Below are 106,393 nucleotides of genomic sequence, written 5' to 3' on the forward strand. Positions count from 1 at the left end.
GACGTGGATTTCTATGCCTTCTCCGGGCACAAGATGGCCGGCCCGACCGGCATCGGCGTGCTCTACGGCCGGGAGTCGTTGCTGGAGTCGATGGAGCCCTTCCAGTTCGGCGGCGGCATGATCGAGCGGGTCACCCTGGACGGGGCGACCTGGGCCGAACTGCCCTGGAAGTTCGAAGCCGGGACACCACCCATCGCCGAGGGGGTCGGGCTGGCCGAGGCGGCCGATTACCTGGATCACCTCGGGATGGACCGCGTGCAGGCCCACGAGGAGCAGCTCACCCAGTACGCCCACGAGCGGCTGGCGGAACGGGACGACGTGACGGTGTATGGGCCGCCGCCTGGTGAGGACCGTGGCGGGCTCGTCTCGTTCACCCTCGATGGGGTCCACCCACACGACCTCTCCTCGATCCTGAACGAGGCCGGCGTGGCCGTTCGGGCCGGCGACCACTGTACGCAACCACTGCATGACTGTCTCGGCATTCCCGCCTCGGCCCGGGCTTCCTTTTATGTCTACAACACCACCGAGGAGGTCGACGTGCTCCTTGAGGGTCTGGACACGGCCCGGGAACTGTTCGCGTAGATTCGGCCCTCCGTAGCACCCTTGTACCCCGCTCGCCTACTCCCGTGTAATCATGAGTATGGGATCGGACATGTACCGCCAGCAGATCCTGGATCACTACAAGAACCCCCGCAACTACGGCGAACTCGACTCCCCGACCTTCAGTCACCGGGGGTACAACCCCTCCTGTGGGGACGAGATCGAGTTCGACGTCGAACTCGCCGCGGACGGCGAGACCATCGAGGCGGCGACCTTCCACGGTGAGGGCTGTGCCATCAGCCAGGCCGCGGCGAGCATGCTCGGGGAGCGACTGCCGGGGATGACGCTCGCGGACGTCGAGGCGATGGATCGGGACGACATGACCGAGATGCTCGGCGGGGACATCAGCCCCATGCGGATCAAGTGTGCGGTGCTCGCGGAGAAAGTCGTCCAGGACGGTATCGAGATCTATCGCGGCGAGCGCGACCCGGAAACGACCGAAATCTCGGAGTAAGAGCCTAGGACTGCTCGTAGGCGTCGGCGCGGCGGTCGATCTGTCGACCGAGCGCGCCGAGGAAGGCCATCAGGAATCCGAGTCCCCGCTGGACGTCCTCGTCACGCATTTTCCGCATCGCGCCCATCATGCCGACCTTCTCGGGATCCTCGAAGGTGTCGGCCTCGTCCATCGCGTCCATCATGGCCTGGAGCGTGCGAATCGTGTTCGTCTGACTCGCGCTCCCGGCGACCAGGCCTAGGTCGTTCGCCAGCCCGGCGACCTCGACGACCATCTCGTCGTCGAGGGCGTCGGCCAGAAGCGAGATGGCCGTGGCCGCCTCGGTGAGGTCATCGAGTGTTCCGTCCTGCTGGAGTTCGACCATCGCGTCGGCCGCCTCCTGAATCGCTTCGGACTCGGCTTCGAGTTCGTCCATGTCGTCTCCCATTTACATCACCCCTCTGGCGGTGAGCCAGTAGGCCTCGTTGTATCCCAGTTTCGACCAGTGGAGGAAGCGGTTCTCGTCCCGCACCACGGGCTCGCGGTCGTACGCGAACTCGATGAAGGTGCCCTCCTCCGTGCCGGCCTCGATGAAACAGATCGTCTTGCCGTCGAAGGTGGCGGTGGGGACCTGTCCGCGGACCTCACTCGCGATCCGGGAGACCAGCGTGCCGGACGCGTAGTGGGCCACGCTGCCGGCCTTGCTGGTCGGGAGGTTGGTTACGTCGCCGATGCCATAGACGTCCTCGGCGTGGTCGGATTCGAGGGTGTGACGGTCGACTTCCATCCACTCCTCGCCGAGACCGGCGTCCTGCACGAGCGAGGACGCGGTGAACTCGGGGACCCCGACCATGAGGTCGAAGTCCAGTTCCTTGCCCTCGAGGGTCTCGATCGTGCCGTCCTCGACGCTGTCGACGTTGAAGAACGTCTCCGAGTCGATGTCACGCTCCTCGAAGCGTGGCACCATCCACTCCGCCGTGGGGCGAACCCCGTGGAGGCGCTGGATGGGGTAGGTGTACGTGATGTCGATGTCCTCGCGGACGCCGCGTTCCCGGAACCACTGGTCGACGATCATGGGGAACTCCACCGGCGCCGCCGGACAGACGTGTGGCGTGCCGATGACCGAGAGGACGAGATGCCCCTCGTCGAAGTTCGCCAGGGCCGTCCGGAGGTCCTCGGCGGCCTCAGGGCCGTAGAAGTGATGGCCCGGCTCGCCGTCCCCGAGCCCGGGTGTCTCCTCGGGCTGGGGGATCGCGCCGGTCGCCATCACGAGGTAGTCATACTCGAGTTCGGACCCGGCGGCCGTCGCGATGGACTTGCCGTCCGTGTCGATCTCGGTGACGTGTTCGTAGACCAGGTTCACCCGGTGGTCGACCAGGTCGACCAGCGGTCGGCTAGCGTCCTCGAGGGTCGCCTCCCCGAACGGCACGTACAGATACAGCGGCTTGTAGATGTGGTTCGGGTTGTCACTGACGATCGTGATCTCGACCTCGTTGGCCTCGACTTCCGGTTCGAGCTTCTCGGCCAGGCGGTTCGCGGTGATCGTGCCACCGCTCCCGCCCCCGACGATGACGATTCGCGCCGTCATATCAGGTCTTTTTCACGTAGATCGTGTAGTACTCCCCGTTATCGTCGATGTCGAGGAGTTCGTGGTTCGCCTCTTCGACCCATTCGGGGACGTCGTTCTTCGAGCCCTCGTCGCCGGTCAGCAGGGCCACGACTGTGCCCTCCTCGACGTCTTTGATCTTGCCGATCAGGTCCATGAGGGGGCCCGGGCAGGCCGAGCCGCGTGCGTCTACCGTTTCGTCAGCTTCGATGGATTCGCTCATTGTTGTGTTGTGTTGTTAGACGAAGATGATCTGTTTGTCTTGTGCGCGATTCAGGAAGCCGGAGACGCCCAGCGTGTCGTCAAAGACGTCGACGTAATCGTCGAGGTCGTTGCCGAGCACGTCCATGGCCATCTCACAGGCGTACACCGAGAGCGGGCCGATGGCCTTTGCCTTCTCCAGCTGCTCGGTGAAAAGCGGGCTCTGCTGGTCCTCGGCCGCCAGCATCGCTTCGGCGACCCGACCGCCTTCGAAGTCCAGGTTCTCGACCGTGTCCTTCTCGAAGGCGTTGAGTCCGTTCATCGTCACGAACACCTCGACGGGGACATCGGAGGAGGCAGCGACGCTTCCGATCATACTCACTGCCTGTACTCGCTCGAACTCCTCGGAGGCGAGGACGATTGCATAGCCGGTCATTCTGTTTTCACCACAGAGACCCTACGGGTGCGAGTGTAGTAATGCATTTTCATTCCAACATTGTAGGAACCCCCCGGCCATAGAGAAACCCTTTAGTATATCAAAACGGGTTGCCCGCCCGGAGCGAACTCGAAAACGGAGAAAACGGCGTTATTCGGGCTTGAGGCCCCCGTCTTCCACACGCATCACGGCCTCGCCGTCCGCGAGGTTTGGTGCGTCGACGAGTCGGACGATGCGTTTGTCCCCTTTTGACTTCCGGAGGTAGATCCGGAACGTGGAGGTGTGTCCCAGGATGTTACCGCCGATCGGCTTGGTCGGGTCACCGAAGAAGGCGTCGGGATTCGACTGAACCTGGTTGGTCACAAGGACGGCAGTATTGTAGAGATCCCCGATCCGCATCAGGTCGTGCAGGTGTTTGTTGAGCTTCTGCTGGCGGTCCGCGAGTTCTCCGCGACCGACGTATTCGGCCCGGAAGTGGGCGGTGAGCGAGTCCACGTTGAGCAGCCGAACCGGCCACTCGCTGTCCTCGGCCTCGGAGGCGACCTCCTTTGCCTTCTCGGCCAGCAGGATCTGGTGGTTGGAGTTGAAGGCCTTCGCGACGTGGATCTTGTCGAGGATGTCCTCGACTAATTCCTCCATCGCCGCCTCGTCGTCCGGTCCGCCCTCGATCTCGCGCTGTTCCATCGTCGCCTCGAGGGTGTCATCGGGCAGCCCCCGAACCATGTCGTCGATCCGCTCGGGGCGGAAGGTGTCCTCGCTGTCGATGAAGATCGCGCTGCCCGCGAGCCCCCCGTGTTCCTCGGGGAGCTGGACGTTCACGGAGAGCTGGTGGGTGATCTGGGACTTCCCGGACCCGAACTCGCCGTAAACCTCGGTGATGGACTGGGTCTCGCTGCCCCCACCCAGGAGCTCGTCTACTTCATCGACCATCCAGGAGAGCTTCCCGATTTGCTCGCGGCGTTCGAGAACGTCACTCCCGGTCTCGAAACCACCCACGTCGGCCTCCTCGCGGGCCGCGTTGATGATGTCCGCCGCCGTCGACTCGCCCACGTCGGCCGTATTCGACAGTTCGCCCGGGGAGGCGACCGCGAGTCCCTGGTAGGACTCGAACCCGGCGTCCTTGAGTTTGTCAGCTGTCGCCGGCCCGACTCCTGGCAGCTCCTCGAGATCCGCGTCACTTGCCATGCTCTTGGATTGCTCGGCCCGGGGGATAAACCCTCGTAAACACCAAAGTGAAAGTGAAATCGCCCGAGGGAAGTGTGACAGATCGAACCAAACGGGAACGTTTATCGGGAAAGAACGGGTCGGCCGGTCACTCCCAGGGATGGGCCCCCCGCCGGTCGGGCCAGAGTGGATACCAGTACTGGGTGTCTTCCTCCACGTCGAGTTCCTCGTCCATCACCGACTGGAGTTTGACCTCGCGGGCGTCGTCCCGCGAGGACGGGCCGCTGGGCACGAAGGGGTAAAACGAGCCACGACGGAAGGAGTAGATCCAGTACACGTCCTGGTCACCTGATTGGGGCTCGAAGTGAAAGACGGCGGCGAGGAGTCGGTCGCCGTAGCCCCGGTCGGCGAGCGTGTCGGCGGCCACGTAGATGTCGGCGACGAGTTCCTCGAAGCCGTCGCGGGTCGCCACGGCCCAGGTGTACCCGTGGTCGTCCTCGTGAACACTCGACCAGCCCGATCCCTCCAGGACGGCTTCGACGTCCCGCAGCGCGCCCTGGAAGTCCGTCGAGTCCATCGCCGAGAAGACCAGGCCGGCGGTGTCGCCGGGGTCATAATCCAGGTCGACGGTCATCGTGACCGAGGCCGCACTCAACTGGAAGAGATCGTCCGGGTCGGCGTCCCGGGTGGCATCCGCCTCGGCCTGGCTCCCGAAGAGCCGCCGAAATCTATCGAACAGGCCCATCTCAGGCCGTCTCCAGTTCCCGTTCGAGTTCGCGCAGCCGTTCGACCCGGTTCTCGGTGCTGGGGTGGGTGCTGAAGAGTTTGCCGACGATCCCGGCCTTGATCGGGATGATGAAAAAGGCGTTCATCTCGGCCTCGTCCCGGAGATCCTCCTTGGGAACCCGATCGATCCGGGTGTCTATTTTCAGCAACGCCGAGGCGAGTTTCGACGGCTTGCCGCTGATCATCGCGGCCCCGCGATCCGCCGCGTACTCGCGATATCGCGAGAGAGCCCGGATCAAAAGGAAGGAGATGATCCAGACCACGATGGACACGGCGATCGCCACGAAGACCGGGGCTCCCCCGCCCTGTCGGTTCCGGCCGCCGGCGAACAGCCACCCCCAGCGAACGACGATAAAGGCCATCGTCGAGAGGAACGAGGCGATCGTCATCACGGCCATATCGCGGTTCTTGATGTGGGAGAGTTCGTGAGCGAGGACTCCCTCTAGCTCGTCCTCGTCGAGGGTCTGCATGATCCCCGTCGTCACCGCGACGGCGGCGTGGTTCTTCGAGCGGCCGGTCGCGAAGGCGTTTGGCACCTGGGAGTCGACGACGGCCACTTTGGGCTTTGGCAGGTCTGCCTGCTGTGAGAGCCGCGAGATCGTGGCGTGTAGCTGTGGGTACTCCTCCTGGGTGACCTCTTTTGCGCCCATGCTCCAGAGGGTGAGTTTGTCGCTGAAGAACCACTGGACCAGCGAGAACCCGCCGAAGAAGAGCAACATCATGGTCGCGCCGCCGCCCAGATAGGCGGTGATCACGCCGGCGAAGACGATGTAGAGGGCAAACAGGAGGAACATCGTCACTCCCATTCGCAATCGCAGTCCCCAGTCCGATTTCCACTCCATGTGATCGGTGTTTGCACATCGAGGTAGAAACCCCTTCCGGCCCATCGCGGGCCACTTAACAGCCTCCACGGCCTACCCCGGGCCAATGACGACCGAGTCCGGGGTCTTCTGTCCCCGCTGTGGTTCGCCCGTCGACCCCGAGCAGGCTGCGGCCTCGGAGCGCGGGCTCTGTACGGACTGCTATCTCGAAGACTTCGATCTCCTCTCGGCCCCCGAAACCGTCGAAGTGACCGTCTGTGCCCGATGTGGGGCGGTCAAGCGCGGCGAGAAGTGGGTCGACGTGGGCGCGCGTGACCTCACTGACGTGGCGATCGAGGAGGCCACGGCGGCCGTCTCGGTCCATCGGGACGCCGAGGACGTCTCCTGGACGGTCGAGCCCGAACAGATCGACCGCAACACCATCGTGCTGCACGCGACCTTCACGGGCGTGGTGCGCGGCCGCGAACTCACCGTCGAGCGACCGATCCGGGTCGCGATCGGCCGGGGCACCTGTCGCCGGTGTGGGCGCATCGCGGGCAACTCCTATGCGAGCATCGTCCAGGTCCGGGCGAGTGGCCGCACCCCTCGATCTGAGGAAGCCGACCGGGCCGTGGAACTGGCCCACGAGATCACGACCGAGATGGCCGAGGGCGGCGACCGCGAGGCCTTCGTCACGGAAGTCAACGACTCGGGACACGGTCCGAACATCAAACTCTCGACCACCAAACTCGGGCGGCGGGTGGCCACGAAACTCCGCGAGGAGTTCGGCGGCTCGATTTCCGACTCCGAGACCCTGGTGACCGAGGACGGCGACGGCAACGAGGTCTACCGCGTCACCTACGCCGTGCGACTGCCGGCCTTCCGGCCCGGGGACGTCATCACGGTGCCCGAGGCCACCGGCCCGGTGCTGGTCCAGGGCGTGCGGGGCAACCTCAAGGGAGTGGAACTGGGGAGTGGGGAGCCATACGAAATTGCCTTCGACGACGGTCGAGTGCCCGACGCCCAACTGGTGGGCAACCGCGAGGACGCCGCCGAGACGACGGTCGTGGCCGTGCTCGACGAACATGCGGTCCAGGTGCTCGATCCCGCGACCGCCGAGACTCGAACTGTCTCTCGTCCGTCGTACTTCGACGCCGACGCCGCAACCGTCTCCGTGATTCGCATTGACGGTGACCTCTATGTCCTCCCCGACAATGAGTAATCTCGCCGCAGTCGTCGCGAAACCGGACGTCGAGGTCGCCATCGCCTCGCTGCAGGAGGAAGGCATTCACGACGAGAGCCGTCGCCTGGTGGAACAGGACGACGAGACGGTTGCGATCCCGATCACCGATCCCCCGGCTGCCACCCGGGTCCGGGACGTGATCGAACAGGTCGATCCGGAGCCCCGAGCGCCGGATCTCCCGACCCTGCTCGAAGCGCGTGGGTTCTCGCCCGCGGAGATCGAGGCGGCGCCGAGTTCCTGGGCGGTTATCGGCGACGTGATCCTCGTCCAGTTCGGGGAGTGTGAGCGTCGCGAGGCCGTGGCCGAGGCGCTTCTGGAGCTCCATCGCGGCGCGGACACCGTCCTCCACCGGGCGGGGATCGCGGGCGAGAAACGCGAGCCCACAGTCGAAGTCGTGGCCGGGTCGGGCGACACCGAGACCGTCCACACCGAACACGGGACGAAGTACGCCCTGGATCTCGCTCGGGTGATGTTCGCGCCCGGGAACAAGACCGAACGGGCTCGCATGGGGGAGGTCGTCGAGGCGGGCGAACGCGTCCTCGACATGTTTGCGGGCATCGGCTACTTCTCGCTCCCGATGGCCCGGGCCGGTGCGCAGGTCACGGCCGTCGAGAAGAACCCCACGGCCTTCCAGTACCTCTCGGAGAACGCCCGGCTCAACGACGTGACAGACCGATTGGAACTCATACTGGGGGATTGTCGCGAGGTCGTGTCCGTTCGCGCCGAGGCGGGCGAACAGTACGACCGAATCGTGATGGGCTACTACGACGCCTCCGAGTACCTCGACCCGGCCATGGCAGTTCTGGCACCCGGCGGAACAGTTCACATGCACGAGGCCACCCCCGACGCCCTGCTCTGGGATCGCCCGGTCGAACGCCTGGAAGCCGCCGCCGAGACAGCCGGCCGAACCGTGCTCGACATCGACCGGAGGCGGGTCAAAACTCACAGCGAGGGCGTCACCCACGTCGTGCTCGACGCCACGATCGAGTGACGGGAGCCTGTGTTCGACGGCCCGGTGGGGACAGGGAAACGGCTAACTCGCTCCAGGAGTAGCACTTCGTATGGACCGCGAACAACTCATGGCACTGTTTCTGGTCATACTGATGCTCGGCTCCGTCCTGGCCTACGGCGTCTCGTTCTTCTGAGCTACGTCGAGTCGTCGAGTGCCTCGACGTCGGCCGCCGTCGCTTCCTCGGGCAGGGCCTCGATGCAGTCAAAACAGAGCAGGTGCTCGGACCCGTCGGGTAGTTCCAGGGTCATGCCGCTCGTGTGAGTCGGCTCCGTCGACCAGATGTTCGCGATGCCGCCGGCGACGGATATCTCGACGCCACACCCATCACACGTCTGGGTCATGCCCGGACCTGGGGCCCGAACGGGAAAACGCTGGGGACGATCACTCGTCGCTGATCTCGTGGAACTGATCGAGCAGCGCCTCGGCGGACTCCCCCGAGTCGAACTCGACCGAGCCGTGATAGTTCGACCGGGTGTCCGCCTCCGAGAGGTCGACGGTCGAGTTCTTCCGCTCACGCCGCTCGTGCTCCTGCTCGTCGTACGCACCTAGTGACATGGGAAGTGTACCCACAACTTGTGTGGGTGTGGTTATCAATGTATCGGCGATTTCCGCCGGCGAAAGGCGTATGCACTCGCCCGTTCCCGGTTCGGTATGGTCTATGCGGATCTCCACGTCCACACCGAGAACTCCGATGGCACCCTCTCCATCGAGGCGGTGCCGCGGGCCGCCAGGGCTGGGTCCGTGGCTGTGGTGGGCGTGACCGACCACGATCGGCCCCATCCCGCCCTCGAGGCTCCGGTCGTCGAGCGCGACGGCGTGACCATCGTGCACGGCATCGAGTTGCGGGTCGAGACCCCGACCCAGCGGATCGATCTGCTGGGCTATGGCCTCGACCCGACGCCGGAACTCCGGGCTGAGACCGAGCGGTTGGCCCGGAATCGCCGTGAGCGGGCCCACGAGATCGTGGATTGCCTGGAGGCCGAGTTGGGCTGCAGCCTCGAGCTCGAAATCGACGGCCGAACCGGTCGCCCACACATCGCCCGGGCGGTGGTCGAACACCCGGAGACGGACTACGAGGCGGTCGAGGGGGTGTTCCAGGAACTGATCGGGACCGACCGCCCCTGTTTCGTTCCGCGGGCGATCCCGGATTTCGACCGGGGCGTCGAACTCCTCTCGGGGGCCGCGGACCTGCTCAGCCTGGCCCACCCGTTTCGGTACGCCGACCCGGCCGCCGCGCTCGCCCGCTGTGGCCCGCTCGATGCGGTCGAACGGTACTATCCCTACGGGCGTGACGTGGTGGACCAGTCGCTGCTCGAATCGGCTATCGAGGAACACGACCTGCTGGTGACTGGCGGGAGCGACGCCCACGGCACCGAACTCGGGGCAGCCGGCCTCGATCGGCCGGACTACGAATCCATCGCGGCCCGGATTTCGCCCGAGCCGTGAGGTTCAGGGTGCTCGGGCCGTTTGAGTCTCGTATGGAGTGTCACTACTGTGGGCGCACCGCCGACGTCACCGTCGAATCCGACGGTGTCCGGGTCGGACTCTGTGAGGACCACTTCAAGGAACGGCTCGAGGAACTCTCCGAGTCGTCGGCGTTCGAGGACCTCCAGGACGAACTCGATATCGACCGCGCCTAGTTGGCTTCGGCCCGTGACTGCAGGAGTTCGGGCACTGCCTCCAGGGCCTCGTCCAGCGCGTCGACGTTCGGCCCGCCGCCCTGTGCGAAGTCAGCCGGGCCACCCCCGCCGCCGCCGACTCGACTGGCGAGTTCGGAGACGACCGCACCGGCATTGACCGGGGCGCCGTCCGGTGCGGCGACGACGAACTGCGCCCCGTCGACGCCGCTTGCGACCACCGCTATCGTGCCGTCCTCGGCGAGGGCGTTGGCCGTCGCCCGGAGTTCGTCCATGTCCACGTCCAGGCGTTTGATCACGGCCTCCCAGTCCCCGACCGAGACCCGTTCGCCGCTCTCGGCTCCGGCGGCCCGGGCCTCTGCGAGTTGTTCTTTCAGGTGTTCGATCTGCTTGCCGCGTTCCTTCCACTCCTCGAAGAAGCGTTCGGCAGTCGCCGGCACGTCGGCCGGCGAGACGTCGAAGGTTGCTGCAGCCGCCAGGAGATCCCGCTCCATCGACTCGACGTGCTCGATCGCAGCCTCGCCGGCGGCGAAGGTGAGTCGCTCGACCCCGTCCTGTACCCGTTCGGTCGAGAGGATCTTGATCGCGCCGATCTCGCCCGTGCGAGCGACGTGGGTCCCGCCACAGGCCTGTACGTCCTCGCCGACGTGGATCAGGCGGATGTTCTGCCCGGCCGGAATGCCACCCTGGTAGAGGTCGAAGCCGTAGGTCTCCTCGGCTTCGTGGCGGTCCGGCCACTCCTGATGGACGTGGAGGTCCTCCATCACGGTCCGGTTCGCCCGCCGCTCGATCTCCTCGATCGTCTCCCGGTCCAGTCGCTCGAAGTGCCGAATGTCGATTCGCGAGGAATCCGTGCCCTTCTGGGCTCCGGCCTGTCGGACGTGATCGCCCAGGACCGACCGGGCGGCGTCGATGACCACGTGGGTGGCGGTGTGATGGCGCATTAAGCGTCGCCGGCGCTCCACGTCGATCTGGCCGGTCACGAACTCGCCCTTGCCGGGGTTGTCGTCCGTGTGGTGGCGGATCACGCCGTCCTCGATCTGCACGTCACGGACATCGACACTGGTTTCGCCGGTCGAGAGGGTTCCATGGTCGGCCGGCTGGCCCCCGCCTTCGGGGTAGAACATGGTCTGATCCAGGACCACGTCGTAGCCGTCCTCGCGCTCGAAGACGTCGAGGACGATGGCCTCGAACTCGGTCCGGTACTGGTCGTCGTAGTAGAGCCGTTCGGTTTCGGGCAAATCGCCAAACCGCGAATCGCGGGTCTCCTGGGCCGTCTCCCCGCCCTCCTTGTCGTGTCGCTCGGCGACGAGACCGTAGAAGTTATCGGGGGTCTCGACCGCGACGCCGTACTCGGCGGCGATCTCCTCGACCATGTCCGGCTGGATGCCATGCGAGTCATAGAGCTCCACGAGGGCCGCCTCGGGGATCGGCGTGCCGGACTCGGCGTGGTCCTCGGCGAGTTGGCGCACCCGTCGGCCACCCCGTTCGAGGGTCTCCTGGTACTTCTCGACCTCCGACTCGACGATGTCCCGGATCGTCTCCCGGTTCTGATACTCCAGGCGCTCGGCCTGCATGTCGACCAGGTCGGCGATCGGAACCTCGATGTCGACCGATTCGAGGAGCCGGACGGTGCGACGGAGGACCATCCGGGCCAGATACCCCGTGCCGACGTTCGAGGGGACGATCCCGTCCCCGAACATGTATGCGAGCGTGCGGGCGTGATCGGCGATCGCGTAGATGTCCTCCAGGGGCGACATGAGCTCGTCGATGTAGGCGGCATCGACGTCTAGCTCCGCGGCGATCGTCTCCCGGGCGGCGTCCACGTCCTCGACCTCGTCGATGTCGAGTCGGCCGGCGAGTTTGGAGGCCCGATGGATCAGTGCCTCCTCCTCTGCGGTGAGTTCGATCGCCGCCTTCTCCTTGAGGAACTCGATCATCTCGGGGTAGATCGCCTCGTAGACGGTGGGTGTCCCCTGGCTCACCCAGGTCCACCGCTCCAGCCCGTAGCCCGTGTCCACGATGTAGGTGTCCATCGGGCTGTAGCGGTTGCCGTCTTTCATCTCGTACTCGCCCTCGGGGTCCTGCTCCATCGACATGAAGACGAGCGTGGCGAGTTCCGCCCCGCGGTACAGGACCTCGAAGGCCGGGCCGGCGTTGCCCCCGCCGACCCACGGGTCCTCGATGTAGGTGATCTCCTCGGGGTCCACACCCATCTCGACGAAGAACTCATCACAGAGTTCGACGGTCTCGTCCTTCCAGTAGACCTCGCCGTCGTAGGCGTACTCCTCTTCTGCGTCCTCGCGGACGTTGAAGGTGTGATGGGCCATCATTTCGAAGGCCATCGTGTGTCGACCCGTCTTGCCCACGTTGTCGATGTCCTGCATCCGGATGCAGGGCTGGCTGATCGTCAGCGGATTCGCCGGTGGCGGGGTCTTCCCGCTGGTCACGAGGGGCTGGAAGTCATAGATCGAGGCCTGGGTGAGCAACACGTCGTCCCGCCAGCGGTTCGCGGCCACTGGGTAGGGTTCGATACGCTCGTGGCCGTGGGCCTCGAAGAAGGAGAGGAACTTCTCGCGCATCTCCTCGAGGGTGTACTCCCGGTCGAGGCTGGGGTTGTCGATGAACTCGTACTCGTCACAGGGGGGCTCCCCGCAGGTCTCCCGGTCGGGATCGCGAGTCCAGAAGAAGCTCCCGCATTCCGAACACTGCTTCCGGACAAAGTCCTCCGTCTCGAAGTATTCGAGACGGTAGGCCTCCTCGAGGTCGCTCATTGCAGGGTAGTGGCCGATGCTGGGGTAAAACAGTTCCGGGACCGTGTTACTGCCCGTCGTTGGCGGCCAGCGCGACCGACGCCAACAGCGCTTCGAGCTGGACCTGCTCGTTGGCCCCGGCACTGATGCGGTAATCGGCCTCGCCCAGCCGGTCCATAAGCTGCACGGCGGCCGCCTCGTCCAGATCGAACTCCCAGACCGAGCGGTGGAGCTGATCGATGATGTCCCCGCCGGCCAGGCCCCGCTCGGTGATCAACTCGACCAGTCGCGCCCGCGCCCCCGTGAAGTCCCCGTCGAGGGCCCGCTCGATCATCGCCTCGATCTCTTCGGGGCGAGCGGTGCTCGTGATCGCGTAGACGGCCTCCTCGTCGACGACGCCGCCGGACGCTGCGGCGGCCTGCAGTGCGTTGATGGCCCGTCGCATGTCCCCGTCGGCGGCATACGCCAGGGCCTCCAACCCCGTCTCGGTGAACTCGATGTCCTCGATCTCGGCGATCTCACGGATCCGGTCGATCACAGCCGCGTCGTCGATCGGCGAGAACCGGAAGACGGCACAGCGGGACTGGATCGGGTCGATGATCTTCGAGGAGTAGTTACAGGAGAGGATGAAGCGGGTGTTCTTCGAGAACTGCTCCATCGTGCGCCGAAGCGCTGATTGAGCGTCTTGTGTAAGCGCGTCAGCCTCATCAAGGAAGATGATCCGATAGTTGTACCCGCCAAAGGAGGTGCGGGCAAAATCCTTGATCCGCTCGCGAACCACGTCGATCCCGCGCTCGTCGGAGGCGTTGAGTTCGAGGAAGTTCTCCTGCCAGTCCTCGCCGTAGAGTTCCTTGGCGATGGCCTGGGCTGTTGCCGTTTTCCCGGTCCCGGCTGGCCCCGCAAAGAGCAAGTGCGGGAGGTCGTCCCGTTCGACGTAACTTTGCACCCGCGAGATGATCGCGTCGTGGCCGACCACGCCGTCCAGGCGCTCGGGCCGGTACTTCTCGACCCAGATCTCCTCGCGCCCGGCCGCGGACTCTGTCATGGCCCGAATTGGGTCCCTCGTGTTCTTAAAGTCCCCGAGACGGTGTGGCGGGCTGACTTCGGTCTGCCATTTCGTGTCAGCATATATTTATTGTTTGTCCAATCTAATATGAAGGCATGAACCGTCACACTTCTCGCCGTCGAATCGCCGTCGTCCTCCTCGTCGTCTTGCTGACGCTGGGTCTTGGAGTCGGCCCGGCCGTCGCCCAGAGTGGGGGCACCGACTCGACGATGATGAGCGGCACCGTGATCGTCGACGCGGACGAGACCGTCGAGGGCTTCACGGTGATGGCGGGGACGATCGTCGTCCGGGGCACCGTCACTGGCGATCTAGAGGGCTTTGGCGGTGACGTGGTCGTCGCCGAGTCAGGGATCGTGCAAGGCGATTTGAGCGTGGCGAGTGGCTCGCTGCGGATCGCCGGCACCGTCGATGGCAGTGTCTCGGCCGGCACGGGTTCGCTCGTCCTCACGCCGACGGGCCGGGTCGGCGGTGACTTCTCGGCCGGTGCCGGGTCGGTCCGCATCGAGGGGCAGATCGACGGTAACGCGGACGTGGGGGCCGAGACGATCACGCTGGGGCCGACCGCGGTCATCGGCGGTGAACTCCGGTACGACGGCGCGCTCACCCAGCAGACCGGCGCGACCGTCGGCGGGTCGGTGGTCCAGGACTCCGAACTCGGCACCTTCGGGCCAGTGGGTGTCTCTGGCTACTCCTGGCCGACGATGGGCTGGCTCGACGCCGTCTATGGTCTCTTCGCCAACCTGCTACTGGGCGCGGTCTTGCTGTTCCTCCTCCCTTCGTTCTCCGAGGGGGTGGCGACCCGGGCCACCGAATCGACCGGTCGCTCCGCGCTCGTCGGGCTCCTCGCGCTGCTGGGAATTCCGGTCGTTCTCGTGCTCATCGCGGTGACCATCGTCGGCATCCCACTCGCGGTGCTGGGCGTTTTCGCCTACCTCTTCCTGCTCTGGGCGGGGGTGGTCTATGGCGAATACGCCGTCGGCCACTGGCTTTTGGCCCGGCGGACCGACCCGCCGAACCGGTGGTACGCACTCGGCCTCGGACTCCTGCTCTTCACGATCCTCGGGGCCGTCCCCCTCATCGGTGGCCTGTTCGTCCTGGCCGCGCTGCTGGTGGGGATGGGCGCGCTGGCGTCGGTACTCTGGGGTTCGGCCCGCCGGCGACGCGGTTCGGGTGCAACGCCAACGACGGCCACTGACGACACGGACACGGCCGCCCCGGCCTGAGCCGGCACCCCTATTATCGTCGGTCCAATATCCCGGCCCAATGCAGGTGACCGTAGACGTGATCGGCGAGGGAAGCGAGACGGTCACAGTCGATGACCCCGATTACGGGGACCTCCTTGCGGCTGTCGATCTCAGTCCGCACGAGGCCAGCGTGTTCGTCGACGGCCAGCCCAAACCGGCCGATGGCACCGTCACCGAGGCCGAGGTGGAGGTCGTCCGACTCGTCCGCGGCGGATGATCGTCGAACCGGCCCAGGCGGGTGAGCTGGCGGCCGTGATGAACGTGCTCGACGGGGCGGACCTGGCCATCGAGGTCGGCCTCGTGGAACAAGCGATCGGGGCGGAGCAGGTACTTCTCGCCCGATCGAGGGCGGGGACGGTGCTGGGCGCGCTCGTCGGCCGCGCATGCGAGGACTCGACCCGGATCGAGGCCATCGCGGTCCGACCGGGCCGGCGGGGACAGGGCATTGGCACGGCACTGATCCGCGCGGCGGGTGAGCGATGGGGCACGCTGACGGCCGAATTCGACCCGCCGCTTGCACCGTTTTATCGCCAGGCCGGATTCGAGATCGAGGGGGCGAAACGCCTTCGCGGTCGGCGAGATCGCTGAATCGACGCGTCGGCTTCTCCAGTCCTCCGGGCCCGGGGACCACAACGCCTTTCTTCCATATGGTCATATGTACAAATACGCAAATGAGCCAGCAGCCCACCGACGAACCCACGAGCGAGCCGTGTTGTACAGCCGTTGAGCACGACCTCACGCGCGAGGAGATCGAGACCGACGTCGGTCGACTCGCCGCCATGGGGGCCGAGACACGTTACGAAATCCTTCGGCTCCTCGACGGGGCCCCCGAGCCCGTCTGTGCCTGTGATCTCACTCCCCATCTCGACGTGGATCAGAGCACGACCAGCCGCGCGCTCAAGCGCCTGTCCGAGGCCGGGCTCGTCGACCGGCGCAAAGACGGTCGCTGGCGGTACTATTCCGTGACCGACCGCGCGAAGCGCCTCCTCGACGCGCTGGACAGCGAGAGGGAGTTCGCCCGGGCAGATACGTCCCCTGCGGCCGGCGACAAGCGGGGTGCCGTCCGTGACCGGTACGGTGCGATCGCCTCCGGGTCAGCTGGTTCTCCGGAAGCCGAGGACGGATGTTGTGGCTCTTCGTCCGGCAGTAGCTCGTGCTGTGGCGATTCCTCCGGGGAGACCTTCGAGACGCGGCTGGGGTACGATCCGGCCCGCGTCGAGGCGGCTCCCGAGGGGGCGAACCTCGGGCTTGGCTGTGGCAACCCCCTCTCGATCGCCGACCTGTCGCCGGGCGAGACGCTGCTCGATCTCGGTTCCGGGGGCGGATTCGACTGTTTCCTGGCCGCCCAGGAACTCGGACCGACGGGGCGGGTGATCGGCGTGGACATGACTCCCGAGATGGTCGAGCGGGCCCGCCGGAACGCCGAGCGCTCGCCACACGACACTGTGGAGTTTCGGCTCGGCGAGATCGAGTCCCTCCCGGTGTCAGACGCCTCGGTCGACGTCATCACCTCGAACTGCGTCGTCAACCTCTCCACGTCGAAATCACGGGTGTTCGAGGAGGCCTTCCGGGTACTGAAGCCGGGTGGCCGACTCGCGATTTCGGACATCGTGCTGACCGAGCGCGGGCAGGCCGAACTGGACGACGCTGACCTCGATCAGTACGCGAGCTGTCTCTCGGGTGCGGTCACGATCGAGCGCCTCCAGTCGCTCATCGAGGGAGCCGGCTTCGAGTCGGTCTCGGTCCGGCCGAAAGCCGAGAGTGACGCGATCGTCCGGGAGATGTACGGCGAAGAAGGGCTGACTGATCTCGTTCACTCGGCGCACATTTCCGGGTACAAACCCGACCGCTAAGGCTGGTCGGCTTGCTGGGTCCAGCGCTTTTCGACATCGCGGTTCGCGACGACGACCAGGTCCCCGCTCGCAGCTCGAATCCGGGTCTTTCGGAGGTCGACCCGGACGATCGTCCCCGTGATCGAGGCCGTCTCCACGGCATCCCCGACGTTGAAATCGGGATCCCGGAGGAGATACACGCCGGCGACGGTGTCAGCGATCATCTCCTTGAGCGCGAAGGCCACTCCAAGTGCGATGAACCCGGTGGCGGTCCCCAGGCTGGCCGCGACCTCGCCCATCCCGAGGATCTTCAACAGGACGAGCAGCACCCCGAACCAGAGCAACCCGCCGATGATCACGATCGCGAGGTCCACGATCATGTCCTGTTCGGCCGGATATGCCCGATCGAGCACCCGACGCAGGACGCCCAAAATCGATTTGATCACCACCCAGGCCAGACTCACGAAGAGCAGCCCGGAGAACAACCGCGGGAGCGACTCGCGCAGGGCCGCGAGGAACTCCCCGAGAACGTCACTCCAAAGCGACGTGGCTGTCGCCCAGCCGAGCAGAGTCATGCCACAGTCTCCGACCAGCCGGGGCAAAAGTCCGGGGGCGATGAACAGAAGCCGGACTAGACGAGCGGTTCGACGAGCTCCTGACCGGCCTCGAGGAGGGCCTCGACCCGGGCTTCGCTTTCGGCCTCGGCGTAGACTCTAATTTTGGGTTCGGTCCCGCTCGGCCGGACCAGCAGCCACGAGCCGTCGTCGAGGAGCGCCTTGACGCCGTCTGCGGGGTTGACCGACTCGACCTCGCGGTCGGCGATCGTCTCCGGGAGGGACTCGGCCAGTTCGTCGATCACCCGGGTCTTCGCCGCGTCTGGGCAGTCCACGCTCACCTTGTCCTGGTGGATTTCGCCGTGTTCCGCCCGCAACTCGTCGAGCCGGTCGTCGAAGGGCTGCTCAGACTCGACGGCGGCCGCGAGCAGGCCCATCAGCACCCCGTCTTTCTCCCGGATGTGGCCCCGGATGGAGAAGCCGCCGGACTCCTCCCCGCCCATCAGCGCGTCGTGCTCCGCCATCGCCTGGGCGACCCACTTGAATCCGACCGGCGTCTCGATCACGTCCTCGCCGTGGGCCTGGGCCACCCGATCGATCAGGAAGGTCGTCGAGACCGTTCGAACGGCGGGTCCGGACTGGCTTTCGAGCAGGTAATCGTAGGTGGCGGCGAAAAACAGGTTCTCGTCGAGGGTACCCCGCTCGGGGGTGACGATCGCGACCCGGTCTGCATCACCGTCATTGGCGATTCCCAGGTCGGCGCCGGTCTCCCTGACCGCCTCCGCGAGGCCCGCGAGGTTCTCGGGACTGGGTTCCGGTGGCGTCCCGCCGAACGCCGCGTCGAGTTCGCAGCGCCGGCGCCGAACGCTGGCGCCGGCCGCTTCGAGCAACTGGTCGGTGACGCCGCGACCGCTGCCGTGCATGGCGTCATAGACGATCGAGAGCCCCGAGAGGTCCGGATCGAGCAGGTCCATCGCGTGCTCGGCGTGGGGGCCCTGGAAGTCCACTTCCCGGACGGTGCCCCAATCCGCCTCCGGGGCCGGGTTCGGCGGCGCGAGCCGCGATTCGATGTCCGCCGTGACCTCGGGCATCGCGGGGGCGGCGTCCGCCGGGAAGAACTTGATGCCGTTGTACTCCGGTGGGTTGTGCGAGGCCGAGATCACCAGTCCGCCGGCCAGGTCTCGGTCCCTGATGGCGTATGCCACGAGCGGCGTCGGGACGTCCCGCTCGGGGAGCAACACGTCGTGGCCATTGACCGCGAGCACGCGGGCGACCTCCTCGGCGAAGCCCCGTGAACTCTCCCGGGCGTCATAGCCCACCGCGACTGGCTCGCCGGCCGCCCCCTCGGCCGCGAGGTGGCTGGCCGTCGCCTGGGCGACCATCCGAACCCGTCGGTTCGTGAACGTATCCAGGGTCGCCCGCCACCCCGAGGTGCCAAAGGAGATCTGCTCCATAGCCGGTGGCTAGGGGCCGGTGGAAAAAACCGCTCCGGTCGTCGATGGCGGTCGAAAATCGCCGTTCCGTCGGCCGATTTCGCCGCTCGACTCCGCTCGTTTCGAATCACAAAACGGCCGTGTTGGATCTGTATTGGGCCGAAATCGGGGGTTTCACCGTTTCTGGAACCGCTTGCAGCCGGGCCCGATTTACGTAGCATTTGCGGTGTACGGACAGTTCGGGCTCTATGCTGCTTGATTTGAGAACGTTTATTACGGGCCGTAGGGAAAAACGAGGCGTATGGCAGATCTGATCGTCAAAGCCGCCGTGAAGGAAGCACTCGACGACAAAAACGTATCCTCTGACTTCTACGACGCGCTCGACGAGCGTGTCGACGACCTCCTCGCCGACGCCGCCCGTCGCGCCGAGGAGAACGGTCGAAAGACGGTGCAGCCGCGCGACCTGTAACCCGGCTCACCCGTCTTTTCAGTTCGTTTCGAGGACCCGCACAGCGTCGGGTCCGCCCACGACGATTTCGTCCGCGAGATCGACGAACAGTCCGTGCTCTAGCACGCCCGGCACCGAAGCGAGCGAGGCTCCCAGCGCCGCTGGGTCCGAAATTCGGCCGAAATCAACGTCGAGAACGACGTTCCCGTGCTGTGTGATCACGGGTCCGTCCTTCCGGCCCGCGTCCCGGAGGGTTGGCTCGCCGCCCAGGTCACTGATCGCGGCCATCGCCGTGGGCCGGGCTTCGGGGACTACTTCTACGGGGACTGGATGGGTGAGTTCGGCGGCCAGTTTGCCGTCGTCGACGACCACCACGAACCGGTCGGCCGCCGCGTCGACGATCTTCTCCTGGGCGTGTGCGGCCCCGCCGCCCTTGATCAACTGCCCCTCGACCACCTGGTCTGCCCCGTCGATGGCAATGTCGATGCCGTCGACGGCGTCCAGGGCCGTTAGCGGGATGCCCGCCTCGAGTGCGAGTGCCCGGGACTGATAGGAGGTCGGGATTCCCTCTATTTCCAGGCCCTGCTCGACCGCCTCGCCAAGGGCTTCGATCGCGTAGGCTGCGGTGCTTCCGGTCCCCAGTCCAACCACGTCACCCGCCGTGACCATTTCTACCGCTCGCTCGCCGGCCCGTCGCTTCCGCGCGGCCCTGGTACCCCCGTCGCTCATATCTCGGTGACCGCCCCCGACCGACAAAAAGCCGCGGATCAGTGCCGGGGGTCGTCGGCCAGCACGGACTCCCCGGCCCGAACCGTCTCGCCCGTCTCGACGGTGACATCAGCCATCTCGAATCGCGGTGGCAGCAGCACGTCGGCCCGGCTTCCGAAGGAGACGTGACTGATCCGCTCGCCCCGGGAGACCACGGTCCCGGGCTCGACGTGGGGGTGAATCCGCCGGGCCACGGTGCCGGCGATGAGTGTTACACGCAGGTCCTCGTAGTCGACGTGGAGCCGCTCGTTTCGCTCTGCCTCCTTCGAGAACGCCGGCCAGTGCCCCCCGGGAACGTGTTCGACGCTGGTGATCTCTCCGGCGATCGGCGACCGGTTCACGTGCACGTCAGTGACGTTCATGAACACGCCCACGCGAACCCGATCGTCCTCCGTACGGAGCACCGTCACCGTGCCATCGGCCGGCGACAGGAGGCCCGAATCAGGGGGATCCCGGTCCGGGTCGCGGTGGAACCAGACGACGAACCCGCCGAGTATCAGTCCGAGAAGCCCCCAGATCGGGGCGAAAAGGAGCCCGAGCCCGCCGAGAGCCAAAAGCGGCGCGGCGAGTCGCCAGGTGCCGGGGGCCAGATCCATAGGTGTCCTTCGCCGCCCGCCGAGTAGGGCCTTTCGGGTGGTCGGGCGAGGCCTTTATCGGCATCGAGTGGGAACTCCCGTCGATGGACGCCTACCACGCCCGTTATCCGTTCCTCCGGGCGGCCAGAGCGGCCGTCGAGGAGGCCGGCGTGGACCTCTCGGAGCTTGTCCGGACCGACGACGCAGTTGTCGATCGGGCCCGCGAGCGCGTCGAACGGGCGCTCACGGATCGGGAGATCGGCCCGGCGTCCCGATCGACCCGGGTCGAGTTGCTCTCCTATCCCGTCGCCCGCGTGATCGCCTCGCTCGTCGACGCGAACATCGTGAGACAGCGCTACGCCGAGGCGGAGGCCACGGCCGCCCGCGAGCGGTTCCAGGCGGATTTCGCGGATAGCGAGGAGATCAATTCGGTCGGGGCCCCCTCGCTGGACCGGGAGACGCTCCTCCGGGAGTTCGACCTGAAGTCGGCGGTCCGCCGGGCCGACGGGGGATTCGAGATGGCCGTCAGCGACTATCTGACCTACGCGGCGTCGCTCCGCCCGAGCAAGTGGCGACTCTCGACCCGTGTTCTCGCGGACGGCTGGGTTTCGATCACGGCCGACGAACTGGACCGGTTGCTCCAGCAGGCCGTGGAAACGCGAGTCGAGAGCGGCCTCCCGCTGTCGGTCCCCGATTCGATCGCGACGGAGTTGGCCGCGGCCGTCACCGCGATCGAACACACGCTTTCGGAACTGGATCTCACGCGGGAGATCGACACGGTCGTGCCGGAACTGTTCCCGCCCTGTATGCAACACCTGCTCGACCGGGTACAGTCCGGCGAGCACCTCGCCCATCACTCCCGCTTTGCGATCACGTCCTTTCTCACGAACATCGGCCTGCAGACCGACGAGATCGTCGAACTCTATCGGACGAACCCGGGCTTTGGCGAGGAGATGACCCGCTATCAGACCGATCACATCCGGGGTGATTCCAGCCCGACCGAGTACACCGCCCCGGCCTGTGCAACGATGGTCGCCTACGGTGACTGTGTCAATCCCGACGATCTCTGTGATGCGATCTCACACCCGCTCTCCTACTACGAGGTCAAACTCGACGACGAGGCCGAGGACCACACCGACTGGCGCGAACGGGCCGAGGCCGAGGACTAGTCCTCGTCCAGAAAGAGCAGCCCCAGCGCGCCCATGACGACGACGAAGGCGACGATCCCGCCGACCATCACGAAGGTCCCCATCGGCTCACCTTCGCCGGCCCCCATGAGGCTCCCGGCGACGAGAAACCCGACGAAGACGGCGACCCCGATCACGGCGAGCCCCGCCTCGCGGAGGGCCTGGCCTTCGATTTCCATATCACCCGATTCCGGACCGCCGGCAAAAAAGCCGTCGAAGGTCGGCTGGGGGAGTGCGCTGGCCCTGATTACCCGGTACGTATTAAGTCGGCTACAGCCATTGGTACGTGGTAACGGGGATAAAGCGAGTTACCGATGGACACCCACAACTTCCTCTTCGTCTCGGCCGACGCGGCGCTGATCACCGACCTGGCCTGGCAGGTTCACCGTGAGGGCCACGACGTGAAGTACTACATCGAAGCCGAAAGCGACCGAGAGATCGGTAACGGGTTCGTCCCGAAGACCGAGGACTGGCGCACGGAGGTCGAGTGGGCCGACGTCATCGTTTTCGACGACATCTGGGTCGGTTCGAGTGTCGGGACGGGCGCACTCGCTGCGGAACTCCGTGCGGACGGGAACGCCGTCGTCGGCGGCACGCCGAACACCGACCGACTCGAAGACGATCGGGGTTACGCGATGGACGTGCTCGAAGCACACGGAGTGAGCACCGTCGAACACCACAGTTTCGAGGACTTCGAGGCGGGCATCCAGCACGTTCTGGAGCACCCTGCCCCGTACGTCATCAAACCGCTCGGGGAGGTCCAGAACGTCAAGCGACTTCTCTATGTGGGAAGCGAGGACGACGGGAGTGATGTCGTGGACGTGCTGAAAGCCTACGAGAAGGCCTGGGGCCACCGGATGAAGGGCTTTCAGCTCCAGCGGCGAGTCGAGGGCGTCGAGGTTGCCATCTGTGGCTTTTTCGACGGCGAGCGGTTCGTCGATCGGGTCAACTTCAACTTCGAGCACAAGAAACTCTTCCCGGGCAATATCGGTCCCTCGACCGGCGAGATGGGCACGTCGATGTTCTGGGCCGGGCAGAACAGGCTGTTTCAAGAAACCCTGGGCAAACTCGAGGACTGGCTCGCCAATGAGGGCTATGTTGGCAGCATCGACCTGAACTGCATCGTGAACGAGAACGGGATCTATCCACTGGAGTTCACGCCGCGGTTCGGGTACCCAACGATCGCACTGCAGGAGGAATCGATCGAGTCCTCGACGGGCGAGTTCTTCTACGAGTTGGCTCACGGCAACGACCCCGAGCCGACCGTCCATCGGGGCTACCAGGTCGGCGTTCGGATCGTGTTGCCGCCTTTTCCCTTCGACGACGAGCAGACCTACGACGAGAACTCACGGAACGCGGCCGTGGTCTTCGAGGCGGGTCGCGAGGGGATCCACCTGGAGGATACGAAACGAGTCGACGGTCAGTGGCGGGTCGCTGGCGAGAGTGGCATGCCACTCGTCGTGACCGGCACGGGCGAGACGATGCAGGCGGCCCGCGAGCAGGCCTACGAGCGCATCGATCACGTTTTGATGCCCAATATGTACTACCGGGATGACATCGGCGAGCGTTGGATCGACGGCGACGGCGACCGGCTACAGGCGTGGGGGTATCTGGGTCCGTAAACGAACGGGAGTGCAACCGGGAGGCTTATCCGGCGATCCAGCAAACCGGCGGACGATGGCAGCCGAACGACACTTCCAGTTACACCCCGAGTATACAGACGACGACGGTAATTTCTTCGCCGTCGATACCAGCGGCCAGTTCTACCTGCTCTCCGACACGGCGCCCACCGACGACCGCGTCGACGTCAGCGAACTCAGCGACGGCATGCGAATGCTCGCGATCGAGGATGACGAGGTCGTCGCCGATCTGGTGCTGTCCGACGATCTGGGGCCCGACGAGGTTCCCATCGTCGACGGGTTCTGACTCGGGGCAGCGCGGAACCAGCCGTTCGAAAACTCGCTCACTACAGACTGAAAGTCTTGATACTGGCCAGCCGCTAGCGGTCTTTTTCCCCAAGTTTTTGCGAGGGGCTGCTTCGCAGCCCCTCGGAAAAAGTGGGAGTTGGCTCGCGGTTTCACCGCTCGCCATCGAGGTCTCACTGCGTTCGACCTCGCTATGCGAGGGATGGGATTCGAACCGGAGGAAGACTCGCTCCCGATGGTCGCTCGTCTTCCAGGGCTCGAACCCATCCTTCTCGTTCGCTCGAAAACTCGCTCACTGCGAGGGATGGGATTCGAACCCACGGACTCCTTCGAGAGCGGGTCTTAAGCCCGCCGCCGTTGGCCACTTGGCTACCCTCGCGCTCCACTGTTCGTGAAGAAGTGGGTAAGCCCTTTCGCTTACTCCTCGATCGTGACCGATTCGAGCAGGATGTCCTTCTTGGGGTAGTCCTGACGGTCGGTCTTCGCGCCGGCGATCTCCCGAACGACGTCCATCCCGTCGGTTACCGTCCCGAAGACGGCGTGCTTGTCATCGAGGTGTGGCTGGGGGGCCAGCGTGATGAAAAACTGCGAGCCGTTCGTGTCCGGGCCGCGGTTGGCCATCGAGACGGTCCCGGCCTCGTCGTGGCGCAGGTCGTCGTGGAACTCATCGTCAAAGGTGTAGCCCGGGCCGCCGCGGCCGGTCCCGGTCGGATCGCCGGTCTGGATCATGAAGTCACCGATGATCCGGTGGAACGGAACGTCGTCGTAGAGCGGTTCGCCCTCGACCTCCGTCTCGGTCTCGGGGTCGACCCAGGTCCGCTCGCCCGTCGCCAGGCCGACGAAGTTCTCCACGGTCCGGGGGGCCCGCTCGTCGTAGAGTTCGATCTCGATGTCGCCTTCTGTCGTGTGCAGCACTGCAGACAGGTCTCCCATGGGTGACAATGCCGCTCTGCGGGGAAAACCCTGCTGCTTAGCTCAGTCGATTCAGCACCGCCTCCGGGTCGTAAGCCAGGCGCAGCGACCGGGAGCGGCCCCGGCCCTCCAGGGATTCGTACTCGGCCTCGATGAGTCCCAGATCGTCGAGTTTGTTGACGATCTCGGTGTACCGAGTGTACCCCAGGTCCGTCTCCTCGTGGAACGTCTCGTAGACGGCCCCGGCCTGCTCGGCGTCGGTCTCGGCGATGACCGTGAGGAGGGTGCGTTCCGGGTCCGAGAGCCCCTCCAGATGCCGTTCGAGGTGAACGTGACGGGCGGTGTCGAAGGTCTGCTCGATGTCTCGATGTTCGATCGTCTTGCTGGCCCGGCCCTCCGCGTTGAGCCCGGCCCGTCTGAGCAGATCGATGCCCACCCGGAGATCGCCGGTTTCGGCGGTCCGTGCGGCCACCTCGTCCAGTACGTCCGGCGGGACGACGTCGGGCCGGAACCCGACCTCGATACGGTTCGAGAGGATGTCGACGATCTCCGAGGTGTCATACACCGGGAAGTACGCCTCTTCCGGGCGAAACACGCTCTGCACCCGACTGTCGAGGCCCTCGATGATGTCCAGATCCAGGTCCGAGGAGATCAGGATGACCCCGATCTTCGTCCCCGGGTGGGCCTCGTGGGCACGCAACAGCGAGTAGAGGGTCTCGGAGGCCTCGTTCTCGTAGAAGAGGTAGTTCACGTCGTCGAGGGCCACCACCAGGACGGTCTCTTCCTCGGTGAGCTTCTCGGCGATCTGGCCGAAGAGTTTCTTGAAGGAGATGCCCGAGGCCGGCGGTTCGTAGTCGAAAAGCGCCCGGAAGATCCGGGAGAAGACCGCATACCGGGTCGAATCCACCTGACAGTTCACCCGGACCGCCCGTACCCCCGGCTGGGCGTCGAGTTCGCCGAAGACTTTCTGGATCGCCGTCGTCTTGCCTGTCCCCGGTGGACCGGTGGCGAGGACGTTGAGCGGTCTCGCTCCCCGCGTCGCTGGTCGCAGGGCGTGGGTCAACGTCTCCAGTTGCGTGTCCCGGTGGTCGAAAACTTCCGGGACGTAATCGATCTCGAAGACGTGCTCGTCCCGGAAGATCGACTCGTCCCAGGAGAGCATGTCCTCGTCAGCCATGCTGTCAACCGAGCCACCACGGCCACTTAACCCTTCCCGCCAAAAAATCAGTCCGCGAACCGATTCAGTCGGCTGCCGATTCCTCGCCGATGGTTTCGAGGGCCTTGATCTCGCTCTCGGACCAGTCGTAGAACGGCTCCTCGTTCTCTCGAAGCACCTCGACACACTCGTCGTGGCGGTCGACCGCCTCCTCGTAGTATGGGTCCCCCGGGTTGTTTTCGATCCAGTTCCGCAGGTCCTGCAACGCGGTGGGGGAGTAGGTGTCGATGGTTCCTTGACGTCTGATGAGGTCGAGTTTGCGGTCCTCGTCGGTCAACGTGCGATACATCGCCCAGCCGCCGACCCCCCAGAGGAGGACGATCGAGCCGAGCATCATGACCCACGTGATTGGTGCCAGTGCCATGATCAGTCACCTCCCGAAACGGCCGGCCGTTCGTCCTCTGTCTGCATGTTCAGTGCCTGGGCCAGTCCGAGACTCGTAGCGAGGATGATCGCCATGAGCGCGAGGCCGCCGAACATGAGCGTCTCGTTCTCGGTTCCCAGACTCGTCACCGCGCCGTAGGCCATGATGAACAGCATCACGGCCGGAATGACAAAGCGGACGATCGGGTTCCACCACTGGCCGATGTGGATGTCGGCGTTGCGGTTCAGATCGAGCACGCGACCCCGCTCGGGTTTGAACTTCCAGCCGACAAGCGAGATGACCGCCAGCGTGGCGATCGGCAGGCCGAAGTTCCCGAACATGTAGTCCATCGTTCCCAGGAAGTTCTGGGAGAGCGCGCTCGGCACGCCCAAAAGCCAGATCAGGCCGACGACTCCCACGACGGTCTGACTCCGGGAGAAGCCCAGTTCTTCGTCGAGCGTGGTCACGATTGGTTCGGTCAGCGCGAACGCGGACGTGAACGCGGCGAAGAAGAAGCCGAGGAAGAACACGATCGCCCAGAGGCCGCCACCCGGCATCTGCGGGAAGACCTCGACCAGCGAGATGAAGGCCAGACTCGTCCCCGCGGTGGGCTCAAGCCCGAAGGCAAAGACCACCGGGAAGACTGCGAAGATCGCGAGCAGGCCGATGCTGGTGTTCCCGACGGCCGTGAACAGTGCACCGCCGAGGGGCACGTCGTCGTGCTTGCGGAGGTAGCTCCCGAAGGTCAGGGCGACCCCCCAGCCGAGGCCGGTGGAGAAAAGCGCCTGCCCAAGGGCCGCGACCCAGGTCTCCCCGCGCAGGAAGTAGTTCCAGTCGGGGTTGAAGGCAAAGGAAAGGCCCTCCATGCCGCCGGGAAGGGTCACGCCGCGGATGGCGACCGCGACCAGCGCGATCGCCATCAGCGGGATCATGTACTTCGCCATCCGCTCGACCCCGTCCTTGATCCCCAGGGAGAGGACGGCGGCCACGCCGATGGCCACCGCGGTGTGGGTCCCGACGGTCAGCGCGGGCGAGTTGATGAAGCTATCCCAGAAGACCTCGGGCTGGAACGCGGAATCCATGAAGGTGAAAAGCACCGAGTGGACCGCGTAGTACAGGATCTCGCCCACGAGCGGCAGGTAGTAGGTCATCAGCGCGAAGTTCACGATGACCACCACGAACCCGAGCCCGCGCAGGGTCTTGTCGTCGAAGATCTGTTTGAACGTCCCGATGACGCCTTTCCCCGTGTACCGACCGATCATCGTCTCGGCCATCAGTCCCGGGATGGCGATGACATACAGCAGGATGATGTAGGCGAGCAGGAACGCGCCGCCGCCGTTCATCCCGGTCGTATAGGGCATTCGCCAGATGTTGCCGGCACCGACCATTGCCCCAATCATCGCCATCATGAACCCGAAACGGGTCCCCCACTCCTCACGCGACGTGGTCGCTTCTTCTGTCATGTGTCACCCATTGCCACAAGACTTCCCATTTCACTTAACTGTTGTGCCGCTCTGCAATAGGGGGATTTACGGGCAATGTCCTGTAATATTATACTAAGATTTACTTGTCCAAAATTTATGATAGGCTGTTTCGGCAACAGCTGATTTCTACGCTCAAAAATCGGCAATATAGTCCGTCTTATTTTGCCGACCTGTTTCGATCAGAACTTTTCGAGCAGCGCCCGGTAGAACGCTTCCGTCCTGCCCTCGGTGTCTCCCTCTGCCAGTTTCTCGACGATCAACTCGGGTGTCGAACGGGCCAGGTGGTCTTTCTCCGGGGAGCGTTTGACCTGCAATTCGCCGTTTTCGAGCCCGAGCGCCCGAATCCCGTCGACCGTGACCGGGGTCTCACAGGCTTCCCGCACCCCGGCCGCGAGATGGGAGACGATGACCGCCGTGGCCTCGCTCTCTTGGAGGGCCTCGATGATCCCGGCGATGATCTTCGCCGAGGCCCCGGGTTCGGTGATGCTCTCGAGTTCGTCCACGAGGACGAGTTTGGTCGCTCCGCCCGCGGACAGCGAGGCGAAATCCCGGAGCGTGGTCTCCAGCGCGCCGGCGTCGAGGGTGCCACTGGATTTTGCGTGGTAGTGAATCTCCTCGATTTCGGGCACCCTGGCCGCGGTCGCCGGCACGGGTAGCCCCATGTGGGCCAGGATCGTGATCGCGGCGATCATGTCCAGGGTCGTGGTCTTGCCCCCGCTGTTCACTCCGGAGAGCAGCGCCACGTCCTCGACCGCGTAATCGACCGGTTCGACGGCCTCGGGCGGTTCCGCAAGCAGGGGTGACCGACCGCCCTCGATCTCGAACCCGCGTCCAGAGCGGTCGGCCATCACACAATCGAAGTCCGCCGCGAATCGCGAGATGGCCTGCTCGACGTCGAGTTCCAGCGCCCGCCGGACCAGTCCCCGGACTGGCTCGCGAGCCCCCGCAAGCTCCTCGGCCAACTCGCGCTTGACCTGTCCGGCCCGGCGGTCCCGGGCGGTCGTCAATGTCTCTTCAAGTCGGGACAGCGCCGACTCGTTTCGCTCGACCGGAAACGTCGGCTCCTCCGGGAAGACCCGAGCTGCCGCGGTGGCTTCCTCGTCCTGCAGATCGAGTGCCTCCACGAGGTGGTTCCGGGCGGCTTCGATAGCGCCATCGAACTCCTGGGTCAGCTCCCGGGCGAGGATCGAGTCCACTCCCGCTCCCCGCTCGGCCAGCGAGAGCAGGTCGGCCCCGTCGACGGTCACGTCGGTTTCCGAAATCGCCTCGGTGAGCCGGTCGTTCGCGATCGATTCGGCCGTCGAGACGGCCTCCTCCAGGTCATCGACGGCCGCAGCGAGCCGGGTCAGTTCGGCGTCGGAACTCACCTGCCCGTCGTCCTCGATCCGGGAAAGCGACCCCGCAAGTGCGTCCAGGTCGAGTTCACACTCCAGGTTCGCGACGCGATGCACCTCGATCGCGGCCCGGATCGACTCGCGGTTCGCCCCGTAGAAGGCGAGCACTCGCTCCGGAACCAGCTCGGCAGGATTCTCCAGGGCGTCGGGTTCGACTCGAACGTCACCGTCGACCTCGACACCCGCAAACTCCCGGTCGAGGGCGATCACGGTCGCATAGCCTCGCGCGAGGTCGGCGAGCGCCCGGGCGTCGGAGACCAGCTCGACGCTCAACTCCGGGACCGCCTCGGTCGCCCGACTGTAGGTCTCGGCGTCGGTCGTCGCCAGACAGCGGTCTCGTACTCTGACCGCCCCGGGCTCGGAGAGCGGTTCCAGCCCCGTCAGGGCCTCCCGAACGGGCTCCCCGAACTCTCGCGCCATCGCCCGTTCGGCGACGGCACGGGTCTCCGCGATGCGGGCGGGCACCGCACTCGGATAGAAGGTCTCGATCCGTTTTCGGCCGTAGTCGGTCACGGCACGCTCGGCCAAAAGCGAGCGCAGGCCGTCGTAGACCGCTTCGGCGCGGTCGGTCGCGAGAAACCCGCCGGGATCGTCGTGGCGGTGACGAATCGCGTTTCGGACGATGCGGACGGCCCGCCCCTGTGAGATTCCGGGGACTGCAGCGATCGCGGCGACGTCACCGCGCTCCAGGGCCTCGACCGGGTCCTCCAGGGTGGCAAGCGCCTCGCGGGTCTTCGGGCCGATCCCGGGGATCGCCTCGAGCTCCATCGAGTCCACGGTTCACCCCGAGGGGCTAAACGATTGGGGAGTCACCCGTTCCCGCGGCCGGTCCAGCGGAGCAAGAGCAACGTGCCCTCGAAGAGCCCGATCATGGTTACAGCGACGAGGAACGGGGCCATGCCGGTCGGGTCCGGGCTGAAGAGGAAGGCGATCGCCAGGAACACCCCCCAGATGATGAGTCGGCGCTCCTCGAGCCAGGTCCGGGTGGTCAGGCCCATCATGATCGCGAGCATGACAAACAGCGGGATCTGAAAGACCACCGCGAGAAAGCCCAACAGGACCAGCATGAGCGAGAAGGTCTGTCCGAGCGCGAAGGCGATGTCCACCACGTCACGCGAGTACTGGAGGAAGTAGGTCATCACCGCCGGCAGGATGAGGAAGTACCCAAAGAGCAGTCCCACGAAGGCAAGGACCAGGCTCGTCGGGACGGCGGCGAGATAGTAGCGTCGCTCGTGGGGGTAGAGTCCAGGTCGCATGAACGCGTAGGTCTCGTAGACGAAGACGGGCAGCGCGAGAACCAGTCCCAGCAGGCTCGCCGCCTTGAGCTGGGTGACCACGAGCTCCAGTGGGTGATAGACGTGGGGTTTCGAGATGTCACTCGGGAGCACCGAGTACCAGAGGAAGTTGATGAACTCCTCGCCGTAGGGGAACGCGAGCAGGCTCACCACACCCGCGATGACGACGACCACGGCGACCCGCTTGACCATCTCCTCGATGTGCTCGGTCAGGGGCTGTTCCTGGTCCTCGGCCGGTCCGGTCTTGCGCTCGATCGGCGTCGTTTCCGTCTCGCTTTCGGGAGTTTCGGTGTCGGACTCCTCGTCCGTGTCTTCTGGCTCGTCGGTCGTCTCTTCGGCTTCGTCCGTGTCTTCGGCTTCCTCCCCCGTGTCCGCCGTCTCGTCTTTCGTCTCTTCAGCTTCGTCCGTGTCTTCTGGCTCGTCGGTCGTCTCTTCAGCCTCGTCGGCACCCTCCGCTGGCTCGGTGGTCGAGCCGTCCGCATGCGTCTCCGCTTCTCCAGAATCGTCGGATTCGTCCTCGGTTTCCGCCGCCTCGCTTTCATCGTCGGTCCCGCCTGTGGCGTCGAAAGCGTCCGTCTCGTTCGGTTCCGCATTGTCCTCGGCGTCGAGATCGACGATCTCGGTGCGGGAATCCTCGGAGTCCTGACGGTCCGCTCGCTGCTCGTCGGCGTCCGTCGGCTCCCCGTCCGAGCCCTCGCTCGGATCCCGCGACATGACCCCAGATAGGCAACGGCGTCGTTATGGGCCTTTTCGTTTTCCGACCGTCCCCAGAGAAGAAGATTGATAGTGGACACTGGGATAGGCCCAACACGATGAGTGCCCCGGGGCCGATAGACGCGGATACCGCTCGATCGATCGAGAGCGGTCGACAAACCCTCGGGGCGATCCTCAAGACCGCCCAGAACCGCCTGAAGGTGGTCTTCGTCGCCTTCGTCGTGGGGCTTTTCGCCGGCGTGATCGCGATGCGGCTCTACATCTGGCCGACGCTCAAGCGGGACCTGCTCGCCCGCGGGGCCGCGGTCATCGCCCAGACGCCCTTCGACGTGATCCTCCTCCAGGTGAAGATCGGGCTGGCGGTCGGGATCATCTTCGCGCTGCCGGTGCTCCTGTACTACTCGAAGCGACCGCTGGCCGACCGAGGTCTGATTCCCGATCTGCATGTCCCCCGGTGGAAACTCGCCATCGTGGCGCTGATGGCGGTTTTCCTCTCGACCATCGGCATCGTCTACGCCTACTTCCTCTTCTTCCCGATCATGTTCACGTTCCTGGCGGGCAACGCCCTGGGGGCCGGGCTCGCGCCGCTTTACTCCATCGTGCACTGGACGGAGTTCATTCTCGTGCTGGCGCTGTCCTTCGGGCTCGCGGCCCAGCTTCCCCTGTTGATGACTGCCCTCTCCTACACGGAGATCGTCCCCTACGAGACCTTCCGTGACAAGTGGAAGTACGCCGTCATCGCCATCTTCTCCTTCGGCGCGATGTTCTCCCCACCGGACCCGTTCACCCAGTTGATGTGGGCCTTCCCGCTTTTGCTCCTCTATGCCTTCAGTCTCTATCTCTCGAAACTGGTGACTGCCGGCAAGCGTGGCCGTCGCAATCTCGACTTTTTCGGGGCCCTCCGCCGCCGGCTCCACCGGGTCGCCGGCACGGCGGTCCTGGGCGGCGGGCTCGTCTACTGGTTCTACGGCGCGGGCGGTCTGGAGCTCTTCAACGGGTCGATCCGGCCGGCGCTCCCGACGCTCGTTCGACCAGGGCCCGTGCCCTCGGCTGCGGCCGCGCTTGGTCTCTCGCCAGGGCTGGCCCTCCTGGTCGTCGTGCTGATCGGGGCTGTCGTCTTCGCCATCCTGGGCGCGCTGGTGGTGCTCTACCGGGCGACGATGCAGGCCCAGCCCGAAGATGGGCTCCCGCCGAAAGCGGCGACAGGCGAACCGGCGGCCGAGCCCGAAGAACCGCTCCCCGACATCGACGAGGTCGAGGGGGCCGAAGCCGTCCGGGCGCTGCCCATCGAGGTCTTTGCCGGTATGAGCGAGGAATCGGCGCTGGCGGCAGCCCAGCGGGCCATGGACGACGGCGACCCGGAGAAGGCAGAGGCGATCTTCGAGCGGTTCGACGACGCGCCCGAGGAACTCAAAGCCGAGGAGGAGTCGGGGGGGACGTTCTCCCAGACCACCGCCGGGATGGTCAACGCCTTCACCGAGGAGGAGACGACCGAGGACGACATCGGCGGGTACTACCACGACATCGCCTTCATCCTCGACAGTCTGCGCTCCAGGACGTTTCACCTGGTCGGGATCTTCATGGTGGTCATGGCCGGGCTCTTCATGTTCCTCTATCGTGGTGGCATCGGCACCATCCGGGCGGACTTCATCTCCCGGATTCCCCCGGAGGTTCGACCGGACCCGGCTGCGACCCAGTGGCCGATCACGCTGCACCCGGTCGAGGCACTGGTCTTCGAGGTCAAGATCTCGATGGTCATCGGCGCCATCGTCACGCTGCCGGTGCTCTTCTACTACGCCTGGCCGGCCCTGAGCGAGCGGGGCATCATCAGGGGCGACCGGCGTGCGGTCTCCCTCTGGGGTATCTCGATCATCCTCGGCATTATCGGGGGAAGTATCATCGGGTATCTGTATGTCGCCCCGCCGATCATCTCGTATCTCGTCGAGGACGCGATCCGCGCCGGGATGGTGGTGAGCTACCGGGTGAACAACTTCTTCTGGATGGTGTTTTTCACCACGGCCGGGGTGGGCCTGCTCGCGGACATCCCCATCTCGATGTGGCTGTTCCACCGCGGCGGGATCATCAGTTACGAGCGCATGCGCCGGAGCTGGCGGGGAGTCGTCCTCGTGATCTTCGTATTCTCGACGTTCTTCTCCTCCAGTAGCATCTGGACGATGTTCCTCCTTGCAGTCCCGACCTCCGCGGCCTACGTCTTCGGCCTCGGCGTGCTGTGGGTGGTCACGCTGGGCGGCCGACGCGGCGGGAAACCACGATCTGCCGAGCCGGCGTGAGCTACCATCAGCCGAGCTATTCAGGCCGGGTAGAAACGATTATCGGCCGTTTCGAGGGGGAGAGTACGAGTTTGATTTCCCGACGCCTCCCTGCGCTGCCATCGCCAGAGACTTCAACGATGCTCTCCGAGTACTCTTCCAAGAGCATCATGACGCCACTTTCGACTCGGGGTGACGCCAATGCCCAAGATTAGCGTGGAGATTCCGGCCGAACTTCTCGCGGACCTCGACGAGCACGTCGGGGAGGACGGGAAGTTCGTCAATCGCAGCGACGCGATCCGGGCCTCGATCCGGAAGACCCTGGACCGACTCGACGAGATCGACGCCCGACACGACCGCCTGGAGGCCGAGGATCAATGACTCGCCAGGCGATGCCCGCGCCGCAGGTGGCGCTGATCGGCCTGTTCGTCACGGCGCTGATCACCGCTCAGCTCACGGCCTCGAAGGTCCTCGGGTTCGAGCTGCCGTTCGCGATCCCGGTAGCCGGCGAGACCCTCGCGCTGCCCGGGGCGGCCCTGGCCTACGCGCTGACCTTCTTCGCGTCCGACGTCTACGCTGAGCTGTACGGTCGGAACGCGGCCCAGATCCTCGTGAACGTGGGCTTCGGGTTGAATTTCGTCCTGCTCGTGCTGGTCTGGAGCACGATCGCCGCCCCGGCGGCCGCCAGCTCCCCGGTCGCTCCGGAAACCTTCGCCACGGTGCTCGGGTCGAGTACGAACATCGTCATCGCCAGCCTGGCGGCCTATCTGGTGAGCCAGAACTGGGACGTGCTGGTCTTTCACGCCCTGCGTGAGCGCACCGACGGGGCCCATCTCTGGCTGCGAAACATCGCGTCGACGGGCACGAGTCAGCTCCTCGATACCGTGATCTTCGTCGGCCTGGGCTTCTATCTAATCCCGCGCTTTCTCGGGACCGGGGATCCGGCCCCACTCGCCGTGGTCGCGTCGCTTCTGGTCGGGCAGTACCTCCTGAAACTCCTCATCGCCGTCCTCGATACGCCCTTTGTCTACCTCGTCGTCGGCGCGCTCCGCCGACGGGAACAGGGCAGCCGTGCCGCGTCGGCGGCCGATTAGACTGGTTCGGCGAACCCGAACCGTGGTTTCACGCCGGTCACTTCGACCTCGATTTTATCACCGACCGCTGTGCCGGGAACAAAGAGTGAGTACCCTTCGACGTAGGCGATCCCGTCGCCGTCCTCGCCCGTCGCCTCGATGGTGACCGTCCGCGTTTCGCCCACCGAGACCGGGGCGGTCAGGTAGCCGATCCCGACGACGTACACCTCCGAGGAGGACTCCCGGGAGGCGTCCGGGCGAACGATGCTGACCTTGTCGAATTCGTCCTCGACGTCCGCGACGAAGGCATCGAGGTCCCGGCCCTGGAAGACCTTCACGACGAAGTTGCCACCCGAATCCAGGAAGTCCTGAGCGACCTCGAAGGCCGTCCGGGCGAGGTGAACCGACCGGGCGTGGTCCAGGTCGTACTCGCCGGTCATGTTCGGGGCCATGTCGGAGACGACCACGTCGACCCCTTCTGGGGCCGCCTGTTCGATTTTCTCGGTCGTCGAGTCCTCGGTCATGTCCCCGCGGATCGTCTCGACGTCGTGGTCTTCGAGCGGATCGATCCGCTGGAAGTCGACCCCGATGACCCGCCCCGTCTCCCCGACTCGCTCGGCGGCGACCTGCAGCCACCCGCCGGGAGCCGCCCCGAGATCGAGTACCGTGTCGCCGGCCGCAAGCAGCCCGACCTGGTCGTCGATCTGGGCAAGTTTGTAGGCCGAGCGAGCCCGGTAGCCCTGTTGCTTGGCCTTGTTGTAGTAGTGATCCTTGTGACTCATTGCGAGTGCGTTCGAGGCCGGTGGGGAAGTGGCTGGCGATGGGGTGGCCTCGGCCGCCGCTGGACCGCCGCGTACAGCCCCACACGCGGGACAGAACCGGCACCGGGCGGGAGGCTTGAAGAGGTGACTTTTTAAGTCGGGTGTCCGTATACCGGAAATATGTTTACGGCCATCGTGAGCGCAGAGACGCTCCGGACCACGCTCGACTCCGTGAGCGTGTTGGTGGACGAGTGCAAGATCCACCTCACCGAAGACGGACTCGAAATCCGGGCGGTCGACCCGGCGAACGTGGGTATGGTTGATCTCGAACTCGAGGCCGCGGCCTTCGAGTCCTACGAGGCGGACGGCGGAATCATCGGCGTGGACCTCTCGCGACTGGAGGACATCGCCGGCATGGCCGACGCCGGCCAGCTCGTCCAGCTCGAACTCGACGAGGAGACCCGAAAACTCCACATCCACATCGACGGCCTGGAGTACACCCTCGCGCTCATCGATCCCGACTCCATCCGCCAGGAGCCGGACCTCCCCGACCTGGACCTTCCCGCCCGCATCGTGATCGAGGGCCGGGACATCGACCGGGCGGTGCGAGCGGCGGATATGGTCTCCGATCACATCGCGCTGGGCGTGGATACGGCCGCCGAGCACTTCTACGTCGACGCCGAGGGCGACACCGACGACGTGCATCTGGAACTCGGCCCGGAGGATCTGATCTCCCTGGAGCTGGGCGAGGCCCACTCGCTTTTCTCGCTTGACTACCTCAAGGACATGAACAAGGCCATCCCGGCCGACGGCGAGGTCGTCGTCGAACTCGGCGAGGAGTTCCCCGTGAAGTTCCACTTCGACATCGCCGAGGGCCTGGGCAACGTGACCTACATGCTCGCGCCGCGGATCCAGAGCGAGTAGTCGAGCCGGTTCAGTTTTCACTTCTCCCCCCGTGCCATCCGGTAGATGTCCGCCAACCGAAAGGGCGACCGCCGGGAGCGGGAACTGGTCAACGCCCTCGATTCGGCCGGATTCGCCGTCATGCGAGCCCCGGCCAGCGGAAGCGCCACGGAGCGGGAACTCCCGGACGTCCTCGCGGGGAACGGCACTGTCTTCTACGCCATCGAGGCCAAATCCAGTGCCGCCGACCCGATATATCTCACCAGCGAGGAAGTCGAGGCACTACGATATTTCGCGGCGTCCTTCGGAGCGAAACCCCGGATCGCCGCCCGTTTCGATCGGGAGGACTGGGCCTTCTTCCACCCCGCTGAAACGCTCACCGAGAACGGGGCCTACCGCGTGAAACACGACCGGGCGGTCGAGGACGGCGAGCGGATCAAGGACCTCTGGGTCGAGGAGCCCGATCCGGAAGCCAGACGCGAGGACGTTCGTGGCATTCTCAACGCCCTCGATACGGGCGTGATGTCCGTCGAGGAGGCCGTGGAGTCGCTGTTGTAGCTCTTCAGAACCGATCTCGGACAATTGGAGTTTCTGTAGCCGCCGGGTGTGAAATCTCTTGATGATCACCCGGTTGGTTGCATCAACCCGTCTGGCTATCACCGGAAGGTCTATTACATTATATTGCGTTCTATTACACATGCCAATCAGCATCGATCGTCTCGAAAACGAACCGCCCGAGGTGTTGGCCGTCCGGGAGGGGACACAGCCCTACACGGTGCTCCAGTTCCTCGCCAAAAACGACGACCAGGCGTACACACAGACGGAGATTGCGGAGACAACGGGGATCGACCGAGGGAGTGTCGGTGCTGTTCTCTCGCGTCTCGATGATCGGGATCTCGTCCGGCACAAAGGCCGGTACTGGGCGATCGGGACGGACGACCGTCTGGCGGCGTTTGCGGCCCAGCAGCAGGCCAGTTCGATGTCGACGACCGATGATTACTACGCCGGGGAGGAATGACCGGGTACCAGCGTGGAGACGTTTTGAAAGGCCCGGACTTCTTCGGTGCTTCGCGGTTTCGGCCGTGGGTCTGTGTACACGACTCCGCTCATCCGTTCGGTGATCAAGAGGGTATCTTTGTCGCGATCACGACGACCCGACGATCCGAAGCGATCCCGCTCACCGATACTGACTTCCAAACTGGCGGGCTGCCAAAAACCAGCTACGTCAATCCCTGGACCGTAACGACGATCAAACACGCCGATATTCAATCCCGGGAGGGCGTCCTTATTGAGGAGACGACAAACACCATCGCCGAGAAATTATGCGACTACCTCGGCGTGAACTGCTGAAGCAGGACGACTCATCATCCGCCGCCAACCCGAGGCGTGATTACGGTGGGGCCAGAACTGGCCCCTGATGACAATCGACCCCGTCCACTACGACGGGATCGCCGCCCTCGCCAGTCGCATTCGTCACGACGCCGACCCCGAGGCCCACCGGGACCTCGCCGAGACCGTCTGGGCCGAGCATCTCGACCCGCTCCGGACGGACGGGGACCCGGTGCTGGAACCGATCGAGTCGGTGACTCGCCGGGCCGCGCCGATCGACGACCTGGCTTTGCAGCAGGCTCCCTTCGAAACGGCCCACGGCCTCGATTCTGGCACGATCAACCCGACGACGTTCAAGAACGGGCTCCTGCTCGACCTCGCGCAGGCGGCGATGGCGGCCGTCCCCTCGGATCTGGACCTCCACCGGGCCCGGACCTACATCATGCCGGTCCACTCCAACGACGCCTCGGTCAATCACGGCACGGATGGGTGGGACCCCTTCGACGAGGACCACGGCCGGGGCCGTATCGTCCAGACCGAGGCCCTGGCCCGCGACGAGGAGCGGATCGTCCACGGCCTGGCGCTCTACCTCGCCGAGAGCCATCACGCACTCGAACACGCCCACCGGGTCGAGGACGTGCTCTTCCTCGATGGCCCGCTGTATCCCAAAGGGCTGCTCCACTGGCGGGGCCGCCACGGCTCGATCGCGGAACTCGCCGGGGAGAACGATCTGGTGGCGGAGGTCCTCGAGAACTACGTCGCCCTCGTCGAGACGTTCCTGGAGCGGGAGATTCCCCTGGTCGGCTTCGTCAAGAGTCCCCAGTCCCGTGGGCTCATCAGAGCCCTCGCCGAGACGGGCCGACCGAGTCCCTGGGCGAGCGACACGGCGTTTTTCTCCCAGGTCCTCGAACAGCGCGAGGGCGGTGGCCGCCGAAACGAGCGGGTCACGGACCAGCTCTCCTGGACCGGCTGGTTCCGCTCCAGACTCGGGGCCGATGCGGTTTTCGCCGGGCCCGAGGCGGATCTGGGGGTCACCCGCGACCGCCCGGCCCCGGACTACGAGGTCGCCTTCTTCGTGATCTATGACCCCCGGACGGAGCTCCTCTTCAAGGCTGAACTCCCCGGCGGGTTCGCGGAGGACCCGGCGGTTCGGTCGGCAGTCGAACAGTACGTGCTGCGGGGGGTGGCAGCCGAGCGTGGGCCACCGCTGCCGATCGCGAAGGCCGACGAACTGGCCCGGATCGGAAGCGAGGGCAAGGCGGAACTCGTCCGACGGCTGGAGGTTGCTTTCGACACCAGCGAGGACCGGAACTACGACGCCGAGCGGTGGGGGCCGGAGTTCTGATCGGGAGCGAGATCAATTGTTCTGGGGGGAGGGTGATCGTGCAGCGGGGGAAAGGGGTTAGTTACCTCCGAACGGAGCAGTGCCATGAGCGATCTCGGATCGTTTTCGGACTTCCGGGACAGTGAGTCGTCCGGGGACGAGGGCGGTGAGGAGCAGTCCGGCGGGAGCGGTCCCGAGGGGCGCGAGTTCGACCGCCCAGACGTGACCGCAAGCGGCAGCGATACCGGTGTCGGCGCGCTCGCCGTCTCGGAGGGCCTTCGGGTCGCCGAGGAGGCAGAGGAGAACCGGTTGCGGGCCTACGTGACGGCCCAGAACCGAACGGATATCCGCCTCGGCACGTACCTGCTCGCGCCGTATCCGGACTACGAGACACTCTTCTGTCGCATCACCGGCCTGGAGTACGCCCAGGCCTACCGGAGCGACGATGCCACCGAGATTCACGCCCGTCGGGCCATGCGCTCCTCGGGGATCGACGAACAGGATTACAAACTCATGGCCGATCTCGACCCCCTCGCGGTTCTCTATCCCGACGGCGAGACCCTGCGACGCCGGGCCCCGGACCGGGTCCCGAAACCCGAGACGGTCGTCAAACACGCCAGTGACCACGAGAAGATCCGGACGGGGCTGGACCTCCCCGAGTCCGGGGCTTTTCTCGGCCACCTCTCCGTGGGCGGCGAGCGGGTACGCACCCAGGCCACGCCGCCGACGGTGGCCTACCGCCTCGAAGACGGGGATTCGGGGGCCGACCCGTTGATCTTCCGCCACGTGCTCATCGCGGGTGGCACCGGCTCGGGCAAGACCCACACCGCGAAGAACGTCCTGCGCCAGTACCTCACCGAGGACCGGCGCTACGCCATCGAACCCGGGAGCAATCGCACCCCACGAGCGGCCGTCGTGCAGTTCGACCCCCAGGACGAGTACGCCCAGATGCACGACGACAATCCGGACCTGGACGCGGCGACCGAACGCGACTACGACCGACAGGGCGTGGCCTCGGGCGGCCACGAGGACACCGTCGCATTCGTCCCGCAAGTGGGCAACGCCCGATACGCCGCAGGCCACCACCGCGCCGAGCAGCAGGCGTTCACCATCCCGTTCTCGATGGTCCGGGCGAACAAGTGGCTCGTCGCCGGCGGCCGGCTCAACGACAACCAGTACAACGCGCTCACCTACCTCCTCGATCGCTTCTTCGACGAACGGAGCGGCGAGGCCACCTACCAGGCCTTCCTGGATTTCCTCGACGATCCGGCGCTCAGACAGGAACTCGACGAGAGCGGTCGCGTGCACGAGGCGACCTTCGACGCCGTGAAACGCCGGGTTTCTGCGGTTCCGCGAGGCGTCTTCGATCAGGACGCCAGGCCGATAACCGAACTGGTCCACGAGTTCGTCCGGCCGGGCCGGCTCTCGGTGGTCCCGACCTATCACCTCTCCTCCACCCGGGCCGCCGAGATGGTGGTCCTCGCGCTCTCCAGTCTCCTCGTCGATCAGAAACTGTCGAGCGATCCGACCTTCGAGCGGATCAAGGAGACGCCGCTCATTCTGGGGATGGACGAGGCGCATAACTTCCTCGCGGACGCCGACAGCGTCCAGGCCCGCCAGGTGATCGGGAAGTTCACCGAAGCCGCCAAACAGGGTCGCAAGGAACGGCTGGGACTGTTCCTGATCACCCAGGACCCACAGGACATCGCGGACCCGGTATTCAAACAGCTCAACACCCGGATCGCGCTCACCCTGAGCGACGAGGACGCCGTCTCCAGTCTGAATCTGCCGACCGCACTGGAGTCCCGAATCACGGACATGGAGCGGGGCAATATGGCCGTCTACTCGCCGGACAACTCCAAACCCGTCGAAGTGATGGGGCTCTCGACCTGTCTGACCCGCCACGGCCGGGATTGAACCGCCGATTGGCCCGTAGATATATGCCCGCCGCCGCCGAAATTTCTCCCATGCGAGTATTGGTACCGATCGACGGGTCCGCCCAGTCGAATGCGGCCCTCGAGTACGCCATCGACACGTTCGCCCCGGACGACCTCGTCCTGCTTCACGTCATCGACCCGGTCGAGGCCGGGTACAGCGCCGCTGCGACCATGCCCGGCTACTCCGAGGAGTGGTACGAGAATCGCAAGGAGGAGGCGGAGACACTCTTCGAGGAGGCCACGGCCAGTTTTGAAGGAATCGACACGACGACGGTCACGGAGGTCGGCCGGCCCTCCCGGGCGATCGTCTCCTACGTCGAGGAGCACGACGTCGATCACGTAGTCATGGGGAGCCACGGCCGCTCGGGGATGACCCGCATCCTGCTCGGGAGCGTCGCGGAGTCGGTCGTGCGCCGGTCGCCGATCCCGGTGACGATCGTTCGCTGATCAGGCACCCTCGCCGCCGGTCTCCCGCGCCCGGTTGCGGATCGCCTGCACTCGTTCGTCATAATCGTACCCGGGGACGATGCCCTCGACCCAGGTACCTTCGACGTAGTTTGCCGCACCGAGCGCCGCTGCCGGTGCGTCCTGGGGATCGGCCGGGAGTTCGATCGTGACCCGCAGCGTCTCCCCCGTTCGCTCGACCGCTGGCTCGCCGCCCGGGCTGGAGACGACCTTCCCGACATCCGCCACGCGCCGGCGGAACGTTTCCTCCCACCCGTCGGCGACGACCTCGGCGACGGTCTCCCCCTGGACCGTGGAATCCAGTGTGGGCAGTTTCTGGGTGAGGGTCACGGTATCGGACTCGACCGTGACACGGGCCTCGAAGTCGGTCCCGTCGATGGTGAATCTGCCACTGTCTGTCTCCTGAAACTCGGGCCGGGAGCGAAAGGCGTCGGCGAGGGCCGCAGTCATGGCCGTTGCCATGGGCCGGGTGGCAAAAACCTCCCGGGTTGGGGCGCTAGGCCCCGCGGCTGATGTAGGTTTCCGTGTTCACCACGCCGTCGATGCGCCCGATCTGCTGGGCGACGACCTCGGAGATGGCCATCGGATCTGCGGCCTCGATCCGGGCGATCAACTCGACGTCCCCCGCGACGATGTGAGCGGTCTGGACGGCCTCGATCCCAGCGACGGCTTCGAGCAGCCGATCCGTCTCCGGCGTGTCGGCCTCGAGTAATGCGTAGGCGACGACCATGGGTCCTCTTCACACGCCTCGCTATAAATCGGTTCGCCCGAACCGTCGCGAGGATTTTTGACGGTCCGCTTCGAGGTGACTCCATGGTACACGCCTACGTCATGGTCAGGACCGAAGCGGGCGCCCCACAGGAAGTCCGGGACGCGGTTGCGGACCTGGATGCGGTCAGTGCCGCCCACGTCGTCGCCGGCGACTATGACCTCATCGTCGAGGTCGACGCCCCTGAAGTCACGGACGTGCTGGATGTGGCGACCGACCAGATTCAGGGCCAGGCGGGAGTGCTGGAGACCAAGACCTACGTCGGGATGAGCGAGTAGTCAGTCGGCCTGCCCGGCCGTCTCACGCTCGATGATCGACGCGACGGCCTCGAAGACGGCGTCCAGGGGCTGTTCGGCGTTCACCCTGACAAAGCGATCCGGTTCGGCGTCGATGAGCCGTTCGTAGTTTGCTTCGACGGATTCGAGAAACGCCTGCTGTTCCAGTTTGTTCGTCGCGCCGCTGCGTTCGACGCCGGTCGCGGGGTCGACCTCGAAGTAGATCGTGAGATCCGGGGGCCGCGTGAACGGCTGGTGAATCTCCTGGACGTACGCGACGGGGTCGGGGACGAGCCCCTCGATCGCGGCCCCCTGGTAGGCATACCGGGAGTCCGAGTACCGGTCCGTGACCACCACCTCGCCCCGGTCGAGGGCCGGCTTCACGACCCGCGAGAGGTGATCGGCGTGATCGGCGGTGAACAGGAAGAGTTCGGCCAGCGGGTCCGCACCGTCAGTGTCGATCGATTTTCGAACGGCGTCGCCGTACCAGGAGTCCGTCGGCTCGTGGGTGAACGTATACGCCTCGCGCTCGGCGAGCCGTTCCCACACCGTCGTCTTGCCGCTACCGTCAAGCCCCTCCAGGGACACGAGCATGGCTTCGCGTTCGCCGACCGCTCACATAACCGTTCTGAGAGCAACCGGCAACCCGGGCCCGTCGCGACAAGCGTTATCCCGAATGCGACCGAATTTTCGGGTATGAAGGTACTCGTCACGGGCGGCAGCGGTTTCGTCGGGAGCCACTTGAGCCGCGAACTCGCCTCGCGGGGTCACGAGGTGACGGCACTCTCCCGCTCACCCGACGGTGAGGAACTGCCCGATGCGGTCGAGACCGTCACCGGGGACGTCACCGAGTATGATTCACTCGTGGATCCGATCGACGGGCAGGACGTGGTCGTCAACCTGGTCGCGCTCTCGCCGCTTTTCAAACCGAAGGGTGGGGACGAGATGCACCGGAAGATCCACCTGGAGGGCACCCGCAACGTGATCCGGGCCGCCGAGGCGGGTGGTGTCTCCGCGATCGTCCAGATGAGCGCCCTCGGGGCCGACCCCGAAGGCGCGACGGCCTACATCCGGGCCAAGGGCCGGGCCGAGACCGTCGTGCAGGAGTCGGACCTGGCGTGGACGATCGTCCGGCCCTCGGTCATCTTCGGGGACGGGAGCGAGTTCCTGAAGTTCACCCGGACGCTGACGACCCCCTACGTGACCGCGCTCCCGGCCGGGGGCTCGACCCGGTTCCAGCCGATCTGGATCGGGGATCTGGCCCCGATGCTCGCTGACTGCGTCGAGTCAGAGACACATCGCGGCCAGATATACGACATCGGGGGGCCAGAGGCGCTTTCGCTGGCCGACGTAGCCCGATTGCTCTACGAGGCCGAGGGCAAATCACTCTCGGTGATCCCGGTGCCGATGTCGTTGACCGAGATCGGGATGAACCTCGCGGACCCACTTTCCTTCGTTCCCTTCGGGCGAGACCAGTACCGCTCGCTGCAGTTCGACAACACGACTGCCGAGAACGACATCTCGGCCTTCGATCTGGAACCCGCTGACCTGCTGTCCCTCGCGGAGTACATCGAGTCGACCTGACTCGGTGCCGCCGGTTCTCGAAACCTATCACATACGGTGCAGATCTACCCTTCGTTCTCGGTCGATGCACGCCTCGTGTCTGACACATCTTGATAATCCCAACAAAAGCCTTATGGCCGCCATCACACGTGTTTTCACGTAGAGTACACTGTAGCATGAAACTCGCAATGATCGGGATCGGCCAGGCGGGGGGCAAGATACTCGACAAGTTCCTCGAGTACGACGAGCGAACTGACTCGGGGATCGTCCGGTCCGCAATCGCGGTCAACACCGCGAAGGCCGACCTCATGGGGCTGGAGAAGGTCCCGGAGGACAACCGGGTACTGATCGGGCAGTCCCGGGTGAAGGGACACGGGGTCGGAGCGGACAACGAACTCGGCGCGGAGATCGCCGAGGAGGACATCGACGAGATCCAGGGCGCGATCGACAACATACCGGTACACGAGGTCGACGCGTTTCTCATCATCGCCGCGCTGGGCGGCGGAACCGGGAGTGGGGGCGCACCGGTGCTCGCAAAGCACCTCAAGCGCATCTACACCGAACCGGTCTACGGGATCGGCGTCCTGCCGGGCAAGGACGAGGGCGGCATCTACACGCTGAACGCGGCCCGGTCCTTCCAGACGTTCGTCAGCGAGGTGGACAACCTCCTCGTGTTCGACAACGACGCCTGGCGCAAGTCCGGGGAGTCCATCCAGGGCGGCTACGACGAGATCAACGAGGAGATCGTCACCCGCTTTGGCATCCTCTTCGGGGCCGGCGAGGTCACCGGGAGCGGCGACGTGGGGGAGAGTGTCGTCGACTCCAGTGAGATCATCAACACGCTTGCTGGAGGCGGCGTCTCGACCATCGGCTATGCGTCCGAGACCGTCGAGAACTCCGGTTCGAGCGGCGGTTTCCTCTCGAAGATCACCGGGAGCGGGGGTTCGGAAACCGAGGACTCGGCGAACACGACCAACCGGATCACGAGTCTCGTCCGGAAGGCCGCACTGGGACGGCTTACCCTGCCCTGTGAGATCGAGGGGACCGAACGGGCACTGCTGGTCGTGGCCGGCCCGTCCAGTTACCTCAACCGGAAGGGCATCGAGCGCGGCCGGAAGTGGCTCGAAGAGCAGACCGGCAGCATGGAGGTCCGGGGTGGGGACTACCCCGTAGGCGACTCCTCGCAGGTCGCGGCGGTCACGCTGCTCTCCGGGGTCACGAACGTGCCACGCATCAAGGAACTCCAGGGCAAGGCCGTCGAGGCCCAGGAGAACATGGACGACATCCGGCAGGAAAGCGAAGCGGCCTTACAGGACTTGGTGGAAGACGAGGACGATGAACTCGAGCCACTATTCTAAACTCGCGATCGCTGCGGTGCTCCTCGCGGTCGTCGCGGCCGGCCCGGCCGCGGCGGTGTCAGTGAGCGACGCCACGGCTCCAGACTCCGTCGAGGTCGGCTCGACGGTCGACGTGACCTACACGGTCGAGGACCTCTATACCAACTACAACGAGTGGAGCCTGGAGGGGGCGACCGAACTCGAGTCGGTCACCTGGACGGTGACGACCTACGATCTCAGCGACAGTCAACTCGACAAACAGCAGTACAACGGCCAGGAGTTCAGCCACGCCCTCGACAAGGAGGGTGACGTGGCGATGGTCGAAGTGCGACTCCAGGGCACGGTTCCCGAGTGGTCGAACTGGTCGTATGACCCGGCCCAGTCGATCACGCTGGCTGACTTCACCGAGAGCCAGACCGGCGGCGCGGAGAACGACCTGCTAACCTCGACGGCGCGTCCGTATACTGAATCGAGTCAGTCCGCCCGGACCGCCCTCGACGATGCGACCGCGGCGATCCAGGACGCCGAGGACGCCGGTGTCGACGTGACCGAGGCCACCGACCGCCTCGATAACGCCCAGTCCGCGTTCAACTCCGGCAACTTCGAGAACGCGCAGGACCTCGCGGGCGACGCCCAGGAGAGTGCCGAGTCCGCCCAGCAGCAAAGCCAGCGGACGAGCACGCTGCTCATGATCGGCGGCGTCGTGCTGGTGCTCGCGATCCTCGCCGGTGTCGGCTACTGGTATCTCTCCAACCGGGAGACCTACGACAAACTCGGCTAGGCCCATGCGGGCCTGTATTCCGTTCGACGCGACCACCCCCAAGCGACGGCTCGGTTCGGCACTTTCCGCCTCCGAGCGTGTGGACTTCGCGATCGCGATGTTGCGTGACGTGCTGCAGGCGATGGCGCCCACCGAACTGGAACCGACCGTGATTGCGACTGAAAAACCCGACGCGACGTTGCCGGCCCCGATTCGAGTGGATGATCGCCCCCTTGATGCGGTGATCGAGGATGCTATCGAGGCGGAGACCCCCGTTGCGGTCGTCATGGCCGACCTGCCACTCGTCGAGCCGGAATCACTGGCTCGCCTGCAGGCGACCGCCGGTGACGTGGTCCTGGCCCCGGGGCGCGGGGGCGGGACGAACGCGATGCTCGTCCGGACGGACTCGTTCTCGGTCGATTATCACGGCGCGTCGATCCGTGATCACCGCCGAATCGCCGCGGCACGAGCCCTCGACGTAAGCGAGATCGATTCCTTCCGGCTGGGGACCGACGTGGACGAACCCGCGGATCTGATCGAGGTGTTGCTCCACGGCGGTCCTCACAGTGTGGCCTGGCTCCGGGAGGCGGGGTTCCGGATCGAGACGACCGCGGGCCGCCCGACGGTGACGAGAGGCCCTCCGGGTAGCACTTAACTGCCGGCCACCCGAGAGCCAACTCGTGTTTCCCGCGGCCGGCCTCGATCTGTCGATCGACCAGTCGGCAGTCGAGTCGCTGCTGGCGGTCGAGCCCACGGCGGTCGACCCGCCCGAAACCGTGACTGTCGCCCGGAACGTCTTTCTCCCACTGACGACGGCCTGTCGGTACGCCTGTGGCTACTGCACCTTCTACGATCCGCCGGGGGCGGCCGATCTGCTGGACCCGGAGGCGGTCCGCTCGGAACTTCGTCGCGGCCGCGAGGCGGGCTGTACGGAGGCGCTTTTCACCTTCGGCGACGACCCGGACGAGCGGTACACGGCGATCCACGAGGAACTCTCCGGCCGCGGCTTCGAGTCCGTCCAGGACTACCTTCGGGCCGGTGCTGAGTGGGCCCTCGACGCTGGCTTGCTCCCGCATGGCAACCCGGGCGAGCAGACTCGCGAGGAACTGGCTGCGGTGGCCGACGTCATGGCCAGCATGGGCGTGATGCTCGAAACGACGGCCGACGTGCCGGCCCACGCCGGGCCGCGGGGCAAATCGCCGGCCGATCGACTCCGGACGATTCGCGCCGCGGGCGAACTGTCGGTCCCGTTCACCACCGGCATCCTCGTGGGGATCGGCGAGGACTGGCGCGACCGCGCCGAGAGTCTGCTCGCGATTCGAGCCCTTCACGAACGGCACGGCCACATTCAGGAGGTGATCGTCCAGCCGGTGACCCGGAACGAGCGCTGGCAGGGCGAGGAACCCGGAACGGAAACGCTCAGACGGGTCGTCGCGATGGCTCGAACGGCACTCCCCCCGGCGGTTGCCGTCCAGATCCCGCCGAACCTCACGGCCGTCGAACCCCTCCTTCGGGCCGGCGCGGACGACCTGGGCGGGGTGTCCCCGGTGACGGTCGATCACGTGAACCCCGAGGCCGCCTGGCCCGCGTTCCGGGACCTGGCGGCGACCGTCGAGTCCATGGACATCGCGCTTCACGAACGGCTGCCGGTCCGCGAGCGATTCCTTCCCTCGTCCGGACTCGAAAACGAGTGGATCGGCGAGCCCGTGGGGCGGGTGCTCTACGGTGATACCCCTGCTGGCCGGCACTATCGCGCCATCATCGGCGACACGGACGGCCCGCGAACCTAGGGCTTGGGAACCGTCTCGCCCGGGGCCAGAAGCGGTGTTCCGTCCGCGAGCGGGCCCAACACTGGGCCGGGCCGCTCGCGCTCCGGGTCGATCCGGTGGCGGCGCTCGTAGTCCGTCGAGCGCTCGACCGGCACGCGATCGAGGTCGTCGATCAGATCGACCAGGGCCGCGACCGAGCGGAACTCGCCGTGGTCCCCGCCAGCGCGACTGGTGATCGACTCCGCGAGGAGCGTGCCCGAGAGGTCATCAGCCCCACCCGCAAGTAGTGTCTTCGCCAGGTCGTCGCCGTGTTTTACCCAGGAGGCCTGGACGTGCTCGACGTTGTCCAGGAAGAGTCGGGCGACGGCCACGACGAGGCGGTCTTCGGCCAGCGTGGCACCGCCCGAAACCAGGCCTCGCCTCGCGAGCGGGGTGTCGTGATGGACAAAGGAGAGCGGGACGAACTCGGTGATGGCTCCCGTCCGGTCCTGTAACTCACGGATCCGGGCGAGATGTCTGGCTCGATGTGCCTCGTTTTCGACGTGTCCGTACAGCATCGTCGCGGTCATCGGCAGACCAGCGGCCGCGGCGCCACGCATCGCGTCGAGCCAGCCCTGGGTGTCGATCTTCCCGGGGCAGATGACCTCCCGGACTTCCTCGATTAGGATCTCGGCGGCGGTGCCGGGGACCGAATCGAGGCCCGCCTCGCTGAGCCGGCGGTAGACCGTCTCGAAGTCCCAGTCGGTCCCGCGACGGGCGTGATCGGCCTCTTCGGGAGTCATCGAGTGGACGTGGAGCCCGTCGACGGACATGGCCCGGAGTTGCTCGGCGTAGGTCCCCGGATCGGTGCGATAGGCTGCGGGCGGCCGGTAGGAGGGTCCGGATTCGGCCGCCAGGATCTCCCGGTGCTCGTCGTCGAGCGCGAGGGCGGGATGCAGCCCGCTCACGGTGGTGACTTCCGAGACCCCGCGCCGAACGGCGTCCAGCACGAGCGACCGGGATTGGGCCGGCGTGCGGGTGTAGCCACGCTCGTCGCCTCCATAGCCGGTCTCGAAGGTGTGGGCGCTGTCACGATAGTTGCAGAACAGACAGCCCGTGTCACAGGCAGTGGTGACGTTGTTGTTGAGGTTCGCGACGAAGGTGACCGACTCGCCGACGACTTCCTCGCGGCGGCGGTCGGCGGCGGTGACAACCGCTTCGAGGCGTTCGGGGTCGATGCCCCGCCGATCGGAGCCGGTGGTTAGCAACTCGATCGCATCGGCGATGGTGAGCCGGTCCCCGGCACGGGCCCGGGCCAGGGCGTTCTCGAAGGACTGGTCGGTCTCCGGGCGGATTTCGAAGTCGAACTGCTCGCGGGGGACACCGGTCGGCAGCGTGGGCCCGTCTCCCATGGCGTCGCGTATTCGGTACAGCCCAAAAAGTTCGCGGGGTCGGTGAGAAACGCTTTGGGGCCCCCGCTCCCAGGTGCGCGTATGACCAGCGTCAAGGACATCCGGGTCGAGACACCGGCCTCGGAGGGGACTCTCGGGCAGGGGGCGTTCGTCTTCAGCGACGACTATTCGGTTTTCGACTGGGGGCGGATGCCGGACGAGATACCCCGGAAAGGGGCGAGTCTCTGTGCGATGGGCGCGTACAACTTCGAGCGCCTGGAGGAGGCCGGCGTTTCGACTCACTATCGCGGCGTGATCGAGGACGGCGAGGTACTGCCACTCGCGGCCGTCGAGGAACCGCCGACCGAGATGGCGATCGATCTGGCCCAGGTTCCGGACCTGCCACACTCCGAGGCGGGCTACGATTACGAGGCCTATCACGCGGCCGGTGGCCCCATGGTCGTGCCGCTGGAGATCGTCTTTCGAAACGTCGTCCCGCCCGGATCGAGCCTGCGGCGCCGGACGAAGCCGGCCGATCACGGCCTCGAGTACGACACCTGGCCCGCGGAGACCGTCTCACTCGAGGAGCCAATCGTCGAGTTCTCGACCAAATACGAGAAGCAGGACCGCTACCTGGACCGCGAAGCGGCCGCGCAAATCGCTGGCCCGGCGAGCATCGACACACTCGAGGACTGTGCCCGGACGGTCAACCGCGTGATTTCGGAGCGGGCCGATCGAGTCGGGCTCACCCACCAGGACGGCAAGATCGAGTGTGTCTATCACGACGGCGCGGTGCTGGTCGCGGACGTGGCCGGCACCTTCGACGAGAACCGGTTCAGTTCGGACGGCATCCAGCTCTCCAAGGAGGTCATCCGCCAGTACTACCGCCGGACCGATTCGGAGTGGGTCGAGGCCGTCAAGGAAGCCAAGGACGAGGCTCTGGCGAGTGCGGACCCGGACTGGCGCGAATCAGTCGAGATCTCGCCCAAACCGCTGCCCGAACACGTGCTCCGGCACGTCTCGAACATGTACGCGGCCGGCGCGAACACCTATCTCGGCCGGGACCTCTTCGACGCGCCACCCCTGGAGACGGTTCTGGATCACCTCCGCTCGCTGTAGGTATTCAGGAACGTGGGCTAACCCGGCGGTTCCAAAAGAGTTTTTGAGCACAATCGCGCACGTTCACTCGATGAGCGCCTACACCGCCACGGTGACGGTTCGTCTCAAGCGGGGCGTGCTCGACCCGGAGGCGACCACGACCCAGCGCGCCCTCGAACGCCTGGGCTTCGAACTGGAGGACCTCCGCTCGGCCGATCAGTACCACATCGACCTGGACGCCGCGAACGCCGACGCCGCCGAGGATCGCGCCGCGGAGATGGCCGAACGGCTCCTGGCGAACCCCACGATTCACGATTACACGGTGGAGATCGCCGAGCGATGACCGTGGCAATCGTCCGGTTCGGCGGGTCGAACTGCGACCGGGACGCCGCCCGCGCGCTTGACTCCCTGGACATCGACAACGAGATCGTCTGGCACGAGGACGGCCTCCCCGCGGACACGACCGGCGTGATGCTTCCGGGCGGCTTCTCCTACGGTGACTATCTCCGGGCGGGCGCGATGGCCGCCCGCGCCCCGATCATGCAGGCCGTCAAGGAGCAGGCCGAGGCTGGCGTGCCCGTCCTGGGCATCTGTAACGGGGCCCAGATCGGCTGCGAGGCGAGTCTCACGCCGGGAGCCTTCACGACGAACGAGAGCGCCCGCTTCCAGTGTGAACACGTCCACGTTCGCGTGGAGAACGCCGACACCCGGTGGACCCGGGCCTACGAGGAGGGTCAGGTCCTCGAACTCCCGATCGCCCACGCCGAGGGCCGCTTTGAGATCAGCGAGGACGCCCTGGCGGATCTTCAGGCCGCGGACCGGATCCTCTTCCGATACTCGACCCCCGACGGCGAAATCACTCCCGAAGCGAATCCGAACGGCTCGACTGACAACGTCGCTGGCATTCTCGGCGAGCGCGAAAACGTGGCTGTGCTGATGCCCCATCCCGAACGGGCCGCACTCTCGGATATCGGCGGGACCGATGGGCGGGGTATTCTTGCGGGCTTTGCCTCTGCTACCGTTCCACAGTGACCGGATCGCGGCAGGCGATCCAGCAGTGTGGACCGGCGTCGTCCCGGACTTCGAACCAGCCGTCCGGACAACTGTATCCCTCTCGTCTGACGTCGGTCATGGCCTGTCTCCCCTGCGGCGTGAAAGCCGCAGCCATGGTGTTCGACCCCATCCCTAATCAATCAATGGTACGTTCTCCTGCTATTTCCTGGAATCCGATAGATCCGGCCGGTCAGCTCTCGAGTGGCATGTTGTAACTTTGCTCCCGTTCGAGGACCGTCTCCCAGGTCCGCTCACAGGCACAGGACACCTCGCCGAAGACGGTTGGGTCCTGTCGCCGGTTGAAGTCCCCGATGGCCCGCTCGACGGTCTCATCACACTCCCCGCAGTTGTGCGGGCCGCGATCGCTGCCAGCCCCGACTGGGTCCGAGACGACGATGGCGTCCACGGCTGCTGTCCGTTCGAGCACATCCGCGACCGACCAGAGCCAGGGTGGGCGGTAGCCCCCGTCGTAGTACAGTTCCTCGATGAGCGTGTCCTCCATCACGGTCGTCGGGTTCAGCGAAACGGTGTGTGCGAACTCCGCGACCTGCTCGATCGATTCGACGGCGTCCTCGATGGCCTCGGACTCGGTGAGGAAGGGTGGCTTCAACAGGAGATAGCCCTTCACGCCCGCACCAGCCTCTTGGGCGACGGTCGCGGCCTCCCGGACCGCCTCGAAGTCGAAGTACTTGTTCACGGCGTCCCGCCGGACCCGGTCGCTCGCGGTCTCGATCCCGACGGCGACGTCCGTCGCCAGCCCGGCTTCGAGGAACGGTTCGAGTCGGTCCGCGGTCACGAAGTCGGGGAGGGTCTCGATGACGATCCGCTCCCGGTCGGCGAAGGTCTCGGCGATGGCCGCTCGCGTCTCCGGCCCGACCTCCCGGTCGTCCAGGATCGATCCCGAGGAGTAGAGTTTCACCACCTCAGCGGGCTGGTCGGCCTGCTCGGCTTCTCGCTCCAGGGCGGTCTCGATCTGTGCCAGCAGGGCCTCGTGACTGACGCCCTCGGCGTTTTCGGACTCCGAGACGTATCCACACATCGTACAGCCCCCGGCCCGTGCCCAGCGACACCCACCGGTGTCGAGGATGATCGTGAGCGAGGACCTGATCCCGTCGGGTGTCAGGTCCTCGTCGAGCCAGGTCCGGGTCGGCTGGGTCGGGTCCCCACCTTCGTGTCGGGACCGAAGCCGACCGGTAGCCCGGTTGAGCGCGTCGAGGTGGTTCCCGTAGTCGTATTCCGGTCTCGATTCGGCCATTGATGCAATCTACGCGTCGGCGCGTAAAGTGCCGTCGCTCGCGGCCCGTAACGGGTATTCGTTACATACTGACGGCAAGGACTACCCCATCTCCGCCCGTGGATGAATAGTGGAGGTTACTCATGACCGAACTTGGCGGATTTAACGACTGTGTCGCCCGCGTCGATCTGACAGACGGGGCGGTGGATTACGAGAGCATTCCGGAGGAGGACGCGAAGAAGTATATCGGGGCCCGGGGCCTCGGTGCCAAGTACGTCTTCGACAACGGCCCGGAGGTAGACCCCGAAAGCGAGGAGAACATCCTCACCTTCATGACCGGCCCGCTGACGGGTTCGCGGGCGGTCATGTCGGGCCGAATCGCCGTGGTTACGAAGTCCCCGCTGACGGGCACCGTAACTGACTCCCATCACGGCGGGTGGAGTGGGGCCCGACTCAAGTGGGCCGGCCTGGACGGCCTCGTCTTCGAGGGTGCGGCCGACGAACCCGTCTACGCCGTCGTCGAGGACGGCGAGGTCGAACTTCGTGATGCCTCCCACGTCTGGGGGATGACCACCCACGAGGCCCGGGAGACTCTCGAGGAGGAAGTCGAGGGCGAGTACGGCAAGAACCTGAGCTACATGGGCATCGGCCCGGCCGGTGAGGAGGGCGTAAAATACGCCTGCATCATCAACGAGGACGACCGCGCGAGCGGTCGCGGTGGCACGGGCTGTGTCATGGGGTCGAAGAACCTCAAGGCGGTCATGGTCAAGTCCAAGACGGACATGCTGGACCCGGCCAACCCCGAGGCCTTCGCGGACGGCACCGGCCAGGCCATGAGTGCGGTCCAGGGTTCCGACGTCACAGCGCCCAACGAGGGCGGCCTCTCGGTGTACGGGACGAACGTCCTGATGAACCTCACCGAGGAAATCGATGCCCTGCCGACCCGGAACGGGAAGTACACCTCGACCCGTGCCGAGCGCGAGGACGACCCCGAAGACCCCAACATCGAGGCCGAGAACGTCTCCGGGGAGTACGTCCGGGAGAACATTCTGGTCGACGAACCGACCTGTCACTCCTGTCCGGTCGCCTGCAAGAAGGAAGTCGAGGTCGAGACGACCGTCGACGGCGAGGACATCAACGTCCGGATGGAGTCCCTGGAGTACGAGCCGGCCTTCACCTTCGGCCCGAACTCCATGAACGACGACGTGGAGAAGCTGGCGGTCATGATCGACCGGTGTAACAAGATGGGCATCGACGCCATCGAGACCGGGAACATGATGGCCATGGCCATGGAGATGGACGAGAAGGGCTACGTCGAGGACACCATCGACTGGGGCGACGCCGACCAGATGATCGGCCTGATCGAGCGGATCGGTCGTCGCGAGGACGACTTCGCCGACGCACTCGCCGAGGGCGCGGCGGGGGCCGCCGAACGCCTGGACGCCCATGACACCCGGCTCGATGTCAAGAACCAGACCATCCCGGCCTACGACCCGCGTGGCATGAAGGGCATGGCCATCGGCTATGCGACCTCGAACCGCGGGGCGTGTCACCTTCGCGGGTACACGCCGGCCGCGGAAGTCCTCGGCATCCCCGAGGAGGTCGACCCCATCGAGGCCGAGGGCAAGGGCGAACTCCTGACGGTCTTCCAGGACCTGCACGCGGTCTCTGACTCCTTTGACATCTGCAAGTTCAGCGCCTTCGCGGAGGGCATCGAGGAGTACACCAAACAGTACAACGGCATGACCGGCCGTGACCTCACCGAGGAGGAACTCAACGAGGCCGGCGAGCGCATCTACACGCTCGAACGCTACTACAACAACCTCAACGGCTTCGACGGCGAGGACGACTCCCTCCCGAGTCGCTTCCTCGAAGGGGCCGAGGACGCGGTTCCCGGCTCCGGTGCCGCCGAGGGCGAACTCGTCGATCTCGACTTCCTCAAAGACGAGTACTACGACGTCCGTGGCTGGGAGGACGGCGTCGTGCCCGAGGCAAAACTCGACGAACTCGGAATCGAAGTCGGACCCGGGACCGGCGTCGGCGGTGCGGCCTCCGCCGACGACTAACCACGCCCCAGTCGACCGAAGACAGGGGCCTTAAGAGAGCGCATTGATTGGTGGGAAACATGCCCACCGTCGCTGACATTCGTTCCCACGACGCGGACGACGACCCGCTGACCTTTCTGACGGCGTATGACGCACCGACTGCCGCTGCACTCGAGGCGGCCGGTATCGACATCATCCTCGTCGGCGACAGCGTCGGCAACACGATGCTCGGGTACGACTCGACCCTTCCCGTGACCGTCGAGGAAATCCTGAGCCACACCGGCGCAGTCACCCGGGCGACCGACGAGTCCCTGGTAATCGCTGACATGCCCTTCATGAGCTACGGGGCCGACCCCGACGAGGCCATCGAGACGGCCGGGCGGATGATCAAGGAGGCCGGCGCGCAGGCGATCAAACACGAGAGCGGCCCCCACACCATCGAACTGACCGAGCGACTGGTTCAAAACGGCATCCCCGTGATGGCCCATCTCGGGCTGGCTCCACAGAGTGTCAACGAGACCGGCGATCTGACCCGCCGGGCGACCGACGCCGAGGAGGCCGAGGAGATCCTGGAACTCGCGAAAGCCCACGAGGACGCCGGCGCGTTCGCGCTCCTGCTCGAACATATCCCGGCGAACGTCGCCAGACGTATCGACGAGGCCCTCTCGATCCCGACGATCGGGATCGGGGCCGGCCCGCACGTGAGCGGCCAGGGCCTGATCATCACCGACGTCTTGGGCGTGGGTGACTGGGTCCCGCCCTTCGCCAAGCAGTACGCCGACGTGCAATCCGAGATGGAGAAGGGCGTCGAGGGCTTCCGCGAGGAGGTACAAAACGGCCAGTTCCCCGCGAGCGATCACTACGTCGAGGAGTCCATCGAGGGCTGGGAGTAACTCACCCGCCCGACCGAACGGCTTTCCGGGCGAAATCCGCGACGACGTCCTCGAGTACGGATTCCTCGCCCTCGAAGACGATCGTTATCTCGGTCAACTCGATCGAGGGGCCGATCGCGATCTTCTCGGCGGCGAATTCGGCGTGCCAGCCGGGGCCGGACGCCTGATCGTCCTCGACTGACTCGGCCCCGACCGATTCGAGGTAGATGCGGACCAGATCGGGGGTGATACCCCGGAACGTCCGCTCGACGCGCATCTATCCACCTGCCACCGGCGGGAAGATCGAGAGCCGATCGCCCGTTTCGAGGGACTCCGCGAGTCCGTCGAGATACGAGACCTCTCGGCCGTTCTTGAGGACGTTGAGCTGTGGCTGAAGGCCGTCCTCGGCGAGGATCTCGCCCTCCAGGTCCGGGAACTCGGCCTCGAGGGACTCCAGGACTGCACCCACCGTGACCGGCTTTTCGAACGTCCGGGTGATGGTCTTCTGCCCGACGGCCTCCCGGAACGTGGCAAAGAGCCGGATTTCGAGTTCCATGCTACTCCGTCTCCTCCAGGCGGATGCCGTCCTCGACCAGGCGGGCGTTTCGCTCCCGATCGATGAGGGCGGCGATCTCCTCGTGCTCGTGGATCTGGGCGATCAGGTCGGCATAGAGATTCCGCCAGCCGATGGCATAGATCGGAGACTGTCCCCAGGCGCGCAGTTCCGCGACGAACTCGTCGTACTCCTCCTGGCGGTCCTCGAAGCGTTCGAGGACGTCGACGACCCGGCTGGCGGCCTCCTGGTCGGTGGCGGCCTCCTCGATGAATCGGTTGAGGCGGCTCTCCCAGGCGGCGACGGCCGATTGCATGTCCGCGGCCGCGTCGTCCTCGGATTCGGGAAGCGACTCAAGGATCTGACGCGGGACACCGAGTGAGATGTCTTCCATGCTCACGGATGGGTCCCCCAGGCACAAAAGGGCCGCGTCGGGGGCGAATGAGGGCCGGTTCGGTCACCGCCCGACGAAAATCAGTTCAGTGAAGCTTCGACGGTCGGACGGGGTAGGTGTACAGCCCCATCTTCACGCGCTGCCAGAACGTCTCTGCCTCCTCGGCCTCCCGCTCTTCGGGGCCCCGTTCCTTGCCCGAGGGCCCGCGACTGAGCAGTTTTTCGGTCGCCTCCCGCACGCCGAAGTCGAACTCGACGTACCGGACCGGATAGTGCCAGGGGCGGACGTTCATGACGAAGTACAGACTCGCCAGGAGCACCACCCAGCCGAGCGCCGCGAGACCGAGGTAGCCGAGATTGATCGCCATGACTCAACCGAGGAATCCAACGACCGAAAAGGTATCCATATCGAGTCAGTCGATCGGCTCGGTGTGTCGCACGTCGACGGCTTCCCCTCGCGTACTTCGTTCCATCGCGGTTCCGTGCATCGTCGCCCGACCGATTCCGAACGCGTTGGGCCCTTCAAAGAGCACCTCTTCGCCCACCTGGATCGAGGATTCGGCCGCCCGGATCCCCGGCGCGAGGATGCTGCCATGGGGCTGGAACGCGTCGATCTCGACCCGTTTTGTCTCGATCGAACTCTCGGCCCAGGCGTGTGCGCCGGCCAGCGTGAGCGCGAGGGTGCCATACTGGGGCACCAGGGCCGCCACCTGATCGCCGTCGGGGTCGAGTGCCTGGAGCCGGGGGTAGCGGCCCTGGAGTGTCAGTTCATCGAATAGCTCCTCGCCCGCACCGGCCCCGAACTGGTAGTCCGCGATCGCCCGCAGGGTCGCCCGCTCCTTCTCCTCGACGCGGATCGTCCGCTCACCGTCCAGAGCCTCACCCAGTGCGGAAAGCGAGTCGCCGTCTGTGGGGTGGCCCGAAACGGTATAAGTGACCGGTAGGTCCAGGTCCGCCGTGGCTCGTTCGACGATCGCCCGGTAGCCGTCCTCGGGGACGTGAGCGACGATCCGCGGGTAGTCCGTCCGTTCCAGATACGTCCGGAGCCGGTCGGCGACGACCTGGATCTCGGTCTCGCTCCAGGACCCGGTGACGGCGGCGTCGTAGTGCTGGGCGGGGTAGGTCAGTTCGAGCTCCTGGGGGACGACCCCCAGCGGCGAAGTCAGCGAGACCTTGTGCGCGCGATAGCGAGCGGCCTCCTGGAACCGCCGGTGGCTCTTGGAGTCGCTGTAGGGCTTGCCGGCCGAACAGGGGACGAGCAACAGCGGCACGTCCGAAAAGCGGCTCGTGTATCGCTCTGCCACTCGATCGGCGAACTGGGCGACCGCGGGCCGGAACAGCGAGTCCTCGGTCGTCGCGAGGAGTTCGCTGCCCCGAAAGAGCGGGGTCCGCTCGCGGAGGTAGGTCCCCTCCTGATCGAGCCGTCGGAGCGCGGCAGTCAGCCAGGGCTCGTGTCTGACTTGCCCTTCGAGGTACTCGCGGAGCGTGCCCGCCCGGATCCGCTCGCGAACTCGCGTGAGTTCGGCCCGAAGCGCTGCGACGTTGTGTTCGACACAGTCCGATCGGGTAAACTCCACACGCGGGCCCTGACAGGCCGGACAGGCACAGCCGAGTTCCGCCCGATCTTCCAGGAACGTCTCGCCCGTCGAATCGAGGTATCGACCCTCGGTCCCCGCCACCACCGCCCGATGGTCGTCCACGAGGTCCACGCCAGCGTAGGCCAACAGGCCCACGTTCGCCGGCGTGGCGATCCCCGACACCACGAGGGCAGCGTCGTCGGGAATCGTCCGCCGAACGTCGAGGAGCGTCTCCACGAGCGCTCGCGCGTGGCCCACCAGCCGACCGGGGCCGGAGAGCACGTAGGCGTCAGTACCGAGATCCGCGACGGTCTCGGGCGAGACGACGGCGGCACTCGGGCCGTCGATCTCGGGGGCCGGAACGTCCATGGCCGACTGCAGGTCCGCCGGCGTGCCAGCGGGGAAGGCCCGGTGGGGGAGCACCGTGAGTTTCCCCGGGTTCCCCTCGGGGACAGTTCGGTCCGCTGCCCAGAGACTCCCGGCGTCGGCCAGCGCGTCGCCGACCAGGCCAGGGGTCGCCCGGGGCTCCGTGAGCCGAAGCTCACCCCGTCGGGCGGGCCCGTCCCGGTCGAGGACCTCGAAGTACTCGGTCATGTCCGCTTCTGGGGCCCCGGTCGGGAACTATCTTCCCATCCCCGACCCCAGATCTTCGACAGTCACGCGGGCCGGCAGGGTTTCGATCGCTTCGCGGGGCCAGTCGAACTGTGCGAGGACAAATTCGGTCCCGGGATTGGCCTCGACGAGCCGCTTGACTCCGCGAGCGGCGGCCACGTACCCCGAATCGTCCATGCGTTCGGGGACCTCCGCCGTCAACGGGTACGTGGTCGAGAGGGCCGGCGGGACCGGACCGAACGGGGGCTTGAGCCGCCAGGAATCCCCGTAGCGGTCGTCGGATTGGCCCTCGGTGAGCAAGAGTGGGCCCTCCACGTCCAGGCGGCCCAGCCGGTCGTGATGTCGCCTGACCTCCGGGCGACGGGCGCTGTCCTCCGAGAGGTAGAAGAAGGTCGACTTGCTCGCCCGGTCGGCTCGCTCCAGTTGCTCGACGTGATCGAGCAGGGTGCGATAGCCGTCGAGCAGGCTCGGGTGGGCGTGGGCCCGGGACTCGACCAGTTCCAGGAGCGATCCCTCACGGATCGCCTCCCGGATCCGCCGCATCTCGGCCATCGAGACGTGGAGGTTGTGTTCGGCCAGCAGGCGGGTCCGGGTCGTCTCGTCGGCGTCCCGTAGCGCCGCCGGGTCGTGCTCGGTGCAGACCGGACAGGTGCAGGAAAACTCCTCGATGTCTTCGAGGTGTCTGGTCCCGCGGACGGTGAGGTATCGCTCGTCGCGGGCGAACAGGGCGTAGGCGGCCGAGTCGAAGAGGTCCGCGCCCATCGCGACCATCAACGCGAAGGTCATCGGGTGCCCGGCACCGAAGAGATGGACCGGCCTGGACGGGCCGAGGCCGCGTTTCGCCGCGGCGAGCAGGTCGACTGCCTCGGCGTAGCGGTAGTTGTTCAGGAGGGGCACGACCGCCCCGACCGGGAACACGTCGAGATCCGTCGCCGCCGCGTTCGCCCCGGCCTGCTCGCGGAGGTCGGGGAAGGTCCCACCCTGGACCGGGGCCGTGACGAGCATGTCGCCGGTGTCGACTGATTCGGCGGTCGCGAGCCGGCGTTCGGTCTCCGCCAGGTCCGATTCGACGGTTTCCCGGTCGGCGTCCGGGTGGGTCGGGATGTCGACCGGCGTCGCGATGTCCGAGCCCATCTCGGCCTGGAACGCCAGAATCTCCTCGGTCGTCACCGAGATGTCCCCGTACTCCGCGAGCTGGAAGGACCCCGAGTCGGTCATGATCGGCCCGTCGAAGCCGATCAGTTCGTGGAGCCCCTCGGATCGAGCCCGCTCGCGGAGTTCCTCGTCCTGGTAGATGATGTAGGAGTTCGTGATGAGCATCTGCACGCCGAACGCCGGGAGCCGGTCGGGGTCGATCGTCCGATAGTGCGGATTGACCACTGGCAACAGTGCCGGCGTCTCGACGGTCCGGTCGACGCGAGGGACCTCTAGCTCGCCGATCCGGCCGGCGGCGTCCTGCTGCCGGATCTCGAAGGGCGCAGTCATTGCCCGCCATTGGCCCCGCGCGGTCAAACCCGTTCTGTTGTGGGTGGCGCGACCGTCACCTGATCTTCCTGCTCGGCCACGTATCGCAGGAGCCCGAGGGCGGTTCGGCCGTCCCGGAGGTCCCCGGCCAGCACTCGCTCCAGAAGCGCGCCAAGCGTGCTCGTCGTCACCTGGATGCTTTCGTTTTCGTCGAGGTCCCGTGTTCCCGTGGGTTCACAGCCCGTCGCCACGAAGAAGTGGAAGACGGCATCGGTGATTCCGGTCGCCGGCTCGAAGCTGTCGAGTGCGGTAAGCGCCTCGGCCTCGTAGCCCGTCTCCTCGGTGAGTTCCCGCCGGGCGGCCGCAGCAAGGTCTTCGCCCGGTTCAACCCCGCCAGCCGGGAATCCGAGGGTCACGCCTTTGACCGCCTGTCGCCACTCCTCGATGAGAACGAGTTCGCCCTCCGTCGTGAACGGCAAAATTACGACGCTCGGGGCGTCGTGCAGGTAATCGAAGTCCGTCTCGGTGCCATCGGGCAGGGTGATTTCCTCGTGCACGATCGAGAATCCCGGACAGGTGTAGGCGGTCGACCGCGATTCGGTTCGCCAGCGAAGCGAGTCGGCCCCCGTTCGGTCGTCGGCGTCGGCTTCGGGGCCTGTATCGTCCATGTCTGTGTGTGGGCCGCTCGCTCGCAAAAACGTCCCGGTGGGAAACTGGTGGCCGACCGCGAAAAGGGGGCTCAGGGGGGGGGGAGGACTGTTCAGGCGGGACTGACACGCCAGGTCGTCGCGCTCGTGTACGACCACTTCTCGATCTCCAGGTCCGGGGCGCTCTCCTTGAGTTTGACCATCAGCGCGCCGATCTCCTTCGGCGAGAGGTCGACGTCCTCGGCGATGAACTTGCTCTTGAAGTAGAGCTCGCCGTCGGTCGCCTTCTCCCGCAGGTAGGAACGGAGCCGTGCTTCCTTGGGTTCGGCAGTGGTGGTCGTGGAGGGGCTCATACACGATACCATACTGTCCCCGGTATCTTATAGCGGGGTGAACGTTCGATCAAATTCGGTCACTTTCACGCCGACTCGATCCTTTTGGGACGTTTTATAAACCGCTCAGAACGTTCGAGACGTTTTACAATGTGTTCTGCATCCGTAAGCGGAAAAATGGGGGCCAGCCTCAATGTTCGCGCTCGTGAACCCAGAATTCCTCCGCGACGGTCGTTTCCTTCTTGAAAATCGGGACCTCGTCCTTGATCCGGTTGATGCCCGCCTCCACGGCCTCGAAGGCCTGGCCGCGGTGGCCGGCCAGCACGACGACGAAGACGATGTCCTCGCCGCGCTCGATCCGCCCGACCCGATGGTGCATCGCGACCTCGTAGACCCCATCCCAGTCGGTCAACTCGGCTTCGATCTCGGCCATGCGGGTCTCGGCGACGCCCTCGTACTTCTCGAAGGTCAGCGATTCGGTCGGATCGTCTTCGGGGTCTTCTTTTGCTCTGACTCGCCCGGTGAAGGTCGCGATTGCCCCCGAGAGTTCGGCTCTGGGGGAAGCCTTCACTTGTGCGATCAGGCTGTCAAGCGTCTCGATCGGTTCGCCCGCCTCGGCAGTCGAGACGACGGCGTCCAGATCGAGGGCCTGTGGTGACTCCGCGAGCATGGCTGGCTCCTCGATGTCGGCTGTCCCGACGGCGATCTGTGGGACTGCTGCGTCCGGGAAATCGACGAGCAGACCGTAATCGTGGGCCGTCGCCACCTTCGACAGCGCGCTTTCGGCGTCGAGGCCCTCGCCCCGGGCGGCCCAGCCGTCCTCGCCGACCTCGTAGACGGTTCGCTCGGCCGTCGACTCGCCGGGCCGAACGACACCGACCGAGCCCTCGGCTTCCAGACGGTCCAGCACCGGTTCGAGGACGCTGTCGGGGGACGTTTCCGGCCCCGTGACGATCCCCAGTGGGTACATATCTCCACGCAGGGGCGGGCGCGGTTTGTAGGTGTCGTACGCGGCGGTGGGGATACCAATCCTTAAGACCGCTACCGGGTTAGCAGGGCTCAATGAGGGTGGTGGTTTCTATCGGCGGCAGCGTTCTCGCACCCGACCTCGACGAGTCGGTCGTGCAGGGGCACGCTGACGCCATCGAACAACTGGACGCGACCGGGATCGACCTCGGCGTGGTCGTGGGTGGCGGGTCGGTCGCCCGCGAGTACATCGAGGCCGCACGAAACCTCGGAGAAAACGAGATCGCGCTGGACGACATCGGGATCGGGGTCACCCGGCTCAACGCCAGGTTGCTCATCGCGGCGCTTGAGGATATCGCCGCGCCGGCCCCGATCGAGAGCTATCAGGGCGGCCTGGAAGCGATGCGACGGGGGGACGTGCCCGTGCTGGGTGGGGTCACCCCCGGCCAGACGACCGACGCCGTCTCGGCGGCGCTCGCGGAGTACGTCGAGGCCGATCTCCTGGTCTATGCCACGAGCGTGCCGGGCGTGTTCACCGCCGACCCGGACGAGGACGAGACGGCCCGGCACATCGAGGCCATGACGCCCCAGGAACTAATCGACGTGATCGTCGACACCGAACTCGTCGCCGGGAGTTCGGCCCCGGTCGACCTGCTGGCGGCCAAACTAATCGAGCGCTCCGGGATGCGAACTATCGTGCTCGACGGGACCGACCCCGATCGCATCGTCGATGCGGTACTCCGTGGGGACCACGACGGCACCGACGTGACGGCCGACGGCACGCGAACCATGCTCCCCGAGTGGCAGTGATGTCCGACGAGCAATCCTTTATGCCCGACGAGACAGACCCCTACGTCCTCGACTCGGTGGACTCCCGGCGGGTCTTCTGGGCCGATACGGTTGCGGACCTGATCGAGGCCAGAGAGCCGACCGATCCCATCGTCATCAAGGGCGGTATCTCGCCCTCGGGGGTCCCACACTTCGGGAACATGAACGAGATCGTTCGGGGCTACTTCGTCGCCGAGGTGCTCCGGGAGCGAGGGTATACGGTCAGACAGATATTCACCAGCGACGACCGGGATCCGCTTCGCAAACTCCCGCGGAAACTGGCCGCTCTCGACGGGGAGATCGTCGATCTGGGCGCCGTCGATGCCGGGGCGCTCGGCCGGAACCTGGGCAAGCCATACACCGACATCCCCGACCCCTTCGGCTGCTGTGACTCCTACGGTGCACACTTCGCGAGCCTCGTCGAGCAGTCGGCGGCGGCACTCGACATCCCGGTGGAGATGATCTCGAACACCGAACAATACGAGGACGGGGCCTTCGAGACTGCCACGCGAACGGTTCTCGAACGGGCCGACGAGGCTCGCGAGTTGCTCGCGGCCTACCAGGACAAAGTCGACGCGGAGTATGTCCCGTTCAATCCGATCTGTGAGAACTGTGGTCAGATTACCGAGACCGTGACGGACGTCGACCTGGATGCGGGTACGGTCTCGTACCGATGTACAGATATGGAGGCCGGCGACCAGGTCATCGAGGGCTGTGGACACGAGGGCACGACCTCGCTCCGAAATGGAAAACTCCCCTGGCGGTTCGAGTGGCCGGCCCAGTGGCAACTGCTGGGGGTGGACCACGAGCCCTTCGGCAAGGACCACGCCGAGGGCTCCTGGCCCAGCGGCGCGGAGATCTCCCGCGCGATCTTCGACCACCAGCCGCCGGTGCCGATGGTCTACGAGTGGTTCACCCTCGACGGCGCGCCCTTCTCCTCCTCGGCGGGCAACGTCATCCTCGTCTCGGAGGTCCTGGAGTTTCTGGAAGTCCCGGTGGTCAAGTACTTCTTCAGCAAGGACCCCCGGAAGGCCCGGGACTTCTCGATCGAACACGCCGACCAGCTGGTCGCGGAGTTCGACCGCCTGGAGGCGATCTACTTCGACGAGATCGAGGACGCAAGCGAGGACGAACGAAAGCGGGCCGAGCGGGTCTACCCCTTCCTCGTGGACTCGATCCGCCCCGAGCGGATCCGGATCCCCTTCTCCTTCGCTGCGGTCCTCGGCATGACCGAGGACGAGGAGCTTCGGGCGGAGATCGCCAGGCGGGAGGGCCACATCCCCGAGAACGCCCCCGAGTGGGCGATCGAGGCGGCCCTCGACCGCGTCGAGCGAGCCCGGGAGTGGGCCCGTCGGACTGACAACGCCTTCAACTACGACCTCAAGCGGGCCTCGATGCCCGAAGTCGAGATCGACGAGCCGACGGCGGCGGCCCTGGACGACCTCGCGGATTTCATCGAGGCGGGGGCCAGCCCCGAGGAGATCCAGGGCGAGATCTACGAGACGGCTCGCCGACACGACATCGAGGTTGGGGACTTTTTCGCCACGGGGTATCGACTCTTCTTCGACCAGCCCGAGGGTCCGAAACTCGGCACCTTCCTCGGGAAACTCGACGAGCCCTTTGTGCTGGCACGTCTGCGCCGGGAGCGCTAGGGGCGGTCTGCCTCCCTCCCCGTAGAGCCCAGTGGTCACGACGATCCGCAGCCCCTCGGTCACCGAGAGCTCCGTCGCGATGACCTTCGAGCGGGCCACGATGGTGAGATAGCCGCCCATCGGGTTCGGGCTCATCGGGATGTAGACGTCCACGTACGCCGACTCCGGAAGCCGGGTCGAGAGCCGATCTGGGGTCTCGTCGGTCACGAATCCGAGCGTGTAGACTCCCTTCCGTGGCCACTCGACGAGGACGACCCGCTCGAACTGGTCGCCGTGTTTCAACAGGGCCGTCGAGGCTTCACGCGTCGGCGAGTAGATGGTGCGGACGATCGGGATCCGCTCCATCACGTGATCGAACTGGACGACCAACTCGTCGCCGGTCCCCCGTCGAAACGCGATTCCGAGTCCGGTGATGACTCCCACGAGCAAGATCAGGGCCACGGCGTTCTCGACGAACCCGGTCTCGCCGGGCCAGAGCGCGAGCAGGGGCTCGATCGCGGAGACGAGCCAGCCAAAGAGGACGGACAGCACGAGCCAGGTGACCACGAGCGGGGCCACGACGACCACGCCGCTCACGAACCCGGTTCGAAGCGTCCGCAGTAGGTCCTGCCCGTTCACGGTAGCCTATTTTCACCCCGGGCCCAAATAGCTCGCCCGGGCACCCAACCCGAACGCCTAACCCGTTTCGGGACGGCTCTCCCGATGATGAATCCCTGGTCCTGGGTCCTCGGCGGCCTGCTGGCCTACTGGCTGGCGCTCTCTCTGCTCCGCTCCCGAGACTGGTTCCCGGAGTTTATCGGCGTGACGGGCCCGATACTGACTGTCCACACGAAACGAGGCCGTGACCTGCTCGACCGCCTGGCGAGTCCCCGTCGGCTCTGGCGGGTCTGGGCGAACATGGGACTTGGGTTCGCACTGGTGATCCTCGTCGGGTCATTCCTGCTGTTGCTCGCGAACGCGGTCCAGGTCCTCCGGAACCCGCCACAGCCAACCGCGGTCAACCAGCCACAGAACTTCCTGGTCATCCCGGGCGTGAACGACTTCCTCCCGCTCGCGGTGGCCCCGGAGATCCTCTTTGGCCTCTTCATCGGCATGCTGGTCCACGAGGGCGGGCACGGCATCCTCTCCCGGGTCGAGGGCATCGACGTCGAATCCATGGGCGTGGTGCTGCTCGCGATCCTCCCGATCGGGGCCTTCGTGGAACCCGAAGAGGAGAGTGTCGAGGCCGCCGATCGAGGGAGCCAGGCCCGGATGTTCGCCGCCGGCGTGACGAACAACTTCCTGCTGACCGCGATCGCTTTCGCCATCCTCTTCGGGCCGGTCGTGGGCTCGATCGGTGTCGCACCGGGCGCGGCGGTCGGTGGGGTCTTCCCCGGTTCGCCGGCCGCCCAGGCGGGCATCGACGCCGGCGACCGGATCGTCGCGGTCGGCGAGCAACCCGTCGAACAGAACGCCGACCTCGAGGAGACGCTGGTTGCCTCGGGCGCCGACCGGGTGACGCTGACCCTCGGAGACGGAACCGAGACCAGCGTCCGCCGGTCGGTACTGGTCACTGGTGTCGCGGACGAGTCGCCCTTCGCGTCGCTTGGAACCAATACGACCATCACGGCGGTGAACGGGACGCCAGTCCAGACCGAAGCTGACCTCCGGGCCGCGGTGGCGAACGAGACGGTTGTGACACTGGATACGGCCGGGGGTGACCGCGTGACGGGACCAGCAGGGGCGCTCGTCACCGTCGTCCCGGACGGGCCGGCGGCGTCGGATGGGCTACCGACGGAGACCCCTATCGTCGTCACTGAGATCGGCGGGCAACGGGTTGCCTCTCAGACACAGTTGAACGCCGTGCTGGACGGGTTTGACGAGGGTGAGACCGTCTCGGTGAGGACCTACCAGAACGGGGCGGCCGAGACGACCGACGTGAAACTGGGCGCCCAGGACGGCACGAGTTACCTCGGCGTGCAGGTCTATCGGGGGATCAGCGGCCTCGTCGTCTCGGACTTCGGGACGACACTCTACCCCGCCCAGACCTACCTCGATATGGCCGGTGGTGAGGCCACGGGGCCGGGTATCGTGGGCTTCCTCCGGGGGATCGGCGTGAGCCTGCTGCTCCCGCTGATCGGGAGCGTGGGCCTGACCGGTCTGGAGTACAACTTCGCCGGATTCGTCGGGTGGAACCTGGGCTTTTTCACCGTCGAGGGACCGCTTGCGCCGCTGGGGGGTGGCGTGTTCGTCCTCGCGAACGTCCTCTTCTGGACGGGCTGGATCAACCTCAACCTGGGCTTTTTCAACTGCATTCCGGCCTTCCCCCTGGACGGCGGGCACCTCTTGCGCATGATTGCCGAGGCGGTGGTCTCCAGGCTCCCGATCGAGGACCGCCAGGTCGCGGTCCGGGCGATCACCACGTCGGTCGGTCTGACGATGCTGCTTGCCCTGCTCTTGATGCTGTTCGGGCCACAGTTACTCGGTGGCTGATCAGATCGAGAATCGGACCCAGACGTCGTGGCCTTCCTGACAGGTCAGCAACCGCGTTTTCGAGTCCGCCGTCGTGGTCGGCTTACCGCCCTGGCTCACCTCGAGGACCTCGCTCTCCCGTGGCACGCCGACCCTGATCTCGCTTTCACAGGACGGACACTGAACGTACTCGACGCCCATGCCAGGGAGTTCCATGGCAGTCGGGAAAACGATGTCGCCTCCGGGTGTTTATTTCGGTGCCGCCTGTAGGGCCCCGTGCATGCTGGGACCAGGGACCGCAACGCGCCGTGCAGCTGGCACTCGGTGGCCGTCCCCTGTGGGCGGTCGGGAGGGCTAACATGGGGGAGACGCCTGCGGACGAACGCATCGCGGAGCTCTCCGTCGAGGAGGAACTGCACCTCAAGGAGGACGCCATGGACGCCGCGCCGGTCGGTATCTCGATCTCCGATCCGTCGCTCCCGGACAACCCGCTCATCTACGTCAACGACCAGTTTACCGAGACCACCGGCTACGAGCGCACGGAGATCCTGGGCACGAACTGCCGATTCCTGCAGGGCCCGGAGACGGACATGGACCGGGTGGCGAAGATGGCCGAGGCGGTGACCGAACAGAAACAGGTTGCCGTCGAACTCAAGAACTACCGGAAGGACGGCGAACTGTTCTGGAACCGCGTCGAGATCGCCCCGATTTACGACGAGAGCGGCGACGTGGCGTATTACGTGGGCTATCAGGCCGACGTCACCGACCGCAAGGAGGCCGAACTCGCACTCGCGGCCGAACGGCAGACCCTGGATCACGTCCTTTCCCGGGTTACCTCGCTGGTGCCGGACATCGCTGAGACGATCGTCGACTCGGACACCAGGGAGGACCTGGAGGCCTCGATCGCCGAGCGTTTCGCGACCGTGCCGGATCTCACCGCGGCCTGGGTCGGCCGCTACAACCCCTCGACCGGGCTGTTGCGTCCTGTCGCGGGTGACAATCGTCCCACGGAGCCACTCGGGGCCGCCGACGTCACCGGACTCGCCGCCGCGATCGACTCCGGAACCGTCGAAGTGCTCACGGACTCCACGGGCCTGTTCGCCGGGATGGAGCCCCCTGCCGCCACGGCGCTCGTTCCACTTCGCTACCGCGACAGCGTCTACGGCCTGCTCGCGGTCGCGACGGCCGAGGCGGACGTGTTCGACGAGCGGGAGACTGTCGTTCTGGAGGCCATCGGCCAGTCCGCCGGGGCCGCGATCAACGCCCTCGAACGGGTGAGTCTCTCCGCCGGGGAGTCGGTCATCGAGGTCCGACTGGAGGTCGCCGATCCGACCATGCCGCTGGTCGAACTCGCCGACTCGCTCTCGGGCGAGGTGACCGCCGACGGCCAGGCCACCATCTCGGACGGCCAGCCGACGCTCCTGCTCACTGTCTCGGACGTCCCCTCCTCATCGGTCGCCGAGCAGGTCAAGCGAACCGGCGATCTGAAACTGGTCGCCGGGAGCGAATCGGGGACTGTCCTGGAGTGGACCGTCCCTCCGGGGCCGTTCGCCCGCTCGATCGTCCAGGACGCCGTCCGGCTCGAACACCTCTCGGCGACCCCGTCGAGCGTACGCCTCACCTTCGCGGCCGCCTCCGAGCACATGGGCAACACCGTCGTCGGACGCTTCCGGGACGGCTATGACGGGGTCGAACTGCTGGCCTTCCACGAGGTCGCGGACCGCGACCAATCGGCGGAGAGCTTTCGTGACCATGTGACCGACGATCTCACCGATCGGCAGCTCGAAGCCCTGCAGAAGGCCTACGTCAGTGGCTTCTTCGAGTGGCCGCGGGCAGTCGAGGGCGAGTCCCTGGCCGCGGCGATGGACATTCACCCCTCGACCTTCCACCAGCATCTCCGGGCCGCCGAGCGCAAGCTCATCAGCGCGTACTTCGAGGGCTGAACTCGGATTTTCGCGGACCTGGGCATAGTTTATTACCGTGGCTCGGGAACACAGACAGTATGGCGGAGGTCTGCCCGACGTGCGGGCTCCCCGAAGAGCTCTGTGTCTGTGAGGACGTGGCAAAAGAGTCCCAGCAACTGTCCGTGCACATCGAGACCCGACAGTACGGCAAGGAGATGACTGTTATCGAGGGATTCGATGAAAACGACGTGGACGTGGGCTCGCTTTCGAGTACACTCAAGTCCAAGCTCGCCTGCGGAGGGACCGTCAAGGACGGGGCCATCGAACTCCAGGGCAATCATCTGAACCGCATCGAATCGATCCTCGAAGACGAGGGCTTCAGCATCGGGTCGATCGAGCGCTGATCAGCGTTTCTTTACTGTGGCCCCGTGGGCCTGTATCTCAGTGCCGATCGTCTCCCAGAGTTCCGCGTTCGCGTCGCTGGCGCTGAAAAACCGGATCGAGCCGCTCTCGTAGAACCCCACCGAGACTGCCGATCCCGCCCGCTCGAACGTCGTTCCGAGATAGGAGATGTCCCCCGCGTAGTCGGCGATGTACGAATCGGCCTGGGAATCCTCGGGGATCGCCATTCGATAGCTGCCCGTGGCCTGCTCGTCGATCGCCAGATTGCGAACCTGGAGTGAGCTGACCGAGACGTCCCAGTCGGTTTCGGTGGCGGCGTCGTAGACGCCCGCCAGGTCCAACCCTAACTGAACCGGGGGTTGCCCCAGGTCGATCCGTTGCTGGATTGCCGACGCGACCGCCCTGGTGTCTCGGCCGTTCGAGAACACTTCGAGGCGCTGTCGGTCGAAGTCCAGCCGGAAGGGAATCGACTCGACGGTCTGGACTTCTTCATCGACCAACTCTCCCGTGTCGGTGTCGTAGGACTGGATCTCGATGGGCCGGGATCGCAGGAGTCGGGCCGTGACCCGGTCGGATTCGACGCCTTCGATCTCGAAGCCCGTGGCCCCGTCCGCGCCGAACGCCGCTTTGCCCAGGGTGTCTGTGACCGCCTTGAACTGACTGTCGTCGATGCCGATCGTCGCGAGGTTGACGGTGAACGGCCCGGAATCGAGCATGTCTGGAGGTCCTGTGGTGACCGAATGAAGGTTTTCCTTCGGGTTGTTGGGTTGTCACGTTCTCCGCGCTCGGCTACATGATTCAATTTGCGGCCCAGCGTATCAGCCAATTCAACAGCCGTTAGCGGTCTTTTTCCCCAAGTTTTTGCGAGGGGCTGCGAAGCAGCCCCTCGGAAAAAGTGGGAATGCGCCGGCCGGGAATTGAACCCGATGGCGAATCCTCGCTCGCGCTCGGATTCGCGTGGTTCAATTCCTGCCCTGCTCGTTCGCTCGTAAAACTCGCTCACTGCGCCGGCCGGGAATTGAACCAGAGGAAGCCGTGCTCACTCACTCCGTTCGTTGCGCGCGCCTTCCAGGGCTCAATTCCCGGCGTTGCGATTTCACCCAATTCAACAGCCGTTAGCGGTCTTTTTCCCCAAGTTTTTGCGAGGGGCTGCGAAGCAGCCCCTCGGAAAAAGTGGGAATGCGCCGGCCGGGAATTGAACCCGGGCTATGAGCTTGGGAAGCTCATGTCCTACCACTAGACCACCGGCGCTCGAATCTGACTTTCCGAGGAACGCACTAAAACGTAGCGCTTGCGGTCGGGACCCCTATTATGCTGGGCGACCCACACCCGAACATGACAGGGCCGGACGAGCTGGAACCCCTCGATCTGCGATTCGAGCCGGACGAACTCGACCCGGTCGTCGACTCGATCGAGTCGTTCATCCAGGAGACGATGAGCCAGGCCGGGGTCGACCGGGCGATTCTCGGCCTCTCCGGCGGTATCGACAGCACCACGACCGCCCACCTGCTGGTCGACGCGCTCGGCCCGGAGGCAGTCCACGGGCTGGTGATGCCCGGGCGGGTGAGCCAGGCGGACAACATGGGGGACGCCGAGCGGGTCGCCCTCGATCTGGGTATCGAGTACGACGTCATCGAGATCGAACCCTTCGTCGACAAACTCGTCGGCGCGTTCCCCGAGACCGAGATCGATCAGTTCGCGATCGGCAACGCCCGGGCGCGGGTTCGGGCGGTTCTCAACTACCTCCTCGCGAACCACGAGGACGGGCTGGTCGTCGGGACCGGGAACCGGACCGAGATTCTGGTGGGCTACTTCACCAAGTACGGCGACGGGGCCGTGGACTGCAACCCGATCGGCCGGCTCTACAAACAGCAGGTTCGACAGGTCGCCCGCCACCTCGGCGTCGATGAGGACCTGGTGACCAAGACGCCCACCGCGGGCCTCTGGACCGGACAGACCGACGAGGACGAGCTGGGGGTCGAGTACGAGGTCCTGGACGCGATTCTCGCCCTGCATATCGATGGTCGGCTCTCGGCCGGGGCGACGGCTCGGCTGCTGGACGTGGATCGGGACCTGGTCGAACGCGTGGGCACGATGGTCCAGCGGACCGAACACAAACGGACGCCCCCGACAACACCGACTCCACACGACTAACTGCACTGGGACCGACGCTTTGGGGGCACGAGTTCGGGGGTGTGGTTTGGTCCTTTCCAAAGGTCTTTGCCGCTCCCCACCATAAATCGGGTACGATGGACGAGGTCGCGCAGGCGCGCATCGCGGTGACGGAGGCGATCAGGGAGATCACTCCCGATCGGCTCAGAGAGACGATGGACGCCCACATTCTCGGGACGTCCATGATTCCCGGCGTGCTCGCCCTTCTCAGTGCCTCGGTGGCCGCCGGCGACGCGGAGGAGCCAGCCGTTTCCAACCGCGCTGCCGGCGTCCAGCTCATTTATGACGGGCTCCGGCTCACTCGGGCCCTGGTCCACGACGAGCCCTGGACCGGCACCGGCGACGCCGAGGACGATCTCGACGTGCTGGCCGCCGACGTGCTCGTCGCCCGGGGGTTTCAACTCCTCTCGCACACCGAAGCCGCCGACAAGGCCGTCGAGACGGTTCGGGAGTTCGGCCAGGAGCAGACCGAACTCCGGAGCGGGGGGACCACCGCCCGCTCGCTTGAGGCCAACGTCTTCGAACTGGCGGTGATTGCCGGCGCGACCGCCACGGGCGGGGAGACGCCACTCTCGCTGCGCCAGTACGTGGTTGGGTTAGCTCGGAACCACGGCGAGCCACCGCTCCCGTCGGCCCCGGAGGGCCTGCCGGACGGCATCGAGGACGCCATGCGCCGGGTCGGTGGTCGGGCGACCGGCGAGGAACCGGTTCGAACCCCCTCCGCGACGGACACCTGATCGGGCGTAATCGAAACCCCTAACAGGGGTCGGGTTCCTCTCATCGACTGCCTGCCTGGGTAGCTTAGCGGTAAAGCGCGTCCTTGGTAAGGACGAGAGCCCGGGTTCAAATCCCGGCCTAGGCTTCTGCTGTTTCCAGTTTTGAGATGTTTTCTCACTGACTTTCCTCTCCGGGGAGAGACAGCCATCGAACTCGTGGAGTTCTAGTTCACTACCCACTGCTCTCCGCAGCCTCCCGAATCGTCCAACGAGCGGGATATTCACCCGTAGTCGCAGTTGGCGGCTGGTGAAACCCGATACCGAAATAGCAGTTCCTGGCAGACCTCAAACCTAACGTAGATCGAACGAGGGGCCCCCACTCTCCCAAAGGAAAGACTCCCTGTCCACACGAACCCATTTATTTGCCCTCCGCTCCAGAAAAAACACGAACCCCTTTCGATCACCGATGTCACCTTCCCTCCGTCTCCGCGATTCCCTGTCCGTCGACCCCGACTCGCTTGCGCCGCGGGTCACAGTCGGGTTGACCATCGCCGTCGCCCTCCTCTCGATCGTGACCGGCGTGGCGAACATCAGCGCCCAGAGCGTCGTCGGGCCGCTGGCGGAGTTCATCCCGGTGGGCGTCCAGCGGACCGCCGGGTTCACCGGCGTGCTGACTGGCTTTTTGATGCTCGCGAGCGCGCTTGGCCTCCGTCGTGGCCTCCGGGTGGCCTGGTTCTCGACGATCGCGTTGCTGCCGCTCACGGCCGTCCAGGGACTCCTGCAATCGAGCCCGCTCTCGCTTCCACTCGTGGTGCTCTCAGTACTGTCCCTGCCGGGTGTGGTGTACAACCGCTCGCGGTTCACCCGGTCGCTCTCGCTTTCGACCTCACAGCTGGCGGCGCTTTTCGCCATCGTCGGCGTGCAGGTCTATGGCACCGTCGGGACCTACGCCCTCCGCGAGGAGTTCGCCTCGGTCGAGACCCTCGTCGATGCCTTCTACTACACGCTTGTTACCGCCTCGACGGTAGGCTACGGCGACGCGACTCCCCTGACACAGGTCGCCCGGCTCTTCGGGATGTCCGTGGTCGTCTTCGGCACGGCGAGCTTCGCGCTGGCCCTCGGTACACTCTTGGGGCCGCTCCTCGAAGCTCGATTCGCCAGAGCGCTTGGACGCATGACCGACCGAAACTACGACCTCCTCGAGAACCACGTCCTCATCCTCGGCTGGGGGGAACTGACCGAGGCCATCCTGGAGGAGATCGAGCCTGGGGAGTCCTACGTCCTCGTCACCGAGGAGACCGACCGCGTCGCCAGACTGGCCGATCGTGACATCGAGGTGCTCATGGGGAACCCGAGTGACGAGGCCCCGCTCCGGTCGGCCGGCATCGAACACGCCCGGACGGTGCTGGTGGCGACGAACGACGACGGGGACGACGCCCTCGCCGTGCTCACCGCCCGGGAGCTGAATCCCGACGTTCGGATCGTGGCCGCGGCGACGAACCGGGAGAACGTCCCGAAGCTCCGCCGGGCGGGGGCCGATTCGGTCATCAGCCCGATCGCCCTCGGGGCCCGGATGCTCGTCGACGCGAGCTTCGGCGACCGGGCGGAGTGATTGCCGGCCCCCACCTATTTATCCTGTGGGCGGCTGGGCTCCGGTGATGCAGGTCCCGATCGCACAGGTGCTACTCGGGGTGTATCTCGGGCTGCTGGCCGCGCTGTTTCCGGCACTCATCGCCTTCGCGATCGGCTTTGGATTCAAGTACTTCACCAACGTGACCGTCCCCGCGCTCGGCGTGGTGGTCGTGAGTGGCGCGCTCGCGGGGGTTTCGGGCGGGCTCATGGGGTTCATCGATCCGCAGATGGCCGACAGCTGGACGGGAATCACCGCCACGGCGGTCATCCTGATGGCGAGTCTCTGGGCGCACAGCCAGGGCGACAAGCTGGCCGTGGCGACACCGCGGGGGCTCACCCTGCGCCGGCTCCGGGAGAGCCGGCTGTCCAGTGATCTCATCGAGCGGATCGACACGCTCGGTCAGGTTCACATCCGGCCGATCGGCGACATACAGCATCTGGAGGGCTATCCGCCGCTGTCGGCGGACCTCCGGGAGCGTCTCACCGCCGGCTCCTGGAAGTTTCCCGCCGACCTGCCGCGGTCGGAACTCGAGGCCAAGCTCGAAGCGCGACTCCTCGCCGATTACGAACTCGCGGACGTCCGGGTTACCATCGACAAGGCGGGCCGGGCCGAGATCGCGGCGGCCCCCGAGACCGCCGGCCTCTCGCGTCGAGTCCCGACCGGCAAGCGGGCCGTGACGGTCAAGACGCTGCTGCCGACCGGGCTGGCCCGGGGCGACGTGGTCTCGATCGAGCTTTCCACTGGGACGGTGACCGGTCCCGTCGTGAGTGCCAGAACCGAGCGGCCCATCCCCGAGCCGTCAATCGAGCCGGAGGAGCCGGCACGTTCAGACGACACCGAACCGATCGAGTCACGACCGCCAGCCACCGCGACCACCGAGGGCGGCCCGGGGCAGGTGACGATCGTGGTCTCGCCGGCCGAGGCCCGGGACGTGCTCCGGACGGCATTCGCCCCGATCATCGTCCACTCCCGGGAGACAAACCGCGAGTACGAGACGATCGCGTTGCTCACTGACGCGGGCGCCCAGTTTCGAAAGTACTCCCTCGGTGGGGACAGCGACCTGGTGGGCCAAACGATCGGCGGGGCCCAGATCAGGGACACCTACGGCGTCGCCGTTCTGGCGATTCGTCGGCCGACCGAACGGATCGTCGCGCCCAGCGGGCGCACCGAACTGCACGCCGGCGATGACCTGATCGTCGTGGGCACCAGCGACCAGTTGGCTGCCTTCGGAGAGGTGATCGCGTGAGTCTCGCCGTGATCGAGCTGGGGACGCGACTGCTGGAGTCCGTGGTTCACGTGATCGGCCTGGTGCTTTTGGCGGGCGGGACGACTGCGATCGCCGCTTTCGCGTACCGGATTCGGGTTCGACACGCGCTTCCCGAGGGGGTCACGCTGATCCTCGGGCTGGGGGTCGTCGCGCTCTACCTGAACACACGCACCCTCTTCGCCCAGTTCGTCCAGGGTGGGGCCGCCAGCCCGACCGTGGGCGAAGCGACGCTCAACGTCCTGGTGTTCGCCATCGCGGCCCTCGCCTCCTACGGTGGGAACACGCTCGGGGACCGCCTGGCTCGATCCGATCGGCTCTCGCTGTCCTGGCTGCAGCGGGATCTCAGTCCCATCGTTCGGGCCGCGGGCCGTCACATCTCGGTGACCCTCCCGGCGGAGATCAGGGATATCGAAGGCTACGATCCGGTCGAGGCCGGGACGAAGGAGTCACTCGAAGGGCGGACGCTTGACTTCCCACGCGGGCTCACCGTCGAGGAACTGCGGACACAGCTCCAGGCCCGGCTCAAGGAGAAATTCGACGTGGGCTATGTCGACCTGGAACTCTCCTCGACGGGTGAAATCCAGTATCTCGGGGTCGCCAAACGCCCAGCCGGTATCGGCCCGACCTTGCCACCGAACGCGGCCGCGGTCGCGGTCCGGGCGGATCCGCCGTTCAGCGCCACGGCAGGGGACATCGTCCAGCTCTGGGCCGTCGAGGACGGGGAACCTCGAAAGCTCGGGACGGGCGAACTCAGGGCCAGGATCGGTTCGATCGCGACGATCACGACCGATCGTGCCGTCGCCACGGTGATCGATCCGGAGACGGAGTACCGGCTCCTCACCCTCGCGGCGGACTCGCGCCCGGATCGTGAGTTCGCCGCGATGCTCCGGCGGGCGGACGAGACCATGCGCCTGCTTTCGGTGACTGATTCCAGTCCCCTTGTCGGGCAGTCCGTCGCCGCCATCGACAGTACGGTGCTGGGGATTCGGACGGCTGGCGGGTCAGTCGAGACGATCCCGAACCGGCGTCGGTTGATCCAGCCCGAGGACGAGTTGTTCGTGATCGGTCGTCCCGAAGCGCTCCGCAAACTGGAGGCGATCGACGGCGTCCAGGCCGTGCAGGACGAGACGGTCACGGGACTCGATTCCATGGGCCGACCGTGGGCCGCCGGCCGCTCAGAGAAAGGCGAGTGAGATCTCGCGACTGGCGGCGACCGCACCACCGGTCGCAAGCAGCCCCAGCACCAGGAGGAGCCCGTTGCCGAGGGGGTTCGACGCGTTGGTCAACTCGAGGGAGTACGAGCCGTGTCCCAGGGGCTCGAAGGGCCGGATTCCCATGGGCGTGAGCGCGTCGGCCAGAATGTGTGCGCCGATGGTCACGATCCCGAGGAGGGCCCCGAACGCGGCGAGGCCGAGTTGCGCTCGTGGCTCCATTCCCTCACCGACGTACCAGCCCGCCGCCCCGAGAAGCGCACCAGCGAGGAGGGCGAACCAGATCGTATGCGTGATACCCCGATGGGAGATGAACGGCACTTTCTGGTCCCAGTCCGGGACCATCGATCCGCCCGCGACGATCACCGCGCCGACTGCGGCTAGCTCGTCGAACCCGGCCGCGAGCAGGACGAAGCCGATCGGGGCGTACACCAGCAGTGCTGCGCCGTAGTGTCCGGTTCGATACATATTCAGAACCCAACGACTTCGGCGGAAACAGGACGGTTTGTCTCCCGTTGCATACCTGTCTGTTACCGATGGGCGTACAAAAGAGGCGCGCTCGATCGGCGACGGCGCCCCGGTCAGTCGAGATCCGCGAGCATGGCCGCTACCGCGTCGAGTTCGTCGTCGTTGACCGTGTGGGCCATCCCGTCGTAGATCCGGGTGTCGACGGCTGCGCCGAGGGATTCGAATACGGTTGCTGTCTCGTGCACTCGCTGTTCGGGGATGTGTGGGTCGACGTCGCTACAGCCGAGAAAGACCGGCGTCCCGTCGAGGGCTCCCTGGTAGTCCGCCGGATCGACGGTCTCGCCCAGTAGGCCGCCGCTCAACACGGCCAGCCCGCCGTAGCGGTCCGGGTTCCGGGCGACGTACTCGCTCACGAGACACGCGCCCTGGGAGAACCCCGCGAGTGCGATTCGCTCGGTCGGAATCGAGGCCTCCCGGGCCGTTTCCACGGCGTCGTCGATCGCTTGAAGCCCGGACCGGCGACCTGGCTCGTTCTGCTCGACCGGGGCCAGAAACGACTGGGGATACCACTCGTTGTCGGCCGCCTGGGGTGCCAACAGTACAAATTCGGGTGGCGAGACCTGGCGACCGAACTGGATGATACTCCGGGCACTCGCCCCGCGACCGTGGACCAAGACGAGGGCCGCGTGGGCGTCCTTGACAGGCGTTCCGGCCTGGACGAGCGGTTGGCCCTGATGTGGGCCAGGGGTGGTGTCACGCATCGACGGTGCCATCGAGGGGTGGCAGTTCGGCTTCGATCTCCGCCCGGCGGTCTTCGAGCCAGTCGGGCAGCACGAGTTTCGTGCCCAGGTCCTCGAGGGATTCGTCGACGGTGTACCCCGGCTCCGCCGTGGCGAACTCGAAGAGGATCCCGGCGGGTGTCCGGGCGTAGACCGACTCGAACCACTTCCGGTCTATCACCTCGGTCGGGCGCAATCCACGATCCTGGAGCAGTGCTCGCCACTCGGCCTGTGTCGACTCCCCCACGCGGAAGGCAACGTGATGGACCGTGCCAGCACCCTGTCGGCCACGTGGGGCCTCCGGGTCGACTTGCACGTCGAGGACGGCTCCCAGTTCGCCACTCGACTCGTAGCGGGTTCTGGCCGCCGTCCGGTCGGTCTCCCGATAGCCCATCGCCTCCAAGAGTCCGGTAAACCCCTCGTCGGACGCGACCGTGAGTGTCACGCCGAAAAAGCCCCGGATCGCGTGTGCTTCGGGAACCGGCCCCGCCGGGGGGCTTCCCGCGGGCGCGTCGGTCCCGACGAGTTCGAGTGCCAGCCCGTCCGGGTCCCTGAGTGGGATGACGGTGTCGCCGAACCGTTCGATCGGCTCCTCACGATCGATTCCCGCTTCGTCCAGCCGGTCGAGCCAGAACTCGACGGCCGCGCCCGGAATCGTGAACTGGACGGTCGTGGCCTGGCCGCTCCCGGATTCGCCCGGCGTGGCTCCCGGATAGGGGAAGACGGTCATACTCGTCCCGGGATTGCCCTCGCGGTCGCCGTAGAAGAGATGATAGACCGAGGGATCGTCCTGGTTGACACTTCGTTTCACCAGCCGGAGGCCCAAGGTCTCCGTGTAGAACTGGCGGTTCTGCCCCGGATCGGCCCCGATGGCCGTCACGTGGTGGATGCCGGGTGTTGACGGGCTCATGTCCGTGATAGGCTCGCTCACCGAATAACCCTGTGGGCCGGGAACGGTGTCTCCGCGTTAGTTCCCCGACTCGCTCTGGGTGACCTCCCGGTACTCCACGTCACGGCCGGCGACCCCGCTTTTGGCGATCACGGGCAGGAGGTTGTAGCCGTTCGGCCCCTTCTTGACGACGTTGATGTCGAAGACGAACTCGACTGGCTCCTCGGCGGTGACCTCGAAGGATTTCTGGACCTGGAGTTTCTCGCTGGGTACTTTGACCGGTACCTCCTCGCCGTCGACGATCCCCTCGACTGTGGCCACCTCGAGTTCGACTTTGTTGTAGGTGCCAGCTTCGAGTTCGCCGTCGAAGACGGATATCGCGTCCTCGCCGACGACCTGGGTCAGGTCGACGGTCGTTCCCTCCAGGTCGAGCCGGAAGAAACCCCGCTCGTCCTCGTCGGTTTCGGTGCCCGTCGTGGTTGTCTCCGATTCGACCGTGGTCTCGGTGGTCTCTTCCTCCTGAGTGGTTGTTTCCTCGTCGGTCGTCGTTTCGGTCGTCTCCGGTGCGGACGTGGTTTCGGTGGTCGTCCCCGACTCGCTTTCGCCCTCGAACACGCGGGCGCTGTCGAGGGTCACGTCCAGCCGATCGAAGTCCGCGATGTCCGCGGGCTGGTCGCTCACAAGGAGCCGGAAGGTTCCGGTCTCGCTTCCGTTGGTGTCGCCGGTACACCCGGCCAGGAGGCTGACGCCGACTCCGGCGCCGACCGCGAGTAGCTTTCGTCGCGGGAGGGTCGGGCCGTCGATGTCACCGTCGTTCGATGAGTTCTGTGGGTTCATTACACTCGAGGAATGGTGACCAAGACCTTAGTACGCCCACGTTCCTTAGCCCGATTTCAGCCGATTTACCGCGTTTTGGCCGGATTTGTAGCCGGTTCGACGCGGTAAGCCGAGAAAAACGCACTATCCGAACTTCCCGGAGATGTAATCCTCGACCCGCTCGTTGCGCGGGTTCTGGAAGATCCGATCGGTGTCCCCGTACTCGACGAGATGCCCGCCGGTCAGGAAGACCGCCGTCTTGTCCGAGATCCGGGCGGCCTGTTGCATGTTGTGCGTGACAATCACGACGGTGTAGTCCTCGGCGAGTTCGTCGATGAGGTCCTCGATTTTGGACGTCGCGACCGGGTCCAGTGCGCTTGCTGGCTCGTCCATCAGGATGACTTCGGGATCGACGGCGATGGCCCGCGCGATGCAGAGCCGCTGTTGCTGCCCGCCCGAGAGGTCGGTTCCGCGCTCGTCGAGTCGATCCGAGACCTCGTCCCAGAGGGCGGCCTGCCGCAGGGCTCGTTCGACCCGCTCGTCCAGGTTTTCGGTGTCGTTCTGGATGCGCGGGCCGTAGGCGACGTTGTCATAGATGCTCTTCGGGAAGGGGTTCGGGGCCTGAAAGACCATCCCGACCTGGCGGCGCAGGGCCACCGCATCGACGTCGTCGTCGTAGACGTTCTTCCCCTTGAACCGGAGTTCGCCGGTGACGCGGGCGATGTCGATGAGGTCGTTCATCCGGTTGATCGAGCGGAGGAACGTCGATTTCCCACAGCCTGAGGGGCCGATGATCGCGGTGACCTCCTGCTCGGGAATCGACATGGACACGTCGTTGAGCGCCCGCTCCTCGCCGTAGTAGACGTCAAGCCCTTCGGCTTCGATGATCGTCTCCTCCGGGGGGATCCGCTCGATGTCCCGGTCGCTCTCGGGCTGGGCATCGTCCAGGCCGGTCGCTGACCACTCGCTACTCATATAGCTTCACCACGTCGGGTTCACGGTTATGTCTGCTGTTCATACCTGTTGCGAAGGTAAATCGCGAGGACGTTCATCGAGAGCATTACGACGAGCAGGGTGACGACGCCGGCCGGCGCGATGAGTTCCCTGAAGGCCGACTTCTGGTGGAACGACCAGTAGAAGACCTGCAGGGGCATCGCCGAGACCTGGCTCGCAAAGCCCGTGGGCGGCCGGAAGACCGTCGTCGCGGCCCCGATCATCAGGAGCGGGGCCGTCTCACCGATCGCCCGGCTCAGGGCCAGGATCGTCCCGGTGAGTACCCCCGGAACCGCCCGGGGGAGCACCACGTTCCGGATCGTCTGCCACCGGGTCGCGCCCATGCCGTAGGAGGCCTCTCGCACCTCCTCCGGGACCGATCGGATGGCCTCCTGGGCGGAGATGATCACGATCGGGAGGATCAACAGGGAGAGTGTGAGCCCGGCCACCAGGACGATCCCCATTCCCATCCCGATGAGGTTGACGAAGAGGCCCAGGCCCAGCAGGCCGTAGACGACGGAGGGCACGCCAGCCAGATTCGAGATGTTGACCCGGATGATCCGGGTTATCGTCCCGCCGAGCCCGGTCTGTGGGGCGTACTCCTCGAGATAGATGGCCGCGCCCACGCCCACCACGAAGGAGACCAGGGCCACGATGGTGATGATGAACACCGACCCGACCATCGCGGGGAACAGCCCCGCGTCCTCGGGGATGGTCGAGGGCGCACTCGTGAGGAACTGCCAGTCGAGGACCGGGTCCGGGCCAGTTGCGCCGATGAGGTCACCCAGGGTAATACCGAGCCCAATCGCGAGCACGGCGACTACCGGGGCCAGCAGTCCGGGCCAGGCGCTGCGATCCGCCGCAAGCACGTGGCCGTAGTACCAGCCGACGGGCAAGACGGCGGCCACGTAGAGGATCACCGACGTGTCGGGGGTCACCCCGACCGTCGCCGGACCGACGAAACTCGCCAGCACGCCGCCGAGTGCGGTCAGGCCGACGATCGTGGCCTGCCGCCGTCTGTCTCCGGTCGCCTCCCGCCAGGCGATTATCGCCCCGGCCGGGACGACCAGTACCCACACGAGGCTGACCCAGGGATTCGGCTTGACCGGAAGCGCGGCGTCGACGAACACGCCGAGGACGAGTCCGATCACGCCGACGGCGGTCGCAAAGAGCGGCGCCCGAGTGTCCTCGCGGCTGGCGAAGTGGCCGTAGACCGCCACGGCGGGGAGCACGGCGACGGTGTAGTAGGTGAGCCAGTGGACCGGTTCGAAGACCAGAAAGAGGATGAAAAGCGCGCCGGCGAGGACGAGCCCACCCGGCGGGATGATCGTCGATCTGACTGCGATCCATCCGAGTTCGGGACGGGTACGACGGATGTACGCCCCATACGCCAGGAGGGGTACCCCGAACCCGACGGCGGCACCGAGATACCAGCCCACGCTGGCCGCCGGGAGCCCGAAGGCGTCGACGACGACCATGAAGAGCAGCCAGGCGAGGACGAGGATCCCGAGCCACGAGGCCCCCTTCGCGAGCGCGGCGAAAACGCGCCCACGCAGTCGGCTCACCCCGGCGAAGGCCGAGTCGGTGGATTGCTCGTCCATTTCAGTATTCCTCCCGGTAGCGCTCCGAGATGATGTTGCTCACGACGTTCATGAGAAGTGTGATGACAAACAGCGTCAGTCCGATCGCGAAGAGGCTGTTGTAGGCCAGTGTGCCGCCAGCGAGGTCGCTGTTGGCGATCTGGACCATCGCGGCGGTCATCGTCTGCCCGGAGCTGAGGAAGACCTCCCCGGGGTGGACGAATGGGATTCCAAGGCCCAGTACGTCCGCGTACCGCACCGTCGGAAGCGCGGGTTGCATTCCCATCGCCACCGTGACGATCATGGTCTCCCCGATCGCCCGCGAGATCGCGAGGATGTACGAGGAGACGATCCCCGAGGTCGCCGCGGGGACGATGATGTCCGTGGTGACTTCGTACTTCGTCGCCCCCATGCCGTAGCCGGCCCGCCGCAACGAGTCCGGAACGGCAGACATCGCGTCCTCGGAGATCGAGGAGACCATCGGGATCGTCATGATGCCGACCAAAAGCGAGGCTGAAAGGACGTTGAACGTCGAGACGCCCGGGAAGACGAATTCGATGACCGGGGTCACATAGACCAGGGCGAAAAAGCCATAGATCACCGTCGGAACGCCGGCGAGAATTTCGAGCAGCGGTTTGAGGATCGCCCGCGTCCGGGACGGCGCATACTCGCTCAGGTAGACCGCGGTGAGCGTGCCCACCGGAATCGCGATCAGGGCGGCGATCGCCGTGACGACGAGGGTGCCAAAGACCAGTGGCAACACCCCGAAGGAGACCGGTCGGAGACTCGGGCTCCAGTCCATTCCGGTCAGGAAGGCGATCACCGAGTACTCCGCGAAGAAGCCCACGGCGTCGATTAAAAGCGTCAGGATGATCGCGATGGTGGTAAGCACCGTCGCCGCCGCGAACGTGAAGAAGACGGCTTTGTAGAACCCTTCCCGGAGGGACTGGAAGCCCCGACTGCCGGCGAGGTCCGGGTCCTCGGAGTACTCTGTCATTGATCGGTGTTAGATGCGGGTGGGAAAAATCCTAGTGATTCCGATCAGCCGGCGTTCTCGATCGCCGTCTCGAGTGCCGCGAGCTGTTCATCGACCGCCGTCTCCGTGTTCGGCACGTAGCCGACCCGGTCGGCGACGAGTTCCTGTTTGCCGCTCTGCTCGACGTAGAAGCGGGCGAACTCGGCGACGTGCTCCTCGGCGAGGGCTCCTTTCGCGGCGTAGGTGAAAAGCGGTCGGGAAAGTGGGGTATACTCCCCGTTCTTGGCAGTTTCGACGGACGGATCGACACAGCCGTCGCCGCCATCGACGGCCAGCGCCTTCACGCTGTCCGGGTTGTTGTAGTAATACGAGAAGCCGAAGTACCCCACTGCGAACTCGCTGCCCTGGACGCCCTGGACGATGAGGTTGTCCTGTTCGGTCGGCTGGTAGTCTCCCGAGTGGTTGTACTCCTCGCCGAGAATCTCCTCGCGGAAGTAATCGAAGGTTCCGGAGGTGTCGGCGGGCCCGTATCGCTCGATGGTCTCGTCCGGCCAGTCCGAGTTGATCTCCTGCCAGGTGTCCGGTCCGTCGGCACTCCAGACCTGACGGAGTTCCTCGACGGTTATACAATCGATCCACTCCGCCTCGTTGTTCACGACGACGGTCAGCGCGTCGGTCGCGACCCTGAGTTCGAGGGGCTCGATCCCGTTGTCCGCACACATGTCCTCCTCGGCGTCGGTGATCTGTCGGCTGGCGTTGTTGAACTGTGAACGGCCCCGGCTGAAGTGGTTCTCGAAGCCCCCGCCGGTCCCGGTGGACTTCACGGAGATGTCGACTTGGGGGTGATCTTTCATGAACTGCTCGGCGACCGCCTCGGCCAGCGGGAAGACCGTCGAGGAGCCGGAGATCTCGATGTCTCCGGACAGCTCATCGGTGGTGGTTCCACCGTCGTTGTCGGTACTCGTACAGCCCGCGAGAACGGTTGCCCCGGCTGCGCCGGCACCGGCGATCATCCGGCGGCGAGTCAGTGTCGAACGCCCGTCGTCTCGTGCCATCAACCGAAGGAAGTCCACCCGTAAATAAAGAGTCTGCTATGTGGTCTATATAGATAGGTATACCCACGGGACGCCGTCCCAGGGTTCAAGACTGGGCGTTCGTACACCGTGCAGCCGTGGCCTTAACGGTCGCGACGACCGGCCTGCCGGGTTCGAGTCCGAGTCGCTGCCGGCTCTTCTCGGTGACCAGCGCCGCGAGGGGCGTCGCCGCGCCCACGTCCACGTTCACCTGGTGGACTCGCTCGCCGGTGGTGATCGACTCGACGGTCCCCTCGAAGCGGTTGCGCGCGCTGGTGCCACCGGCTGCTGGCGCGTCACTCGGTGCGTGTAAGGTTACGGCGTCGGCCCGAATGCCCACGGCGACCTCCTCGACGCCGGGGGGAACCAGGGCGCTCAGCGGCCCTGCCTCGGTCTCGACGACCGCGATCTCGCCGCTTCGCGATTCGACTCGGCCCTCGATGACAGTCTCCGTGACCTCGGCGACGGCCGTGAAGGCAGTTTCCAATCGCTCGAATCTGGCGAGCAGGGTCGCGCCGGCCTCCGTCACCTGGCTGCCGCCGCCACCGGCCCCACCCCGGGTCCGCTCGACGAGCGTGCCAAAGGCCGATTCGAGTTCGCCCAGCCGCTTTTGCGCCCGGGAGTACGAGCGCCCAAGGGTCGAGGCCGCCCGGTTCAGCGACCCTGTCTCCCTGATGGCCTTCAGGAGCGCGGCGTCACGCGCCGTGAAGGTCACCTCCCCCTCGCGCAACTGGGCCTCGAAACTCGGGTCCATGGACGACCTTTGGCCCGGGCGAGGAAAACTATTATGTCGGAGTGGGCATAACGGGGATATGTCTATGCCGACACAACGACGGCGGGAGTTCCTCGCCGCCCTCGGGGCCGGCGCAGTGGCCGGCCTCGCTGGCTGTTCGTCCGTGGGCGGGACTGCCGGCGGGACGAAGCCCACTGCGGAGGGGACAGAGCCGGGGGTCGTCGGGGACAAGCTCACGCTCACGACGACCACGAGCACCTACGACACCGGCCTTCTCGACGAACTCAACGCCCCGTTCGAGGACATGTACGGCGTCACCGTCGACGCGGTCGCCCAGGGCACGGGTGCGGCCCTGGAGACTGCACGCGCCGGCGACTCGGACGTGGTGATGGTCCATGCCCGCTCGCTCGAAGACGAGTTCATGGATGCCGGCTACGGGGTCAATCGCCGGGACCTGATGTTCAACGACTTCGTGATCGTCGGGCCCGGCGACGATCCGGCTGGGATCGAGGGGGCGGACTCGGCGACGGCGGGGTTCGCGGCGATCGCCGACGCCGAGGCCACGTTTCTCTCACGGGGGGACAACTCGGGGACCCACACCAAGGAACTCGCGATCTGGGATGCGGCCGGGGTCGAACCCGCGGGCGAGTGGTACCTCGAAACCGGCCAGGGGATGGGTGAGGTCCTCATGATGGCCACCGAGCAGGGCGGCTACACGCTCGCCGACCGGGGGACGTTCCTCTCGATGACGGAGGACATCGACCTCTCGATTCTGGTACAGGGGCCGATCGAGGGCGGGCCCGAACGCCTCGCGAACCCCTATGGCGTGCTGGCCGTCAATCCGGCGGTCCACGACAACGTCAACTACGATCTGGCGATGGCCTACATCGGGTATCTCACCAGCCCGGCCGCCCAGGAGACGATCGCGAACTACGAGCGAAACGGCAAACAGCTGTTCTACCCCGAGGCGCTCTCCGAGGAACCGAACTACGAGCAGTACGTTCCCGAAGGTTGGAGTAGTTCAAGCGAATAACCTGGACAATCGATGGTGGCTCCCGAGTTCGTCTCGCTGGCGTTCGATTTCCCCTTCGAGACGGTCTATATCACGAGCATCATTCGGGTCTCGCTCTACGTGAGTGTGCTCGCGGTGTTGATCAGCACGCTCGTGAGTCTCCCCGTGGCCTTCGCCATGGGCTTCTCGGAGTTCCGCGGGAAGCAGTTTGCCACCTCGATCATCAACACCGGGATGGGATTCCCGAGCGTGGTCGTCGGCCTGCTCGTGCTGCTCATGCTCTCGAATCAGGGGCCACTCGGCGAGTTGGATCTCGTATTCACCAAGGAGGCCATGATCATGTCCCAGTTTATCCTCGCGGCCCCGCCGATCATGGCGATCAGTCTCGCCTCGATCACGAGCGTGGAGAACCGGGTCCGGGACGCCGGCCTCGTCCTCGGTGGGACCCGTCTCGACGTGGCGCTTCTCACGTTGAAAGAGGCCCGGAACGGGATCGCGACGGCCATTCTGGCGGGTTTCGGCCGGGCCATCAGCGAAGTCGGGTCCGTGCTCATCGTCGGCGGGAACATCGCCGGGGCCGATGGCGTCTCCCGGACCCGGACCCTGACGACGGCCATTCGGCTGGAGGCCAGACAGGGCCGCTACGATACGGCGATCGTGCTGGGCGTCATTCTGGTCGTGCTGGTGTTGCTCGTGAACGCGATCGTCATTCGACTGGGCGGCCAGGAGGGACTACGATGACACTCGCTGCCCGCGATCTCGCGTTCGCCCACGACACCGAACCGGTGCTCTCGGGACTCTCGCTGTCGGTCGATCCCGGCGAGGTCGTCTCCATCATCGGGCCCTCTGGAGTCGGGAAGACCACGTTGCTTCGTCTACTCGCGCTCCGGGAGCGCCCGGACGCGGGGGCCGTGTTCGTCGACGGCGAGTCCGCCTGGACGGTCGAGGAATCGGCTCGGCTGGGGTTGCGCCGACAGATCGGGATGGTCTTCCAGGAGGCCACGCTCTTTGACACCTCCGTCGCCCGGAACGTGGAGTACGGGCTCCGAGTCCGCCGATCCTGGGCCGATCGACTGGCCGGCGAACTCCGCGCGCTGGTGCAGTCAAACGGCACGCCGGCGGTGGTCACCGACGCACTGGACGTCGTCGACCTCGACGACCGGCTTCACGAACCGGCCCAGTCTCTCTCGGGTGGTGAGGCCCAGCGGGTCTCCTTCGCCCGGGCGATCGCCTACGATCCGTCGGTGCTACTGCTCGACGAGCCGACCTCGGATCTGGACCCTCGCAACACGGCGCTGATCGAGGAGGCGGTTGCGGAGGCCAGCGACCGGGGTATCGGCGTGGTGATCGCCACCCACGACATGCACCAGGCAAAGCGGGTCGCCGACCGGGTCGGGGTCTTGCTCGACGGGACGATCACCGAGATCGGGCCGACCGAGTCGGTCTTCGAGTCCCCTGCGGACCCCCGGACCGAACGGTTCATCTCGGGCGAGTTGGTCTACTGAGCGAAATTCGCCCGAATTCGGGACAACGGTCAGGCGGGTCTAAGTTCGTCGCCCGCGTTGGACCGGGTATGCAACGTCGATCCTTCATCGCGACCCTCGGTGCCGGAGCCATCGCGTCCCTCGCCGGCTGTCAGACCGCCGTCGGCTCGGTCGCACTGCCCTCGGTCCCCGACGATGCCCTGGATTCGGGTGGCTGGGAGCAACTGGAGCAGACCAAAGACGAGACGGTCATCGAGGAGGCGTACGGTCCGGTGACCGTCGAGGCAGTCGCCTCGTCGGTGACCTACACCGACGCCGCGCTTCGTGAGCAGGTCCGGGCGGACACGCTCTCGACTGTCGAGACGGACCTCGCGCTCTTCTCGGCCACCCGGATCGACATGGCGCCGTCGGTTGACGAACTCGGCCCGGTCAGGTCGGAGGTCAAAAAGCAGATTCGGGCGGCCGCGATCGAGGAACTCCGGGCGCAGATGGACGCCGCCGGGATCACGAACGTCGAGGAGACTGGCACTGGGACGATCGAAGTCGCCAGTGGCACGACCGCCGAGATGACCGAACTCACGGGTTCCTACCCCGTCGAAGACATGAAATTCCCGGTCAGCGAGGACACCGCGATCACCATCGAGGGCGGCGACCTGGCCGTAGACGCGGTGCTCGCGGTCTGGTCGGCGAACGGGAACTACCTCGTGGCCGGCGGGGCCTACCCGGCCGAGAACTTCACTCGCGAGACGGACACGTCCCTGACAGATGCGATCTCGGTCAGCGTCGATATCGATCTGGGGCTCACGCCCGATGCGTACCGCGAGGAACTACGCGCCCTGATCGCTGGCGTCAGCTGATCGGCTGAGCCTCCAGCCAGTCCGCGAGCTTCGAGAGCGCTCGCGCGCGGTGGGAAATATCGTTTTTCTCGTCCATCGAGAGCTCCGCGAAGGTCCGACCCTCGTACTCGAAGATCGGGTCGTAGCCGAAGCCACCCTCGCCACGGGGGGCGACGAGCCGCCCCTCGACAGTCCCCTCGAAGACCTCGACGCGGTCGCCATCCGCGTAGGCGATCGCGCTGGTGAACGCCGCGTGCCGGTCCGCCAGTTCGGACGCCAGCGACCAGACCCGCTCGATCCCGAGCGTGTCGTCCACGTAGGCGGCATAGGGTCCAGGAAAGCCGTCCAGCCCGCGGATCGAGAAGCCCGTGTCGTCGACGATCACGGGCCCCTCGCCATCGGCCTTCTCGTAGGCCTCCTCGGCGCCACGGGCCGCGACCTGCGCGACCTCGGCAGCCTGGACCTCGACGTAGTCGTAATCGACCTGTTCGACCGCCATCGGGGCCAGGTGGGCCTGTGCCTCGGCGGCCTTCTCGGCGTTGGTCGTCACGAAACGCAGCATACCCGCCAGTCGGCTGGCGGCGAAAAAGTGTTCCCGGTTTACTCCTCGATGACGACGTCAACCGCTTCCTCGGTTTCTTCCTCGCCCTTTCGCTCCTGGAAGACGAGCGCGGCGGCCACGCCCAGCACCAGCCAGGACCGCCAGTTCGCGAGGTTCAGCGTGTAGCCGATGCCAAACGGCGTCTCCGCGATCATACCCTTTCCCGGCTGCCAGTAGGCCGAAAGCAGGCGCTTCAGGCTCGGGCGTTCGAAGTTGTACGGGATACCGAAGATCTTCCCGGAGGCTTCCTGGGTCATAAGTTAGCTGACGGCCGCGTCGGGCAAAACTGTTGTGGCGACTACTGGTAGCGCCCGCGGGCCTCGATCTCGCGGAGCCGATCGATCACGGCTGAATCGCCCACCTCGGCGTAGCCCCGTTCGGCGGCCGTCCCGAGTTCCGCCGGGTCGTCCGCGGTTCCAGCCAGGGACTGTTCGAAGACGTGGAGGTCCATCGCGTAGTCTTCCACGTCGTCGGTGTAATACCCCAGGCCGAAGTCGATGAGTACCGTCTCCGGCTCTCCCTCCCGAACTCTGACGTTGCGCACCGTGGGATCGCCGTGAACGAAGCCGCCCGCATGAATTTTCGCCAGGTGGCTTCCGACCGACCTCGCGCGATCCGGACTGAGTGCGTCCCGGAGGTCACGCTCGCCCACGCGTTCGAAGACGATGGTCGTCTCCGCGAGGTCAACGTCCCGGACGATCGGGGTGGGGACCCCGAGGGTTCGGGCCTCGTGGGTCAGTCGAACCTCCTGGACGGTCCGGTCCCGGCGGAGTCGCTCGTCCAGGGTCGGGTGCCGGTAGGACTTCGGTCGGCGGCGCTTTCGCACCGTCTCGCCCTCGATTTCCACCACGGCTTCCGCGCCTTCGAGGGAGCCGGTTCGATCGCCCCGCTCGGGAATCGTCTCCGAGCGCCAGGTCACCGGGACCTGGTCCGGGCGGAAATCGGCGTCGATGCCCGAGTCCGCGATCGAAATGGTGTCTCCCGCTTCGTACATCGTTGCGCCCAGAACCGCGATCATGCCGGCGTTGTCCCGCAACAGCGCCGGTTCGGGGGCATAGAAGCTGGCGCCACGCTGGTCGGCCATCTCCTGGAGCATCTCCCGCAGGCGCTTGTTCTGCCCGACCCCGCCACCGAGCACCAGTTCGTTTCGACCGGTGAGTGAGAGCGCGCGCTCGGCGACTTCGGTGAGCATCGCGAAGATGGTCTCCTGGAGGGCGTAGCTCACGTCCTCGACCGGGACGCCCTCGTCGTAGGCGTCCTTGGCCGCGCTCATGATGCCCGAAAAGGAGAAGTCCATCCCCTTGACCACGTAGGGCAAGTCGACGTAGGACCCCTCCATGGCGGCCTCTTCGACCTTGGGGCCGCCGGGATGAGACCAGCCGACGTGGCGGGTGAACTTGTCGATAGCGTTGCCCACCCCGGTGTCCATGGTCTCCCCGAGCACGCGATACCGACCGTTTCGAAAGCCCAGGACGTGGGCGTTCGCGCCGCTCGCGTTCAGACAGATCGGCGAGTCGAATCCCGAGCGATGGCGCCCGATCTCCAGGTGGGCGACCATGTGGTTCACGCCAACGAGGGGCACGTCAAGCGTGCCTGCGAGGCTGCGGGCGGCCGTGCCGACGATGCGCAGGCAGGGCCCCAGTCCCGGCCCGCGCGAGAAGGCGACCGCGTCGATGGGCCCCTCGGCCTGATCGAGTGCCGTCTCGATTACTTCGGGGATCGCCGAGCGCATGTGCTCGGCCGCCTCTCGCGGGTGAATGCCGCCGCTCGCTGGCTGGTAGGCGTCGGATTCGACGAAAAGCTGGTCGGTCGTGTCGTCGTAGACGGCCGCGCTCGCGGCCCAGGCGGTTCCTTCGATGCCGAGTATCCGCGTCACTTCCACTCGGTGTAGCCACAGCGACCGCAGTGCTTGCGGTCGTCGTGGTCGGCGAGGAACGCGTCCTCACAGCGAGGGCAGCGCTCCTTCGTGAGTTCGCCGTCCTCGTAGAAATCGCCGCGGGCCATCACTCGCTCACCTCGGCTTCCTCGCCGTCCTCGACGCCGATCTTGTTGCGTTCGAGCATGTGCTCGGCCTCGATCTCGGCGGCGTCCTCGGGGCTGTCATAGACCTTCGCGTAGCCGACGGTCTTTCGCATCCCGTATTTCGTGTCGAGTTTGTGGACCACGACCTGATCGGAGTCCTGGTCGAGTGTCGCCGCGAGGCTGTCGCGCACGGAGAGGCGGGAGGGCGATGCGTCGTCGTGAGTGACCTCGAAGGTCACGTCGGTCCGGTGGAGGAGGGAGTTTTTCTCCTCGTCGAGTATCTCGATGTCCATGGTCAGTTACCACCATCTCAGCCCGAAATCTGTAAAAGGATTTCGAAGAGCGGGCCGATCTTACCGGATCGACGCCCAGAACTCCGCCTCGTGGTCCAGCAGGTCGAGTCGGTCCCGGCAAATTGCCCGGGTGGGGCCGTCCACGGCGGCGGCGATCATCCCCTCACCCGGCTGGCCGTAGACGACGGTCGCCCCCGTCGGAGCGAGCAGTACGGCCGGTAACACGGCCAGATCTTCCTCGCCCTCGACGACGATCCGGGTGGGCTCGCTCGCGTCGAGCCCCGCCTCGATCGCTTCGATCAGTTCTGCCGTAATCGTCCCCGCGGGGTTCTTGACTGGCCGCTCGATCGCTGCTGCGGGTCGGTCCGTCCGGACCCACTCCGGGATCGGACCCCGTTCGGTCCGGCCGTCGACGACCGACAGGGTGGGCTGACAGCCGGCGGCCCCCAGATGTGCGGTCACCACGTCACCGATCGCGACGATCGGCTCACCTGCCGCTTCGAGCAGCGATTCCGCGTCAGTAAAGAGCGGGCCCAGCGGCTCCGCGAAGTGATGACGCTTTGCGGCCGGCAACCGGGCCACGACGGTCGGCACGGTTAGCGGACTTTCAGCGCGTACTCGCCTTCCTCGGTCACTTCCATCTTCTCGGCGATTTCGCTTTGCTCGGGGTGGGTGATGACCACGTAGCCCGCCCAATCCTCGGTGAGACTGGAGGAGCCACAGTGGGGGCAGGCGTTCTGGTCGGCCGAGACGATGTGGTGACACTCCCGGCACGCCAGCCGTTTCGAGGCCATCTACTCGCCCTCCGCGGCGGCCTCTTCTTTTTGTCGGGCCTCGCGGAGCCAGCCGTGCTTGCCGAGGCCGGGCTGTTTCGCGGTGAGGCCGATCTTGGACTCCCGCGGGTTGCGCTCGTCGATCGATTTGGTGACGATGCGGCCCCGAACGGCGTCTCCGACCCCCAGGGTGTTGTTCGACTCCCGGGAGGCCAGCATCTGGCCCTCCTCGTCGAAGGCCAGGTATTCATCGGAGATCTGAGAGACGTGGAGCAGCCCGTCGACCGGACCGATCCCCACGAAGGCACCGAAGGAGACGACCTCGACGACCTCGCCGTCGACGACCTCCTGCATCTCCGGATCGAAGGTCAGAGCGTCGAACTCCGCCTTGTAGTAGACACCTGGTCGGTTCGGGATGACCGCACCCTCGCCGATATCGTGGACAGTCGTGACCGTGACGATCGACCCCACCTCCTCGTCCATCCGCCCCTCCAGTTTGTCCTGGAGCAGCCGCTTGATGAGATCCGGGGTGACGTCGTCGAGTGCCTCCGGGGGCACTTCGACCGTATCTGTGAGTCTGACTCGCTTGTACATCTATGGTTGAGTACGCGTTAGTTGATTCCGGCCCCTTAAATGGATTACCGGAACGCCCGCCTCGAGCAGGCGGTTCCGGAGCGGGGCGTCGTTCGTGACTACCGAATCGACCTCGCCGGCGGTTCCAAGCGCGACCAGGGCGTCATCGGCATACGATTCTGTGGACTGGACCGATTCGCACCGATCGGCCAGATCGAGTCCGACCTGGGCGGCCCGACCGGCGGTGCCGCCCGACTCGGCCAGGGACTCCAGTTCGGCGATTACGGCCGCGGGCACGACGGGGGTGTACTCCCCGAGCAGCCGGTCGAGTTCCTCGAAGACACGAAGATCGACCTCGACCGGCATCATCAGTGCGTTCGTGTCCATGGCGACTCTCATCCACGCAGCGTGCCGATACCGATGAGCCGCCAGCGGGTTCCGACCCGGCGGTTGATCGCGATCGTCGCCCCTTCGGGGGCACAGACCGGGCGCTTGAGGTTCACTTCGGCCTCGCCGCCGCGAGCGCTCGTGACGGCCCCGACGGTGGTGGCCGTGCCGATGGTCAGCATGAGCGGTTCGCCCGTGTTGATCGGCTCGACGCTCTCGTCTTCTTCGGCCCCGACGAGCCGGTCGAGCAGGTCGATGTCCATCTCGAACTGCTCCCAGACCGGCGGGAGCGAGCCCGGTTCGCCGGCGACCTGGCCAGCGAGCGCGTCGCCTTTCGTCAGGCTCGGGTCCAGGCCGGTGCCGACCCCGAGCAGGCCACCCGGCGCGGCCGACTCGACCATCTCGCCGCCGGCCTGGATCGAGCGGACGGTGGAGGTCACGGGCCGCCACTCGGTCTGGCCGCCCTCCTCGACTTCGCGACCGGGCCGAATCTCCAGCTCCGTGTCCTGTTCCAGGATTCCCTGGACCAGGCTGCCGCCGATGACCCCGCCGCTGAGGTCGCCCCACTCGGTGCCGGGGCGGTTGATGTCGAAACTCCGGGCGACGTACATCCGGGCGTCGGCCTCGGGGTCCCGCTCGGGCGTGGGGATCTCTTCCTGGAGGGCCTCGATGATCAGGTCGATGTTGATCTCCTGTTCGGCGCTGATCGGGACGATCGGGGCCCCTTCGGCGACCGTGCCCGCGACGAAGTCCGTGATCTGCTCGTAGTTCTCACGAGCGGTCTCGGCGTCGACCAGATCGACCTTGTTCTGGGCGATGACGATGTTCTCGATGCCGATGCTGTCCAGGGCCATCAGGTGCTCCTCGGTCTGTGGCTGTGGGACCGGTTCGGTCGCGGAGACGACCAGCACCGCCCCGTCCATGAGCGCGGCCCCCGAGAGCATCGTCGCCATCAGGGTCTCGTGGCCAGGGGCGTCCACGAAGGAGACGGTCCGGAGGACTTCGGTCTCGACGTCGTGCTCCGGGCAGGTCTCCTCGACCGTGTAGGCCTCGGGGCCCGTACACTCCGGACAGCGTCGCAGGGTCGTGTCTGCATATCCCAGCCGAATCGAGATGCCCCGCTTGAGCTCCTCGGAGTGCTGGTCGGTCCACTCGCCGGAGAGGGCCCGGACCAGGGTGGTCTTCCCGTGGTCTACGTGCCCGACGAGTCCAATGTTCACCTCCGGTTGTCGGTTGTCGGCTTCCATGGTCACGAAGTAATCTTGTCCGATTTTCGCAACGAACGACTGATAAACCTACTGTTTCGAGCGGATCACGGCCCCTCTCTCCGTTCTCCCAAGCGGTAAGTCACCAGGGCTTCTTGGGTGGCCTATGGAACCGAACGTCGGCGAAACCGACCGGACGCTGCGCCTCGCTGCTGGGATGCTGCTCGGGATCCTGGGGGCAATCGGCGCCCTCGGCCAGGCGACATTTTCCCCACTGATCGGGGTGTTGCTCTTCGTCGTGGGCCTGGTGCTGCTCGGAACGGGATTCACTCGGACCTGTCTGCTGTACCGCCCGCTGGGCATCGACACCCGCTCGAAGCGGTAGGCCGGACAGTAGCGTTTTGGCCGTGCATCCGGTAGCCCGGGTGTGCGCGAGTACGACTTCGAACTCCGCCTCGCCGCGCTCCTCGAACGGGATGGCCTCCCGACGGGACCCGAGACAGGGATTCTCGCCCGGCAGCTCGGAACCAGTGTCACCGGGGCGGGCGAGCGCATTCTGGACCTGGTTGCGGTCAGCCCTGGGCCGGACTTTGACACCCGAGTCAGGCTCACGGCCGAGACTATTCCGCCGCTCGTCGTCGAGAGCGATCTGGGGGTTGGGACGGCCCGCTCCGTCACCCAGTCGATCGACGCGCCGCCCGCCGCGGCCCGCCGGGTCGCCGAACGGGCGGCAGAGGTGGGGTTTCTCGAACTCTCACGAATGCAGGGTCGGCTGGTCGGCCGGCAGGCCGCCCGGTACCCGGACTGGTTCGACGAACTCGTGGGGATCGAGAACAAACCGGACCTGGGTACGCCGGGGGATCTGGCCTCCCAGCTCCGCCGGGACGTGAGCCTGCAGGTCCTCGATCGGGTGATCCTCGCGACGGCCTCCCACGTGACCCGCGCGCACCGCCACCGGATACCCGATCCGGTGGGCATCTGGCGGGTCGATCCGGAGGCCCCTCGAATCGAGGTCGTTCGCGAGGCCGAGTCCCTGGAACCGAACCGACCGAGCTTCGAGATCCGAGCGGAGCATCCGGGCCAGTTCGACGTGGCCTTCGCCGGAACCGCGCAGAAGGCCCGACAGCGCCGTCGGGTCGCCGAGCGAGCGTATGGCAAGGGGTGGCGAACCTACGAGTTGCCGGCCTGTGCGAACGCCCGGTCGGCGTCGATTGCGGGGACGGACGGCCTCCCCGGCTGTGCCTGGGCCGACCGCCTGGTCGAACCGGCCGCCGAGTGCGGGGTCGACTGTCCGGGGTACGAGACGGGCTCCGCTCCCGAGGTGGATCTCACGGCTGAACGGGCCCGGCGCACGCCCTGGCGACCCGACCCGGCCGGCCCCGCCAGGCGGCAGAGTTTTCTGGATCGGTTCTGATCGATTCGTATGCTCGACACCGACACCCGCATCACGCTGGTTTTCGTCGCTCTGGGCGTGTTCGCGTGGCTTCTCGTCAGGTCGGTCACGGACAGCACGGCGATCCAGTTTGCCGTGCTGATCGGGGTCGGCGTGCTCGGCCCCCAACTGGTCCAGGCGTGGCTCCCGGCGGAGAAATTGCGACCCTAGAGGAGGATCTGCTCGCCGTCCACGCCCAGTTTCGGCCCGAAGGCCTCTTCGGCGGGATAGCGATGGGAGAGATGCACGAGTCGAACCTGCTCGGCGTCGAGTCGGTCGGCCATGTCCAGCGCACCTTCTCGGGTCATGTGTTTGGTGCCAAAGGAGCGATAGACGCCGTTTTCGTCGGGGTGACGGCCGCCCAGCGGGTGTTTCTCGCACATCGCCGCCGGGACGATGGCCTCCGCGAGGAGCAGATCCGCACCCGAGAGGACTGTTTGGGAGCGCTCCGGGATGGCGTAGCTCGTATCGCCCGTGAGTGAGAGCACCGCCTCCTCCCCCTCGACGCGGAGCCCGTAGCTCAAAAGCGGCGGGTGGACGACCGGCACCAGCGTGACCTCGAAGCCGGCCGCCTCGAAGGACTCGAAGGGGGTCTGGGCGAACACCTCGACCTGGTGCAGGTAGTCATAGCGCCGTCGCACCGTTTCCGCGACGGACTCGCCGGTCTCGGGGTCGGTCTCGTTGGCGGCGTGTACCGGGAGCCGTTCGAGCAGGCGGTAGACGTTCCCCAGGCCGTCGAGGTGATCGAAGTGCACGTGAGTGATGATCGCCGCGTCGGGGAGGGCCACGTCGGTGTCGAGAAACTGCTGGCGGAAATCGGGGCTGGCGTCGATCAGGAGGCTCTGGCCAGTCCGTTCGTTCTCCACGTGCACCGAGAACCGCGAGCGCTCCTTTCCGGTCTCCCGGGCTCGATCGCAGGTCGCACAGTCACACCGCGGGACCGGTGTGCCGGCGGTGTCCCCGGTCCCCAGGAGGGTGACCCGCATCTATGCCGTCGGCGGGTGGTCGTGTTCGTGCCCGCTCTCGACGTCCAGGGCTTCCTCGATGGTTTCCAGGTTGCGCATGTGATCCCGCTCCTCGAACTCCTCGACGGCATCGAGGAGGTCCTGCTGGGTCAGGGTCGTCCGATCCGAGACCAGCGCGGAGAGCACTGCCTCCCGAAGTACCAGCCGGAGGTCGCTGCCGGTGAGTCCCTCGGTTTCGGCGGCCAGTTCGTCCGGGTCGAAGCCCTCGATGTCGATGTCGGCGGTAACCAGTTCGAGAATTCCGCTGCGCATCGACTCGTCCGGGCGGGGGAAATGCAGGATCTCGTCGAAGCGCCGCCAGGCGGCGGCGTCGAGTTCGTCCGGGTGGTTGGTCGCGCCGATGAGCAACACGTCGTCCCGGATCAGGCTCACCTCGTCGATCGATTTCAACAGCGTGTTCACGGCCCGCTTGATGGCCGCGTGCTCGTCGCTCGTCCGGGTCTTCGCGACGAAGTCGAACTCGTCGATGAAGAGAATACAGGGCGAGAGTCGCTTTGCCACCTCGAAGACCTTCTCGACGTTCTTCGCGGTCTCCCCGAGGTACTGGCTGGTGATCATCGAGAGTTTGACCTCGACGAAGGGCAGATCGAGCTGGTGGGCCAGCCCCCGTGCGACGGAGGTCTTCCCGGTGCCGGGGGGCCCGACGAAGAGCAGTTTGCCGATCTCGCGCAGGCCGATCTCGGCGAGGTAGTCCCGGTGCTCGATGGCCTTTGCGACCTTGCGGACCTCGGTCTCCTGGTCTCTGGTCAACACCAGATCCGCCAGGGTGATCTCGATCTCCGCCGGGGCCCGCACCTCCACGAGGTCGAGCATCTCCTCGTCGTCCTCGTCGAAGAAGGAGTCCAGTTGTGACTCGATGTACTGCGGATCGGCGTGCACTGGCCGGTTCGCCGCTCGCGAGGCCTCGTAATCCAGGTCCAGGGCGTCCCGATCCTGGTACTCGTAGGCCAGGGTCGGGTTCGCCTGGAGGCGGTTGCGGTCCGCGCGTTCCAGGAACCATTCCTCTGCCATCCCCTCGTCGGTCACCGAGACGCTCCCGGAGAAGGTGTCCCGGTCCGTGAACATGAGCCCGGAGATCTCCGCCCAGGGGTCCTCGATGCCGGTGGCCGCCGCCAGGTCCTCCTCGTCGGGTTTCGGCGGTCGTCGCACACCGTCGCCGGACCAGAGGGCCGTCCGGATCGCGGGGGGCAGGTCGTTCTCGTCGAGTTTCGGGTTCCGGTCATAACAGATCCCGGTGAGCAACACCTCGACGACGTCTAGCTGCCGGTTTTCCATCTTACAGAACTACCTGGCCTCGACGGAAAAGAGCATCGACACTACGAGCGAACGTAGAAGACGATCGGCCGATCGTGGAGGTACCCCTGATGGACGGTCTTCTCGTAGCCCTCGATTTCTCCCTGCAGGGTCCCGGTTTCCTCCTCCAGCGTGATGATCACCGGTGGGTCGTGTTCGGCGATCTCCGCGGGGGTTTCCGTACTCCCGACGCGGGCGTCGTACTGCTCCAGGTACCAGGGGAGGGGCAACCGATCGAACCAGCCCGCGTACCCCCCGGTCTCGATGTCGAGGCTGGCCCCGTGTTCGGTCTCGTTCGGGCTGTAGAACTCCTCGCCGTAGAACATCACATCGATCCCCTCGTTCTCGGCCGCGATCGTCTCGATCTCTTCGAGCGTGGGCTTCATGTCCCCGGCCGGCTGGGCGTACTGCACGACGGGGTTGCGTTCGTCGGCCGGATAGACGGCGTTGATCGCCACGCCGCTGCCCGCAAGCACGGTGGCGGCTCCGAGCAACAACACGATTGCCACGGCCGCCCTCTGTCGCTGATTCCGTCGAAGCGCCAGTTCGGCCCGGTCCAGGACGACCGAGAGCCCGACCGCGGCCGGGATCATCAGGGGGATCAGGACGTGCACGGCCGTCCAGCCGGCCTTGATGTCCGACACGATGGGGTACCCGAGGAGACTCGCCAGTCCCCAGAAGAAGCCGACCGCGACCAGGTCTCTGGGATATCGATTCCCGTACCGATCCGCGAGAAAGCCGATCGCGGCAAACACCATCGTCGTGAGACCGCCGACGGCCACGACTCCCAGCAGGTGGAGGAGGAAGGTGACATAGGAGTGTTCCTGCATGCCGGTACTGCCCCATAGCTCGGCGAACTTCTCCCAGGTGCCCAGCGTGGCCGTCTCGAGCACGGCTGGCAACTGGCTTGGGGCCCCAAGCGCCTGATAGAATTCGGGTTTCGGCGCGTAGAACGCGACGACGACCACGAGGAGGGCGAGCAGGCTCCCGAAAATCGAATACTTGGTCTGCCAGAGTGCCCGGGCGATTCGCTTGCTGATCCTGCGGAGTGTGTCCCACCAACCGTCGTCGTACCGCGAGTGAAAGAGCCGGTGATCGAGGAGCAACACGAGCGTGCCGGCCCAGGTCACCGGGTAGAGCAGCGCGTTCTCCTTGGTCGTCAGTGCCAGGGCGAAGGCGACGGCCGCCCCGAAGAGATACCGCCTCCGGTTGGTGTCGATCGCCCGGACCACGAAGGCGGCGGCGAGAAAGCCAAAGGCCCCGAGCAACACGTCGTTGCGCATGAACCGGGAGTAGTAGACCAGGATCGGGTTGAACGAAAGCAGCGCCCCCAGGAAGAGCACTTCCCGGTCGCGGAGTCGGTCCCGGAGGAGCCAGGCCGAGAGCGGGAGCAGGCCCCCGACCACGGCGACGACCAGGCGCATGGAGAAATCACTGGGGCCGAGCAGTTCGAAGACGGCACCGTTGACGTGTGGCAGGAAGGGGCCGTGGATGATCGGCCGGTACTCCCAGGCGTCGACGGCCACGTAGTGGAGAATCCAGCTGGCCACCCGGGCCTCGTCCTGGTGGGCCACCCGGGCTCCGAGGCCGAGGAGTCGTACCAGCAGCCCGAGCACCGTGAGCCCGACGAGCACCACCCCTGGGCTCAGTCGGTCGAGGTGGGTGCGCATACCCCCGGTTACCGCGACCGCTATAAAGATTCCACGCCCCGGGCCGGCCGTAGTTGGGGAGCCGACAGTCTGCCCCGTTCGAGGGCCGGAACGGTCGTTCTCCACGATCCGAAACCAGCCGCGAAATCGCCTGTCGCGGCCGAATTTTCGGCCCGACAGTTCGCCCCGGTCGCAACCTTCTTGGGGGTGGTCCCACTACTAAGAGACGCACATGAACGCAGAAGACCTGCAAGCGATGCTTGAGAAGAACGGCGAACTGATGGTCGCCGTCGCCGAGTTCGACGCGCCGCTGGAACTGCACCTCCACGACACCGAGATCGGCGAGGAGATGGTACGGCTGGAGCTCACCGACGGCGTCGTCAAATTCGACATCGAGAGTGTGGCCGGCGCGTGGCAGCACACCCACTCGCTCGAAGACCTCGGGCTGGAGTAACGCCGCCCCGTCGGAACGTATTTTTCCCCGCGTGTCCCACCTCCGATAGATGACGGTAGACACACCGCGTCGGTCCGGGACCGGGCGACGCCACGCCCTCGAACCATGACCGAAACCGAATCCGCCTTCCGGACGGCAAAAGACGAACTCTCCTTGCTCCGGTGGGTCTGGGGCTGGCACCCAGTCGTCGGCCCGGCGATGATCGTCTTCCTGCTCGCCGGGGTGGGGTATTACTTCGGCCTCGGATCCTGGCTCACCCCCCTCGCGCTCGTCGTGGCCGTGCCGATCTGGTATCAGGGGATGCGGTACATCAACCGGAACTACGACACGGTCAAAGCGGGATATCTGTCCGACGTCGAACAATTCGGTCCGATGGTCCTCAAAGCGGCCGGGATGGACGAGTCGGCGACGCTCTATCGGCTGGTTTCTGTCCCGACTGAGCGGCTCCCGTTCGTCGAGGCTCCGACCAAGGTCGAGGCGGCCATGGTCGGGGTGGGCGAGGACGCGGTCTGGATCTACGATCAGACAACCCTCGATCTGATGTTCCTGAAGGGGACGGTGGGAACCGAGCCGGTACTGGTGCGAACCCTCGACTACGGAACGATCGAGTCGGTGGGCTACGAGGACGGCGAGTTCGTCATCGAAATGCCCGATACAGCCGAGGAAGAGACCGTGCGACTCCCGAGTTCGAACCCACCGACCGAACTACTCGCGGATCTGCGGGCGCGGATGGACTAGTTCACGCCGCTGAACTCGAAGCGGGCCCCACCGGCCTCTCTTGCTGTCACCTGGACCGACCAGCCGTGAGCGTCTGCAACCTCCGAGACGATCGCCAGCCCAAAGCCCGTCCCCGAGTCAGCGGTCGAGTAGCCCGACTCCAGGACCTTCGAGCGCTCCTCGGGCGGGATGCCGGGACCGTCGTCGCCGACGGCGAACCCCTCCTCGATCGGTTCGACGGTCACGGTCACGTCCGGCCCGGCGTGCTCGACGGCGTTTCTGAAGAGGTTCTCGAACAGGCTCGCCAGCCGATCCGGGTCGGCCTCGAAGGTGCGCTCGCCGGCCACCTCGAGGGTCGCCTCGTGGGTCTGGACCATCTCCCAGGCCTCCGTGGCGGCCGTCGACAGCGAGACCGGCTCGGTCTCGTCGATGGGCTGGCCGTGACGGGCCAGATCGAGGAGGTCCTCGATCATGGTCTCCATGCGTTCCAGAGCCGACAGAGCCGTCTCGACGTGCTCGGAATCGGTCTCCTCGGCGGCGATTTCGAGTCGGCCCCGGGCGACGGTGAGCGGGTTCCGGAGGTCGTGTGAGACCGTGCTGGTGAACCGGTCGAGCCGTTCGTTCTGGCGGGCCTGCTTCCGGCGGGCCCGCTCCTCCTGGGTCACGTCCGTAAACACCAGCAGACGGCCGAGACGCGTCTGGCCGCCGGTAAAGGGCGTGGTGGCGACGCGGTAGTATTGGGGGCCACCCGTGTCCGTGACTTCGACGAGTTGTTTCTCCTCGCTGGTCTCGACGAGATCCGGAAAGACCGCATCGAGTGGCTTCCCGATCGATCCCTGAAGGCGGTCGGGAAACACCCGTTCGGCCGCCTGATTGAACTGGTGGATCCGATCGTCGGTGTCCAGGGCGACCACCGGATCGTCACGCTCGCCTGCGACTCGCACCGCCTGGAACTGATCGAGGAAGACGAAAAACAGGCCCGCGGCGAACACCGCCACGCCGATCGGCTCGTAGGTGACGTCGATCAGGGCCGGGCTGGTGAACCCCGCGATGTCGAGGACGATCGGCAGGCCGGTCAGCCCGACGAGCACCAAAAGCGGGGTGGTGTCGAAGCTGACCGCCTCGAACCGCTCGAAGAGCATGAAGTAGCCGATTGCCGAGAGGGCATAGGAGGCCCCCATGACTGTCCAGTGGAGCACGCCGTTCTGGATGGCGACGTGGGGAAACGGCGTCTGGACCATCTCGACGCCGTAGTAGAGCCCGTGAATCGGGTTGGTGACCTTCACGGCGACGACGAGGAGGAACACGGCCAGGGCGATCCGCCGGAGCGTGGGATTTCGATGAATGCTCCGGCTGGTGTACGCCGAGGTGAAGTACAGCCAGGCGCCGACGGTACTCAGGCCGATGACGAGTCCGATCGTGTGGAAGGCGACCGAGAGCGTGGGGCCCGGCGCCAGGAGGAAGCCGACGGTACTCGCCGCCCAGCTGCCGCTGCCGGCCAGGAGCCAGGCCAGTCCCCGGCGGGTGTCCGCGTCCTGCACGTCCCCGATCCGGGCCAGACTTCCGAACGTGAGTATCGCGGCGGCCGCGAAGGCGGCGACGTAGGCGAGCTTGACGGCCCCGAACCCGGCCGTCATGGCCGACGTCCCGGTCATCGTGGTCGCGGGCCCCCGATCGGCCCCACCGATCGTGTCATAGTTCCGAATTTGTCACCCTCCGGCTTGAAGTATTGGTATCCCTGGCCCGTCGACGGACTCCATGGGTGGGTGGACCACCCAATAGTGTTATCCGGTCCGCGGGAATAGCCTCGCCCATGTTGAGCAGGCAGTTCGTCCGGGAACACCCGGACGTCGTCCGGGAGGCGATCGAGAACAAAGGTGTGGAAGGTGTGGACCTGGACCACATCCTCGAGATCGACGCGGAGTGGCGGGAACTCAAGGCCCGCGGGGACGAGTTGCGCCACGAACGCAACGAGGTCAGCGACGCTGTCGCCGAGCACAAACAGGCCGGCGACGAGGCGGCCGCCGAGGAGGCCATCGAGCGCTCCACGGAACTGAAAGCGGAACTCGAGGAAGTCGAGGAACGGGCCGAGAAACTCGAAGCCGAACTCGAATCCCGCCTCCTCGAGGTGCCCATGATTCCCGACGATGACGTGCCTATCGGGGACGACGAGTCCGACAACATCGAAGCCCGTCGGGAGGGCTTTGCGGACTTGCGGGACCTGCCAGGGGACGTGATTCCTCACTACGACCTGGGCGAGGACCTGGACATCCTCGACTTCGAACGCGGCGCGAAGGTCTCGGGTGGCGGCTTTTACTTCCTCAAGGGGGACGGCGCCCGACTGGAACACGCGCTCATCCAGTTCATGCGTGATGTCCACCGCGAGCAGGGCTACCGCGAGGTCTTCCCGCCCATCCCGGTCAACTCCGCGTCCATGCGAGGGACCGGGCAGTTCCCGAAGTTCGTCGAGGACGCCTACCGCCTGGGTGGCTCCAACGAGGAGCCCTACGACGATGACGACCTCTGGTTGCTCCCGACGGCGGAGGTGCCGGTCACGAACATGTACGCCGAGGACATCCTCCTCAAGGAGGATCTGCCGATCAAACACCAGGCCTACACGCCGAATTTCCGGCGCGAGGCCGGCGAACACGGCACCGAGACCCGTGGGATGGTCCGGGTTCACCAGTTCAACAAGGTCGAACTCGTGAACTTCGTCGAACCCGAACAGAGCGACGAGCGCCTCCATGGGCTCCTCAACGAGGCCGAGGAAGTCCTCGAACGCCTCGAGCTCCCCTACCGAGTACTGGAGATGTGTACGGGCGATATGGGCTTCACCCAGGCCCGGAAGTACGACATCGAGGTCTGGGCCCCGGCTGATGACATGGCCGACGGCCCCGATCGTGGCGGTCGCTGGCTCGAAGTCTCCTCGGTTTCGAATTTCAAGGACTTCCAGGCCCGCCGGGCGGGGATCAGGTACCGACCCGAACGCCACGAGTCCGCGGAGTACGTCCACACGCTCAACGGCTCCGGCGTGGCCCTCCCACGGGTCGTCGTCGCGATCCTGGAGTACTACCAGAACGAGGACGGCACCGTCACCGTGCCGGCGGCCCTCCGGCCCTACCTCGACGGCCAGGAAGTCATCGAAGGACACGATCCGGTCGGCGAGAGCGCGCTAGGCGCTGGCGACCGGGACTAGTCGGCGGTCGTCGGTGACGGCTCTTTTGTCGCCGCCTGATCGTCCTGCCAGGCGAAGAAACTCGCCAGGGCCGGCCCGCTGACGTTGTGCCAGACGCTGAAAAGCGCCGGAATCAACGCTGCTGCCGGTTCGAAGAGGCTGGTCGCGAGTGCCACCGCGAGCGCACTGTTCTGGAGTCCGACTTCGAAACTCGTCGCCCGGACTCGGTCGGTCGACATGCCGACGGCCTTGCCCACGCCGTAGCCGGCTCCCAGCCCGATTCCGTTGTGCAGGATGACGGCAGCCAGCACGAGGGCACCGGCGGTGAGGATGCTTTCGACGTTCGCGCCGACCACGCCGGCGACGATCGCGGCGATGGCCGCGACGCTGATCACGGGGAAGACGTCCATTCCGATCTCGGCCACCGCCGGGGCGGCGCGATCGAGAATATAGCGCAGGGCGAACCCGAGCACGACCGGGATAATGACGATCTGGACGATGTTCGTGAACATCTCCATGAAGGTCACGTCGATGCCCTGGCCCAGAATCACCAGGGTCCAGGCCGGCATGACGATCGGCGCGGCCAGGGTCGTCACGGTCGTGATGGCAACCGAGAGCGCGACGTCGCCCCGGCCGAGGTAGGTCATCACGTTCGAGGCGGTTCCACCGGGGGCCGCGCCCACGAGGATGAGGCCGACGCCGATGGCCTCAGGCAGGTTGAAGGCGAGATAGAGCAGGTAGGCCGCAAGGGGCATCACCAGCCACTGGGTTGTCGCGCCGATGCCAACGTCGACGGGTCGTTCGACCAGTCGCTTGAAGTCCGCCGGCGTGAGTGTCAGGCCCATGCCGAGCATGATGAGTCCCAGCAGGGGGTTGACGTAGTTCAGGATCGGAACGAAGGTCGCCGGCTGCCACAGGCCCAGTGCCGCGGCAGCGACCACCCAGACGACGAAGTACTTGCTCGCGAATCGGGCGACCCGCGAGAGCTGGTCCGTGAAGCTCATAAGGGTGTGGTATGGAACGGCGTGAAAGTACCCTTCGCTTGCAGGGAGAATTGCGCCTAGGGGCTCGCGCTGTAGGTCACCAGGTGTGTGAGCCGGTCGACGACCTGGAAGACATCAACGAACCGGAAGAAAAGCGTGCCGTCACCGTGCAAGAGCCGGCCCTGGACGGCGACGCCACCAGGGCCGGTGTACACCCGTTCGATTTCGTGTGTCGTGTCGGTCTCCGGGCGCTTTTCGGCCATGAAGGTGAGGAACTCCTCGCGGCCCGTGAACGTCCGATCGCCCCGCTCGTGGCTGAACGAGGGTGCGAGCACCGCCTGCAGGGCGTCGTACTCGCCGGCGTCGATGGCGCGGTAGTACTCCCGAGCCAGTGCCGGTCCGTCCTGGGGTTCGGCCATGTGGGCGCTCGGTGCGCCAGCCCAAAAAGCCGGCCGTTCGGGAGCCTTTTGACCGACCCCCGTCTACCCCGGGTGTGGACCTGCACGTTCGATACGAGGGCGACGACGACCCGCAGAAGTGTACGGCGAAGAAGCTCGAACGCTTCGACCTCGCCACGCTTCACTCGGTCAAACGGTCTGTCCCCTATGGGCTCGTCCTCGATCCCTTCGCGGACAAGGCCCTCTCCCCGGCCGACCGCGAGTCGACCGACACGCTCGTGGCGATGGACAGTTCCTGGGAGTCGGCCTCGGCCGAGCAGTTCGAGATCGATGGCATCCACCGGGCGCTGCCCTTCATGCTGGCCGGGAACCCGGTGAACTACGGAAACCCCTATCAGCTCACCACCGTCGAGGCCTTCGCCGGCGCACTCGTCATCCTCGGAGAGCGCGAGCAGGCCGAATTCCTCCTCTCGAAGTTCCGCTGGGGCCAGACCTTCCTGGACCTCAACGAGGAGCCCCTGGAGCGGTACGCCGAGTGTACGGACTCCGCGGGGGTCGTCGCGGTCCAGAACGAGTATCTGGATCGCTGAGTCGAACACCTTTTAGCCACCACCGGCGAATAGCCGGACATGACACAGCACCTCTCGATCGAGGACCGGCTTCTGGGCACCCAGGTCTGCATGCGGTGTAACGCTCGAAACCCCGAGCGTGCCGAGCGCTGTCGCAAGTGTGGCTACAAGAACTTGCGCCCGAAGGCCAAGGAACGGCGCGCGACGTAAACCGCCACCTCTCGTTTTCGAACGGGTGCCCCGACAGCGATCCACAGGACAGACACCGTTGTCCGGGTTCAGTCGGGATACTTCGGCTCGCCCCTGGCGGCCCGCTCGCGGGCGCGCTCGATGACTGCTCGCACGTCACCGGTAAACGCCGGTCCATGGCCCGGATAGAGTGATTCGACGGTGGCCGGGAGCCGATCGAGCAGGCGGTCGATACTTTTCACGAGGGTCTCCCGGTCGGCCCCCGGGATGTCCGTGCGGCCGAAACTGCCGTCCTCGAAGGCCCCGTCGCTGTAGACCACGATGTCCCCGGTGAAAACAGCAGTTTCGCCGACGAACGCGAGGTGGTCCGGCGCGTGTCCGGGGGTCCCAACGACCTCGAAGGGCTCCCCGCCGATCGAAACCTGGTCGCCATCCGCCAGCACGGTGACCGCTTCCGGTCCGGTGTCGGCCGCGTAGACGGTCGGGTCGAAGGCGGCCCGAACGGCCTCCAGACGGTCGACGTGGTCGCCGTGCCGGTGGGTGAGAAACACCGAGTCGAGCGTGGTGGCCTGTGCTTGGAGGACATCGACCATCCCGGGCATCGCACCCACGTCCACGAGGCTGTTTCTCTCCCCTTGGATTAGATATGCGTTCGCGGTGAACACCGTGGCGTCGGCAGTCAAATTACGAACGTCCATGTCCGCCTGGAGGTCGGCCTCGGTCAAGAACCTGGGTACTGTGGCGGGCCCTTTTTGTGTCGTGCGCGAGTAACACAACATACGATGGGATTTGGTAGCTACGACGAATCGGAACAGGAACGACAGGAGCTCGATTCCGAGGACCTCGACGATGACGAAGGGGTATCGACCTCCGAAGCCACCCACGACGGTGAGGTCGACTTCGAGATCGGCGCTTCGAACGACGAGCTATTGGACAAACTCGAAGAC

Annotated in this window: 123 protein-coding genes, 3 tRNA genes and 1 pseudogene (2 of these 127 running past the window's edge); 59 read left to right on the plus strand and 68 right to left on the minus strand. The window is 65.9% G+C overall.

From position 1 onward, the window contains the following. On the plus strand, window positions 1-582 hold the 3' portion of the coding sequence (locus RH831_RS03255) for a cysteine desulfurase (RefSeq protein WP_310552843.1). The gene continues 666 nt to the left of window position 1, outside the view; 582 of the gene's 1,248 nt are visible here — the last part of the coding sequence; its start codon lies beyond the left edge, outside the window; the stop codon is at window positions 580-582. A gap of 52 nt (window positions 583-634) precedes the next feature. Continuing rightward, entirely contained in the window at window positions 635-1,054 is a 420-nt protein-coding gene (locus tag RH831_RS03260; RefSeq protein WP_310552844.1) for an iron-sulfur cluster assembly scaffold protein, read from the plus strand. A 4-nt stretch (window positions 1,055-1,058) separates the two neighbouring features. Here the strand turns inward: RH831_RS03260 and RH831_RS03265 are convergent, their stop codons facing one another. From RH831_RS03265 to htpX, 7 genes are all read right to left on the minus strand, one after another. Further along, window positions 1,059-1,481 (minus strand): DUF1641 domain-containing protein, encoded by a 423-nt coding sequence (locus RH831_RS03265; protein WP_070365828.1) that lies wholly within the window; start codon window positions 1,479-1,481, stop codon window positions 1,059-1,061. Next, complete coding sequence (locus RH831_RS03270) at window positions 1,482-2,621, minus strand: FAD/NAD(P)-binding oxidoreductase (protein WP_310552845.1); 1,140 nt, start codon at window positions 2,619-2,621, stop codon at window positions 1,482-1,484. It abuts the gene before it with no gap. A 1-nt stretch (window position 2,622) separates the two neighbouring features. Further along, a complete protein-coding gene (locus RH831_RS03275; RefSeq protein ID WP_070365826.1) occupies window positions 2,623-2,862 on the minus strand; it encodes a sulfurtransferase TusA family protein in 240 nt (79 codons plus the stop codon). A 15-nt stretch (window positions 2,863-2,877) separates the two neighbouring features. After that, complete coding sequence (locus tag RH831_RS03280; RefSeq protein WP_070365825.1) at window positions 2,878-3,276, minus strand: DsrE family protein; 399 nt, start codon at window positions 3,274-3,276, stop codon at window positions 2,878-2,880. A 150-nt stretch (window positions 3,277-3,426) separates the two neighbouring features. Next, window positions 3,427-4,461, minus strand: a complete 1,035-nt coding sequence (gene radA / locus RH831_RS03285; RefSeq protein ID WP_070365824.1) for a DNA repair and recombination protein RadA — start codon at window positions 4,459-4,461, stop codon at window positions 3,427-3,429. Between the two features lie 127 nt (window positions 4,462-4,588). Beyond that, window positions 4,589-5,185 (minus strand): PspA-associated protein PspAB, encoded by a 597-nt coding sequence (locus RH831_RS03290; protein ID WP_310552846.1) that lies wholly within the window; start codon window positions 5,183-5,185, stop codon window positions 4,589-4,591. A 1-nt stretch (window position 5,186) separates the two neighbouring features. Then, a complete protein-coding gene (gene htpX, locus RH831_RS03295) occupies window positions 5,187-6,068 on the minus strand; it encodes a zinc metalloprotease HtpX (protein ID WP_310552847.1) in 882 nt (293 codons plus the stop codon). Between the two features lie 85 nt (window positions 6,069-6,153). On the opposite strand from htpX, the gene RH831_RS03300 reads away from it, so the two are divergent. After that, window positions 6,154-7,248: a 60S ribosomal export protein NMD3 gene (locus tag RH831_RS03300; RefSeq protein ID WP_310552848.1), complete on the plus strand. Its 1,095-nt coding sequence runs from the start codon at window positions 6,154-6,156 to the stop codon at window positions 7,246-7,248. Then, window positions 7,241-8,260 (plus strand): class I SAM-dependent methyltransferase family protein, encoded by a 1,020-nt coding sequence (locus tag RH831_RS03305; protein ID WP_310552849.1) that lies wholly within the window; start codon window positions 7,241-7,243, stop codon window positions 8,258-8,260. Before RH831_RS03300 ends, RH831_RS03305 begins: the two co-directional genes overlap by 8 nt. A gap of 155 nt (window positions 8,261-8,415) precedes the next feature. Here RH831_RS03305 and RH831_RS03310 read toward each other — a convergent pair whose 3' ends face one another. Both RH831_RS03310 and RH831_RS03315 read right to left on the minus strand, forming a co-directional pair. After that, the gene (locus RH831_RS03310) at window positions 8,416-8,622 is read right to left on the minus strand and encodes a hypothetical protein (protein WP_310552850.1); all 207 of its coding nucleotides are present in this window, start codon (window positions 8,620-8,622) and stop codon (window positions 8,416-8,418) included. Window positions 8,623-8,662: 40 nt separating this feature from the next. Then, a complete protein-coding gene (locus RH831_RS03315; RefSeq protein ID WP_310552852.1) occupies window positions 8,663-8,836 on the minus strand; it encodes a DUF5786 family protein in 174 nt (57 codons plus the stop codon). Window positions 8,837-8,932: 96 nt separating this feature from the next. Between RH831_RS03315 and RH831_RS03320 the strand changes: the two genes are divergently transcribed. Next, on the plus strand, window positions 8,933-9,727 hold the full coding sequence (locus tag RH831_RS03320) for a PHP domain-containing protein (protein WP_310552853.1): 795 nt from the start codon (window positions 8,933-8,935) through the stop codon (window positions 9,725-9,727). 32 nt (window positions 9,728-9,759) lie between these two features. After that, entirely contained in the window at window positions 9,760-9,921 is a 162-nt protein-coding gene (locus tag RH831_RS03325) for a DUF6757 family protein (protein WP_310552854.1), read from the plus strand. Here the strand turns inward: RH831_RS03325 and alaS are convergent. Then, the gene (alaS, locus tag RH831_RS03330; protein ID WP_310552856.1) at window positions 9,918-12,692 is read right to left on the minus strand and encodes an alanine--tRNA ligase; all 2,775 of its coding nucleotides are present in this window, start codon (window positions 12,690-12,692) and stop codon (window positions 9,918-9,920) included. The two genes, RH831_RS03325 and alaS, sit on opposite strands and share 4 nt — an antisense overlap. Window positions 12,693-12,738: 46 nt before the next feature. Continuing rightward, window positions 12,739-13,716 (minus strand): replication factor C small subunit, encoded by a 978-nt coding sequence (locus RH831_RS03335; RefSeq protein WP_310552857.1) that lies wholly within the window; start codon window positions 13,714-13,716, stop codon window positions 12,739-12,741. Window positions 13,717-13,832: 116 nt separating this feature from the next. Here RH831_RS03335 and RH831_RS03340 point away from each other — a divergent pair, with 116 nt between their 5' ends. The 4 genes from RH831_RS03340 (at window position 13,833) to arsM (ending at window position 16,834) form a co-directional block, all read left to right on the plus strand. Beyond that, a complete protein-coding gene (locus RH831_RS03340) occupies window positions 13,833-14,960 on the plus strand; it encodes a polymer-forming cytoskeletal protein (protein WP_310552858.1) in 1,128 nt (375 codons plus the stop codon). 40 nt (window positions 14,961-15,000) lie between these two features. Then, window positions 15,001-15,198: a ubiquitin-like small modifier protein SAMP2 gene (locus RH831_RS03345; RefSeq protein WP_310552859.1), complete on the plus strand. Its 198-nt coding sequence runs from the start codon at window positions 15,001-15,003 to the stop codon at window positions 15,196-15,198. After that, the gene (locus RH831_RS03350) at window positions 15,195-15,569 is read left to right on the plus strand and encodes a GNAT family N-acetyltransferase (RefSeq protein WP_310552860.1); all 375 of its coding nucleotides are present in this window, start codon (window positions 15,195-15,197) and stop codon (window positions 15,567-15,569) included. The genes RH831_RS03345 and RH831_RS03350 overlap by 4 nt, the downstream gene beginning before the upstream one ends. A gap of 83 nt (window positions 15,570-15,652) precedes the next feature. Next, entirely contained in the window at window positions 15,653-16,834 is a 1,182-nt protein-coding gene (gene arsM, locus RH831_RS03355) for an arsenite methyltransferase (protein WP_310552861.1), read from the plus strand. On the opposite strand, the gene RH831_RS03360 is transcribed toward arsM, so the two are convergent. Further along, the gene (locus RH831_RS03360) at window positions 16,831-17,388 is read right to left on the minus strand and encodes a mechanosensitive ion channel domain-containing protein (RefSeq protein ID WP_310552863.1); all 558 of its coding nucleotides are present in this window, start codon (window positions 17,386-17,388) and stop codon (window positions 16,831-16,833) included. The two genes, arsM and RH831_RS03360, sit on opposite strands and share 4 nt — an antisense overlap. A gap of 56 nt (window positions 17,389-17,444) precedes the next feature. Next, entirely contained in the window at window positions 17,445-18,821 is a 1,377-nt protein-coding gene (locus RH831_RS03365; protein WP_310552865.1) for a phosphoglucomutase/phosphomannomutase family protein, read from the minus strand. A 280-nt stretch (window positions 18,822-19,101) separates the two neighbouring features. Here RH831_RS03365 and RH831_RS03370 point away from each other — a divergent pair, with 280 nt between their 5' ends. Continuing rightward, window positions 19,102-19,269, plus strand: a complete 168-nt coding sequence (locus RH831_RS03370) for a DUF1931 family protein (protein WP_070365810.1) — start codon at window positions 19,102-19,104, stop codon at window positions 19,267-19,269. An 18-nt stretch (window positions 19,270-19,287) separates the two neighbouring features. Here RH831_RS03370 and rpiA read toward each other — a convergent pair whose 3' ends face one another. Next, window positions 19,288-19,977: a ribose-5-phosphate isomerase RpiA gene (gene rpiA, locus RH831_RS03375; protein WP_310552866.1), complete on the minus strand. Its 690-nt coding sequence runs from the start codon at window positions 19,975-19,977 to the stop codon at window positions 19,288-19,290. A 38-nt stretch (window positions 19,978-20,015) separates the two neighbouring features. Beyond that, window positions 20,016-20,612, minus strand: coding sequence for a protein sorting system archaetidylserine decarboxylase (locus RH831_RS03380; RefSeq protein ID WP_310552867.1), 597 nt, complete (start codon window positions 20,610-20,612; stop codon window positions 20,016-20,018). Between the two features lie 83 nt (window positions 20,613-20,695). On the opposite strand from RH831_RS03380, the gene priL reads away from it, so the two are divergent. Then, window positions 20,696-21,760: a DNA primase regulatory subunit PriL gene (gene priL / locus RH831_RS03385; RefSeq protein ID WP_310552868.1), complete on the plus strand. Its 1,065-nt coding sequence runs from the start codon at window positions 20,696-20,698 to the stop codon at window positions 21,758-21,760. On the opposite strand, the gene RH831_RS03390 is transcribed toward priL, so the two are convergent. Next, window positions 21,757-21,957, minus strand: coding sequence for a hypothetical protein (locus tag RH831_RS03390; protein ID WP_310552869.1), 201 nt, complete (start codon window positions 21,955-21,957; stop codon window positions 21,757-21,759). The genes priL and RH831_RS03390 overlap by 4 nt on opposite strands. 135 nt (window positions 21,958-22,092) lie before the next feature. Here RH831_RS03390 and RH831_RS03395 point away from each other — a divergent pair, with 135 nt between their 5' ends. Together RH831_RS03395 and RH831_RS03400 are read left to right on the plus strand one after the other, a co-directional pair. Then, complete coding sequence (locus tag RH831_RS03395) at window positions 22,093-23,400, plus strand: phosphoribosylglycinamide synthetase C domain-containing protein (protein ID WP_310552870.1); 1,308 nt, start codon at window positions 22,093-22,095, stop codon at window positions 23,398-23,400. 55 nt (window positions 23,401-23,455) lie between these two features. Then, the gene (locus tag RH831_RS03400) at window positions 23,456-23,704 is read left to right on the plus strand and encodes a hypothetical protein (protein WP_310552871.1); all 249 of its coding nucleotides are present in this window, start codon (window positions 23,456-23,458) and stop codon (window positions 23,702-23,704) included. A gap of 295 nt (window positions 23,705-23,999) precedes the next feature. On the opposite strand, the gene RH831_RS03405 is transcribed toward RH831_RS03400, so the two are convergent. The 7 genes from RH831_RS03405 to RH831_RS03435 all read right to left on the minus strand — a co-directional run bounded on the left by RH831_RS03405 (window position 24,000) and on the right by RH831_RS03435 (window position 31,082). Next, a tRNA-Leu gene (locus RH831_RS03405) sits at window positions 24,000-24,082 on the minus strand. Between the two features lie 38 nt (window positions 24,083-24,120). Beyond that, window positions 24,121-24,636 carry a peptidylprolyl isomerase gene (locus RH831_RS03410; protein ID WP_310552872.1) on the minus strand — a complete coding sequence of 172 codons (516 nt, stop codon included), beginning with the start codon at window positions 24,634-24,636 and terminating at the stop codon, window positions 24,121-24,123. A 37-nt stretch (window positions 24,637-24,673) separates the two neighbouring features. Continuing rightward, the gene (locus tag RH831_RS03415) at window positions 24,674-25,792 is read right to left on the minus strand and encodes an ORC1-type DNA replication protein (RefSeq protein WP_310552873.1); all 1,119 of its coding nucleotides are present in this window, start codon (window positions 25,790-25,792) and stop codon (window positions 24,674-24,676) included. A gap of 64 nt (window positions 25,793-25,856) precedes the next feature. Next, window positions 25,857-26,195, minus strand: coding sequence for a hypothetical protein (locus RH831_RS03420; RefSeq protein WP_310552875.1), 339 nt, complete (start codon window positions 26,193-26,195; stop codon window positions 25,857-25,859). A 2-nt stretch (window positions 26,196-26,197) separates the two neighbouring features. Beyond that, window positions 26,198-27,601 (minus strand): sodium-dependent transporter, encoded by a 1,404-nt coding sequence (locus RH831_RS03425; RefSeq protein ID WP_394327103.1) that lies wholly within the window; start codon window positions 27,599-27,601, stop codon window positions 26,198-26,200. 257 nt (window positions 27,602-27,858) lie between these two features. After that, window positions 27,859-29,841, minus strand: coding sequence for a helix-hairpin-helix domain-containing protein (locus RH831_RS03430; RefSeq protein WP_071933560.1), 1,983 nt, complete (start codon window positions 29,839-29,841; stop codon window positions 27,859-27,861). 41 nt (window positions 29,842-29,882) lie between these two features. Then, window positions 29,883-31,082 carry a twin-arginine translocase subunit TatC gene (locus RH831_RS03435; protein WP_310552876.1) on the minus strand — a complete coding sequence of 400 codons (1,200 nt, stop codon included), beginning with the start codon at window positions 31,080-31,082 and terminating at the stop codon, window positions 29,883-29,885. Between the two features lie 98 nt (window positions 31,083-31,180). Between RH831_RS03435 and RH831_RS03440 the strand changes: the two genes are divergently transcribed. The 3 genes from RH831_RS03440 to RH831_RS03450 all read left to right on the plus strand — a co-directional run bounded on the left by RH831_RS03440 (window position 31,181) and on the right by RH831_RS03450 (window position 34,446). Continuing rightward, complete coding sequence (locus RH831_RS03440; protein WP_310552877.1) at window positions 31,181-33,373, plus strand: twin-arginine translocase subunit TatC; 2,193 nt, start codon at window positions 31,181-31,183, stop codon at window positions 33,371-33,373. 180 nt (window positions 33,374-33,553) lie between these two features. Further along, window positions 33,554-33,733 (plus strand): ribbon-helix-helix domain-containing protein, encoded by a 180-nt coding sequence (locus RH831_RS03445; RefSeq protein ID WP_310552878.1) that lies wholly within the window; start codon window positions 33,554-33,556, stop codon window positions 33,731-33,733. After that, a complete protein-coding gene (locus RH831_RS03450) occupies window positions 33,730-34,446 on the plus strand; it encodes a queuosine precursor transporter (RefSeq protein ID WP_310552879.1) in 717 nt (238 codons plus the stop codon). The genes RH831_RS03445 and RH831_RS03450 overlap by 4 nt, the downstream gene beginning before the upstream one ends. Here the strand turns inward: RH831_RS03450 and RH831_RS03455 are convergent. Continuing rightward, complete coding sequence (locus RH831_RS03455) at window positions 34,443-35,207, minus strand: 23S rRNA (uridine(2552)-2'-O)-methyltransferase (RefSeq protein ID WP_310552880.1); 765 nt, start codon at window positions 35,205-35,207, stop codon at window positions 34,443-34,445. The genes RH831_RS03450 and RH831_RS03455 overlap by 4 nt on opposite strands. 159 nt (window positions 35,208-35,366) lie before the next feature. Between RH831_RS03455 and RH831_RS03460 the strand changes: the two genes are divergently transcribed. From RH831_RS03460 to RH831_RS03490, 7 genes are all read left to right on the plus strand, one after another. Next, window positions 35,367-36,110: a DNA polymerase sliding clamp gene (locus RH831_RS03460; protein ID WP_070365793.1), complete on the plus strand. Its 744-nt coding sequence runs from the start codon at window positions 35,367-35,369 to the stop codon at window positions 36,108-36,110. A gap of 45 nt (window positions 36,111-36,155) precedes the next feature. Continuing rightward, entirely contained in the window at window positions 36,156-36,647 is a 492-nt protein-coding gene (gene hjc, locus RH831_RS03465; protein WP_310552881.1) for a Holliday junction resolvase Hjc, read from the plus strand. A 139-nt stretch (window positions 36,648-36,786) separates the two neighbouring features. Beyond that, the gene (locus RH831_RS03470; protein ID WP_070365791.1) at window positions 36,787-37,107 is read left to right on the plus strand and encodes a helix-turn-helix domain-containing protein; all 321 of its coding nucleotides are present in this window, start codon (window positions 36,787-36,789) and stop codon (window positions 37,105-37,107) included. After that, complete coding sequence (locus RH831_RS03475; protein ID WP_070365789.1) at window positions 37,104-37,439, plus strand: hypothetical protein; 336 nt, start codon at window positions 37,104-37,106, stop codon at window positions 37,437-37,439. Before RH831_RS03470 ends, RH831_RS03475 begins: the two co-directional genes overlap by 4 nt. A 67-nt stretch (window positions 37,440-37,506) precedes the next feature. After that, the gene (locus tag RH831_RS03480) at window positions 37,507-38,763 is read left to right on the plus strand and encodes a DNA double-strand break repair nuclease NurA (RefSeq protein ID WP_310552882.1); all 1,257 of its coding nucleotides are present in this window, start codon (window positions 37,507-37,509) and stop codon (window positions 38,761-38,763) included. Window positions 38,764-38,847: 84 nt separating this feature from the next. Further along, entirely contained in the window at window positions 38,848-40,659 is a 1,812-nt protein-coding gene (locus RH831_RS03485) for an ATP-binding protein (protein WP_310552883.1), read from the plus strand. Window positions 40,660-40,709: 50 nt separating this feature from the next. Next, on the plus strand, window positions 40,710-41,126 hold the full coding sequence (locus RH831_RS03490) for a universal stress protein (RefSeq protein WP_310552884.1): 417 nt from the start codon (window positions 40,710-40,712) through the stop codon (window positions 41,124-41,126). On the opposite strand, the gene RH831_RS03495 is transcribed toward RH831_RS03490, so the two are convergent. Continuing rightward, complete coding sequence (locus RH831_RS03495; RefSeq protein ID WP_310552885.1) at window positions 41,127-41,594, minus strand: DUF5813 family protein; 468 nt, start codon at window positions 41,592-41,594, stop codon at window positions 41,127-41,129. It abuts the gene before it with no gap. Between the two features lie 46 nt (window positions 41,595-41,640). Continuing rightward, window positions 41,641-41,874, minus strand: coding sequence for an Lrp/AsnC ligand binding domain-containing protein (locus RH831_RS03500; protein ID WP_310552886.1), 234 nt, complete (start codon window positions 41,872-41,874; stop codon window positions 41,641-41,643). An 83-nt stretch (window positions 41,875-41,957) separates the two neighbouring features. Between RH831_RS03500 and RH831_RS03505 the strand changes: the two genes are divergently transcribed. Beyond that, on the plus strand, window positions 41,958-42,191 hold the full coding sequence (locus RH831_RS03505; protein ID WP_310552887.1) for an Lrp/AsnC ligand binding domain-containing protein: 234 nt from the start codon (window positions 41,958-41,960) through the stop codon (window positions 42,189-42,191). Here RH831_RS03505 and tmk read toward each other — a convergent pair whose 3' ends face one another. Beyond that, on the minus strand, window positions 42,192-42,782 hold the full coding sequence (gene tmk, locus RH831_RS03510) for a dTMP kinase (RefSeq protein WP_310552888.1): 591 nt from the start codon (window positions 42,780-42,782) through the stop codon (window positions 42,192-42,194). A 102-nt stretch (window positions 42,783-42,884) separates the two neighbouring features. Here tmk and RH831_RS03515 point away from each other — a divergent pair, with 102 nt between their 5' ends. The 5 genes from RH831_RS03515 (at window position 42,885) to cofG (ending at window position 47,638) form a co-directional block, all read left to right on the plus strand. Beyond that, window positions 42,885-43,772: a complex I NDUFA9 subunit family protein gene (locus tag RH831_RS03515; protein WP_310552889.1), complete on the plus strand. Its 888-nt coding sequence runs from the start codon at window positions 42,885-42,887 to the stop codon at window positions 43,770-43,772. Window positions 43,773-43,927: 155 nt separating this feature from the next. Further along, window positions 43,928-45,109 carry a tubulin/FtsZ family protein gene (locus tag RH831_RS03520; RefSeq protein ID WP_070365780.1) on the plus strand — a complete coding sequence of 394 codons (1,182 nt, stop codon included), beginning with the start codon at window positions 43,928-43,930 and terminating at the stop codon, window positions 45,107-45,109. After that, complete coding sequence (locus tag RH831_RS03525) at window positions 45,087-45,869, plus strand: DUF4398 domain-containing protein (RefSeq protein ID WP_310552890.1); 783 nt, start codon at window positions 45,087-45,089, stop codon at window positions 45,867-45,869. Before RH831_RS03520 ends, RH831_RS03525 begins: the two co-directional genes overlap by 23 nt. Window positions 45,870-45,873: 4 nt before the next feature. After that, window positions 45,874-46,503 carry a 2-phospho-L-lactate guanylyltransferase gene (gene cofC / locus RH831_RS03530; protein ID WP_310552891.1) on the plus strand — a complete coding sequence of 210 codons (630 nt, stop codon included), beginning with the start codon at window positions 45,874-45,876 and terminating at the stop codon, window positions 46,501-46,503. Between the two features lie 25 nt (window positions 46,504-46,528). Next, complete coding sequence (gene cofG / locus RH831_RS03535; RefSeq protein ID WP_310552892.1) at window positions 46,529-47,638, plus strand: 7,8-didemethyl-8-hydroxy-5-deazariboflavin synthase subunit CofG; 1,110 nt, start codon at window positions 46,529-46,531, stop codon at window positions 47,636-47,638. On the opposite strand, the gene cofH is transcribed toward cofG, so the two are convergent. Next, window positions 47,635-49,008 (minus strand): 7,8-didemethyl-8-hydroxy-5-deazariboflavin synthase subunit CofH, encoded by a 1,374-nt coding sequence (cofH, locus tag RH831_RS03540; protein ID WP_310552893.1) that lies wholly within the window; start codon window positions 49,006-49,008, stop codon window positions 47,635-47,637. The genes cofG and cofH overlap by 4 nt on opposite strands. A gap of 81 nt (window positions 49,009-49,089) precedes the next feature. On the opposite strand from cofH, the gene RH831_RS03545 reads away from it, so the two are divergent. The 3 genes from RH831_RS03545 (at window position 49,090) to purQ (ending at window position 51,117) form a co-directional block, all read left to right on the plus strand. Next, window positions 49,090-50,106: a phosphoribosylaminoimidazolesuccinocarboxamide synthase gene (locus tag RH831_RS03545; protein WP_310552894.1), complete on the plus strand. Its 1,017-nt coding sequence runs from the start codon at window positions 49,090-49,092 to the stop codon at window positions 50,104-50,106. 70 nt (window positions 50,107-50,176) lie between these two features. Then, window positions 50,177-50,428, plus strand: coding sequence for a phosphoribosylformylglycinamidine synthase subunit PurS (gene purS / locus RH831_RS03550; RefSeq protein ID WP_310552895.1), 252 nt, complete (start codon window positions 50,177-50,179; stop codon window positions 50,426-50,428). After that, complete coding sequence (purQ, locus tag RH831_RS03555) at window positions 50,425-51,117, plus strand: phosphoribosylformylglycinamidine synthase I (RefSeq protein ID WP_310552896.1); 693 nt, start codon at window positions 50,425-50,427, stop codon at window positions 51,115-51,117. The genes purS and purQ overlap by 4 nt, the downstream gene beginning before the upstream one ends. Before the next feature lie 211 nt (window positions 51,118-51,328). On the opposite strand, the gene RH831_RS03560 is transcribed toward purQ, so the two are convergent. Beyond that, entirely contained in the window at window positions 51,329-52,393 is a 1,065-nt protein-coding gene (locus tag RH831_RS03560; protein WP_310552897.1) for an archaeosine biosynthesis radical SAM protein RaSEA, read from the minus strand. A gap of 122 nt (window positions 52,394-52,515) precedes the next feature. Here RH831_RS03560 and RH831_RS03565 point away from each other — a divergent pair, with 122 nt between their 5' ends. Then, the gene (locus tag RH831_RS03565; RefSeq protein WP_310552898.1) at window positions 52,516-54,438 is read left to right on the plus strand and encodes an aldehyde ferredoxin oxidoreductase family protein; all 1,923 of its coding nucleotides are present in this window, start codon (window positions 52,516-52,518) and stop codon (window positions 54,436-54,438) included. A 59-nt stretch (window positions 54,439-54,497) separates the two neighbouring features. Continuing rightward, window positions 54,498-55,310 carry a 3-methyl-2-oxobutanoate hydroxymethyltransferase gene (gene panB / locus RH831_RS03570; RefSeq protein ID WP_310552899.1) on the plus strand — a complete coding sequence of 271 codons (813 nt, stop codon included), beginning with the start codon at window positions 54,498-54,500 and terminating at the stop codon, window positions 55,308-55,310. 1 nt (window position 55,311) lies between these two features. On the opposite strand, the gene RH831_RS03575 is transcribed toward panB, so the two are convergent. The 9 genes from RH831_RS03575 to RH831_RS03615 form a co-directional block, all read right to left on the minus strand. Next, window positions 55,312-55,566, minus strand: coding sequence for a hypothetical protein (locus tag RH831_RS03575; protein ID WP_310552900.1), 255 nt, complete (start codon window positions 55,564-55,566; stop codon window positions 55,312-55,314). Then, window positions 55,567-55,845, minus strand: coding sequence for a ubiquitin-like small modifier protein 1 (locus RH831_RS03580; protein ID WP_310552901.1), 279 nt, complete (start codon window positions 55,843-55,845; stop codon window positions 55,567-55,569). A 1-nt stretch (window position 55,846) separates the two neighbouring features. Next, window positions 55,847-56,236: a hypothetical protein gene (locus tag RH831_RS03585; protein WP_310552902.1), complete on the minus strand. Its 390-nt coding sequence runs from the start codon at window positions 56,234-56,236 to the stop codon at window positions 55,847-55,849. Window positions 56,237-56,321: 85 nt separating this feature from the next. Continuing rightward, window positions 56,322-56,603, minus strand: coding sequence for a hypothetical protein (locus RH831_RS03590; protein WP_310552903.1), 282 nt, complete (start codon window positions 56,601-56,603; stop codon window positions 56,322-56,324). 45 nt (window positions 56,604-56,648) lie between these two features. Next, complete coding sequence (arcS, locus tag RH831_RS03595) at window positions 56,649-58,406, minus strand: archaeosine synthase subunit alpha (RefSeq protein ID WP_310552904.1); 1,758 nt, start codon at window positions 58,404-58,406, stop codon at window positions 56,649-56,651. A gap of 27 nt (window positions 58,407-58,433) precedes the next feature. Next, a complete protein-coding gene (gene tgtA, locus RH831_RS03600; RefSeq protein WP_310552905.1) occupies window positions 58,434-59,909 on the minus strand; it encodes a tRNA guanosine(15) transglycosylase TgtA in 1,476 nt (491 codons plus the stop codon). Between the two features lie 23 nt (window positions 59,910-59,932). Then, window positions 59,933-60,556 carry an NUDIX hydrolase gene (locus tag RH831_RS03605; protein ID WP_310552906.1) on the minus strand — a complete coding sequence of 208 codons (624 nt, stop codon included), beginning with the start codon at window positions 60,554-60,556 and terminating at the stop codon, window positions 59,933-59,935. Between the two features lie 92 nt (window positions 60,557-60,648). Next, entirely contained in the window at window positions 60,649-60,900 is a 252-nt protein-coding gene (locus tag RH831_RS03610; RefSeq protein WP_310552907.1) for a hypothetical protein, read from the minus strand. Between the two features lie 157 nt (window positions 60,901-61,057). After that, on the minus strand, window positions 61,058-61,837 hold the full coding sequence (locus RH831_RS03615) for a molybdopterin synthase (RefSeq protein ID WP_310552908.1): 780 nt from the start codon (window positions 61,835-61,837) through the stop codon (window positions 61,058-61,060). A 92-nt stretch (window positions 61,838-61,929) separates the two neighbouring features. Between RH831_RS03615 and pyrH the strand changes: the two genes are divergently transcribed. Together pyrH and lysS are read left to right on the plus strand one after the other, a co-directional pair. Next, window positions 61,930-62,643 (plus strand): UMP kinase, encoded by a 714-nt coding sequence (gene pyrH, locus RH831_RS03620; protein WP_310552909.1) that lies wholly within the window; start codon window positions 61,930-61,932, stop codon window positions 62,641-62,643. After that, window positions 62,643-64,313 (plus strand): lysine--tRNA ligase, encoded by a 1,671-nt coding sequence (gene lysS / locus RH831_RS03625; protein ID WP_396275417.1) that lies wholly within the window; start codon window positions 62,643-62,645, stop codon window positions 64,311-64,313. The genes pyrH and lysS overlap by 1 nt, the downstream gene beginning before the upstream one ends. Window positions 64,314-64,487: 174 nt before the next feature. Here the strand turns inward: lysS and RH831_RS11870 are convergent. Next, window positions 64,488-64,931, minus strand: a pseudogene (locus RH831_RS11870) (DUF502 domain-containing protein); the annotation flags it as partial. Window positions 64,932-65,018: 87 nt separating this feature from the next. On the opposite strand from RH831_RS11870, the gene RH831_RS03635 reads away from it, so the two are divergent. Next, a complete protein-coding gene (locus RH831_RS03635) occupies window positions 65,019-66,785 on the plus strand; it encodes a site-2 protease family protein (RefSeq protein ID WP_310552911.1) in 1,767 nt (588 codons plus the stop codon). Here RH831_RS03635 and RH831_RS03640 read toward each other — a convergent pair whose 3' ends face one another. Beyond that, on the minus strand, window positions 66,786-66,980 hold the full coding sequence (locus tag RH831_RS03640; RefSeq protein ID WP_310552912.1) for a hypothetical protein: 195 nt from the start codon (window positions 66,978-66,980) through the stop codon (window positions 66,786-66,788). A gap of 143 nt (window positions 66,981-67,123) precedes the next feature. On the opposite strand from RH831_RS03640, the gene RH831_RS03645 reads away from it, so the two are divergent. Both RH831_RS03645 and RH831_RS03650 read left to right on the plus strand, forming a co-directional pair. Continuing rightward, window positions 67,124-68,707, plus strand: coding sequence for a PAS domain-containing protein (locus RH831_RS03645; protein WP_310552913.1), 1,584 nt, complete (start codon window positions 67,124-67,126; stop codon window positions 68,705-68,707). A gap of 59 nt (window positions 68,708-68,766) precedes the next feature. Continuing rightward, complete coding sequence (locus RH831_RS03650; RefSeq protein ID WP_310552914.1) at window positions 68,767-69,072, plus strand: translation initiation factor; 306 nt, start codon at window positions 68,767-68,769, stop codon at window positions 69,070-69,072. Here the strand turns inward: RH831_RS03650 and RH831_RS03655 are convergent, their stop codons facing one another. Together RH831_RS03655 and RH831_RS03660 are read right to left on the minus strand one after the other, a co-directional pair. Continuing rightward, the gene (locus tag RH831_RS03655; protein WP_310552915.1) at window positions 69,073-69,786 is read right to left on the minus strand and encodes a hypothetical protein; all 714 of its coding nucleotides are present in this window, start codon (window positions 69,784-69,786) and stop codon (window positions 69,073-69,075) included. Window positions 69,787-70,250: 464 nt separating this feature from the next. After that, window positions 70,251-70,321 (minus strand) — tRNA-Gly (locus RH831_RS03660). Between the two features lie 84 nt (window positions 70,322-70,405). On the opposite strand from RH831_RS03660, the gene RH831_RS03665 reads away from it, so the two are divergent. The 6 genes from RH831_RS03665 to RH831_RS03690 all read left to right on the plus strand — a co-directional run bounded on the left by RH831_RS03665 (window position 70,406) and on the right by RH831_RS03690 (window position 76,051). After that, window positions 70,406-71,224 (plus strand): NAD+ synthase, encoded by an 819-nt coding sequence (locus RH831_RS03665; RefSeq protein WP_310552916.1) that lies wholly within the window; start codon window positions 70,406-70,408, stop codon window positions 71,222-71,224. 95 nt (window positions 71,225-71,319) lie between these two features. Further along, complete coding sequence (locus RH831_RS03670; RefSeq protein WP_310552917.1) at window positions 71,320-71,979, plus strand: hypothetical protein; 660 nt, start codon at window positions 71,320-71,322, stop codon at window positions 71,977-71,979. A gap of 53 nt (window positions 71,980-72,032) precedes the next feature. Continuing rightward, window positions 72,033-72,104: transfer RNA gene (locus RH831_RS03675), tRNA-Thr, on the plus strand. Between the two features lie 320 nt (window positions 72,105-72,424). Further along, window positions 72,425-73,570: an NAD-binding protein gene (locus RH831_RS03680; RefSeq protein ID WP_310552918.1), complete on the plus strand. Its 1,146-nt coding sequence runs from the start codon at window positions 72,425-72,427 to the stop codon at window positions 73,568-73,570. Window positions 73,571-73,616: 46 nt separating this feature from the next. Further along, window positions 73,617-74,837, plus strand: a complete 1,221-nt coding sequence (locus RH831_RS03685; RefSeq protein ID WP_310552919.1) for a TrkA C-terminal domain-containing protein — start codon at window positions 73,617-73,619, stop codon at window positions 74,835-74,837. Next, on the plus strand, window positions 74,834-76,051 hold the full coding sequence (locus RH831_RS03690; RefSeq protein WP_310552920.1) for a TrkA C-terminal domain-containing protein: 1,218 nt from the start codon (window positions 74,834-74,836) through the stop codon (window positions 76,049-76,051). Before RH831_RS03685 ends, RH831_RS03690 begins: the two co-directional genes overlap by 4 nt. Here the strand turns inward: RH831_RS03690 and RH831_RS03695 are convergent. The 9 genes from RH831_RS03695 to RH831_RS03735 form a co-directional block, all read right to left on the minus strand. After that, complete coding sequence (locus tag RH831_RS03695) at window positions 76,034-76,537, minus strand: metal-dependent hydrolase (RefSeq protein WP_310552921.1); 504 nt, start codon at window positions 76,535-76,537, stop codon at window positions 76,034-76,036. The two genes, RH831_RS03690 and RH831_RS03695, sit on opposite strands and share 18 nt — an antisense overlap. A gap of 113 nt (window positions 76,538-76,650) precedes the next feature. Further along, window positions 76,651-77,298 (minus strand): dienelactone hydrolase family protein, encoded by a 648-nt coding sequence (locus RH831_RS03700; RefSeq protein ID WP_310552922.1) that lies wholly within the window; start codon window positions 77,296-77,298, stop codon window positions 76,651-76,653. Beyond that, window positions 77,291-78,226, minus strand: a complete 936-nt coding sequence (locus RH831_RS03705) for a ring-cleaving dioxygenase (protein WP_396275418.1) — start codon at window positions 78,224-78,226, stop codon at window positions 77,291-77,293. The genes RH831_RS03700 and RH831_RS03705 overlap by 8 nt, the downstream gene beginning before the upstream one ends. 57 nt (window positions 78,227-78,283) lie before the next feature. After that, a complete protein-coding gene (locus tag RH831_RS03710) occupies window positions 78,284-79,042 on the minus strand; it encodes a DUF4382 domain-containing protein (protein ID WP_310552923.1) in 759 nt (252 codons plus the stop codon). A gap of 123 nt (window positions 79,043-79,165) precedes the next feature. Further along, window positions 79,166-79,996, minus strand: a complete 831-nt coding sequence (gene pstB, locus RH831_RS03715) for a phosphate ABC transporter ATP-binding protein PstB (RefSeq protein WP_310552924.1) — start codon at window positions 79,994-79,996, stop codon at window positions 79,166-79,168. A 26-nt stretch (window positions 79,997-80,022) separates the two neighbouring features. Next, the gene (gene pstA / locus RH831_RS03720) at window positions 80,023-81,615 is read right to left on the minus strand and encodes a phosphate ABC transporter permease PstA (protein ID WP_310552925.1); all 1,593 of its coding nucleotides are present in this window, start codon (window positions 81,613-81,615) and stop codon (window positions 80,023-80,025) included. A gap of 1 nt (window position 81,616) precedes the next feature. After that, the gene (gene pstC, locus RH831_RS03725) at window positions 81,617-82,591 is read right to left on the minus strand and encodes a phosphate ABC transporter permease subunit PstC (protein WP_310552926.1); all 975 of its coding nucleotides are present in this window, start codon (window positions 82,589-82,591) and stop codon (window positions 81,617-81,619) included. A gap of 44 nt (window positions 82,592-82,635) precedes the next feature. After that, window positions 82,636-83,625 (minus strand): PstS family phosphate ABC transporter substrate-binding protein, encoded by a 990-nt coding sequence (locus tag RH831_RS03730; protein ID WP_310552927.1) that lies wholly within the window; start codon window positions 83,623-83,625, stop codon window positions 82,636-82,638. Window positions 83,626-83,710: 85 nt separating this feature from the next. After that, window positions 83,711-84,397: a TOBE domain-containing protein gene (locus RH831_RS03735; RefSeq protein ID WP_310552928.1), complete on the minus strand. Its 687-nt coding sequence runs from the start codon at window positions 84,395-84,397 to the stop codon at window positions 83,711-83,713. Between the two features lie 64 nt (window positions 84,398-84,461). Between RH831_RS03735 and RH831_RS03740 the strand changes: the two genes are divergently transcribed. The 4 genes from RH831_RS03740 to RH831_RS03755 all read left to right on the plus strand — a co-directional run bounded on the left by RH831_RS03740 (window position 84,462) and on the right by RH831_RS03755 (window position 87,729). Then, window positions 84,462-85,409: a substrate-binding domain-containing protein gene (locus tag RH831_RS03740; protein ID WP_310552929.1), complete on the plus strand. Its 948-nt coding sequence runs from the start codon at window positions 84,462-84,464 to the stop codon at window positions 85,407-85,409. A 12-nt stretch (window positions 85,410-85,421) separates the two neighbouring features. Beyond that, window positions 85,422-86,129: an ABC transporter permease gene (locus tag RH831_RS03745; protein ID WP_310552930.1), complete on the plus strand. Its 708-nt coding sequence runs from the start codon at window positions 85,422-85,424 to the stop codon at window positions 86,127-86,129. Then, on the plus strand, window positions 86,126-86,893 hold the full coding sequence (locus RH831_RS03750; RefSeq protein WP_310552931.1) for a phosphate ABC transporter ATP-binding protein: 768 nt from the start codon (window positions 86,126-86,128) through the stop codon (window positions 86,891-86,893). Before RH831_RS03745 ends, RH831_RS03750 begins: the two co-directional genes overlap by 4 nt. Before the next feature lie 68 nt (window positions 86,894-86,961). Beyond that, window positions 86,962-87,729: a hypothetical protein gene (locus RH831_RS03755; RefSeq protein WP_310552932.1), complete on the plus strand. Its 768-nt coding sequence runs from the start codon at window positions 86,962-86,964 to the stop codon at window positions 87,727-87,729. Here RH831_RS03755 and rdgB read toward each other — a convergent pair. Genes rdgB through RH831_RS03805 form a run of 10 tightly spaced genes read right to left on the minus strand, consistent with a single transcriptional unit; the run spans window position 87,722 to window position 93,604 of the window. Continuing rightward, window positions 87,722-88,270: an RdgB/HAM1 family non-canonical purine NTP pyrophosphatase gene (gene rdgB / locus RH831_RS03760; protein WP_310552933.1), complete on the minus strand. Its 549-nt coding sequence runs from the start codon at window positions 88,268-88,270 to the stop codon at window positions 87,722-87,724. The genes RH831_RS03755 and rdgB overlap by 8 nt on opposite strands. A gap of 38 nt (window positions 88,271-88,308) precedes the next feature. After that, window positions 88,309-88,566, minus strand: a complete 258-nt coding sequence (locus tag RH831_RS03765) for a DUF5808 domain-containing protein (RefSeq protein WP_310552934.1) — start codon at window positions 88,564-88,566, stop codon at window positions 88,309-88,311. A 41-nt stretch (window positions 88,567-88,607) separates the two neighbouring features. After that, the gene (locus RH831_RS03770) at window positions 88,608-90,191 is read right to left on the minus strand and encodes a bifunctional N(6)-L-threonylcarbamoyladenine synthase/serine/threonine protein kinase (RefSeq protein ID WP_396275419.1); all 1,584 of its coding nucleotides are present in this window, start codon (window positions 90,189-90,191) and stop codon (window positions 88,608-88,610) included. Beyond that, window positions 90,182-90,313 (minus strand): 30S ribosomal protein S27ae, encoded by a 132-nt coding sequence (locus tag RH831_RS03775; RefSeq protein ID WP_310552936.1) that lies wholly within the window; start codon window positions 90,311-90,313, stop codon window positions 90,182-90,184. The genes RH831_RS03770 and RH831_RS03775 overlap by 10 nt, the downstream gene beginning before the upstream one ends. Further along, window positions 90,313-90,624, minus strand: a complete 312-nt coding sequence (locus tag RH831_RS03780; RefSeq protein ID WP_310552937.1) for a 30S ribosomal protein S24e — start codon at window positions 90,622-90,624, stop codon at window positions 90,313-90,315. Before RH831_RS03780 ends, RH831_RS03775 begins: the two co-directional genes overlap by 1 nt. Window positions 90,625-90,684: 60 nt before the next feature. Beyond that, the gene (locus tag RH831_RS03785; RefSeq protein WP_310552938.1) at window positions 90,685-91,218 is read right to left on the minus strand and encodes a GTP-dependent dephospho-CoA kinase family protein; all 534 of its coding nucleotides are present in this window, start codon (window positions 91,216-91,218) and stop codon (window positions 90,685-90,687) included. A gap of 2 nt (window positions 91,219-91,220) precedes the next feature. Then, window positions 91,221-91,418 carry a transcription elongation factor subunit Spt4 gene (gene spt4 / locus RH831_RS03790; RefSeq protein ID WP_310552939.1) on the minus strand — a complete coding sequence of 66 codons (198 nt, stop codon included), beginning with the start codon at window positions 91,416-91,418 and terminating at the stop codon, window positions 91,221-91,223. After that, window positions 91,419-91,991 (minus strand): DNA-directed RNA polymerase, encoded by a 573-nt coding sequence (locus tag RH831_RS03795; RefSeq protein ID WP_310552940.1) that lies wholly within the window; start codon window positions 91,989-91,991, stop codon window positions 91,419-91,421. After that, window positions 91,992-92,369 carry a PIN domain-containing protein gene (locus tag RH831_RS03800; protein ID WP_396275420.1) on the minus strand — a complete coding sequence of 126 codons (378 nt, stop codon included), beginning with the start codon at window positions 92,367-92,369 and terminating at the stop codon, window positions 91,992-91,994. It abuts the gene before it with no gap. Then, window positions 92,366-93,604, minus strand: coding sequence for a translation initiation factor IF-2 subunit gamma (locus tag RH831_RS03805; protein ID WP_310554134.1), 1,239 nt, complete (start codon window positions 93,602-93,604; stop codon window positions 92,366-92,368). Before RH831_RS03805 ends, RH831_RS03800 begins: the two co-directional genes overlap by 4 nt. 124 nt (window positions 93,605-93,728) lie before the next feature. On the opposite strand from RH831_RS03805, the gene RH831_RS03810 reads away from it, so the two are divergent. The 3 genes from RH831_RS03810 to RH831_RS03820 are packed head-to-tail and all read left to right on the plus strand — an operon-like array spanning window position 93,729 to window position 95,165. Next, the gene (locus RH831_RS03810; RefSeq protein ID WP_310552942.1) at window positions 93,729-93,947 is read left to right on the plus strand and encodes a DUF2892 domain-containing protein; all 219 of its coding nucleotides are present in this window, start codon (window positions 93,729-93,731) and stop codon (window positions 93,945-93,947) included. A gap of 42 nt (window positions 93,948-93,989) precedes the next feature. Next, window positions 93,990-94,976 (plus strand): DUF5787 family protein, encoded by a 987-nt coding sequence (locus tag RH831_RS03815; RefSeq protein WP_310552943.1) that lies wholly within the window; start codon window positions 93,990-93,992, stop codon window positions 94,974-94,976. A 9-nt stretch (window positions 94,977-94,985) separates the two neighbouring features. After that, window positions 94,986-95,165 carry a hypothetical protein gene (locus tag RH831_RS03820; RefSeq protein WP_310552944.1) on the plus strand — a complete coding sequence of 60 codons (180 nt, stop codon included), beginning with the start codon at window positions 94,986-94,988 and terminating at the stop codon, window positions 95,163-95,165. Here the strand turns inward: RH831_RS03820 and RH831_RS03825 are convergent. From RH831_RS03825 to RH831_RS03835, 3 genes are read right to left on the minus strand one after another with little or no spacing between them, the layout of a single operon-like run. After that, window positions 95,162-95,980, minus strand: coding sequence for an MBL fold metallo-hydrolase (locus RH831_RS03825; protein ID WP_310552945.1), 819 nt, complete (start codon window positions 95,978-95,980; stop codon window positions 95,162-95,164). The genes RH831_RS03820 and RH831_RS03825 overlap by 4 nt on opposite strands. Further along, on the minus strand, window positions 95,981-97,294 hold the full coding sequence (locus RH831_RS03830; RefSeq protein ID WP_310552946.1) for an ATP-binding protein: 1,314 nt from the start codon (window positions 97,292-97,294) through the stop codon (window positions 95,981-95,983). A gap of 41 nt (window positions 97,295-97,335) precedes the next feature. Then, window positions 97,336-98,982, minus strand: a complete 1,647-nt coding sequence (locus tag RH831_RS03835; protein ID WP_310552947.1) for a flippase activity-associated protein Agl23 — start codon at window positions 98,980-98,982, stop codon at window positions 97,336-97,338. Window positions 98,983-99,193: 211 nt separating this feature from the next. On the opposite strand from RH831_RS03835, the gene RH831_RS03840 reads away from it, so the two are divergent. Beyond that, the gene (locus RH831_RS03840; RefSeq protein ID WP_070365720.1) at window positions 99,194-99,415 is read left to right on the plus strand and encodes a hypothetical protein; all 222 of its coding nucleotides are present in this window, start codon (window positions 99,194-99,196) and stop codon (window positions 99,413-99,415) included. A 105-nt stretch (window positions 99,416-99,520) separates the two neighbouring features. Beyond that, window positions 99,521-100,153, plus strand: coding sequence for a hypothetical protein (locus RH831_RS03845; protein ID WP_070365719.1), 633 nt, complete (start codon window positions 99,521-99,523; stop codon window positions 100,151-100,153). On the opposite strand, the gene RH831_RS03850 is transcribed toward RH831_RS03845, so the two are convergent. After that, window positions 100,150-101,787, minus strand: coding sequence for an ATP-binding protein (locus RH831_RS03850; protein ID WP_310552948.1), 1,638 nt, complete (start codon window positions 101,785-101,787; stop codon window positions 100,150-100,152). The genes RH831_RS03845 and RH831_RS03850 overlap by 4 nt on opposite strands. Before the next feature lie 158 nt (window positions 101,788-101,945). On the opposite strand from RH831_RS03850, the gene serS reads away from it, so the two are divergent. Continuing rightward, window positions 101,946-103,328, plus strand: coding sequence for a serine--tRNA ligase (serS, locus tag RH831_RS03855; RefSeq protein WP_310552949.1), 1,383 nt, complete (start codon window positions 101,946-101,948; stop codon window positions 103,326-103,328). Here serS and RH831_RS03860 read toward each other — a convergent pair. Next, window positions 103,325-104,311: a bile acid:sodium symporter family protein gene (locus RH831_RS03860; protein WP_310552950.1), complete on the minus strand. Its 987-nt coding sequence runs from the start codon at window positions 104,309-104,311 to the stop codon at window positions 103,325-103,327. The two genes, serS and RH831_RS03860, sit on opposite strands and share 4 nt — an antisense overlap. A gap of 56 nt (window positions 104,312-104,367) precedes the next feature. Beyond that, window positions 104,368-104,709: a nuclear transport factor 2 family protein gene (locus tag RH831_RS03865; RefSeq protein ID WP_310552951.1), complete on the minus strand. Its 342-nt coding sequence runs from the start codon at window positions 104,707-104,709 to the stop codon at window positions 104,368-104,370. A gap of 74 nt (window positions 104,710-104,783) precedes the next feature. On the opposite strand from RH831_RS03865, the gene RH831_RS03870 reads away from it, so the two are divergent. Further along, window positions 104,784-105,278, plus strand: a complete 495-nt coding sequence (locus RH831_RS03870; protein ID WP_070365715.1) for a DUF367 family protein — start codon at window positions 104,784-104,786, stop codon at window positions 105,276-105,278. A 39-nt stretch (window positions 105,279-105,317) separates the two neighbouring features. Next, on the plus strand, window positions 105,318-105,467 hold the full coding sequence (locus tag RH831_RS03875) for a 50S ribosomal protein L40e (RefSeq protein WP_070365714.1): 150 nt from the start codon (window positions 105,318-105,320) through the stop codon (window positions 105,465-105,467). 68 nt (window positions 105,468-105,535) lie between these two features. Here the strand turns inward: RH831_RS03875 and RH831_RS03880 are convergent, their stop codons facing one another. Further along, the gene (locus tag RH831_RS03880) at window positions 105,536-106,144 is read right to left on the minus strand and encodes an MBL fold metallo-hydrolase (protein WP_310554135.1); all 609 of its coding nucleotides are present in this window, start codon (window positions 106,142-106,144) and stop codon (window positions 105,536-105,538) included. An 84-nt stretch (window positions 106,145-106,228) separates the two neighbouring features. Here RH831_RS03880 and RH831_RS03885 point away from each other — a divergent pair, with 84 nt between their 5' ends. Beyond that, a protein-coding gene (locus RH831_RS03885) for a DUF5786 family protein (protein WP_310552952.1) crosses the window boundary here: on the plus strand, window positions 106,229-106,393 show its 5' portion. Its footprint extends 12 nt past the window's final position; only the first 165 of its 177 coding nucleotides appear in the window; the start codon lies at window positions 106,229-106,231; its stop codon lies off the right edge, out of view.

It is taken from the genome of Halodesulfurarchaeum sp. HSR-GB (assembly GCF_031432215.1).
Classification (GTDB): Archaea; Halobacteriota; Halobacteria; order Halobacteriales; family Halobacteriaceae; genus Halodesulfurarchaeum.

Excerpts from the sequence above, each read along its gene's own strand:
- RH831_RS03740 (WP_310552929.1), top strand. The coding sequence starts at position 84,462 with ATGCCGACACAACGACGGCGGGAGTTCCTCGCCGCCCTCGGGGCCGGC.
- arsM (WP_310552861.1), top strand. The coding sequence starts at position 15,653 with ATGAGCCAGCAGCCCACCGACGAACCCACGAGCGAGCCGTGTTGTACA.
- RH831_RS03835 (WP_310552947.1), bottom strand. The coding sequence starts at position 98,982 with ATGCGCACCCACCTCGACCGACTGAGCCCAGGGGTGGTGCTCGTCGGG.
- RH831_RS03400 (WP_310552871.1), top strand. The coding sequence starts at position 23,456 with ATGGCAGCCGAACGACACTTCCAGTTACACCCCGAGTATACAGACGAC.
- arcS (WP_310552904.1), bottom strand. The coding sequence starts at position 58,406 with ATGACCGAGTACTTCGAGGTCCTCGACCGGGACGGGCCCGCCCGACGG.
- RH831_RS03820 (WP_310552944.1), top strand. The coding sequence starts at position 94,986 with ATGCTCGACACCGACACCCGCATCACGCTGGTTTTCGTCGCTCTGGGC.
- RH831_RS03350 (WP_310552860.1), top strand. The coding sequence starts at position 15,195 with ATGATCGTCGAACCGGCCCAGGCGGGTGAGCTGGCGGCCGTGATGAAC.
- RH831_RS03840 (WP_070365720.1), top strand. The coding sequence starts at position 99,194 with ATGAACGCAGAAGACCTGCAAGCGATGCTTGAGAAGAACGGCGAACTG.
- RH831_RS03325 (WP_310552854.1), top strand. The coding sequence starts at position 9,760 with ATGGAGTGTCACTACTGTGGGCGCACCGCCGACGTCACCGTCGAATCC.
- RH831_RS03825 (WP_310552945.1), bottom strand. The coding sequence starts at position 95,980 with ATGCGGGTCACCCTCCTGGGGACCGGGGACACCGCCGGCACACCGGTC.
- RH831_RS03520 (WP_070365780.1), top strand. The coding sequence starts at position 43,928 with ATGAAACTCGCAATGATCGGGATCGGCCAGGCGGGGGGCAAGATACTC.
- serS (WP_310552949.1), top strand. The coding sequence starts at position 101,946 with ATGTTGAGCAGGCAGTTCGTCCGGGAACACCCGGACGTCGTCCGGGAG.
- RH831_RS03850 (WP_310552948.1), bottom strand. The coding sequence starts at position 101,787 with ATGACCGGGACGTCGGCCATGACGGCCGGGTTCGGGGCCGTCAAGCTC.
- RH831_RS03645 (WP_310552913.1), top strand. The coding sequence starts at position 67,124 with ATGGGGGAGACGCCTGCGGACGAACGCATCGCGGAGCTCTCCGTCGAG.
- RH831_RS03880 (WP_310554135.1), bottom strand. The coding sequence starts at position 106,144 with ATGGACGTTCGTAATTTGACTGCCGACGCCACGGTGTTCACCGCGAAC.
- RH831_RS03735 (WP_310552928.1), bottom strand. The coding sequence starts at position 84,397 with ATGGACCCGAGTTTCGAGGCCCAGTTGCGCGAGGGGGAGGTGACCTTC.
- RH831_RS03590 (WP_310552903.1), bottom strand. The coding sequence starts at position 56,603 with ATGGCGATCAATCTCGGCTACCTCGGTCTCGCGGCGCTCGGCTGGGTG.
- rdgB (WP_310552933.1), bottom strand. The coding sequence starts at position 88,270 with ATGCTGCGTTTCGTGACGACCAACGCCGAGAAGGCCGCCGAGGCACAG.
- RH831_RS03565 (WP_310552898.1), top strand. The coding sequence starts at position 52,516 with ATGACCGAACTTGGCGGATTTAACGACTGTGTCGCCCGCGTCGATCTG.
- RH831_RS03750 (WP_310552931.1), top strand. The coding sequence starts at position 86,126 with ATGACACTCGCTGCCCGCGATCTCGCGTTCGCCCACGACACCGAACCG.
- RH831_RS03455 (WP_310552880.1), bottom strand. The coding sequence starts at position 35,207 with ATGAGTCACAAGGATCACTACTACAACAAGGCCAAGCAACAGGGCTAC.
- RH831_RS03680 (WP_310552918.1), top strand. The coding sequence starts at position 72,425 with ATGTCACCTTCCCTCCGTCTCCGCGATTCCCTGTCCGTCGACCCCGAC.
- RH831_RS03765 (WP_310552934.1), bottom strand. The coding sequence starts at position 88,566 with ATGACCCAGGAAGCCTCCGGGAAGATCTTCGGTATCCCGTACAACTTC.
- RH831_RS03635 (WP_310552911.1), top strand. The coding sequence starts at position 65,019 with ATGAATCCCTGGTCCTGGGTCCTCGGCGGCCTGCTGGCCTACTGGCTG.
- RH831_RS03665 (WP_310552916.1), top strand. The coding sequence starts at position 70,406 with ATGACAGGGCCGGACGAGCTGGAACCCCTCGATCTGCGATTCGAGCCG.
- RH831_RS03310 (WP_310552850.1), bottom strand. The coding sequence starts at position 8,622 with ATGACCCAGACGTGTGATGGGTGTGGCGTCGAGATATCCGTCGCCGGC.
- RH831_RS03650 (WP_310552914.1), top strand. The coding sequence starts at position 68,767 with ATGGCGGAGGTCTGCCCGACGTGCGGGCTCCCCGAAGAGCTCTGTGTC.
- RH831_RS03450 (WP_310552879.1), top strand. The coding sequence starts at position 33,730 with ATGACTCGCCAGGCGATGCCCGCGCCGCAGGTGGCGCTGATCGGCCTG.
- RH831_RS03425 (WP_394327103.1), bottom strand. The coding sequence starts at position 27,601 with ATGGCGATGATTGGGGCAATGGTCGGTGCCGGCAACATCTGGCGAATG.
- RH831_RS03705 (WP_396275418.1), bottom strand. The coding sequence starts at position 78,226 with ATGAGCCCGTCAACACCCGGCATCCACCACGTGACGGCCATCGGGGCC.
- RH831_RS03390 (WP_310552869.1), bottom strand. The coding sequence starts at position 21,957 with ATGGAAATCGAAGGCCAGGCCCTCCGCGAGGCGGGGCTCGCCGTGATC.
- RH831_RS03345 (WP_310552859.1), top strand. The coding sequence starts at position 15,001 with ATGCAGGTGACCGTAGACGTGATCGGCGAGGGAAGCGAGACGGTCACA.
- RH831_RS03365 (WP_310552865.1), bottom strand. The coding sequence starts at position 18,821 with ATGGAGCAGATCTCCTTTGGCACCTCGGGGTGGCGGGCGACCCTGGAT.
- RH831_RS03475 (WP_070365789.1), top strand. The coding sequence starts at position 37,104 with ATGACCGGGTACCAGCGTGGAGACGTTTTGAAAGGCCCGGACTTCTTC.
- purS (WP_310552895.1), top strand. The coding sequence starts at position 50,177 with ATGAGCGCCTACACCGCCACGGTGACGGTTCGTCTCAAGCGGGGCGTG.
- RH831_RS03410 (WP_310552872.1), bottom strand. The coding sequence starts at position 24,636 with ATGGGAGACCTGTCTGCAGTGCTGCACACGACAGAAGGCGACATCGAG.
- RH831_RS03380 (WP_310552867.1), bottom strand. The coding sequence starts at position 20,612 with ATGGATCTGGCCCCCGGCACCTGGCGACTCGCCGCGCCGCTTTTGGCT.
- RH831_RS03580 (WP_310552901.1), bottom strand. The coding sequence starts at position 55,845 with ATGGAACTCGAAATCCGGCTCTTTGCCACGTTCCGGGAGGCCGTCGGG.
- RH831_RS03830 (WP_310552946.1), bottom strand. The coding sequence starts at position 97,294 with ATGGAAAACCGGCAGCTAGACGTCGTCGAGGTGTTGCTCACCGGGATC.
- RH831_RS03505 (WP_310552887.1), top strand. The coding sequence starts at position 41,958 with ATGGTACACGCCTACGTCATGGTCAGGACCGAAGCGGGCGCCCCACAG.
- RH831_RS03865 (WP_310552951.1), bottom strand. The coding sequence starts at position 104,709 with ATGGCCGAACCCCAGGACGGACCGGCACTGGCTCGGGAGTACTACCGC.
- RH831_RS03560 (WP_310552897.1), bottom strand. The coding sequence starts at position 52,393 with ATGGCCGAATCGAGACCGGAATACGACTACGGGAACCACCTCGACGCG.
- pstB (WP_310552924.1), bottom strand. The coding sequence starts at position 79,996 with ATGAGTAGCGAGTGGTCAGCGACCGGCCTGGACGATGCCCAGCCCGAG.
- RH831_RS03685 (WP_310552919.1), top strand. The coding sequence starts at position 73,617 with ATGCAGGTCCCGATCGCACAGGTGCTACTCGGGGTGTATCTCGGGCTG.
- RH831_RS03500 (WP_310552886.1), bottom strand. The coding sequence starts at position 41,874 with ATGGTCGTCGCCTACGCATTACTCGAGGCCGACACGCCGGAGACGGAT.
- RH831_RS03780 (WP_310552937.1), bottom strand. The coding sequence starts at position 90,624 with ATGGACATCGAGATACTCGACGAGGAGAAAAACTCCCTCCTCCACCGG.
- RH831_RS03270 (WP_310552845.1), bottom strand. The coding sequence starts at position 2,621 with ATGACGGCGCGAATCGTCATCGTCGGGGGCGGGAGCGGTGGCACGATC.
- RH831_RS03515 (WP_310552889.1), top strand. The coding sequence starts at position 42,885 with ATGAAGGTACTCGTCACGGGCGGCAGCGGTTTCGTCGGGAGCCACTTG.
- RH831_RS03430 (WP_071933560.1), bottom strand. The coding sequence starts at position 29,841 with ATGGAGCTCGAGGCGATCCCCGGGATCGGCCCGAAGACCCGCGAGGCG.
- RH831_RS03305 (WP_310552849.1), top strand. The coding sequence starts at position 7,241 with ATGAGTAATCTCGCCGCAGTCGTCGCGAAACCGGACGTCGAGGTCGCC.
- RH831_RS03585 (WP_310552902.1), bottom strand. The coding sequence starts at position 56,236 with ATGGAAGACATCTCACTCGGTGTCCCGCGTCAGATCCTTGAGTCGCTT.
- RH831_RS03265 (WP_070365828.1), bottom strand. The coding sequence starts at position 1,481 with ATGGGAGACGACATGGACGAACTCGAAGCCGAGTCCGAAGCGATTCAG.
- cofH (WP_310552893.1), bottom strand. The coding sequence starts at position 49,008 with ATGGGAGACGGGCCCACGCTGCCGACCGGTGTCCCCCGCGAGCAGTTC.
- RH831_RS03615 (WP_310552908.1), bottom strand. The coding sequence starts at position 61,837 with ATGTACCCACTGGGGATCGTCACGGGGCCGGAAACGTCCCCCGACAGC.
- cofC (WP_310552891.1), top strand. The coding sequence starts at position 45,874 with ATGCGGGCCTGTATTCCGTTCGACGCGACCACCCCCAAGCGACGGCTC.
- RH831_RS03800 (WP_396275420.1), bottom strand. The coding sequence starts at position 92,369 with ATGAGAGTCGCCATGGACACGAACGCACTGATGATGCCGGTCGAGGTC.
- RH831_RS03805 (WP_310554134.1), bottom strand. The coding sequence starts at position 93,604 with ATGGAAGCCGACAACCGACAACCGGAGGTGAACATTGGACTCGTCGGG.
- RH831_RS03775 (WP_310552936.1), bottom strand. The coding sequence starts at position 90,313 with ATGGCCCGCGGCGATTTCTACGAGGACGGCGAACTCACGAAGGAGCGC.
- RH831_RS03435 (WP_310552876.1), bottom strand. The coding sequence starts at position 31,082 with ATGTCGCGGGATCCGAGCGAGGGCTCGGACGGGGAGCCGACGGACGCC.
- RH831_RS03445 (WP_310552878.1), top strand. The coding sequence starts at position 33,554 with ATGCCCAAGATTAGCGTGGAGATTCCGGCCGAACTTCTCGCGGACCTC.
- RH831_RS03545 (WP_310552894.1), top strand. The coding sequence starts at position 49,090 with ATGACCAGCGTCAAGGACATCCGGGTCGAGACACCGGCCTCGGAGGGG.
- pstA (WP_310552925.1), bottom strand. The coding sequence starts at position 81,615 with ATGGACGAGCAATCCACCGACTCGGCCTTCGCCGGGGTGAGCCGACTG.
- RH831_RS03415 (WP_310552873.1), bottom strand. The coding sequence starts at position 25,792 with ATGGCTGACGAGGACATGCTCTCCTGGGACGAGTCGATCTTCCGGGAC.
- RH831_RS03490 (WP_310552884.1), top strand. The coding sequence starts at position 40,710 with ATGCGAGTATTGGTACCGATCGACGGGTCCGCCCAGTCGAATGCGGCC.
- RH831_RS03860 (WP_310552950.1), bottom strand. The coding sequence starts at position 104,311 with ATGAGCTTCACGGACCAGCTCTCGCGGGTCGCCCGATTCGCGAGCAAG.
- RH831_RS03875 (WP_070365714.1), top strand. The coding sequence starts at position 105,318 with ATGACACAGCACCTCTCGATCGAGGACCGGCTTCTGGGCACCCAGGTC.
- RH831_RS03700 (WP_310552922.1), bottom strand. The coding sequence starts at position 77,298 with ATGCGTGACACCACCCCTGGCCCACATCAGGGCCAACCGCTCGTCCAG.
- RH831_RS03610 (WP_310552907.1), bottom strand. The coding sequence starts at position 60,900 with ATGGTATCGTGTATGAGCCCCTCCACGACCACCACTGCCGAACCCAAG.
- lysS (WP_396275417.1), top strand. The coding sequence starts at position 62,643 with ATGTCCGACGAGCAATCCTTTATGCCCGACGAGACAGACCCCTACGTC.
- RH831_RS03745 (WP_310552930.1), top strand. The coding sequence starts at position 85,422 with ATGGTGGCTCCCGAGTTCGTCTCGCTGGCGTTCGATTTCCCCTTCGAG.
- spt4 (WP_310552939.1), bottom strand. The coding sequence starts at position 91,418 with ATGGCCTCGAAACGGCTGGCGTGCCGGGAGTGTCACCACATCGTCTCG.
- alaS (WP_310552856.1), bottom strand. The coding sequence starts at position 12,692 with ATGAGCGACCTCGAGGAGGCCTACCGTCTCGAATACTTCGAGACGGAG.
- RH831_RS03525 (WP_310552890.1), top strand. The coding sequence starts at position 45,087 with ATGAACTCGAGCCACTATTCTAAACTCGCGATCGCTGCGGTGCTCCTC.
- RH831_RS03290 (WP_310552846.1), bottom strand. The coding sequence starts at position 5,185 with ATGGGCCTGTTCGATAGATTTCGGCGGCTCTTCGGGAGCCAGGCCGAG.
- hjc (WP_310552881.1), top strand. The coding sequence starts at position 36,156 with ATGTCCGCCAACCGAAAGGGCGACCGCCGGGAGCGGGAACTGGTCAAC.
- RH831_RS03360 (WP_310552863.1), bottom strand. The coding sequence starts at position 17,388 with ATGACTCTGCTCGGCTGGGCGACAGCCACGTCGCTTTGGAGTGACGTT.
- RH831_RS03605 (WP_310552906.1), bottom strand. The coding sequence starts at position 60,556 with ATGGACGATACAGGCCCCGAAGCCGACGCCGACGACCGAACGGGGGCC.
- rpiA (WP_310552866.1), bottom strand. The coding sequence starts at position 19,977 with ATGAGCGACGGGGGTACCAGGGCCGCGCGGAAGCGACGGGCCGGCGAG.
- RH831_RS03670 (WP_310552917.1), top strand. The coding sequence starts at position 71,320 with ATGGACGAGGTCGCGCAGGCGCGCATCGCGGTGACGGAGGCGATCAGG.
- RH831_RS03275 (WP_070365826.1), bottom strand. The coding sequence starts at position 2,862 with ATGAGCGAATCCATCGAAGCTGACGAAACGGTAGACGCACGCGGCTCG.
- RH831_RS03370 (WP_070365810.1), top strand. The coding sequence starts at position 19,102 with ATGGCAGATCTGATCGTCAAAGCCGCCGTGAAGGAAGCACTCGACGAC.
- RH831_RS03575 (WP_310552900.1), bottom strand. The coding sequence starts at position 55,566 with ATGCGCGTCGAGCGGACGTTCCGGGGTATCACCCCCGATCTGGTCCGC.
- RH831_RS03280 (WP_070365825.1), bottom strand. The coding sequence starts at position 3,276 with ATGACCGGCTATGCAATCGTCCTCGCCTCCGAGGAGTTCGAGCGAGTA.
- RH831_RS03695 (WP_310552921.1), bottom strand. The coding sequence starts at position 76,537 with ATGTATCGAACCGGACACTACGGCGCAGCACTGCTGGTGTACGCCCCG.
- RH831_RS03655 (WP_310552915.1), bottom strand. The coding sequence starts at position 69,786 with ATGCTCGATTCCGGGCCGTTCACCGTCAACCTCGCGACGATCGGCATC.
- RH831_RS03340 (WP_310552858.1), top strand. The coding sequence starts at position 13,833 with ATGAACCGTCACACTTCTCGCCGTCGAATCGCCGTCGTCCTCCTCGTC.
- RH831_RS03420 (WP_310552875.1), bottom strand. The coding sequence starts at position 26,195 with ATGGCACTGGCACCAATCACGTGGGTCATGATGCTCGGCTCGATCGTC.
- RH831_RS03335 (WP_310552857.1), bottom strand. The coding sequence starts at position 13,716 with ATGACAGAGTCCGCGGCCGGGCGCGAGGAGATCTGGGTCGAGAAGTAC.
- priL (WP_310552868.1), top strand. The coding sequence starts at position 20,696 with ATGGACGCCTACCACGCCCGTTATCCGTTCCTCCGGGCGGCCAGAGCG.
- RH831_RS03320 (WP_310552853.1), top strand. The coding sequence starts at position 8,933 with ATGGTCTATGCGGATCTCCACGTCCACACCGAGAACTCCGATGGCACC.
- RH831_RS03395 (WP_310552870.1), top strand. The coding sequence starts at position 22,093 with ATGGACACCCACAACTTCCTCTTCGTCTCGGCCGACGCGGCGCTGATC.
- RH831_RS03440 (WP_310552877.1), top strand. The coding sequence starts at position 31,181 with ATGAGTGCCCCGGGGCCGATAGACGCGGATACCGCTCGATCGATCGAG.
- RH831_RS03480 (WP_310552882.1), top strand. The coding sequence starts at position 37,507 with ATGACAATCGACCCCGTCCACTACGACGGGATCGCCGCCCTCGCCAGT.
- purQ (WP_310552896.1), top strand. The coding sequence starts at position 50,425 with ATGACCGTGGCAATCGTCCGGTTCGGCGGGTCGAACTGCGACCGGGAC.
- htpX (WP_310552847.1), bottom strand. The coding sequence starts at position 6,068 with ATGGAGTGGAAATCGGACTGGGGACTGCGATTGCGAATGGGAGTGACG.
- RH831_RS03710 (WP_310552923.1), bottom strand. The coding sequence starts at position 79,042 with ATGAACCCACAGAACTCATCGAACGACGGTGACATCGACGGCCCGACC.
- RH831_RS03470 (WP_070365791.1), top strand. The coding sequence starts at position 36,787 with ATGCCAATCAGCATCGATCGTCTCGAAAACGAACCGCCCGAGGTGTTG.
- pyrH (WP_310552909.1), top strand. The coding sequence starts at position 61,930 with ATGAGGGTGGTGGTTTCTATCGGCGGCAGCGTTCTCGCACCCGACCTC.
- RH831_RS03460 (WP_070365793.1), top strand. The coding sequence starts at position 35,367 with ATGTTTACGGCCATCGTGAGCGCAGAGACGCTCCGGACCACGCTCGAC.
- RH831_RS03315 (WP_310552852.1), bottom strand. The coding sequence starts at position 8,836 with ATGTCACTAGGTGCGTACGACGAGCAGGAGCACGAGCGGCGTGAGCGG.
- pstC (WP_310552926.1), bottom strand. The coding sequence starts at position 82,591 with ATGACAGAGTACTCCGAGGACCCGGACCTCGCCGGCAGTCGGGGCTTC.
- RH831_RS03755 (WP_310552932.1), top strand. The coding sequence starts at position 86,962 with ATGCAACGTCGATCCTTCATCGCGACCCTCGGTGCCGGAGCCATCGCG.
- radA (WP_070365824.1), bottom strand. The coding sequence starts at position 4,461 with ATGGCAAGTGACGCGGATCTCGAGGAGCTGCCAGGAGTCGGGCCGGCG.
- panB (WP_310552899.1), top strand. The coding sequence starts at position 54,498 with ATGCCCACCGTCGCTGACATTCGTTCCCACGACGCGGACGACGACCCG.
- tmk (WP_310552888.1), bottom strand. The coding sequence starts at position 42,782 with ATGCTCGTGTCCCTGGAGGGGCTTGACGGTAGCGGCAAGACGACGGTG.
- RH831_RS03730 (WP_310552927.1), bottom strand. The coding sequence starts at position 83,625 with ATGGCACGAGACGACGGGCGTTCGACACTGACTCGCCGCCGGATGATC.
- RH831_RS03260 (WP_310552844.1), top strand. The coding sequence starts at position 635 with ATGAGTATGGGATCGGACATGTACCGCCAGCAGATCCTGGATCACTAC.
- RH831_RS03845 (WP_070365719.1), top strand. The coding sequence starts at position 99,521 with ATGACCGAAACCGAATCCGCCTTCCGGACGGCAAAAGACGAACTCTCC.
- RH831_RS03795 (WP_310552940.1), bottom strand. The coding sequence starts at position 91,991 with ATGTACAAGCGAGTCAGACTCACAGATACGGTCGAAGTGCCCCCGGAG.
- RH831_RS03300 (WP_310552848.1), top strand. The coding sequence starts at position 6,154 with ATGACGACCGAGTCCGGGGTCTTCTGTCCCCGCTGTGGTTCGCCCGTC.
- RH831_RS03810 (WP_310552942.1), top strand. The coding sequence starts at position 93,729 with ATGGAACCGAACGTCGGCGAAACCGACCGGACGCTGCGCCTCGCTGCT.
- tgtA (WP_310552905.1), bottom strand. The coding sequence starts at position 59,909 with ATGACTGCGCCCTTCGAGATCCGGCAGCAGGACGCCGCCGGCCGGATC.
- RH831_RS03640 (WP_310552912.1), bottom strand. The coding sequence starts at position 66,980 with ATGGAACTCCCTGGCATGGGCGTCGAGTACGTTCAGTGTCCGTCCTGT.
- RH831_RS03495 (WP_310552885.1), bottom strand. The coding sequence starts at position 41,594 with ATGACTGCGGCCCTCGCCGACGCCTTTCGCTCCCGGCCCGAGTTTCAG.
- RH831_RS03485 (WP_310552883.1), top strand. The coding sequence starts at position 38,848 with ATGAGCGATCTCGGATCGTTTTCGGACTTCCGGGACAGTGAGTCGTCC.